The organism is Micromonospora sp. B006, assembly GCF_003408515.1.
In the GTDB taxonomy this organism is placed as follows: domain Bacteria; phylum Actinomycetota; class Actinomycetes; order Mycobacteriales; family Micromonosporaceae; genus Micromonospora; species Micromonospora echinospora_A.
The window spans coordinates 6,664,184-6,774,793 of record NZ_CP030865.1; the positions used below are offsets into that span (position 1 = coordinate 6,664,184).

Consider the following 110,610-nt stretch of genomic DNA (forward strand, 5'->3'; position numbering starts at 1 on the left):
CTCACCGGGCGGCACACGTCCTGGGAGGACCTGACGCACACCACCAAGCTGGAGGCCGCCACCCGGCTGCTCGCCGCCGAGCTGACCCGGCTGTCCACGCTCGTGCCCGAGCTGCCCGGCGAGCAGGTCCGCGCCGCCCTGGCCGAGCTGGCCGCGTGCTTCCCGGTCTACCGCGGCTATCCGCCCTCCGGCGCCCGGCACCTGGCCGCCGCCCGCGCCGAGGCCGGCCGCCGCCGTCCCGACCTGACCGGCGTGCTCGACCAGGTCACCGCGAGGCTGCGCGATCCCGGCCACGAGCTGGCCGCCCGGTTCCCGCAGCTGACCGGCGCGGTGATGGCCAAGGGCGTGGAGGACACCGCGTACTACAGGTGGAGCCGGTTCGTCGCGCTCAACGAGGTCGGCGGCAGCCCGGCCCACTTCGGCGTGCCCCCGGCCGAGCTGCACCGCTTCGCCGCCGCCCGGCAGGTGCGCTGGCCGGCGAGCATGACCGCGCTGTCCACCCACGACACCAAGCGCGGCGAGGACGTCCGCGCCCGGCTCGCGGTGCTGTCCGAGCTGCCCGGCCGCTGGGCCGAGCGGGTCGCCGACTGGATGTCCCGCGCGCCGCTGGCCGACCCCGCGCTGGCCCACCTGCTCTGGCAGACCGCCGTCGGGGCCTGGCCGATCGAACGGGAGAGACTGCACGGGTACGCCGAGAAGGCCGCCCGGGAGGCGTCGGTCACCACCAGCTGGGCCGACCCGGACCCGGGCTTCGAGCACGAGCTGCACGCCCTGGTCGACCGGATGTACGACGACCCGGAGCTGCACGCGCAGATCACCGCGTTCGCCGCCGAGATCACCCCGCCCGGCTGGTCCAACGCGCTCGGGCAGAAGCTGGTGCAGCTCGCCATGCCCGGCGTGCCCGACGTCTACCAGGGCACCGAGCTGTGGGAGAACTCGCTCGTCGACCCGGACAACCGGCGGCCTGTCGACTTCGCCGTACGCCGGGACCTGCTGGCCCGGCTCGACGCCGGCTGGCGGCCCGCGGTGGCCGACGACGGCGCGGCCAAGCTGCTCGTGGTGTCCCGGACGCTGCGGTTGCGCCGTGACCGCCCGGACCTGTTCGGCGGCTACCGGCCGGTGCCGGCGCGCGGCCCGGCCGCCGCGCACGCGGTGGCCTTCGACAGGGGTGGCGCGGTGGCGGTGGCGACCCGGCTGCCGCTGCGGCTGGCCCGCTCCGGCGGCTGGCGGGACACGGCGCTGTCACTTCCCGTTCACGAGCGCACCGACTTGTTCACCGGGCGGGTCTACAGTGGTTCTGAGCTGCTCCTCGATGATCTGCTGAGCACCTATCCCGTCGCCCTCCTCGCACCCACCGACTCTGTGGAGGCCGCCGCATGACCGAGTTCACGGTGTGGGCGCCCGAGGCCGCCCGGGTGCGGCTGCGCCTGCCCGGCGCCGACGACCACGCGATGCGTCAGGGCCCGGACGGCTGGTGGCGGGTCGAGGTGCCCGGCACCGGGCCGGGCACCGACTACGCGTTCCTGCTCGACGACGACGAGCAGGCCCTGCCCGACCCCCGCTCGGCCTGGCAGCCGGCCGGGGTGCACGGGCCCAGCCGGCTCTACGACCACGCCGCGTTCGGCTGGACCGACTCCGCGTGGACCGGCCGGCAGCTGCCCGGCAGCGTGCTGTACGAGCTGCACATCGGCACGTTCACCCCGGAAGGCACGTTCGACGGGGCGATCGCCCGGCTCGACCACCTGGTCGACCTCGGCGTGGACATGGTCGAGCTGCTGCCTGTGAACGCGTTCAACGGCGAGTACAACTGGGGCTACGACGGCGTCTGCTGGTTCGCCCCGCACGAGCCGTACGGCGGCCCGGACGGCCTGAAACGGTTCGTCGACGCCGCCCACGCCAAGGGCCTGGGGGTGATCCTCGACGTCGTCTACAACCATTTCGGGCCCTCCGGGGCCTACGCGCCGCGGTTCGCGCCGTACCTCACCGAGCAGAGCAACACCTGGGGCCGCACCGTCAACCTGGACGGCCCGCACTCCGACGGGGTACGCCGCTACATCGCCGACAGCGTGCTGGGCTGGCTGCGTGACTACCACGTCGACGGGCTGCGGCTGGACGCCGTGCACGCCATGCCGGACAGCCGGGCCGTGCACTGGCTGGAGGAGGTCGCCGCCGAGGTGGAGGCGCTGTCCACGCACCTGGGCCGCCCGCTGTCGCTGATCGCCGAGAGCGACCTCAACGACCCGCGCCTGATCACGCCGCGGGAGGCGGGCGGCTACGGCCTGCACGCGCAGTGGAACGACGACGCCCACCACGCGCTGCACACGCTGCTCACCGGCGAGCGGCAGGGCTACTACGGCGACTTCGGCTCGCTGGAGTGCCTCACCGACGTGCTGACCGGCGGGTTCTTCCACGCCGGCACCTGGTCCAGCTTCCGCGGCCGCAGCCACGGCCGCCCGGTCGACAGGCAGCGCACGCCCGGCCACCGTTTCGTGGCGTACCTGCAGAACCACGACCAGATCGGCAACCGGGCCACCGGCGACCGGATCTCCGCCACGCTGTCGCCCGGGCTGCTGCGGGTCGGCGCGACGCTGCTGATGACAGCGCCGTTCACGCCGATGCTGTTCATGGGGGAGGAGTGGGCGGCCACCACGCCGTGGCAGTTCTTCACCAGCCATCCCGAGCCGGAACTGGCGACGGCTGTCGCCACCGGCCGCAGACGGGAGTTCGCCGACCACGGCTGGGCCACCGACGACGTACCGGACCCGCAGGACCCGCAGACGTTCCTGCGGTCCCGGCTGGACTGGGCCGAGCTGGACAAGCCCGAGCACCGCGAGACGTACGACCTCTACCGGCGGCTGATCGCGCTGCGCCGCTCCCGGGCCGACCTGTCCGACCCCCGGCTGGACCGGGTCGACGTCCGCCACGGCGACCGGTTCCTGGTGATGCGGCGCGGGGACACGCTCGTGGTGGCGAACCTGGCCGACCGGGCGCAGCGGATCAACCTGCCCGGGGTGGTACGCCGGGTGCTGCTCGCCACGTCCGAGGGCGTCACGGTGATGCGCGACGGCATCGAGCTGCCGCCGGAGTCGGCCGCGATCGCGGCGCTCTGACCGCTCACCGGTGAAGTTTGCGCCGTACCGCCTCGGCGTCGGCGTGACCGAGCTCCTCGTACAGCGCGAGTGACCGCCGCCAGGCCTCCCGGGCCGCGTCCGCCCGCCCGGCCGCGGCCCACGTGTCGCCGAGGTGGTCCAGCACGATGCCTTCCGCGTGCCGGTCACCGATCTCGGCGAACAGGGCGAGGGCCTGCCGGTAGCAGTCGACGGCCTGCTCGTACTCGCCGAGGTGGTGGTGGGCGAAGCCGATGCTGTCCCACGTGTTCGCCTGCCCGTACGCGCTCCCGGCCTGCTCGGACAGGGCGAGCGCGCGGCGGCAGAAGGTGATCGCGTCGTGGTGCTCGCCGAGTTGCGAGTGGTACCAGCCGATCGCGTTGAGCGCGACCGCCTGCTTGAGCGGGCTCCCGACCCGTTCGTAGAGGGCGAGACTGCGCCGCGCGTGCGGCAGTGCCTCCCGGGGCTGCCGCTGCCGGTCGTGCAGCATGCTGAGGTCGAAGTGGGTGTGCGCCCGCCCCTCGTCGTCGCCCAGCGCGGCGAACAGGTCCAGCGCGGCGAGCAGGTTGCGCTGCGCCTCGGCGTGCCGGCCGAGGTTGGAGCAGGCCCCGGCCAGGAGCCGGTGCGCCTGCGCCTGCGCCGGGCGGTCGCCCGAGCGCCCGGTCGCCTCGACCGCCCGGCGGGCCACAGCGGCCCAGTCGTGCCAGTGGCCCTGCCTGTCGAAGTACGTGGCCAGGGTCCACGAGAGCTGCCCGGTGGCGACGTCGAGGCCGTTGCCGGCGGCGTACTCGATGATCGCGAGGAGCACCTGGTGCTCGCCGGTGAACCAGGCCAGCGCCGCCGCCAGGTCGTCGAGCCGTTCGGCTGTCACCCCCGGCGCGGCGGGCGCCAGGGTCAGCGGGTCGCGCTGCGGGGACAGCAGCAGCGCGGCCGCGTGCGCGGTGTGCAGGTGGTGGTCGACCAGCCGGCGCAACGCGGACCGGGAACCGGCCGGGTCGCCGCTCGCCCGCTCGACAGCGAAGCTGCGGACCAGGTCGTGCATGCGGTACCGGCCCGCGACGTGCTGCTGCACCAGGTGCGCGTCGACCAGTTCGCGCAGCGGCGGGCGCAGCTCGGCCGGCGTACGGGCGGTCAGGCTGGCGGCCGCTGCCCGGCCGATGTCCGGGCCCGGGGCGAGGCCGAGCAGCGCGAACACCTCCGCCGCGGCCGGGGTGAGCGCCGCCAGCGAGCGGGACAGCACCACCCGCAGGTTCGTCGTCACCTCGTCGGCGGCCAGCGCGTCCAGCGGGCTGACCGCTGAGGTCAGCTCGGCCGCGACGGACGACAGGGCGAGTTCGGGGTTGAGCGCGGCGCGGGCCGCCACGATCCCGAGGGCCAGCGGCAGGCCCCCGCAGAACCGCAGGATGGCCGCGACGGCGTCGGGCTGTCCCGCCACCCGCGCGGCGCCCACCTGCCGGACGATCAGCTCGCGGGCCTCGTCGTCGGGCAGCACATCCAGCGGCAGCGGCCGCGCGCCGTGGGTGGTGACGAGGTCGGCCAGCTGCCGTCGGCTGGTCACCAGGACCGCGCTGGTGGGGGTGCCGGGCAGCAGCGGGACCACTGTGGCGGCGTCGCGGGCGTCGTCGAGGACCACCAGCAGCCGGCGGCCGGCGACGAGCGTGCGGTACAGCGACGCCTGGGCCTCCGGGTCGGCCGGTACGCGCGCCGGTTCGACGCCGAGCGCCTCGAGGAAGCCGCGCACCGCGACCGGCCATTTCACCGGGTCCGAGGCCGGGTCGAAGCCGCGCAGGTTGACGTAGAGCTGCCCGTCGGGGAAGCGATCGGCGTTGGCGTGCGCCCACCGTAGAGCGAGCCACGTCTTGCCGACGCCACCGCCGCCACCGATGGACGAGATCACCACCGGCGACCCGGCGCCGTCCGGGCGTCCCGCGTCGCCGAGTTGTTCGTCGAGGCGCGCGAGCTGGGCGGTCCGGCCGGCGAAGACGCCCGGCGACGCGGGCAGTTGCCGGGGCACGGTGCCCGCGTCCCGTACCCCGCCCGGCGACGGGCCGGTGGCCGTCGCTGCCGGTTCCTCCTCCTCCGGGAACTGCGGCGGCGCGACCGCCGCGTCGGCGGTGAGGATCTGCTGGTAGAGCTGCGCCAGCGGCGGGCTGGGGTCGGTGCCGATCTCGGCGGCCAGCCGGTGGCGCATCCGGTGGAAGTGCTCAAGGGCGTCGGCCTGCCGTCCGCACCGGTACAGGGCGAGCATCGCCTGCGCCGCCAGGCGCTCGTCCCACGGGTGCCGGCCGCTCAGATCCAGGACGTCGGGGAGGAGGCGGGCGTGCGCGCCCCGGCGCAGCGCGATCTCGTTGCGGTCCAGCGCGGCCGCGAGCCGCTGCCGGTCGAGGGTCTGCCGGTAGGCCGCCAGCCACGGCGTGGCCAGCCCGTCGAACGCGTCGCCGCGCCAGAGCCCCAGCGCCCGCTCCAGGCAGCCGATCGCCGTCGCGTCGTCCCCGGTGCGCCGGGCCTGCTCGGTCAGCGCGCGGAAGCGGTGCAGGTCGACGCGGTCCGGGTCGACGGCGAGCAGGTAGCCGGGATGGCGCCGGACGATGCGGACGTCGTCCGTGCCGGCCAGCGCGTGCCGCAGCCGCGACAGGTAGCCACGCAGGGTGGCGGCGGCCCCGTCCGGCACCTCGTCGCCCCAGACCCGGCTGATCAGCTGCCCGGTCGCGACGACCCGGTTGGGCTCGACCAGCAGAGCGGCGAGGACGCACTGTTGACGGGCGTGACCGATCCGGACCGCCCGGCCGTCGATCCGGACGTCCAGGTCGCCGAGCACCCGGAACTCCACCGCCACGGACTGTCACGGTAGCCGTGTGCGGTGATGGTCGGACCGGGCGTGACGACGATCCGACAGGCGACGACGCGACGGTCCGCGGGGCCCGTTGCCCGAGCCCCGCGGACCGCCGTGCCGACCGGGTCACGGGCAGTTGACCACGATTTCCACGCTGGAACGACAGTCGTCGGCCACCACGTCCGGGCCTCCGTCACCGTCGTCGAAGCCGGGACCGCCGACCAGGGTGTCCGCGCCCTTGTCGCCGAAGAGGTGGTCGTCGTTGCTGCCGCCGTCCACGCGGTCGTTGCCGTCCAGGGCACTCGGTCCGATGAAGCGGTCACCGTGGATGGTGTCGGCGCCGCCGTCGCCGTGGAGGTTGTCGTTGCCCAGGTCGCCCCAGATGTCGTCGCCGTTCAGCCCGCCGTAGACGATGTCGTCGCCACTGTTGGCCTGGATGTCGTCGTTGCCGGGGAGGCCGCAGATGACGTCGTCGTAGACGCTCCCGACGATCACGTCGCGAACGGCCGTGCCGACGATGAACTCCGGACCGTTGGCGTTGGTGCTGACGTAGGCCGCGATGGCGAACCTCAGGGTGTATCCGGCCGGCACCGGCGCCCCGGAGTAGGGGCCGCAGTCGGCGGGGACGATGTAGGCCGCCGACGCCGGGGCGGCGCCGCCGGCCAGGCCCGCGGCGGCCAGGACGAGTGCCCCGACCACCGAGGCGGTGGTACGGGCGGTGGAAAGGAACTTGTGTGACATGACGCTTCTCCCTTGCGGTTGATGTGTGCGAGAAGCGTCACCGGCGAGCGTTCAGCGGACGTGCAGCAAACGTGCAGCCCCGCCCTCAGCGCCGATCTTGGAGTTGTGGCGCCTCGAAGGTCGCTCATGTCCGGTTCGCGAACCACCACAACTCCAAGATCGGCGGGCGGGGAGCGGTGAGTTCGTCCAGGCAGCGCGGTCCTACCTCCGACGACCCGACCCTGGAGGTTTCATGTCCGACACGCTGAACCGCCGCGAGCTGTGGGCGCTCGCGCACGCCGAGCGCGCCGCCCTGGCCGACGATCTCGCCGGCCTCGACGCGGCGCAGTGGGCGCGGCGCTCGCTGTGCGGCCGGTGGACGGTGCAGGAGGTGGTCGCGCACCTCACTGCGGCGGCGAGCGTCGGCCGCGCCCGCTGGGTCGCCAGCGTGCTCGGCGCCCGGTTCGACTTCGACCTGCACAACGACCGCCGGCTGGCCGAGCACCGGGGCGCCGACCCGGGGGAGACGCTCGACCGGTTCCGCCGGATCATCGGCAGCACCACGTCGACGTTCGGGCCGACCGAGGCGTGGCTCGGTGAGGTGGTCGTGCACGCACAGGACATCCGGCGTCCGCTCGGCCTGACACGGACGCCCGCGGTCGAGGCGGTGACACCGGTCGCCCGGTTCTACGCCGGGCGGGACTTCACGGTCGCCGGGCGCAGCGCCATCGAGGGCCTGCGGGTGGAGGCGACCGACGGGCCGTTCACCGCCGGCGACGGTCCACTGGTCAGCGGCACCACTGTGGCGCTGATGATGGTGATGGCCGGGCGGGCCGCGTACTGCGACGACCTCACCGGGCCCGGCGTCCCCACGCTGCGGGAGCGGTGCGCGCCCGCGTGACCAGGGCCGGTGACCGGGGCCGGGCCCGGGTCATGACCTCGGCAGCGTCAGGATCTCCGCGCCGTCGTCGGTGATGGCGATGGTGTGCTCGCTGTGCGCGGTACGGCAGCCCGTCGCGCTGCGCAGCGTCCACCCGTCGGCGTCGGTGACCAGCGTGGCCGTGTCCGCCATCACCCACGGCTCCAGCGCCAGCAGCAGCCCAGGGCGCAACTTGTACCCGCGCCCGGGCCGCCCGGTGTTCGACACGTGCGGGTCCTGGTGCATCGTCGACCCGACGCCGTGCCCGCCGAACTCGGTGTTCACCGAGTATCCGGCCGCGGTGAGGACCGATCCGATGGCGTGCGAGAGGTCGCCGACCCGGGCGCCGGGACCGGCGGCGGCGATCCCGGCCCGCAGCGCGCGCTCCGTCGCGTCGATCAGCGCGACGCTCTCCGCGGGCCGGGTGTCGCCGACGAGGAAGCTGATCGCGGAGTCGGCCACCACTCCGCCGAGGCTGACGGCCAGGTCGAGGCTCAGCAGGTCGCCGTCGGCGAGCGCGTAGTCGTGCGGCAGCCCGTGCAGCACCGCGTCGTTGACCGAGGTGCAGATGTAGTGGCCGAACGGCCCGCGCCCGAAGGACGGCTCGTAGTCGACGTAGCAGGACTGCGCCCCGGCCTCGACGATCATGCGCTGGGCCTGCCTGTCGATCTCGAGCAGGTTGGTGCCGACAGTGGTGCGGCTGCGCAGCGTCTGAAGGATGTGGGCGACCAGGGCGCCGGTGTCCCGCGCCCGCCGTACGTCGGTGGGGCTCAGGATTTCGATCATGCAGGCGCCTTCCTCGCGCGACCAATAAGTATCCCGGTCATGTTATCCCGGTATTAGAATCTCGGCATGGTCCGGTTGCCCCTCACCCCCGCCGAGGTCGAGCGCGGGCAGCGCCTCGGCGCGCTCCTGCGCCGCGCCCGGGGCGAGCGATCCATGCTGCTCACCGCGCTCGACGCCGGTGTCTCCCCGGAGACGCTCCGGAAGATCGAGTCCGGCCGGGTGGCCACCCCCGCGTTCCCCACCATCGCAGCGATCGCCGACGTCCTCGGCCTCTCCCTCGACGCGGTGTGGTCGGAGATCAACCACTCCGACGACGCGGTGCGTCTCGCGCCGTCCGAGCGGCGCCTCGCCTCGTAGGGCCGCCCTGTCGGCGAGGAGAGCATACCGAGTATGTAAGCTCGCATGCATGCCACCCTCGCGTCGCGCCGTCGCGTTTGTCGTACCCGTCGCCGGATTCCTGCTCGGCTTCCTGGACTTCGTCTGGATCAAGCGGGTGCCGTTCCCGTTCGCCGAACTGGGCAACTCCACAGCCACCTGGGCGGTGGCCGCGTTCGCGCTGGGCTGGTGGATCCGGTCGGGCACGGGGCGCGCCGCCGTGGCCGCCAGCGTGCTGCTGATCGTCGCGGTGCCCAGCTACTACCTGGCGGCCACGCTGCTCCAGGGCGACGACCTCGCCGTGATCTGGGCGGTCACCTCGTTCATCTGGATGGCGTTCGGCGTGGTGGCGGGCGTGGTGTTCGGTGTCGCCGGAATCTGGGCGCGGACCGACGGATGGCGGCGCGTCGTGGGGACCACGCTGCCGGTGGCCGTGTTCGTCGAGGAGGCGCTGCGGTTCGCGCTGAAGTCGCGGTCGGACTATCCCGGCGTGTGGTGGAACGTCGCCATCGACCTCGGGCTCGCCGCGCTGCTCGTGGTGCTGATCGGCCGGTCCGCCCGGGTGCGGCTGCTGGCCGCCGCGGTGGCGCTGCCGCTGGCCGCGGCGGGCGCTGTCACGTTCGCCGCCGTCGCGGGCTGACCTGCCCCGCCGGCCGGCGGGCCACCGGCCGAGGCGGCGGCCGCAGGGGCGGCCAAGGCGGCGCGCCGCAGCGCCGGCCACAGCGGCGAGCCGCAGCGCCGCCGAGGCGGCGGACCACCGGCCCGACGGGATCGGCGACAATGATCCGAGAACGGCGTGGTCCGGACGACGGGGGAGGAAACGGGTGATCCGACGGCAGGTGCTCGCGGCGGCGATGCTCACGGCGACGGCCCTGGTGGCCGGCTGCACAAAGGACCAGCCCGAAGCCGCACCGTCCACCAGCGCCCCGACCGCAGCCACACCGAACGCCACACCGAGCGCCGAGCCGGTACCCGCGCCGGCCGAGCTGGCGGCGCTGGAGCGGCGCTTCGGCGCCCGCATCGGCGTCTACGCCGTCGACACCGGCACCGGGCGCACCCTCGCCCACCGGGCCGACGAGCGGTTCGCGTACGCCTCGACGTGCAAGGCGCTCGCCGCCGGCGCGATGCTGGCCGCCACGTCCGACGCCGACCGGGACCGGGTGCTCCGGTACCGGCGCGCCGACCTGGTGGCGCACTCACCGGTGACCGAACGGCACGTGGACACCGGGATCACGCTGCGGGACGCCGCCGAGGCGGCGGTGCGGCACAGCGACAACACCGCCGGCAACCTGCTGTTCGACGCGCTCGGCGGCCCGGCCGGCTTCGCACGGGCACTCCGGGACGTCGGTGACCGGGTCACCCGGCCGGTCCGCACCGAGCCGGAACTCAACGCGGCCACACCCGGCGACACGCGCGACACCAGCACGCCCCGCGCGCTCGTCGGCTCGCTGCGGGCGTACACGCTGGGTGAGGCCCTGCCGCCCGCGGACCGTGACCTGCTGCTGGGCTGGATGCGCGCGAGCACCACCGGCAGCGCCCTGGTCCGGGCCGGCACGCTGGCCGGCTGGCAGGTGGCCGACAAGTCCGGCACCGGCGGGTACGGCACCCGCAACGACATCGCCGTGGTGTGGCCCCCGGACCGGGCGCCGATCGTGCTCGCGGTCCTGACCAGCCACGACAGCCGCGGCGCGAAGCCCGACGACGCGCTGGTCGCCCAGGCCGCGCGGGCGACGGTGACCGCGTTGCGCTGACGGGACGCCCGGCTCAGGGGATGGGCCACTCGTGCACGGGCCGGTTGCTGTGCATCAGATCGACGTAGTGGCGGACCACCTCGCGCAGCGCCGCCGGCCGGTCCAGGTGGTCGGCCGACTCCAGCCGGTGCAGCGTCTCCACCTGCCAGGTCGCGCCGTTACGGCCGGTCAGGCAGCGCTGCTCGACGATGCCGAGCAGCCGGTCCCGTTCCGCCGGGTCCAGGCCCCACCGGTCCAGCCCGTGGTGGGCCAGCGGCAGCAGCCGGCGCAGCACCAGCTCGGTCACCGGCAGGTAGCCCAGCCCGGGCCAGTACACCTGGGCGTCGATGCCGTGCCGGGCGCAGGCGTTGAAGTTCTCCTCGGCCGCGCTGAACGACATCTGCGACCACAGCGGACGGTCGGACTCGGCGAGCGCCCGTACCAGGCCGAAGTAGAACGCGCCGTTGGCGACCGTGTCCAGCACCGTCGGCCCGGCCGGCAGCACCCGGTTCTCCACCCGCAGGTGCGGGCGACCCTTCAGCACGTCGTAAACCGGCCGGTTCCACCGGTAGATGGTGCCGTTGTGCAGCCGCAGTTCGGCCAGCTTCGGCACCCCGCCGCTGTGCAGCGTGGTCGCCGGGTCCTCCGGGTCGCAGACCGGCAGCAGCGCCGGGAAGTAGCGCACGTTCTCCTCGAACAGGTCGAACACCGAGGTGATCCAGCGTTCCCCGAACCACACCCGCGGGCGTACCCCCTGGGCCTTGATCTCCTCCGCCCGGGTGTCGGTGGCCTGCTGGAACAGCGGCACCCGGGTCTCGCGCCACAGCTCCCGGCCGAAGAACAGCGGCGAGTTCGCGCCGAGCGCCACCTGGATGCCGGCGATCGCCTGGGCGGAGTTCCAGTAGTCGGCGAACTGTGCCGGGCTGACCTGGAGGTGGAACTGGGTGCTGGTGCAGGCCGCCTCCGGCGTGATGGTGTCGGCGGTGGTGGCCAGCCGCTCCACGCCGCTGATCGCGATCGGCAGATCCTCGCCCCGGGCGGCGAAGATCTGCTCGTTGAGCAGCGCGTACCGGGGATTGGCCGACAGCGTCTCGGCGGTCAGGTGCTCCGGGCGCAGCGTCGGCAGGATGCCGACCATCACCATGTGCGCGCCCACCGTGCGGGCCTTCTCCTCGGCGGCGTTCAGGCTCGCCCGCACGTGCTCCTCGAACGCGGCGGTGCCGGTGCCGGCCAGCCGGCGCGGCTCGACGTTGATCTCCACGTTGAACTGGCCCAGCTCGGTCTGGAACGCCGGGTCGGCGATCGCCTCCAGCACGTCGGCGTTACGCATGGCCGGGTCGAAGGCGTCGTCGACCAGGTTCAGCTCGATCTCCAGGCCGGTCATCGGCCGCTCCACGTCGAACCGGGACTCGCGCAGCATCTCGGCGAAGACGTCCAGGCACCGCCGGACCTTCTCGCGATAGCGGGCCCGGTCCTCCCGGCTGAAGGTACGCACGCCGACGTCCTCGCCCATGGTCACCACCCTGTCACAGTTGGTTCTTCCCAACCTCGCACGGAGTGGCGGATCAGGAAAGGTCCGCCAGACCCTTTCTGTACCCCGTGGCGGCCCCGGTGATCCCCGTCGCGGCCCCGCGGGTTCCGTCCGGGCAGCCCGGACGCGGCGGCTAGCATGGCCGCCGACGGCGCGAAGGGGAGTGGCTGATGCGCGACGGGTGGATCCGGGCGTTCGTGGTGGCGGCGTTCGCCGAGGGATGCTCGTGGGCGGCGCTGCTGGCCGGCATGGCGGTCAAGTACGGTCCGCCCGGAAACGAGATCGGCGTGAAGATCTTCGGCCCGATCCACGGCGCGTTGTTCGTGGTCTACGGCCTGCTCACGCTCGTGGTGGCCCTGCGGCGTCGCTGGACGCTCGTGCAGACCGGGCTGGCCCTGGTCAGCGCGGTGCCGCCGTTCGCCACGGTGCTGTTCGAGCGCTGGGCGCGCCGCCGCGGCCTGCTCGACGAGCCGCCTGTCGTCGAACGGCCGCTCACCCCCGCCGGTCGCTGACCGCGGGGAGGTCCTCCGCGAGGAACCCCGCCAGCACGTCGGTCAGCTCGTGCGGCGCCTCCTCGGCCATGTGGTGCCCGGACGGGATCGAGGCGGTCCGCACGTCGTCGGCCCAGTCCCGCCAGATGGCGGCCGGGTCGCCGTACAGGTCGATCATGTCGTCACGCTCGGACCAGGCGAACAGCACCGGGCAGCCGATCCGGCGCCCGGCGGCGCGGTCCGCGTCGTCCGCCGCCCGGTCCGGCCCGAGCCCGGCCCGGTAGTCCTCGCACATGGCGTGCACTGTCGCCGGATCACCGATGGCGCGCCGGTAGTCGGCGTACGCCTGCTCGCCCATCTCCTGCGGTGAGCCGCCGTACCAGGCGTCCGGATCGGCGTTGATCACCCGCTCGGCCGGCTTGGCGAGCTGACCGAGGAAGAACCAGTGCCACCAGCGGGCCGCGAACCGGGCGTCGCAGCGGGCCAGCGCCTCGCCGATCGGCACCCCGTCCAGCACCCCGAGGCGGCTCACCCGGTCCGGGTGGTCCAGGGCGGTCCGCATGGCCACGTACGCCCCGCGGTCGTGACCGATCACGGCGGCCCGGCGGTGGCCGAGCGCGTCGAGCAGCGCCACCACGTCGGCGGCCATCGCCCGCTTCGAGTAGACCGTGTGCTCCGGGTCGCTCGGCGGCTTCGACGAGCCGCCTTAACCGCGCAGGTCCGGGCAGATCACCGTGTGCCGTGCGGCCAGCCGCGGCGCCACCCGGTGCCAGGTCGCATGGGTACGCGGGTGCCCGTGCAGCAGCACCACCGGTGGCCCGGAGCCGCCGTGGCGCACGCGCAGGCGTACCGGCCCCACGTCGATCTCGCTGAGCGTGAATCCTGCGAACATGGCCGCAGCGGTGCCCACCTCCGACGACGGGGAAACCTAGGTCAGCGCCGAGCAGGCGGCCACGCCGAACAGCAGCACGGCGCCCAGCATGGCCTGCAACAGCAGCGCCGGACCCAGGTGCGACCAGAGTGTGGCGGTACGCGGGCGCAGCAGCTGACCGGTGGTCAGGTTGACGATCCGCTCGATGCGGGGCGCCAGGTCCGCGTCGCGCTGGGCCCGCAGCGTGAGCTGGACGTGGTCGCCGGGGTGCAGCGCGCTCTGCGGCAGGTGGCCGTGCAGCTCGACCTCGACCAGCCGGCCGCTCGCCTCGCGTACCCGGACCGGGGTGACCAGGAACTCCGGGCCCTTCTTCAGCTCCTTGAAGCTGCGCCGGGCCCCGCCGCCACCGCTGCTGAGCAACGCGCGCACCACCTTGAGCAGCAGCCCCACCACCCCCGCGGCGGTCAGCACCGCGACCAGCGCCGGTTGCGCCACCCGTACCTCCCGGGCGTAGCCCTCCATCAACCGGACCAGACGGCCGGTGACGACGCGCTCCGCCGGGTGGACGACGCGTCGGGTGTGCAGCTCCGTGTCCATGTTCACCACCGAGAGTTCCGATCCGTGCACAGATGGTATCGACCCGTGGAGTTGAACGACGTGAATGAACACTGGTCACGCCCGGGAAGCCGGCAGGTGAACTCCGCCGGGGCGCGGGTATGCGTGCGGCCGAGCCGGAAAGGGGTCGAGCATGCAGCTGTCCTTCCTGCGCCCGCTCTACAACCGTCCCGGGCCCTGGTGCTCGGTGTACATGGACGCCTCCCGCGACACCCAGGACGCGCGAGCGCAGGTCGACCTGCGCTGGCGGGCCCTCAAGGGCGACCTGCTGAGCCAGGGCGCCGACCCGGTCACCGTCGAGGCGGTGGAGGAGGTCGTCCGCCGGCACCAGCCGATGCCCGGTGACTACGGCATCGCCGTATTCGCCACCCGGGGCCGCGTGGTGCTCACCGAGTACCTGTCCGCGCCGCCGCTGCGTGACCTGGCGAGCTGGTCGGCGCTGCCGCACACCATGCCCCTCGTCGCCCAGCGCGGCGAGCAGGTGGCCTGGGTGCGGGTGCTCGCCGACCGCACCGGCGCGGACGCGATGGCGGTGAGCGCCGGCGGCGTGCCCCGCCGCGCCCACGTCACCGGCGCGCAGAGCCGGCAGCTGCGGCGCGTGCAGCCGGGCGGCTGGTCGCAGTCGCGCTACCAGCGCGCCGCCATGGAGGCGTGGCACCAGAACGCCGGTGACGCCGCCGCGGCCACCGCCGACCTCGCCGAGCGGGTCGGCGCGGACGTGGTGGTGGTGGCCGGGGACATCCGGGCCACCGGGATGATCGCCGCCCAGCTGCCGGAACGGTGGCAGGACGTGCTGGTCCGCACCGACGCCGGCTCCCGCGACGTCGGCGCGGACGACACGCTGATGGACGACATCACGGCGCAGACCGTCGCCGAGGTCGCCGACCAGCGCGTCACCGCCGCCCTGGACCGGTTCGGCGTGCAGGAGGACGTCGGCGCCGGCCTCGACGCCGTGGTCTCCGCGCTGCAGCGCAACCAGGTCGACACCATGCTCATCGTGGACGATCCGTCCGCCGACGGCGAGCTGTGGGTGGGCCCCGAGCCGACCGAGATCGCCACCGACCCGGGCCAGCTGGCGGACATGTCCGTGGCCGACCCGCAACGGGTACGCGCCGACGCCGCGCTGCTGCGCGCGCTGATCGGCACCGACGCGGACCTGACAGTGCTCGCGCCGGAGGAGGCGCCGGAGCTGACCGACGGGGTCGGCGCGGTGCTGCGCTACGTCGACGCGAGCACGCCGGGGCGGGGTAATGGCTGAGCGCATCGTCGCCGACCTGGTGGTCGAACGCCTGCGGGCCTGGCGGGTGCCGCGGGTGTTCGGCTGTCCGGGCGCGGCGATCGCCCCGCTGGTGGGCGCGCTCGACGACGCGGGCGGGGACCCGGCGTTCGTCCCCGCCCGGCACGAGGAGACCGCCTCGTACATGGCCACCGGGCACGCGAAGTTCACCGGCGGCGTCGGGGTGTGCCTGGCGACCCAGGGGCCCAGCGCGGTGCACCTGCTCAACGGCCTCTACGACGCCAAGCTGGACAGCAAGGCGGTGGTCGCGATCATCGGCGAGGACGTCACCGGCCCGCTCGGCGGCGCGCACGAGGAGATCGGGCTGAGCCGGCTGTTCGGCGACGTGTGCAACCAGTTCGTCCGCTACGGCCGCCGGCCCGAGCAGGTGCCGGCGCTGCTGGACCAGGCGTTCCGCACCGCCGCCGCGACCCGCAGCCCGACCTGCGTCGTGCTGCCGCGCGGGTTGCAGGTCACCGCCGTACCGGACCTGCTGCCGCAGACCGCCGGGGTGGTCACCGCGACGCCCGGCGAGCCGCTGGCCCGGGTGCTGCCGCACGACGCCGACCTGGACGCCGCCGCCTCGCTGCTCGGCAACGGGCGGCGGGTGGCGGTGCTGGTCGGTCAGGGCGCGCACGGCGCGGCCGAGGAGATCGTCGCGCTGGCCGACCGGCTCGGCGCGGGCGTCGCCACGTCGCTGCTCGGCAAGCCGGTGCTCGACGAGCGGCTGCCGTTCCACACCGGCGTGCTCGGCGAGGTCGGCACCACCGCCGCCGCGCAGCTCATGGGCGGCTGCGACACGCTGCTGATGATCGGCACCAACGACCCGTGGACCGACTGGTTCCCGATGCCGGGACAGGTGCGCACCATCCAGATCGACATCGACGGCCGGCGCATCGGCACCCGCTACCCGGTGGACGTGCCGCTGGTCGGCGACGCCGCCGAGACGCTGCGGGCGCTGCTGACCCGGGTACCCGACCAGCCCCAGCGCGAGTGGCGCGGCATGGTGGAGAAGATGGTGGACCGGTGGCGGGAGACCGCCGCCGAGCGCGCCGCCGCCCCGGCCGAGCCGGTCAACCCGCAGCTCGTGCTCCGCGAGCTGTCCGCCCGGCTGCCCCGGCACGCCGGGGTCGCCGTCGACGTCGGCTCGGTCATCTACTGGTACGCCCGGCACCTGGAGCTGCCGCCGGGGGTGCAGGCGCAGCTGTGCGGCACGCTCGGCTCGATGGGCTGCGCGCTGCCGTACGCGGTCGCGCCCAAGCTGGCCCGCCCGGACGAGCCGGTGCTCGCGCTGCTCGGCGACGGCGCGATGCAGCTCAACGGCCTGGCCGAGCTGATCACGGTGGCCCACCACTGGACGCGGTGGCGCGATCCCCGCCTGGTCGTGCTGGTGCTGAACAACCGGGACCACTCCGGCGTGGGCGCCGGGCGGACGCCCGGGGGGCGGCGCTCCGACGTGCCGTACGCCGGGTGGGCCCGCCTGCTCGGGTTGCACGGCGTCCGGGTGGATCGGCCCGACCTGGTCGGACCCGCCTGGGACGAGGTGCTCGCGGCCGACCGGCCGGCCGTCCTGGAGGCGGTGGTGGACCCGGCCGTGCCGCTGGAGGCGCCCGAACCGGCGCTTGCCGACCTGCGTGGCCTGGTGACCGACGGGGACGCCGCCCGCCGGGTGCGGGAGCGGGTGATCCAGACCGAGGCCATCGCGGCTGACGAGGTCGTTTAGCCGGATTACGCCGGGGCACTGCGACCAGGCACAACAGTCCCGGGAGGTCCCATGTCCGTCGCCGCCGTCCGTCGCTACGGCCCCGCCCCGCTGCCGGCCGCCCGCGGCCCGGTCTCCGCCGCGCTGCTCACCGCGTTGAGCGGGACGCCCGGCGAGCTGCCCGCCGGGCTGGGCGCCGAATTCGGCGCGGTGGCCGCGCCGCTGACCGACGAGGACCTCCAGCTCACCCTGTTCCTCTGCTACGAGCTGCACTACCGGGGCTGGTCCGGCGTCGACGAGGCGTGGGAGTGGGAGCCGTCGCTGCTGGCGCTGCGCGCCCGCGCCGAGCAGCCGTTCGAGGCCGCGCTGAGGCGACTGGCCGGCCCGCCGCCGGCGGTGCTGCCGGCCGCCCTGCCGGCGGCGCTCGCCGACGTGGTGACCGCCGACGACGGCCCGCCGCTGGCGGCCACGCTGCAACGCCGGGCCGACCTCGGCCAGTTCCGCGAGTTCGTGACGCACCGCTCGATCTACCACCTGCGCGAGGCCGACCCGCACAGCTGGGCGCTGCCCCGCCTCGGCGGTCCGGCGAAGGCGGCGCTCGTGGAGATCCAGACCGACGAGTACGGCAACGGCCGGCTGGACCGGATGCACGCCGAGCTGTTCCGCGTCACGATGGACCGCCTCGGCCTGGACACCGGCTACGCCGCCCACCTGGACCGGGTCCCGGCGGTGACGCTGGCGACGAACAACCTGATGTCGCTGTTCGGCCTGCACCGGCGGCTGCGCGGGGCGCTGCTCGGGCACCTGGCCGCGTACGAGATGACCTCGTCGCTGCCGAACCGCCGCTACGGCAACGGGCTGCGCCGGCTCGGCTTCGACGCGGTGGCCACGCGCTTCTACGACGAACACGTCGAGGCCGACGCCGTGCACGAGCAGATCGCCGCGCACGACATGTGCGGCGGGCTGGTCCGGGCCGAGCCGGCGCTCGCGTCCGACGTGCTGTTCGGCGCCGCCGCCGCGCTGGCCGTGGATGCCCTGTTCGCCGCGCATCTCCTCGACGCCTGGTCGTCCGGGCAGTCCTCGCTGCGCCCACCCGCCCACGCCCTCGCCGCAGCCTGACCCCCGCGCCCCCTGCCCCCGCGCCCCCTACTCCCGCGCCCCCTACTCCCGCGATCTTGCAGTTCGGGCCCCATGATTGCCCGGTTCGGGAGGGTTTTCCGGGTCCCGAAGTGCAAGATCGGCGAGGCGAGGCGAGGCGAGGCGAGGCGAGGCGAGGCAGGGCGGGGCGAGGCGAGGCAGGGCGGGGCGAGGCGAGGCGAGGCAGGGGGGGGCGGGCGGGGGTCAGGCTTCGCGGTCGCTGCCGGCTCGGAAGCCCGCGACCTTGTGTGTGCCGTCGCAGAACGGCTTGATCGCGCTCTTGCCGCACCGGCACAGCGCCACCGTGCCCCGGCGCGTCTCGATCGGCGTCCCGTCGGGCGTGACGAGCGCGAAGTCGCCGCGCACCAGCAGTGGTCCGTCCCGGTACGGGGTGATGGTCGCCGCCGGGGTGCTCTCGTCGTCGGGCATGCGCCGTGCAGTGCCCGTCCCGCTCCGGCCCAAACCCGCATCCGAGCGCCGTTGCGCCCGCGAGGGCGGGCGCGCGGCGCGACGGCGTACCTGGGTGCCGCGGGCGGTGCGGCCATGGGGCGGGCCTTGGTCCTCACCAGTGGGGAGATGCCCCGTTTAGACCCCAGAGGGACGGGAAGCCGGGCCGCGTGGTGAGCGAACGAGTCGAACGGACGCCGGTCAGCGGCGCTGGGCTGCCCGCGGAGCGGGTGGTGGCGGCCGGCAGCGCCGCCCGGACCCTGGTCGCCGTGACCGCCCGGGCGCTGCGCGGCGACGACTGCGGCGACCTCGGCCACCCGCGTGCGCTGTCCCGCCTCACCGGCGCGCCCGAGCCGGTACGCCGCGCCGCCGCCGTCCGGGCCGCCGGGCGTGCCGCGCTCACCGCCGCCCAGGTCGCCGCCGTGGACGCCGAGCGGGTGGCCGGATGGTTCGCCGGGCAGTACCCGGACCGGCGCTGGCCCGGCGTGGTGCTCGGTTCGCCGCATGGCGCCGCCGCCCACCTCGCGGTGGCGTTGGGCGTGCCCTGGCTGCCGGCGGGCTTCGAGATCGCCGCCCAGTGGAGCCGGGGCGCGGTGGACCGCCCGGACGCGGCGTTCGACCACGGGGTCCCGCTGGCCGACCGGCTGCTCACCGGCAACCCGAGGGTGCACGTACGGCAGGTGCACTGCCCGGCCAGCCGGGGCGCGGCGGCCGGCGCGGTGGTGACGTTCGCGGTCCGCTGGCGCGCGCTGCCCCGGGCGTACGCGCGTTTCCTGGCCGACCGGCTGGAACCGGCGGCGCCGGTGCTGCTGCTGCACGACGCCCGGACCTGGCCGGTGCGCGACGGCGGCGACGGGCACAGCTTCCAGGCCGGCTGCCCGGCCGGCGGGCTGGACCCGGTCGACTTCCACCCCGACGCCCGCGCGCTGGGCCAGGTGCTGCGCGCGGCCGGCGGGGACGAGGCGCGCTGGGCGGCGCCGGAGGTGACGGTGGCGGGCGCGTTCGCCGAACACGGCGTGGAGTCCGGTTTCGAGCACGACGCCCGCTCCTGGGGCGATCGGCACGGGCATCCGCTGCACCGGGTGGTCGTGCCGCAGCCGGACGCGCTGAGCGCGGTGACCGCCGACATGTACCGGCGCTGGCTGCGGCGGGCCGGCAAGACCGGGGACCGGCTGGTGGTGGAGTGCGGGCGGCTGCTCGATCCGGGACAGGTGCTGCGGGCCGGTCTGGTGCCCTACTGGTGCGAGAACGCCACCGCGCGCCGGGTGGCGGGCGTCGAGTGGTGGCTGGCCGGCAGCGAGCCGTTCAGCTCGGTGGACGTGCTGGCCGAGCCGCCCGGCCTGCGCTCGCCCGCGCACGCGGGGCTGCCGCAGTGGCTCGCCGTGGCGGGGTTCGGGCGCCGCCGGCGGGCGCTGGACCGGGGTGCCGCGCGCGGGTATCCGGTCGCCTCGGTACCCACCCGACGTGCCACGGAGGTGTTGCGCAACCAGCCCTGCGACCTGCCCGCGCCGCCGCCGCTGCGGATGGCCGACGCCCTCGCCGCGCTCCGCGACGCCGGTGCCCACCAGGGCCTGCTGGTCTGCTGACGCGCCTGTCGGTGACGGCGCGCCGGGCATCCTGGCGAAACATCCTCGCGATCCTGCGGTCCGTGATTGAGTACCTACGGAGCGGGAAGAACGCTCGCCGCGGAACGGCCCACGACGCCGTGCGGCGAACGGCCACCGCTTTCGACGTACTCCGTCACGTAACCCAACTTCCTCACCCGGTGCGTGGTCCGACCACGCGCACGACCGGTTACGACCGGGCGGGGACCTTCGGCGAGGGGGGCGCGGATGTTCGGACAGACCACCACACCCACACCACCGACCACCGACCGGGGCCTGGAGGACCTGGACGCCGCGGCGCTCGCGTACGCGGCCCGGATCGAGGGACTGCCACCGGAACGGCGGCAGGAGGCGCGGGACGACCTGGTCCGGTTCGCGTTGCCGTTCGCCGGCCGGCTGGCCCGGCGCTACCGGGGACGCGGCGAACCGCTGGAGGACCTGGAGCAGGTGGCCCGCCTCGGGCTGGTCAACGCCGTCGACAGGTACGACCCGGAACGGGGATCGTTCACCGCGTACGCGGCGATCACCATCGTCGGCGAGATCAAACGGCACTTCCGCGACCGCACCTGGGGCGTGCACGTGCCACGCCGGCTGCGGGACCTGATCCTGGAGGTCGGGCAGGCGACGGCGACGCTCACCAGCGAGCTGTCCCGCGCCCCCACGGTGGCGGAGCTGTCCGCCCGGCTGGAGACGCCGGAGGAGGAGATCCTGGCCGCGCTGGAGTCGGCCGCCGGCTACAGCCCGGCGTCGCTCAACGCGCCCGTCGGCGGGGAGAGCTCCGCCGAGTTCGGTGACCTGGTCGGCGAGTCCGACCACGCGCTGGAGTCGGTGGACGACCGGGTGACTGTGAGCGGCCTGCTGCACCGGCTGCCCTGGCGGGAACGCCGCATCCTGGCGATGCGCTTCTACGGCAACCAGACCCAGGCGGAGATCGCCGCCCGGTTCGGCATCTCGCAGATGCACGTGTCCCGGCTGCTGTCGCGGGCGCTGACCTGGCTGCGCCAGGCGATGCTGGCCGAAGCGCCGCCGCCCTGGCAGAACGGCGCCGCCGAGGCCGAGCCGGCGAAGGCCCGCATCTCGGTGAAGCAGAACGGCGACCGGGTGGTCGTCGAGGTCGGCGGCGAGGTCGACCGGGCCGGCGCGGACCAGCTGCGCCGGGCCGTGCTCAAGGCGGTCACCGGGCAGCCACGCGAGGTCGTGGTGGACCTGGTCGGGGCGGGCGGCTTCGACGCCGGCGGGATCGCCGCGCTGATGGCCGGCCGGGACGCCGCCGCGCGTACCGGGGTGCCGCTGCGGCTGACCCGGGTGCAGCCGGCGGTGCGCCGCTCGCTGACCGCTGCCGGACTGCCGGCCGCCGACTGACCCGCCGCACGCACGTGTCGCGCCGGCTCCCCACGACGGGGAGCCGGCGCGTGGCGTACGCGTGTGAGACGGTGCTGCCCTGCGGCTATGGGAAAGGTGCCTGGCGGTGACAGGTCCCGCCCCTCCACAGCAAGTCCGGCGTCGTCAGGGGCCGCCGTCACCAACATGTCGGCGAGACGCGCGACAACGACCGACAACCGCTGCACGGGACGAATGTCTCTCCCACTCCAGCGTCAACGGGTTCTTCGAAAGTTGGGAGAGGCTGAGGTGTTTGCGGTGGCGTGGGTGGTGGCGAGCCGGTGGAGTTCGGTTTCTGATCAAGAGCGGTCTACCCGATGTCGACGGTGGAGCGCTGTCGCGGGGCTGAGTGCTGCCGTAGGGCGGAGCGTAGGCCCACGTAGGCGACCGCACCGGAGGCCAGGTAGAGCGCGGCCTGTACGTTGAGGACGAGCACGACGCTGAGGGCGTCGCCGAGCAGGCCGGCGGCCGCCATGCCCAGTCCTTGTGATGCGTTGAAGATGGCGTAGTAGCCGCCGAAGGCTCGGCCGAGGTCGGTGTCGGGCACGCTTTGTTGGATTTGCGCGAAGGCTCCGCTGTTGTAGGCGATGCCGGGTGCGCCGACCAGGATGAACAGCAGGATGTACCACTCGGGCTGGCGAGTGACCGCCGGTCCGTTCCAGATGACCAGGCTGATCAGGGCGAACGTGGTGGCGCCGAGGCTCATCAGCAGCCGGGGACTGAGCCGCGCGCCCAGTATGCCGACGATGAGCCCGCCCGCCACGCCGCCGATCGCCTGCACGCCCCGCAGCACGCCGGTGAGTGTGCCGTCGGCGTGCAGCGCGCGGCTGACGAAGACCACGAAGAGCACCACGAACAGGCCCTGCGCGATGCCGCCCAGCGCGACGCTCAGGAACGTCACGCGCACGCTGCGGTTGCGCAGCATCGCCGCGAGGCCGGACCGCCAGGCGGTGAAGAACGACGACGTACGCTCCGGCGCCCTCGGCTGGGTGGCGTCGTGGTGCGCGGCCCGGCGGGCGACTGCGATCAGCGCCGCCGCGACCACGAAGGCCGCGGCGGCGCCGATCGCCAGCTAACGGGTGCCTTCGCGGGTGATCGCGAACCCGCCGAGCGAGCCGCCGATGAGCCGTCCCACGCTCATGTTGAGCGCCACCATGCTGTTGGCGCGCACCAGGTGCGCGGCCTCGACGATGCCCGGCAACGCGGCGTTGCGGGCGGAGTCGAACGTCTGGGTCAGCACTGCCTGGGCCCCGGCGACCAGCGAGATGATCCACAGATGGTGCTCAGGTTGACCCAGCAGGGGGATCACCGCCACCGCCTGCAGCACGGCGACGCAGCTCATGAGCCGGAATCTGTCGAAGCGATCGGCCAAGGCGCCGGCGAATGATCCCAGCGTGATGCCGCACAGCAGCTCGACGAGGAAGACCGCGGAGGTGATGAACGCCGAGCCGGTCACCCCGAACACGTAGATCGGCAGCCCGGTGAGCAGCAGCCAACTCGCCACGCTCGAGGAAAGCCCGGCAACCAGGAGCAGCACGAATTCACGGTGACGCAGCAGCGTGAACATCTCAGATGAACTCAGGAGTGGGGTATGCCTGCAGACTGAGACTGACCGGCCGCGCTTCCTCGGGGGGCGCGTTGCGTATCGGACGCAGATAGGGCCGGATGACGGCGTCGAGGGTCAGCGTGAGGTGCCGCAGCTCTTCGGGGGTCACCGAGAGCGTGTAGTTGTGGAAGGTCGCGCTCTCCCGCCACTCGTCGGTCAGCTTGTGCTGCTGGTGCTGGTAGCGCTGCAGCGCCCGGAAGACTTCCTCAAGCTCGAGCGCGGTCAGCGCCTCGTTGACCTGCTGCCCGTCAACATCACCCGGCTCAGGCAGGAATTCGAACCCGACGGAGGCGGCACGCCAGGGCCGATCACGCCGGTTGGCCCCCTCGGCGGGAACCCGTTCGATGAGGCCGTGACGGCCGAGTTGATGCAGGTGGTAGCTGCAGTTCGACCCGGTGTCGCCGAGAGCCTCGGCGCACTGCGCGGCGGTTCTCGGGCCGGCGGCCAGCAGGTAGCGCAACAGCCGCAGGCGCAGCGGATGCGCGAGCGCGCGCAGCATGGTCGCGTCCTGCACACGCACCCGGCGTTCCGGCTCCTGCTGCTCCATCGACGCTCCTAAACGAAAGACTTCTTTCGTTTATACGCTACGGTGGCAGTGACTCACAAGGACTGTTTCGTTTAGGCCTCGTCTCACCGAATCTTCCGAGAATTGAGCAGGTTCGCTGTGAGCAGGCATGATGCTGCCAGCTGTGCGGGCAGCGAGCAGGTCACTCGGATACGCCGCCTGTTCACTCACGAGCGCCCCAACACGACATCACCCCATTGGGACGGGCCCGCAAAGATCAGCCAACCGCAAAGCGGATCGAAGGTCAGACCCGCCCCTCAGTTCTCCGGGGTGTCCCCGTGCCCGCGTGGGTGCCGCCACCTGTCGTTGGGCTGCTCGTCGCGCTCGGCGTTGAGCGCGCTGCCTTCCGGCTCGTCGGTCTCCTCGAAGCTGGGCCGGCGCACCTCCTCCGGCGCCGGTACCTCCACCGGCCGGGCGCCGGACTGCGGCGCGGGCTGGTAGTCCACCGCCTCGGGCGCGCCGTACGCGCCGCCGGCCGACGGCGACTCCGGCACGTGGTGCTCGTGGTGCAACTCCTCCCGGAACGTCTGCGGCGGCTTCGTGGTGCGCTGCGGCAGGTCCCGGCCCAGGTCGGAGACGAGCGGACCGTACTTGAGGTCGAACGCCGGCCGCTCGGAGCGGATGCGCGGCATCCGGTCGAAGTTGCGCAGCGGCGGCGGGCACGTGGTGGCCCACTCCAGCGAGTTGCCGAAGCCCCACGGGTCGTCCACGGTGACCAGCGCGCCGTACCGCCACGACTTCCAGATGTTCCAGATCACGAACAGGGTGGACGCGCCGAGCACGAACGAGCCGATGCTGGAGATCGTGTTCAGCATGGTGAAGCCGTCGCCGGGCAGGTAGTCGGCGTACCGGCGCGGCATGCCCTCGTTGCCCAGCCAGTGCTGCACCAGGAACGTGGCGTGGAAGCCGATGAACATGGTCCAGAAGTGCATCTTGCCCAGCCGCTCGTCGAGCAGCCGACCGGTCATCTTCGGGAACCAGAAGTAGAGCCCGCCGAACGCGGCGAACACGATGGTCCCGAACATCACGTAGTGGAAGTGCGCCACCACGAAGTAGCTGTCGGTGACGTGGAAGTCCAGCGGCGGGCTGGCCAGCAGCACCCCGGTCAGGCCGCCGAGCAGGAACGTCACCAGGAAGCCGACGGCGAACAGCATCGGCGTCTCGAACGTGATCTGGCCCTTCCACATGGTGCCGATCCAGTTGAAGAACTTCACCCCGGTGGGCACCGCGATCAGGAAGCTCAGGATGCTGAAGAACGGCAGCAGCACCTGTCCGGTGGCGAACATGTGGTGCGCCCAGACCGTCATCGACAGCACGGTGATGGCGATGGTGGCCAGCACCAGGCCGGTGTAGCCGAAGATCGGCTTGCGGGAGAACACCGGGATGATCTCGGTGATGATGCCGAAGAACGGCAGCGCGATGATGTACACCTCGGGGTGGCCGAAGAACCAGAACAGGTGCTGCCAGAGCATCGGTCCGCCGGTCGTCGCGTCGTACACGTGCGAGTGCAGCAGCCGGTCCGAGGCCAGTGCCAGCAGCGCGGCGGCCAGCAGTGGGAACACGAAGATCACCAGGACGCTGGTGAGCAGCGCGTTCCAGGTGAAGATCGGCATCCGGAACATCGTCATGCCGGGCGCGCGCAGCGTCACGATCGTGGTGATCAGGTTGACCGCGCCGAGGATCGTGCCCAGGCCGGACACGGCCAGGCCGACCACCCACAGGTTCGCGCCGACGCCGGGGGAGTGCTGCGCGGTGCTCAACGGCGTGTACGCGGTCCAGCCGAAGTCCGCCGCGCCGGCCGGGGTGGCGAAGCCGCCCACCACCATCAGCGCGCCCAGGAAGTAGAGCCAGTACGCGAACGCGTTCAGCCGGGGGAACGCCACGTCGGCGGCGCCGATCTGCAGCGGCACCAGGTAGTTGGCGAACCCGAAGAACAGCGGGGTGGCGAACAGCAGCAGCATCACCGTGCCGTGCATGGTGAACATCTGGTTGTACTGCTCGGGGGAGACGATCTGCATCCCCGGCCGGGCCAGCTCCGCCCGGATGACCAGCGCCAGGATCCCGCCGACGATGAAGTACGCGAACGACGTGATCAGATAGAGCAGGCCGATCTGCTTGGCGTCGGTGGTGCGCAGCAACCGCCACAGCGCGTTGCCCTTCACCGCTTCCCGTACGGGCCCGGGGAAGCCCCCGAACCGGGCCGGCGCGAGGATCGCGGGCCCCCGGTCTCGTGCCGGTTCCGTGACTACCCGCTTGGGCATGGCATCTCACCCCGTGTGACGACAGACAGGACGGGCGGGCGTACCCGGCCCCCTGCCCATGTAACCAGGCGAGAGCGGAGAATTCGGTCAATTAGCTGGGAGCATGGCCCAGACGACCTTGCCGGCGCCGACCGGGGTGCTGCCCCAGCGCTGGGTCAGCTCCCGCACCAGCATCAGCCCGCGGCCCCCCTCCTCGCGCGGGTCGCGGCTGCTCGCGGCGCGGGCGTCGGCCGGGCTGCCGTCCATCACCGCCACCCGCAGGTACGGCCGGCGCAGCGTCAGCGTCACCTGCATCGGTGTGCCGGCGTGTCGCACCACGTTGCCGACCAGCTCGCTGAGCACCAGCGAGGCCGGGCCGGCCAGCTCCGGCACGTTCCACCTGCCGCACGCCTCGGTGACCAGCTCCCGGGCCCGCCGGCAGGCGCCGGCCACCGGCTCCAGCCGGGCCCGCAGCCGGGGCGTCGAGTCCTCGCCGGCCAGCGCCGCCGCCTCGGCGCAGTCCCGCCGTACCGGCACCACCCGGCAGGCGGTGGTCTCGTTCAGCCAGGCCGCCGTCTCGGCCGGTGGCGCGGCCAGCACCATCGGCACCGCCGGCCAGTCGGCCGCCCGGCGCGCCGCGGCGGCGAAGACGGACAGCGCCAGCGGCTCGCCGACCTCGATCTCCTCCAGGTCGACCACCAGGGCGTCCGGCTGCGCGGCGAGGCACCGGTCCAGCACCTCGTGCACCGCGCGCATCGTGGCCAGGTCGAGCGCGCCGGCCAGCCGTACGACAGTGACCGGCGACTCGTCGCGGACCTCGCACCTGATCCGGGTCACCATCGCCGTCCTCGTTTCCGTTTCGTCGGGGAGGGTCGCCCGGCTGCGGCGGTCGCCGCCTCCCGCAGCCGGAGGACTACGGACGTACCCGGGCCCCCGGCCCTCGAAACCGGGCATCCGGGTCACCGGAGCGCAGGTCAGCGGCGGTCGCCGCGCCGCGCCGCGAGCAGGCCCAGGACCAGCATGGCGGCGCCCAGCAGCAGGTGCAGCCAGGCGTCGGCGCGGTTGACCGCCAGCACGTTCGCCGCGTCGCGCCGGTCGACTCCCAGACCGGCCAGCCACAGCACCAGGTAGATCGCCCCGGCGCCGATCAGGAACGCGCGGGCCCCGGCGACGCTGCGCGCCAGCGCCAGCCCGGCCACCCCGAGGACCAGGTGGACCAGGTTGTGCACGACCGAGACCTGGAACAGCCCCAGCAGCCGGGCGCCCGACCCCGGGCCGGCGAAGCGCAGGTCCGCGTAGTCGCTGGTGATGCCGGGCACGAAGCCCAGCGCGCCGAGCAGCAGCAGGAGCACGGCGAACCCCGAGGCGATCCGGCGCACCGGCGCCCCGCCGTCGGCCGGGTTGCGGCGCGCCCGGGAGTGCGCCATCGAGTTCGTCACGCCGGCCTCCTCGCCACGCGGGGCAGCGACGGTTTCCCGGGCCGGGCGCGGACAAACGCCGGCCCGGCCACGCGGGGTGGCCGGGCCGGCGCCGGGTTCGCGACCGGATCAGGCGGGCTGCAACGGCTGCGCCGCGCCCTGGCGGACCCGCTCGTACAGCTCCAGGTAGCGCTGCGCCATCCGGGCCGGGGTGAACCGGCGGGCCGCCTCGCGCCGGCACTCGTCCGGCTCCAGGCCGCCGGCGGCGAGGACCATCTCGCCCAGTTCCTCCTCGTCGCCGGTGAGCAGGCCGGTGCGGCCGTGCTCGATCAGCTCCGGCAGGCAGCCCCGGGCCGTCGCCACCACCGGCGTGCCCAGCGACAGCGACTCGACCACCGCGGTGCCGCCCGGCTCCTCCCAGCGCAGCGGGAACAGCGAGGCCCGGGCCGAGGCCACCAGGTCGTCGCGGTCCCGCCCGGCCACCGTGCCGACCCAGCGCACCCGGTCCCCGTCGACGTACGGCGCGACGTGCTCGTGGAAGAAGCGCACGTCCGGGTTCTGCCGGGCCTCGCCGCCGGCCGCGGCGAGATCCTCCGGCCGGTGGTACGGGCCGACCGGCCCGGCCAGCACCAGCGGGAAACCGGCCTTGTGGGCGAGCCGCGCGCCCAGGTCCTGCCCCTTGCCCGGGTTGATCCGGCCGAGGATCACCACGTGGTCGCCCTTGGGCACGGGCGCGTGCCGGTCCGCGCCCACCGCGAGCGGGGTGGACAGGTGCACGTGACCCACCGAGTGCGCCCGCAGCGCCTCCGGCGCCCGGGCCAGTTGCGACGCGGACACCCCGTTGACCCGTACCCGGTCGCCGCCGTCGAGGTTGCCGTACAGCTCGGGGTGCTTGGCCAGGTCCCAGTGCAGCGTGTGCAGCACCGGCGGGGCGTCCGGGCCCATCGCCGCGAGCGTGGCCAGCCCGACCGCCTCCACGTGGTCGTGCACCAGGTCGATGTCGTCGCGGGCGTGCAGCGCCCGCACCACCCCGGCCAGGTGCGCCTGGGACACGCCGCACACCTGGTTGTACGGCCGTTGCAGCGCGTGGAACTGGCCGTCCGGGAAGACCGCGATCTTCTCGTCCACCGGCAGCGTGCTGCTCTCCACCGAGGCCAGCACCACCCGTACGCCCAGCCGGCGCAGCTCCGGCACCAGCGTGGCCACCACGTTCTCGATCCCGCCGTAGCCGGGCGGCGGCACGGACAGCCACGGACCGGCGTTCATCAGCACGGTGAGCGTCATGTGTTGGTCCTCCTCGCGCTCACGCGGCCGCGACCCGGCGGCGGCGCGGGATGCGGTGCCGCAACTGGGCCAACGGCGGGCGCTCCTGCACCGACACGTCGTTGACCACGATCTCGCGGTCCAGGTTGGGCAGCGCCTCCGAGCCGCCGCGGCGGAACTGGGTCAGCAGCGCGCCCGGCGATACGCCGGGCGCCGCCCAGCCGCGCCGTTGCAGCCGTGACCAGGCGGTCAGCATGATCTGCGCCGACATCCGGCCCAGCGCCGCGGTGTCCTGGTGCCGGTGCTTGCGCTCGCCCAGGTCGACCTGGGCCAGCGCGTCCAGCCCGACCATCTCCAGCAGGTCGATGAGCATGGCCGTCTCCACCCCGTACCCGGTGACGAACGGCACCCGTTCCAGCACCTGGCGGCGGCCGGCGTACTCGCCCGCGAGCGGCTGCACGAAGCCGGCCAGCTCCGGCCAGAACAGGTTGAGCAGCGGCCGGGCCATCAGCTCGGTCACCCGCCCGCCGCCGTCGGGCTCCACGCTCGTCGCGCCGACCAGCGGCCGGTGGTAGAAGCCCTTCACGAAGTCCACGCCCGGATCGGTGAGCAACGGCCCGAGCAGCCCGGTGACGAAGTGCGGCCGGAACTCGCGCAGGTCGGCGTCGATGAACGCGACCACGTCCCCCTCGGCCGCGGCCAGCCCGGCCCAGAGCGCGTCGCCCTTGCCGGTCAGCCGGGGCAGCCCGCGCGTCATGGCGTCCTGGCTGACCACCTCGGCGCCGGCCGCGCGCGCCACCTGCGCGGTCCGGTCGGTGGAGCGGGAGTCGACCACGATCAGTTCGTCGACCAGCGGCACCCGGTCCATCAGGTGCTCCCGGACCGTCGACACGATCGCGCCGACCGTCGCCTCCTCGTCGCGCGCCGGCAGCACCACGCTGACCCGGCTGTTTCCCTTGGCACGCACCAGTCGCTGCGCCGGCCAGTCGGCGGCGGTGCTGGTGCGGTACGTGGCCCACGCCTCAACCACTGGTGAGACGGTCGAATCTGCTTCCCGCACAGGCACCCCCATCGACGGTGGATAAGCGGATCTGGTTTTCCCAATCCCGCATCCGCGCTAACCGGATCTTGCCCAACATCCTGATCACCTGCCGCGTACCGGGAGGTTCCGGGCGCATGAACGTTGCGTTGCGCACCTCGGCGGAGTTTGGCGCGACGCCGCCGGGGGGAGTGGTGTCCGCAGTTTCTCCAGTCGTGGTGAGAGGGTTGGTCGGATGCGTGCCTGCCGGGTGGGACTTGTCGGAGCCGGCGGGGTGGCGCAACGCCACGCCCGGGTGCTCACGGACTTCGAGGATGTGGAACTGCTCGGCGTGACAGACGTCGCGCCGGACGCGGCGGGCGCGCTCGCCGGCACGTACGGCGGCCGGGTGTTCCGTGACGTGGACGAGCTGCTCGGGGCCGGCCCGGACGCGGTGTACGTCTGCGTGCCGCCGTTCGCGCACGGCCCGGTCGAGGAGGCGGTGGTCGCCGCCGGGGTGCCGATGTTCGTGGAGAAGCCGGTGGCGCTGGACCTGGAGACCGCCGAGCGGGTCGCGGCGCTGGTGCAGCGGCGCGGGCTGCTCACCGGCGTCGGGCACCACTGGCGCTACCTGCACGTGGTCGAGGAGGCCCGGCGGCTGCTCGCCGACCGTCCGGTGCGGATGGTCAACGGCGCCTGGCTGGACAAGGTGCCGCCGGTGGCCTGGTGGGCACGGCGGGACCGCTCCGGTGGTCCGGTGGTCGAGCAGGCCGCGCACGTGCTCGACCTGGTGCGGCTGCTGGCCGGCGAGGCGGTCGAGGTGAGCGCGTACGGCGACGGCAGCCCGCCGCCGGTGGACGGCGCCGACATCGACTCGGTGACCGCGGCGACGCTGCGCTTCGGCTCCGGCGCGGTGGGCACGCTCGCCGCGTCGTGCGTGCTGGGCTGGAAGCACCGGGCCGGCGTGGAGATCCTCGCCGACGGGCTGGCGTTGTGGCTGGCCGAGGACGGCCTGACGATCCGCGACGGCGACGGCGAGCGGCACCTGTCCGCCGACCCGGATGCCGCGCGGGTCGCCGTCGACCGGGCTTTCGTCGACGCCGTGTGCGGCCTCGGCGACGACGTCCGGGTGCCGTACGCCGAGGCGCTGCGCACCCACCGGCTCGCGCTCGCGGTGGCCGAGTCGGCGCGGACCGGCCGGCCGGTGGCGCTGCCGACCGGTCCGGCGTCACGGCTCACCGTGCCGGTCGCGGACGCGGGGGTGAGCGTCGATGCGTGACCGCGTGGTGGTTGTTACCGGACCCGGCCGGGTCGAGCTGACCGAACTGGACGCGCCGGAGCTGCGCGAGGGCACGTTCCGGGTGGAGACGCTCTACAGCGGCGTCTCGGCCGGCACCGAGCTGAGCTTCGTCAAGGGCACCAATCCCTACCTGCACGTCACCTGGGACGCCGGGCTCGGGCTGTTCCGGCCCGGTGGGGCGAGCACGCCGTACCCGGTGACCCGGCTCGGCTACATGCAGGTCGGGCGCGTGGTGGAGACCCGCACCCCGGCCGTCGCGGTGGGCGAGGTCGGCGCCATGACGTACGGGCACCGCAGCGGCTGGGTCGCCGACCCGCTGACCGAGCGGTTCGTGCCGCTGCCCGACGACCTCGACCCGCTGCTCGGCGTCTACGTCGCGCACATGGGCCCGATCTGCGCCAACGGGCTGCTGCACGCCGCCGCCGACCTGTGCGGCGCCGACGTGCGCACGCTCGGCGACGGCGTACGCGGGCGCCGGGTGGCGGTGGTGGGTGGCGGCGTGGTCGCGTTGCTCACCGCGCTGTTCGCCCGCCGCCACGGCGCCGCCTCGGTGGTGGTGGTCGATCCGACGCCGGCGCGCCGGCAGGTGGCCGAGGCGCTCGGGCTGGACACGCTCGACCCGGACGCGGACGACCCGGCCGTGCTGCTCAAGACCCGGTGGAACCACGCGGCGGGGGACCGGGGCGCCGACGTGGTCTTCCAGTGCCGCGGCCAGGACTGGGCGTTGCAGCTCGCGCTGCGCCTGCTGCGCCCCCAGGGCACGGTGATCGACCTGGCGTTCTACCAGGCCGGCGCGGACGCGGTCCGGCTCGGCGAGGAGTTCCACCACAACGGGCTGTCGCTGCGCTGCGCGCAGATCGGCCGGGTGCCGCGCGGCCTGACCCCGACCTGGGACCGCGAGCGGCTGTCCGCGGAGACGGTGGAGCTGCTGCGCCAGTACGGCGACGTGATCCGCAAGCACCTGATCTCGGCCGTGGTCCCCCTCGACGAGGCCCCGGCCCTGCTGACCGACCTGGCCGAGCGCCGCCGCTCCGAACTCCAGGCGATCCTCACCCCCTGACCCGCCCCCCTTCCAGGGCGTCGATCATGAGGTTGGCGGCGACAAAACGGACGCCGGACGCCGCCAACCTCATGATCGACCGAAGCGGACGCGACGGGCGGAACCCGGCGCGCGGCGGGCGGGGGTCACAATCGGCTCCGGTTCGCGTACCGTTGCCGCTCATGGGTGTGTCGCAACGGTTGAAGACCAGGTTCCGCCGGTTCCTCCAGCGCCCGGGGACGACTGTCGAACTGGCTCCGCTGGAGAAGCTGCTGCCGGCGATCGAGGCGCGCGAGGCTGACCTGGAGAATCTCTCCGACGCCGAGCTGACCGAGGCCGCCGGTCAGGCGTCGGGATACGAGGAGATCTGCGCGATCGGTCGCGAGGCGGCCCGGCGCGGGCTCGACCAGCGCCCCTACGACGTGCAGCTGCTCGGCGCGATGGCGCTGCTGTCCGGCAAGGTCGCCGAGATGGCCACCGGTGAGGGCAAGACGCTCACCGCGACCGTCGCCGCGTACGGGCACGTGCGGCTGGGCAACGGCCCGGTGCACGTGCTCACCGTCAACGACTACCTGGCCCGCCGCGACGCCGAGTGGATGACGCCGGTCTACGACCTGCTCGGGCTGACCGTCGGCTGGGTCAACGAAGCGTCCACGCCCGACGAGCGGCGCGCCGCGTACGCCTGCGACGTCACCTACGTCTCGGTCAGCGAGGCCGGCTTCGACTTCCTGCGCGACCAGCTCGTCACCGACCTGGCCGACCGGGTGCAGCCGCCGCTGAAGACCGCGATCGTGGACGAGGCCGACTCGATCCTGATCGACGAGGCCCGGGTGCCGATGGTGCTGGCCGGCGCGGTCGGCGGCGAGCAGGACCCGGTGCACGCCGCCGCCGCGCTCGTGCGCGGGCTGCGCAAGGGCAAGCACTACACGGTCGCCGAGGACGGCCGCAGCGTCGCCTTCACCTCGATCGGCCTGGCCACCGTCGAGGCCAAGCTCGGCGGCATCGACCTGTACGACGAGGAGCACGTCGGGCAGCTCTCCGCGGTGAACGTGGCGCTGCACGCGCACGCCCTGCTGCACCGCGACGTGGACTACATCGTCCGGGACGACTCGGTCGAGCTGATCGACGAGATGCGCGGCCGGGTCGCGCAGCGCCGCCGCTGGCCCGACGGGTTGCAGGCCGCGGTCGAGGCGAAGGAGGGGCTGGACGCCACCGCCGAGGGCGAGGTGCTGGGCACGGTCACCGTGCAGGCGTACATCGCGCTCTACCCGACGGTCTGCGGGATGACAGCGACCGCGGTGCTGGTCGGCGACCAGCTCCGTGAGTTCTTCGGCCTCGAGGTGGCGGTGATCCCGCCGAACACCCCGTGCGTGCGCGAGGACGAGTCGGACCGCATCTACGCCACCCGCGCCGAGAAGGAGGAGGCGCTGGTCGACGAGATCACGCGCTGCCACCAGGCGGGGCGGCCGGTGCTCGTCGGCACGCTCGACGTCAAGGAGTCCGAGGGACTGGCCGCCGCGCTGAACGCCGCGGGCGTGTCGTGCGTGGTGCTCAACGCCAAGAACGACGACGAGGAGGCCGGCATCATCGCGGAGGCCGGCGCGTACGGCGCGGTGACGGTCTCCACGCAGATGGCCGGCCGGGGCGTCGACATCCGGCTGGGCGGCAGCGACCAGGCCGACCGCGACCGGGTGGCGGAGCTGGGCGGCCTGTACGTGATCGGCAGCGGCCGGCACGACAGCCGCCGGGTCGACGACCAGCTCCGCGGCCGGGCCGGCCGGCAGGGCGACCCGGGCGGGTCGGTGTTCTTCGTCAGCCTGGAGGACGACCTGGTCGTCCGGCACGCCGGCGACACCGTCCCGGCCTCGCCCCGGATGAACGCCGACGGCCTGGTCACCGACCCGCAGGTCGACTACGCGGTCGAGCACGCCCAGCGCGTCGCCGAGGGCGTCAACCACGAGATCCACCGCAACACGTGGCGCTACAGCCAGGTGATCGAGCAGCAGCGCAAGGCGCTCGCCGAGCGCCGGGAGCGGCTGCTGACCAGCGACATCGCCGCGCTGATGCTGCTGGAGCGGGTGCCGGAGAAGGCCGGCGAGATGGACGAGGACCTGCTCGCCGACGTGGCCCGCAAGATCGCCCTCTATCACCTGGACCGGCTCTGGGCCGACCACCTGGCCGAGCTGTCCGAGGTGCGCGAGGGCGTGCACCTGCGGGCGCTGGGCCGGCTCGACCCGCTCGACGAGTTCCACCGCAGCGCGGTGCCGGCGTTCAACGCGCTGGTGCCCGAGATCGAGACGCGGACCGTGGCCACGTTCGAGGAGACCGAGTTCGACGAGGGCTGGGAGCCGGACTCGTCGAAGCTGGTGCGGCCGAGCGCCACCTGGACGTACCTCGTGCACGACAACCCGTTCGGCTCGGAGCTGGACCGGCTGATCGCCTCGGTGGGGCGGCGGCTCATCTCCGGGTCGCGCTGACCCGCGCGGAAAGGCCCCTTCCGGCGCGACCGGGAGAGGCCCTTTTTGCGCGGTTTCGCCCGCGGTCTGGGAGGGTAGTAGGCCGAGGCCCGGCCACAGGAGGGACGGACATGGGACAGGCAACGACGCCGAGCGGGAACATCGGGTGGACGGTGGAGGCCACGGCCCGGTGAACCTCGACACGCGTCAACCCATGATCGACAACCTTGGTGTGCTGGAGACCGCCGCGTTGCTGCGCGAGCTGACCGCCGGACTGATCGGCGCGGCCGGGTTCGACGAGGCGCTCGACCGCCTGGTCCGCATCGCCCGCGACGCCGTGCCGGCCGTGGACTGCTGCGGCTTCACCGTGCTGCGCGCCGGTGAGCCCGCCGGCGTGGCCGCCTCCGACCCGGACCGGGCCGAGCTGGACGACCTGCGGCACGGCCCGGACACGCCGGCGATGACAGCGATCCGCCGCCGGGAGATGATCACCGCGGGCGGGCTGTCCGGCGACACGCGCTGGCCGGTCTGGAGCGAGCGGGCCCGCGCCCTGGGGGTGCACGGGGTGATCTCCGCGCCGGTCGACATCGACGAGCAGGTCATCGGCGCGATCAACCTCTACGCCGACTCGCCCGATGCGCTGACGCCCCGGCACCAGCTCACCGCGATGCTCCTGGCCGAGCACGCCGGGCTGCTGCTCGCCGCCGCGCGCGACCGCGAGCGGGCGGCCACCCGGGCCGGTCAGCTCGACGACGCGCTGCTGGCCGAGGGGGTGGTCGGACAGGCCGTCGGCGTGATCATGACACAGCGCGGCTGCCCCGCCCCGGAGGCGCTGCGGGTGCTGCGCAGCGCGGCCTCCTCGTTGGACATCCCGCTGCGCGAGGTGGCCGAGCGGCTCGTGCTGACCGTCTCGCGGCCCCGGGACAACTGAGCGACAGTCGTTTCGCCTCGCGACGCCTCGGGTAGCACTCTGGACTGGTGAGCTGCGCGGACCTGGGGAGGAAGCGATGCAGAGCCGTCTACGGGTGCAGGGGCACCCCATCCAACCGATGCTGGTGACGTTCCCGTTCGGCCTGTTCGTCTGTGCCGCGGTCTTCGACCTGGCCGACGTGGCGGGTGGTCCGGCGTTCCTCGGTGAGGTGGGCTACTGGACGGCGGTGGCCGCGCTCGTCGCGGCCGGGCTCACCACTGTCGCCGGGATGGTCGACCTGTGGGACGTGCGGGCCGGCCGGACCAGCCGTACGGTGCTGATGTTCAACCTCGTCAACGCCGTGATGGCGGCGCTGTTCCTGCTCTCCTGCCTGATCCGGGCGAGCGCGCCGCAGCGGGGCGCGACCGGTGTCCTGCTCGCCGCCGAACTCGTCGCGCTCGTCGTCGGTGCGGTCGGCGTGGCCCTGGGCGCGCGGCTGATGCAGCAGTTCGAGCGGGCCACCGAGCCGAGGGGCTTCGAGACGTTCGCCGACGTGCCCGCCGGGTCCACCGTCGAGATCGCCCGTCCGCGCCCCTTCTGACCCCGGCCGAAATGCGTTGCCGTGGCCGCCGACGGGCGGCAGGCTCGCGGGCATGGTCGGCACGTTCGAGGAACTGGTAGCCGAAGCCGAGGCGGCGCCGGTCGAGGGCTGGGGCTTCGACTGGCTGCGCGGCCGCGCCACCGAGGAGCGCCCGCCCTGGGGGTACGCGCGACTGGTCGGCGAGCGGATGGCCGCCGTGAGGGCGGCGCTGGACATCGACACCGGCGGGGGAGAGGTGCTGGCCGAGGTGCCCGTGCCGCCGCCGCTGCTGGTCGCCACCGAGGCGTGGCCGCCGAACGTGCCGGTGGCCCGGCGCCACCTGCGCCCGCTCGGCGCGTCCGTGGTGCGGGTGGGCGACCGCCCGCCGCTGCCGTTCCGGGACGCCGCCTTCGACCTGGTCGTGAGCCGTCATCCGGTGCACACCTGGTGGGACGAGGTGGCCCGGGTGCTGCGACCCGGCGGCGCCTACCTGTCCCAGCAGATCGGCCCCGGCACGATGCGGGAGCTCAGCGAGGCCGTCCTCGGGCCGCTGCCGCCGCCGGAGCACCGCCACCCGGAGGCGGCGGTCGCCGACGCGCGGGCCGCCGGGCTGACGGTGGTCGACCTGCGTGAGGCCACGCTGCGTGCCGTCTTCCACGACATCGGCGCGGTGGTCTGGTTCCTGCGCAAGGTGGTCTGGACGGTGCCCGGCTTCACTGTGGACCGCTACCGGGACGAGTTGCGCCGCCTGGACGAGCGGATCCGGTCCGAGGGGCCGTTCGTCGCGTACGCCCGCCGTTTCCTCATCGAGGCGCGCCGGGACTGAGCGGGCCGGGCCGGTGCGCGGCGGCGTGGTGCGCGGCCAGCACGTCGGCGCCGAAGTCCCCGGCCGGGCGGCGCAGCACGGTGTGCGCGTGGTTGCCGTCGTCGGCGGTGTTGTCGTACTCGATGAGCAGGTCCTCGCCCTGCACCCGGTAGTAGTGCCGCCGGCCCGGCTCGACCGGGCCGGCCCAGGCGAAGTGCAGCTCGCCGCCGTCGAGCCGGGCGGCCTCCCGGGCCGCCAGCTCCGGCGGGAGCCGATCCAGGTAGAGGGCGACCAGCCGGTCGAGCAGCGCCCGGCCGGTCGGTCCGAGCCGCCCCCGGGGTACGCCGAGCGGGTCGAGCCGTCCCGGCGCGGTGGCCCGGGTGGCGCTGATGATGTCGGCGGGCGCCTCGTCGGCGACGATCGCGGCGGACCGGCCGCCCGGACCGAGCGCGTCGAGCAGCTCCCGGGCCAGGTCCTCCTCCGGGCCGAGCGGCCGGGTCACCGGGCGGCCGGCGTGCCGGACGGTGGCCGGGTTGGCGCCGAGGAAGACCGGCGCGGGGGAGACCTGGTCGTCGGCGACTGTCATGCTCACCGACAGGTGGTGTCCCTCGAACCGCCAGGCCCAGCTGTCGTCGCGGTCCGGGTCGCCGAAGACGGCCACCCAGTAGTCGTCGCTGTGCCGCCCGCGCCGCCATCCCTCGGCCCGGTCGAGCACCTCTGCCAGGGCCATCACGGTCATGGCCTGCGCGTACGCGGCCGGGCTGAGCGCGGTGGCGAGCAGCCGGTGTGCGGCCTTGCGCGCGGTGACGTCCAGGCCGTCGAGCGCGACGCCGGGCCGCGGCCGCGGCCGGTACTCCAGCCACCGCCGGGCCGGCTCGTCGTCGAAGGCGTGCCGGGCGGCGTCGCGGGCGGGCTCGTCCAGCGCGGCCAGGAACGCCGCCGCGGCCGTGCGCATCCGCTCGGGTACGGGATCCTCCACCGTCTCTGTATACCGCCTGGGGCTCACTCGCGGCCGAGCAGCGCCAGCATGTCGGGCAGTTCGAAGAACCGGGCGGTCTCGACAGCCGACGGGCCGCCGTGGTCCGGGTCGGCGCCGGCGTGCAGCAGCGCGCGGACCGCCGCCTCCTGGCGCCGGAACACCGCCGCGGCGAGCGCGGTCTGCCCCCTGTCGTTCACCCGGGCGGGGTCGGCGCCCCGGGCGAGCAGCGCGGTCACGGTGTCCGGGTGGGCGTGGTACGCGGCGAGGATCAGCAGCGTGTCGCCCTTGGCGTTGGTGAGGTTGACCGGCAGCCCGGCGTCCACGTTGGCCGCCAGCTCCTCGGTGGCGCCGGCCCGGGCCAGGTCGAACATCCGGTGGGCGAAGGCGATGGTCTCGTCGTCGAGTTCGTCGGGCATCCGCCCAGGCTATGGCGTCGTGGCCGGACGTGCCTGGTAGCTTGCGCAGCCGGGCACGGGAGGCGCGCACATGGACGATCGGGTGTACGTCGGCAACGCGGCGGTGGACGGCGCGACCGACGCGGGCTGGCTGCTGGGCCACTTCAAGCCGGCCGGCGACGTGCGGCACAGCACCGACGTGGAGGTCAAGTGGGGCGTGCACCCGGCGGGGGAGAGCCGGTCCCGGTGGGCCACCGGTGAGCGGCGTACCGCCCTGCTGGTGCTGATCAGCGGGGCGTTCCGGATCGAGCTGCCGGATCGCACGGTGGTGCTGCGCGCGCCCGGCGACTACGTGGTGTGGGGCCGGGGCGTGGACCACTCCTGGTACGCGGAGCGGGAGTCCACGGTGCTCACCGTCCGCTGGCCGTCGGTACCCGGGTACCGGGTGGACCCGCCGGTCCGCCGCTGAGCCGCGCCCCGCGTCCCAGCATCTGGTATTACCTACTAAACCTATAGGCTTTACCGTCTAGGCTGGTGGGGCACATCCGCTCCGCACCGTGAGGACGCCCCGCCGATGACCAGCACCGTTCCCGCCGATCTGCTTGCCGTTGCCGCCCGCTGGGCCGACCCCGCCCGCTGGCCGGTGCCGCTGCGCTTCGACGCGTCCGAGCGGTGGTACGCCCGCCTGGACGCCGGCGACGAGCACGAGGTGTGGGCGCTGAGCTGGCTGCCCGGACAGGGCACCGGCCTGCACGACCACGGCGGCTGCGCCGGCGCCTTCCTGGTCGTGGCCGGCGTGCTCACCGAGGAGACGGTCAGCGGCGCGCGGCTGCGCCCGCACCGCCTCGCCGCCGGGACCGGCCGGCGCTTCGGCGCCCGGCACGTGCACCAGGTCACCAACCACGGCGACGAGCCCGCCGTGAGCGTGCACGTGTACCGGCCGGCGCTGACCCGGATGACCCGCTACCACCTCGTCGCCGGCCGGCTCCAGGTCGCCGAGGTGGCCGAAGCCGGCGTGGCCTGGTGACCCGCCCCCGCAACCCCGACGAACGGAAGGACGCCACGATGGCGCAGACCCCCACCACCGCGACCGAGCGCTGTCCGGTCCCGCCACCCGGCTCGCGGGGCATCGACGAGATCCTCGCCGCCGTCCGGGCCCGCCTGCGCCGCCTCGACCCGGAACAGGCGCACCTGGCGTGCCGGACCGGCGCGCTGCTGGTGGACATCCGCCCGGCCGCCCAGCGTGCCGCACAGGGCACGGTGCCCGGCGCGCTCGTCGTCGAGCGCAACGTGCTGGAGTGGCGCTTCGACCCGCGCTGCGCCGCCCGCCTGCCGCAGGCGGTCGACTACGACGTCCCGGTGATCGTGCTCTGCCAGGAGGGCTACACCTCGTCGCTGGCCGCTGCCGCGCTCCAGGACATCGGCCTGCGCCGCGCCACCGACGTCGTCGGCGGCTTCGCCGCCTGGCACATCGCCGGCCTGCCCACGCTCGGTCCCACCCCGCCGACCCGACCCTCGTCCGCCGCGCCCCCGGTCACCGCCGGAGGGGCGCTCCGCTGACCGTCCCGCCACGACCGGCGGGGCGGGGCGACCGCCCGCACAGGAGGCTCCCATGTCCGTCGTCGCCCTCACCACCCGTCCGGCCCGATCGGGCCGCCCCGACCGGGCGGCGCCGCCCCGGCCGCGTACCGCGCCGACCGTGACCATCACCCTCGACCTGGGCAGCGGCCCGCTGACGCCGGGCCTGGCCCGCCTGGCCGAGCTGCTGGACGAACTGGCCGCCTCCGGCGAGGCGGTGGTCGGCCCGGACGAGCACCGGGCCGCCCGTACCGTGTTCGACCTGCGCCGCCCCGCCACCGCGCCGCCGCCGGCCGCCGGCGGCCTGCGCATCCTCACCGGCACCCGCCGGGTCCGGCTCGGCGACACCGAGATCACGCTCACCCGGATCGAGTACGACCTGCTGCTCTTCCTCGCCGAGCACCCCCGCCGGGTGTTCACCCGGCTGCAACTGCTCGCCAACGTCTGGGGCTACGAGCACGCGGTGGCGCGCACTGTCGACGTCCACGTCCGCCGGCTGCGGGCCAAGTTCGGGCCGGACACACCGCTGGTCACCACCGTCTACGGCGTCGGCTACCGCCTCGCCGACGACGCCGCGATCACCGTGGACCGCGACGCCTGACCTGCCCCGGCCCGCACGCGGCGCACCCGACGACGGGTGCGCCGCGTTCACGTTCAGGACGCATCCGCCATTGTGAACCGCCGGGGAGACCCCCCGTACCGTCCCGAAACGGCGCTCTGCTGTAATCAACGGGCCTCGCACGCAGAGCGAGCGCACGGCTCCGATGTGTTCGTCAAATGTCACATTCATGCAACGCAGCCGCCTCTTGACCCTCGCAGAGACGCCGGGAAGCATCGATGAGGCGGCGTCCCGGGCCGTGGGGAGATACCCGGACCAGCCCAAGGAGGACCATGTCGGTCAGCCCCGCCTCGTCGCGCGCCGGATGGCATACGTCCCAACCCGCGGTCCCCGGTCGTCCCCCCGGTGGCCAGCGTCGTCCCGCCAACACCGCCGCGCCCATGCTCACCGTCACGCTGACCATCCCACTGGCCTGTGAGGAGTCGCTCACCCCGGCCGCGCGCCGGCTGCTCGACGCCGCCCGCGAGATGCTCGAACGCGGCGACGCGGTGGTCACCGCCGCCGTGCCGGGCGAGCGCCGGCCCGACGCCGTGCCGTCCGGCCGCGCGCCGTCCCGGCCGCTGGCCCCGACCATCACGACCCTGCACATCCTGGCCGCGTCCCGGTCGGTGCTGCGCGACGGCGAGCCGCTGCCGCTGACCCGCCTGGAGTTCGACCTGCTGCTGCACCTGGTCGCCCACCCGCGCCGGGTGTTCACCCGGCTGCAACTGCTCAACGCCGTCTGGGGGTACGAGCACGCCGGCGTCCGCACCGTCGACGTGCACGTCCGCCGGCTGCGCGGCAAGGTCGGCGTGGACGTACCGCTGGTCACCACCGTCTACGGCGTCGGCTACCGGCTCGCCGACGACGCCCGCGTGACCATCGACCGCACCGGCTGACCCGGGCCACCACGCGCCGATCGCCGCCGGACGGAGCCCCGACCGCCCGGACGATCCATGTGGTGACCCGCCCGCCCGCGCGGCACGATGGTCCGATGCGTGTCCGCCCGATCAGCCCCGACCGGCTCGTCACGGAGCTGGCCGGGCGTCTCGTCAGCACCGGGACGCCCGGCCGGCTGCGGGTCGCCGTCGACGGCCCGCCCGCCGCCGGCCCGGACGCGCTCGCCGAAGCCCTCGTCGATCCGCTGCGCGCCGCCGGCCGGCCGGTGCTGCACGTACGCGCCGACGACTTCCTCCGCCCCGCCTCGGTCCGGCTGGAGCACGGCCGCACCAACCCCGACGCGTACTACGAAGGCTGGCTCGACGAGCCCGGGCTGCGCCGCGAGGTGCTCGACCCGGCCGGCCCGGACGGCTCGGGCCGGCTGCTGCCGTCGCTCTGGGACGCCGCCGCCGACCGGGCCAGCCGGGCCGCGTACGTGGATCTGCCGCCCGGCGGGGTGGTCCTGGTCAGCGGCGCGCTGCTGCTCGGCGGCGCGTTGCCGTTCGACGTCACGGTCCATCTCGTGCTGTCCCCGGCGGCGCTGGCGCGGCGTACCGACCCGGCGCTGCGCTGGACGCTGCCCGCCTTCGCCCGCTACGCCGACGAGGTGGTCCCCACGTCCTTCGCCGACGTGGTGGTCCGGGCCGACGACCCCCGCCGCCCGGCGCTCGTCGAGGCGGCCTGACCAGCGGTTCCGGACTCACCGGAAACACTCAGGAAACAGCCGGTTTGGCCTGCGGTGGGCGGGGGTAATCGCCCGGCTCACAGAGCACGGGTGATCTCGTCGCCCGCGCTTTCACAGTCGGACCGGGGTCCGGGGCGCCGGCCGCCCCGTTCCGGTATGAGGACGTAGGAAAGGCAGGCAGCGATGCTCGTCCACGACACGACAGCCACCGGCCGCTACCAGGCGGAGGCCGACCAGATCCGGCAGTCCCTGCGGTCGCGGTACGACGAGCTGACCGCCGAGTACGAGCACACGCTGGCGCAGAGCCACGTGCTGCGGCTGGTCGAGGTCGGCGACACCGCCGGCGACGACCAGGCCGACAGCGGCACCAAGACCGCCGAGCGCGACACGGCGCAGTCCCTGCTGCGCACCATCCTGGAGCGGCGGGCGCAGTTCGAGCACGCGCTGACCCGCCTGGACGAGGGCACCTACGGCTTCTGCGAGGGCTGCACCGCCCCGATCCCGGTGGAGCGGCTGGAGATCTTCCCGTCCGCCACCTCCTGCGTGGCCTGCAAGCAGACCCGGGAGCGGCGGGCGGCCTGAACGCCGTCCGGGTTGCCGGTCGGTCCGCCGACGCGATGAACTCCCACCATGGGTGAGATCAAGGTGGGCACCGCCTCGTGGACCGACCGGACCCTGCTGGACTCCGGCTGGTATCCGGACAGCGCCGACACGCCGGAGCGCCGGCTGTCCTACTACGCCCGGCAGTTCCCGCTGGTCGAGGTGGACGCCACCTACTACTCGCCGCCGGCCGAGCGCACCGCCCGGCTGTGGGCCGAGCGGACACCGGCCGGGTTCACGTTCAACGTCAAGGCGTTCAGCCTGCTGACCGGCCATCCCACCCGCGTCTCCGCGCTCTACAAGGACCTGCGCCCGGACACGGACAAGCGCAACGTCTACCCGGACGACCTGCCCGCGCAGGCGTACGAGGAGGTCTGGACGCGGTTCCTGTCCGCCCTGGACCCGCTCGTCGAGGCGGGCAAGCTGGGCGCGCTGCTGTTCCAGTTCCCGCCCTGGTTCACCATCAAGCGGGACAACAAGCAGTATCTGCTGGAGGTGGCACGCCGGTGCGCGCCGCTGCGCCCGGTCTTCGAGTTCCGGCACGCCTCCTGGTTCGACGGTGACAACGCCGAGGAGACACTGGGTTTCCTGCGCGAGCACGCGCTGCCGTTCGTGTGCGTGGACATGCCGCAGGGGCACAAGTCGTCCATCCCCCCGGTGCTGGCGGCCACCGCGGACCTCGCGGTGGTGCGCTTCCACGGGCACAGCGACAAGTGGACGAGCAAGGACATCCACGAGAAGTTCGGCTACGACTATTCCAAGCGCGAACTGCGCGACTGGGCGCCGAAACTGCGCGAGCTGGCCGGCGAGGCCGAACAGACCCACGTCCTGATGAACAACTGCTACCGGGACTACGCCCAGCGCAACGCCCGTACGCTCGTCGACCTGCTGGACGCCTGAGCGGCTCACCCTCTCAGGGTGAGGCCGGCTCACCCGCCCGCGGCACAGCATGAGTGTGGACGCGCTCCGCCGGCCGGGCGGAGGCGCCGCGACGAGGAGGTGGGTCATGACGGTACGGGTGGTGGCGGATCGACGCCGCGGTGGCGTACTGCACGTGGTCGGCAGCTCCGAGGCGCCTCGGCGGGCCGAACGGCCCGGCCGGTTCAGTCCGACCCGGTTGTGGCGGGGACCCAGCGGACCGCCGCGCCGTGCCGAAGACCGACGCTGGGAGACCGAAACCCGGGGGTGATCCCGATGGCCGAACAGCTGTTGTCCGCGTTCGAGTCCTCGCTGGACAAGACGAACGTGATCCTCAAGGAGATCGAGTCCGCGTACGGCTGGCCGAAGGACCAGCGCAACCAGTCCTACGCCGCGCTGCGTACGGTGCTGCACCTGCTGCGGGACCGGATGCCGGTGCAGGAGAGCGTCGAGTTCGCCCAGCAGTTGCCGGTGCTGGTGCGCGGCATCTACTTCGACGGCTGGCAGCCGGAGAACGTGCCGATCAAGCTGAACCGGGACGACTTCCTCTACGAGGTGCGCCAGGGCTTCCCGTACGACGTCGAAGGCGGCGCGCAGCGGGTGGTGCAGGTCGTGCTGGACACGTTGCGCCGGCACGTCACCCAGGGTGAGTGGCAGGACGTGAAGTCCACCATGCCGAAGGATCTGCGTCAGCTCATTCCCTGACCCGGCCCGGACCGGTCCGTCCCGCCCCCTCGGCGGGGCGGGCCGTCGGCGTCCGGGACACCGGCAGCCCGGCCCGCCGGGCCAGCCCGGCGAACGCGACGGCGTCGACGATCGCCGCGCCGCCCGGGTCGTTGTTGAAGTACACGTACGCCGGCTCGCCGTCGCCGAACGCCTCGGCGAGCCGGCGCGTCCAGCCGGCCAGCGCGGCCCGGCCGTAGCGGGGCCACGGGCGCGCCCGGCCCTCGTGCAGCCGCAGGTAGCCGAAGTCGGCGGTGCGCCACAGCGGCGTGATCGGCCGGCTGAGCCGGTCGGCCCAGACCAGCGCGGCCCGGTGCCGTTCCAGCACCCGCCTCGTGTCGTCGGTCCACCACGACGGATGCCGCGGCTCGACCGCCACCCGGACGTCGGCCGGGAAGCGGCGCAGCACGTCGGCCAGCGCGTCCGGGTCGGCGCGCAGCGTCGGCGGCAGCTGCACCAGCACCGGCCCGAGCCGGTCGCCCAGTCCGGCCGCCCGGTCCAGGAACCGGGCCACCGGCTCGGCCGGGTCGCGCAGTCGCTTGACGTGGGTCAGGTAGCGGCTCATCTTCACCGCCACACAGAAGTCCTCGGGCGTACGTTCCCGCCACGCGACGAACGTGACCCGCTCGGGCAGCCGGTAGAACGCGTTGTTCACCTCGACCGTGGCGAACCGCGAGGCGAAGTGCTCCAGCCAGCGCCGCTGCGGCAGCCCGGCCGGGTAGAACCGCTCCCGCCAGTCCCGGTACTGCCAGCCCGACGTGCCGACCAGAATCATCGCCGCGCCCTACTGAGGTCTTTCCATGTTGCGAAGCGGCGGTCTTGATGGCATGCAGACGAGGACGGCCCGGAGGATCGAGGTCGTTCGCCGGGGGAGCAACGCAGTCTGGCCAGGATCCTCCAGGCCTTGAGGTGATGATCGCGCGTTCGCCGCGGGCGCGGTTTACGGCCTTCTGCCGGTGTGACAGCTTGGACCGGGCGGGACCGCTTGAACAGAGTGCGTACGCTGCCGCGAGGCACTTGATACCCCTCATCAGCGAAGGTCATCTCGCCTGCCATGGTCACCTGTCAATGATGCCGTGGATCCTGGCCGCGGTCAGGTCATGGGTAGAACCGGGCAGCGCAGGTAACGCTCAGACGAGCTGGCCCAGGCATCGGCGATGACTTGCCCGTTCACGCCGCGGTGCTTGCTTTCCCAGACTGCGGCCGCTGGGCCAGCAACCCGGTCGATCGGAATCGGGGTGTCGTTCAGATCGCGTACCCCAGCCGGCGGATCCGTTCCATGGCGGTGGCCAGGTCCTTGACGGCTGCCGACTCTCAAATACGGCCGATCAGGCCAAAATCGTTCCGGCGCGGTCTCGTCGACAGGGTCAGAACCGGCTGTTGTCGACCCGGTTTCGATTGGCTAGGCTCCACACCTGGGGCACCGCGCTAGCTATTGGTCAATAAACGTTGGGGGAACGCATGAGTAGTCCTGACGTCTGGGGTCAAGGGCTGGCCAAGCTTGAAAAGCGAGCCTATGAAACCTATAAATCTCGGCTTGAGGCATGTAAGCGTCTAGAGGCCAGGTCGAGGGCAGTGAATGGTCTTGTTGTAGCGCTATCATTGTCAAGCCTGATTGCGGCAGGTGGCATGCTAAGGGACAGGGACCTCTATGGGCCTAACGGCGACGTCCTCTGGCTGTTCATTGCAATGCTAACTTTTGCTGGGTCGGTAACATCATCATCCATGGGGTATGCTGCTCGAAGTCGAAATATGTTTCAGAATTACCGCAAGGTGCAACGTCTCTCGGCGCGTGCGGAGAGGGTGGCAAGTGACCCTACTCGACGCACCTGGGAAACACTGGAGAAGTTGAGCTCGGAGTACGATGACCTGCTTGATGAAAGCGAGAACCATACCACCGCTGATTACTTACGCGCTCGATCACAATTCGCTCCAACGACTAGGCCGAGCGTAATCGAGCGTTGCCACATTCTTGCATCTGTCGCCCTAACCTGGATGCCTTGGCTCGCAGTCCTCGCCCCCGTAGCACTTGCGGCGCAGGCCGTCGTTGCTTTCTGGCCCTAGGCTTTGCAATAAGGGGTAGACCTTGTGAATCTCATCCGGTATGCTAGGCGTCATCGCTCAAGAGAGCGTAGGCCTTGGCCCGGAGCTGGACGGCGCAACCGTCCTTTAGATCATTGGTGAACGCCATCTCTGATCTGCATGCGAATGCAACTCTTTCAGGGTTCGACCAGCCACACACCAGGGCGCTCTGTTGTTCGGCGAGGTGGAGATTTTGCAACCATGCGCAATTACGCATTCAGGTCATTGTCGTTCGAGCGGGCTGCCAAAAGGCACTACGACGAAGTGCAACGCGAAGCGCGTAGAACGAACGTTGCCGTGCCAAGAACCTCATACTCGAAGCCCACATCCTGGTCGTTCCGGAAAGATTTCGACCCTTTCGTAGTCAGATCTCGCGCAGATGTTTATGCTCATGGAATCAGTCAATCACTCAAAGGCAAGAGGTACGAGGTAGCTGCCCCTTACGTCTTTGAGGTCATAAAGCCACACGGTGGATCAAGGAAGATAACGTCGTTTGGTATTCCCGATGAAGCTCTTTCGCGACGAGCATACAGGTCGCTGATGAGCAAGAACATGGGCGCGCTAAGCGGTCGATCGTACGCATACCGTGCAGACATAAATGTTTTCGATGCTATCTCTTACATCTCAGGTGAGTGGCGTGACCATCCTCGCCTGTTTGTGGCTGAATTTGACCTACAAGATTACTTTGGGTCGGTAGGGCATCGGTACCTCTTCTCGCAAATGCAGGTGCTGAATTTGCGCATGACGCCGCGGGAGCGGCTAATAATCGAGGCGTTCCTGCAGGCTGCCAACACTGGTCACCCCAGCGGATTTCCTCAAGGAACCTCTATAAGCCTCTTTTTGTCTGGCATAGCGCTGTCACCCCTAGACCGATCTCTCGAGCGACTAAACGTTGGATTCGCAAGGTTCTCTGATGACATCCTGCTCTGGGGCGCCGACTACGCGGCCGTCAGGGCCGGGGTGGACATGCTCTTCGAATGGTCAAATGACTCTGGAGTCGGCATCAGTAAGTCCAAGAGTAGAGGACTGCAAATTCTATCTCCGCGAGGCGTAATCGGCAGGTCGGAAATTCGAGATGTAGACTCGGTCGAATTCCTTAGTCATCGAATCTCGCTGCGAAGTGTAGGGCTCGCAAGGCGACCCGAGCGCGAAATTCGGCGACGAGTCTCGGAGCTAATCTATGCAAATCTTTTAAGGCAACCACTATCCGGAACGCAAGATCTAGCACGGCTGGCCGATGGCTTGGACCGGGACTATCTGACCTTGCTATCGCAGCTGCGACGCCTCTTTTACGGTGGCCTGAGCGAGTCACAGGTTCACCGATTTTCTCGTTCGGGTTACGTGCCTCTTACCCACTTGACAGGATTCGTAGCTAGGCATCCTGTCGTGACTGATGACGAAAACTGGCAAGCTCTGGACAAGTGGCTTCGCCGACAGATTTGGTTTGCGCTGAGACGTCGCGCCTTTCTTCTGCGAAAGGCTGGCTATGTGGGGCCGTGTACTCCGTGGGACATCCCTGTTCACGAGCTTAGCAGTCAAGTTGTTTACTCCAAGCGCACATCTGCCCGTCTGAACATGAGTGTTCCGAGCGCGACCCGGATGGCGCGCGTGGTTCGCAGGGCGACGGAGCTGCATGGAACGCGGGTCACCGAACGGCCGCGGGGAATCTATTAGCACTCCGCAGATTTAGGTCGTCGAAGAAATTAACTCTACGAGCTCGGCGATTATCTCGAAGGGCTTGTTCCCGTTATGGGATTGCAGGTTGGGCAGTTGTCGGGACGATACCTTTGAGCCGTTTCCATCCTGAGTAGCGGCTAGCCTCGACATGGTGCAGGACGAGGATGGCGTGCACGATCGCAGTCGCGCGGCGGGGACAGTAGCGCAGGAGCCTCCAGGTCTTGAGCGTGGCGTGGCGCGCTCCTCGCGGGCTCAGACATGGGCATGTGTGCGTTTGACGGCCTTCTGCCAATGGGCAGCTTCGACCGGCAGTGATGACGTTTGAACGGTGCGCGCAGACTCCCGTCGGATTCTTGGTAGCCCTTGTCCGGGAGCGTCATCAGATCGCCGGTACTCGGCGCGTGATTATGCCGCATATGCGGGCGGCGCTCAGGTCATGAATGGCGTGCCAGGCAGCGCCGATGCCCGCCAGGCGACGGCAGCGTCCGCGATGACCTGCAGTCTACGCCGTGCCGCTTTGCTCGCGGCCGGAGTAGTAGGGCCTTGGTAGGCGACCCAGTCGATCGGGATCAGCCTGCCGTCGAGGAGCGCGTATGCCAGCTTGCGGATGCAATCCGTCGCGGTAGCCAGTATCGTCGGCCGGTGCGGTGAGCAGGTCGATAGCTCGCGGACGTAGCGCCAAGCGGTGGCGACCGCCAACGTCGAATCCGGCGGCGGCGCGTGTAGGTGTCCGCCGCTGGGCAAGTGGGCGAGGGTGAGCAGGGCCCTGATCAGGGTGAAGGCGCCGCCATCGGGATCGACGCTGCCGACGGTGGCCGCGCATGCACTCGGCGAGGTGGCTCGGGGTTCGACCGGACAGCGGAATCGTGGAGTGTAAGACAACAGGGCCAGTCTCCCGGTTGGGGCATCGGATCTTGATCGGCTGCTGTTCACCTGGAGCCTCGACCTTCATCGATCTCCGGTAACTCACACTTGCCGTGAGCTGCACGATTACGACGAAATGGGTTCACTGGAGGTTGATCTGGAACACCTCGAACGTGGCACCGAACCGCGAGCCGAGCCGGCTCCCGGCCGGGCGGGCCATGCCCTCCAGGAACTCCTCGGCGTCGAAACCGCCGTCGCCGAGCCCGCTCAGGTACGCCCCGTGCGCCCGCAGCGACGCCACGCCCTTGTCGAACGTGTCGGTCACGTCCACCCCGTGCCGGGCTGCCGGCGACCCGGCCGCCCACACCTCGCGGACCCGCGACCACGGCTGCGTGCCGTCGGTGAGCTGCTCCGGGAAGATCCACCGGTTGCCGGCGTCGCGGACCGCGTCCAGCGTGGCCCGGCCGCAGGCGATGTGGTCGGCCTGGTTCAGCGCGTACGCCCCGTCCCAGGTCTCCCGGAAGTTGTTCGTCAGCACCACGTCCGGCCGGTGCCGGCGCACCACGGCGGCGATGGCCCGGCGCAGCGGCACGCCGTACTCCAGCAGCCCGTCGGGCAGGCCGAGGAACTCGACCACGGGCACCCCGACCACGGCGGCGGAGGCGCGTTGCTCCTCCTCGCGCACCACCCGGGCGCGCTCCGGCGCCATCCCGTCGATGCCCGCCTCACCGCTGGTCAGCAGGCAGTACACCACCTCCTTGCCCTGGGCGGTCCAGCGCGCCACCGCGGCGGCGGCGCCGAACTCCAGGTCGTCGGGGTGCGCCACCACTGCGAGCGCCCGCTGCCAGTCCTCGGCCAGTGGGGTGAGCGGCTCCGGCTGCGTCACGTGCGCCTCCTCGCGTCGTCCTCCCGCCATCCTGGCACCCACCCGTCCCGGCCGCTTGCCCCGCGAACCGTCCGTACGGCGGCGTCCGGGCGTCTACCGTGTGGTTAGAGACGATCGGGCGTGGGGTACCACCCGCTGCACACGGACCCCGGCACCACGCGGGGCGGCACACCGAGGGAGCACCCATGGCATTGAACGACGACGACATCCAGAGCAGCGGCGGCAGCGGCCTGGAGGGCCCCGCCGACGGCGGTGCCACCCCGGGTCAGCACGACGGTGGCGCGGACGGCGGCGCGGACGGCGGCGCGGAGGGCCCCGCTGACGGCGGCGCGACCCCGGGTCAGCACGACGGTGGCGCGGACGGCGGCGCGGAGGGCCCGGCCGACGGCGGCGCGACCCCGGGTCAGCACGACGGCGGCGCCGACGGCAGCGCCTGACACATGAGCACGCACGTCGACCCGCCGGGTGGCCACGGCCGCCCGGCGGTTCCGCTTTCCGCCACCGAGGCGCTGGCCCGGTGCGTGGCAGTGGAGCCGGCCAAGTTCGCCGCCGACCACTGGGGGCGCAGCCCGCTGCTGTCCCGCGCCGCGGAGCTGCCCAACGCGTACGGCTTCACCGACCTGCTCAGCCCCGCCGACGCCGACGAGCTGCTCAGCCGCCGCGGTCTGCGTACCCCGTTCCTGCGGGTCGCGAAGGACGGCCAGCTCGTGCCGGCGGCGCGCTACACCGGCGGCGGTGGCGCGGGCGCCGAGATCGGCGACCAGGTGCTCGACGACAAGGTGCTGGCGCTCTACGCCGACGGCGCCACGCTCGTGTTGCAGGGCCTGCACCGCACCTGGCCGGCGCTCGTCGACTTCGCCCGCGACCTGGGCGTGGCGCTGGCCCAGCCGTTGCAGGTGAACGCCTACCTGACCCCGGCCGGCAGCCAGGGCTTCGCCACCCACTACGACACCCACGACGTGTTCGTGCTCCAGGTCGACGGGCGCAAGCACTGGCGCATCCACCCGCCGGTGCTGGCCGACCCGCTGGAGCGCCAGCCCTGGGGCGGCCGGGCCGACGAGGTGTCCGCCACCGCCGACGGTCGCCCCGAGCTGGACGTGGTGCTCGAACCGGGCGACGCGCTCTACCTGCCGCGCGGCTGGCTGCACAGCGCCCAGGCCCAGGAGTCCAGCTCACTGCACCTGACAGTGGGCATCCGGGCGCTGACCCGGTACGCGGTGGTCGAGGAACTGCTCGCGCTCGCCGCCGAGGACGCGCGGCTGCGCGCGAGCCTGCCGTTCGGGCTGGACCTGGCCGACCCGGACGCGATCGAGCCGGAGCTGACCGAGACGGTCGAGGCGCTGCGCGACTGGCTGCTGCGCGCCGACCCGGCGGCGGTGGCCGACCGGCTGCGCGCGCGGGTCTGGCCGGCCGCCCGGCCGGCGCCGATCCGGCCGCTGGCCCAGGCGCAGGCGCTGGCCCGGCTGAGCCCGGACAGCGAGGTCGCGGTGCGCGGCGGGCTGCGCTGGCAGCTCGTCCCGGCCGCCGACGGACGGGTGACGCTGCGGGTGCCCGACCGGACGCTCACCCTGCCCGGCACCTGCGAGGCGGCGCTGCGCGCCCTGCTCACCGGCGAGGTGACGAGGGTCGGTGACCTGCCCGGCCTCGACGACGACGACGACCGCCTGGTGCTGGCCCGCCGCCTCCTCAAGGAGGCGGTCCTCGTCCCCGCCTGACCGGCGCGATCATGAGGCGGACCGGCGGCGCGACGGCGTGTCGCGCCGCCGACGGTCAGCGGGTGTAGGTCACCGTGAGCAGCAGGACGGTCGTGACCAGGCCGGAGACGGCCACCAGGATCATCGGGCGCGGTGTCAGCACCGCGTGCCGCCGGTCGGCCAGCAGGCGGGCCGGCGCCAGCCCGATCACCGGGCCGAGCAGCGTCACCACGAGCGCCAGCACCGGCAGGCCCACCGCCAGGTCACCGCTGGAACCGGCCGCGAGGGCCCGCGCCGCCACCCCCAGCGCGTACGCCACCAGCGCGCCGCCGATCCCGCACGCGACGAGCAGCGGGTTCACCGAACCGGGCAGCTCGCCCGGCGCCCCGGTGCGCTCCAGCAGCTCTCGGACCGCGCGCAGCAGCGGCACCGGGTCACCGGCGGCGCCGCGTACCGGGCCGGGCGGGTCACCCAGCCGCCGGGCGCCGACACCGAGCCGGGCCCGCAACTGCGTCCACAGGTGAGTGGCCTCGCCGTCGACGCGCTCCACCATCCGGGACGCCTCGGCCACCTCGGCCTCGGCCTGCCGGACCTGCTCGGCCGCCTCGGCCACCGCCCGGTCGGCGGCGGCCACCTGCTGCGCGTACCAGGTGTGCGCCTCGGCCCGCTGGGCGGACACCCGGGCGGTCAGCTCGGCGAGCCGCCGGATGTGCGCGTGGTACGTCTCACTGGTAACCGGTTCGTTCATCGGGAGGGACCATAAGGGATGATCACCTGTCCGGTGCGGTGCACCGCCCGGTCGAAGTAGAGACCGCGCCACGGCCGGGGATACCAGTCCGGCCCGCCGCTGCCCGGATACAGCGAGGAGCCCAGCTCACCGCCCTGCACGTCGAGCGCCACCCAGGCGCCGATCTGGTCCGTGCGCGCGCCCGCGCCGCCCAGGTCGACGCGCATCCGGGCCACGCCCCGCCACCAGGCCAGCACGTGCGTGCGCCGTTCCGGCCCGTCGTGCAGGATCCGGCGCAGCTGCTCCAGCCCGGTCCGCGTACCGGCCTTGCCGGCCAGCGCCGCCGCGGCCGCGTCCACCGCGTACAGCAGCAGGAAGTGCGGGGTACGCGACGCGCCCGGCGCGCCCAGTCCGTCGCCCACCTCGGACATCAGCTCCGGCACGGTCTCCTCGTCGTACCAGGAGGCGTCCCCGGCCAGGTCCTCGTACAGGGCACGGGCGGCCGGGTCGGCGTCCGGGTCCAGGCAGGCGATGGAGAAGCGGGCCGCGCCGGGCTGGTACTGCCGGGCCAGCGAGCGGGCGGCGGCGTCGAGCACCGCGCACGCCTCGTCCACCCGGGTGCCCAGCACCGCCAGGTTGCGGCCCGGGGCCCGGGGCAGCCGCAGCGCCGCCGAACGGGACTGCACGTCGATGATCTCGCCGAGCAGCGCCACCGGGTTGCGTGGGACGCCCTGCTCCGGCGCGGTCAGCGAGCGGAAGTCCGGCGCGTCGGCCAGCTTCGGGATCGCGTCGCCGTCGAAGAGCCGGGCCGGCGCGGCGTCCTGCGGGCGCATCCGCCACAACCGGTGCTGAAGCTCGCTCCACGTCTCCCAGTCGCTGGCCGACGGGATGCGGGCCACCTCGTTCCCCTCGGCCAGGCCCGACTCGGCGTTGATGACCGCGTGGTGCCGGGGCAGCGACTGGGCCGCGTCGTTGCGTTCGGCCAGGATGCGCAGCGCCTTCGGCAGCGCGATCCGCAGCGTGAACTGGGCGACCAGCGCGGGCCGCCCCCACAGCGCCTCGATGCCGCGCACGTCCTGCGAGGCGAGCACCAGGTGGATGCCCTGCGACCGGCCCCGCCGGGCCAGGTCCTCCAGCAGGTCGGCGGCCTCCCGGGCGACCACGTCCCGGCCGGCGAGCAGCGCCTGGAACTCGTCCACCACCGCCACGATGCGCGGCCAGTGCCCGTCCGGGTCCACCGCACGCAGCTCGGCGAGCTTCGTGACCTCGTGCTTCTTCGCCGCGTCGGCGCGCCGGCGCAGCTCCTCGGCGAGGAAGCGCAGCAGCGCCAGGCCGAACTCCCGGTCGGTGTTGACGTTGATGCCGACCAGCCGCATGTGCGGCAGCCAGCTCGGATCGCGGCGGCCCTGCGCGAACCGGGCGAAGGAGACGCCCTCCTTGAAGTCCAGCAGATAGAACTCCAGCTCGGCGGGGGAGTAGCGGGCCGCGAGCGCGCCGATCCAGGCGAAGATCAGATTGGTCTTGCCGGTGCCGGACGGGCCGCCGATCAACGCGTGCGGCGGGTAGTCGCCGAGCGTGAGCAGCACCTGCCGCCCGTGCGGGCCCTCGCCGACCGGCGCGCTGAGCCCGTGCGCCGAGTCCTCCCGCCAGTACTCGTCCGGCGGCGGCAGCAGGTCGGTGAAGGGCGTCGGGGGCGGGCCGGCGGCGACCCGGGAGGCGACAGTACGGCAGGTCTCGGTGACCAGCGCGGGCGGCGGCGGCGCGTCGAGCACCACCGGCAGCCCGGCCACCCGGGCGTCGTCCGGCTCCACCACGATCCGGACGACTGTCGGGTCGTCGGGCAGCTCGATGCCGCGGACCACCAGGTGCACGCCGCATGCCGCGCCGGTGCGTACCACCCGGTCGAGCTGGCCGCGCTCGTGCCGGGACAGCTCGTCGCCGCCGAGCAGCACCGCCACCCGCCACGGTTCCGGGCGGCGTCCGGTCGCGGCGGCCAGCGCGCGCAGCGAGCCGTACTCGCCGGCGAGCACAGTGGCGTTGATCCGGCGGATCTGCTCCACCAGGTCGTCCAGCAGCCGGCCGAGGCCACCCGGCCCGACGAACGTGAGCAGGCCGGCGGTGCCGAGCGGGGCGAACCCGGCCAGACCGCCGCCCAGGTGCTCCGGGTCGTACCCGTACAGCCGCACCGCGCCCGGGTCGGCGCGGCCGACCGAGCGCAGCAGCAGCGCGGGCACCACGGTGGCCAGCCCGGCACGGTCGCCGCCGGCCAGATGCGCGTGCCCGGCGTCCAGGAGCGGGACCAGCGCCGGCACCGGCTCGGCGCCGTCCAGGCGTACCGTGCCCACGCGCAACGCGCCGGGCGGCTCGGCCCGGCCGGCGGGCGTAGCCTGCCAGCGGTCCCAGGGCGCGGACGCCGCGCCGGGCGCCTCCCGCTGCGCCGCGGCGGCGGCCCGGCGGGCCAGCTCCGCCAGACGGGCGGTGTGCCGGGCGTCGATCTCGGCCAGGCGGCGGTCGCGGGCCGCGCCCACCCGGGCGGGCACTGCGGCGGCGGCCCGGCGGGTACGCGCCAGCCGCTCCCGGCTCGCGGTCAGCTCCGCCTCGGCGGCGGCGAGCCGGGTACGGGTGGCGCCCAGGGCCTCGGAGAGCATCCCCCGGACCCGCGTCACCAGTTGCGTGCGGACGTCAGCCACGGGACGTCTCCCGTTCGTCGGTGTCCTTCGGCAGGTCCCGGCCGAGCCGGTCGAGCAGCACCCCGGTGAGCACCCCGGCGGTGACCGCCGGGTCGGCCGCGTGCGGCTGCTCCGCGTCGTCGTCGCGGCGCGGCGGGGGCATCCGGCACACCCGGGTCAGCAGCGTGTCCAGCACCGGCCGCGGCAGCCCGGGCAGCAGGTCACGGACCCGGGAGTCCAGCGCGCCGCGCAGCCGGGGCAGGTCGTCCGCGCGGGGCGGATGGCCGAGCAGCTCACCGGCCAGCTCGCGCAGCAGCGGCGGGGCGATCGCGGCCAGCCCCAGCCCCACGTCGGCGTGCGCGGCGCGCAGCTCGCGGTGCAGCCGGTCCCGGTCACCGGAGCGGACCCCGGCGACCACCCGGCGCAGCAGCTCACGGGAGTCCCCGACGCGCTCGTCCGGCTCGTCCGGCGTCCCCTCCCGGCCGCCGGTCAGCTCCGCCACCCGCACCGCCCACCAGCGCCGTACCGCGGGCTGCTCGCCCGGCTCGGGGGCCGCGCCGGGGGCGGGCGGGTCGTCGCCGCGCGGCGTGTCGTGCCGGGGCCGCCGCTCGCCCGGCGGGGGTGGTGGCGCGCCGTCGGGGGCCAGCCCGATCGCGGCCAGGTACGCGGCGAGCTGCTCCTGCGCCACGCGCAGCGCGTAGCCGGCGGTCTCGGCGTGCTCGGTGGCCGAGGACAGCTCCGGCACCCCCATCGGGTCGGCCGACTCCTGACGCACCCAGCGCAGCCGCTCCTGCGCCTGGCCGAGCTTCTCCAGCGCGGCGGCGAGCTGCGCCAGCGGCAGGTCCTCGGCGGCGGCGCGGACCTGCGCGCCGATGTCCTCGACGATGGACACGGCCGGCCTCAGAGCGTCGCGACGTAGAGCTGTGCCTGCTCGCCCGCGACGAGTGTCGCGGCGAGGCACTCCTCCAGCTCCTGGCTGGCCTGTGTCAGCGAGGCCTGGGCCGCCTCGACGGTCTCGTGGCCGCTGCCCTCCAGCGCGCCGGCCAGGGTCTGCTGTGCCTCGGCCAGCTTCTCGCCCGCTGCCTGCACCGCTGTCTGGCCGTCACCGATCTGCTGGAGAGCGACATCGATGGCGGCCTTCAGCTCGGCGACGCTCGCCACGGAACCTCCTGGGGGCAAAAGAGATCTCCATTACAACCCATCGGAACGAGTGGACGAACATCCACCCTCGACCCGTTGCGACCCGCGTGTCCGGTTCCCGCCCTGACGTGCGCGAAGACCTCGCCGCCGGTCCCGCCGGCGGTCCTGCCGGTCCCGTGGACGGAACCGGATGATCTAGCGGCCCAGCCAGCGCGGGCCGCGTACCTCCGCGCCGAGCGCGGTCACCCGCTCGCGCAGCTCCCGGTCGGCGGTGACCACCACCCGCCGACGCTGCGGCGCGGCGGCGACAAGATCGACCACCGTGTCGTCGCCGGAGCCGGGCGCGGACACCACCTCCACCCCGGGCACCGAGGTGACATGCCGGGCCGCGCCCTCCACCACCAGCACCACCCGCACCGGCGGGGGCAGCTCCGGCGGCACGCCCGCCTCCCCGACGGACGCCAGCGCGTCGCGCAGCCGCGCCGCCGCGCCGGCCCGGTCCCGCCACCAGCCGTCCGGGCGCGAGCCCACCACGTTCGCGCCGTCGACGACCAGCAGCGGCCTGCTCTCCATGCCCCCAGCCTGCCATCCGGTCGCGTTTGTCGCGCCGACCGCCGGGTAGCCACCGCCGACCGTGCCGCGCGTGCCGGATACCGGTCGTGCCGACCGACTGCGGAGGACGATGATGATGGGACCGGGTGACTTCGGCAACGACCCCTGGGACGAGTTCCTGGCCCGATACTTCGGCCGGGGCGAGGGGGGACGCCGACCGGCGCACCGGGTCGACATCACCCGACTGATGACCGCCGACGCCCGGGAGATGCTCGCCGACGCGGCCCGCCGGGCCGCCCAGAAGCACAGCAACGACCTGGACACCGACCATCTGCTCTGGGCGGCGTTGCAGCGCGAGCCGCTGCGGGACCTGGTACGCCGGGCCGGCGCCGACCCCGACACGCTCGTCAACGCGCTCGGCGGGCGGGGGGAGGGCGCGCCCCGGGGCGAGGTGCCGCCGAACCTGTCGCTGACCCCGGCCGCGAAGCGGGCGCTGCTGGACGCGCACCAGCTGTCCCGCGCGATGGGCGCCAACTACATCGGCCCCGAGCACATCCTGATGGCGCTGCCGCTGAACCCGGAGTCGCCGGCCGGCCGGATGCTCGCCGCCGGCCGGATCCAGCCGGAGTCGTTGCAGGCGGCCAGCGCCGAGCGGGGCGCGGCCGGCCAGCCGCGCCCGGACCGCGGCACCCCCACCCTCGACCAGTACGGCCAGGACCTCACCGAGCTGGCCCGGATGGACCAGATCGACCCGGTGATCGGCCGCGCCGACGAGATCGAGCAGGCGGTGGAGATCCTGTCCCGGCGGACCAAGAACAACCCGGTGCTGATCGGCGAGGCCGGTGTCGGCAAGACCGCGATCGTGGAGGGCCTGGCGGAGCGGATCTGCGACGGCGACGTGCCGCAGACGCTCATCGGCAAGCGGGTGATCCAGCTCGACCTGTCCGGCCTGGTCGCCGGCACCCGCTACCGGGGCGACTTCGAGGAACGCCTGAAGAAGGTGATCGACGAGATCCGCGCCCACCGCGACGAGCTGATCATCTTCCTGGACGAGATCCACACGCTGGTCGGGGCGGGCGGCGCCGGCAGCGAGGGCGGGATGGACGCGTCGAACATGCTCAAGCCGGCCCTGGCGCGCGGCGAGCTGCGGGTCATCGGCGCGACCACGCTCGACGAGTACCGGCGCAGCATCGAGAAGGACGCCGCGCTGGCCCGCCGGTTCCAGCCGGTGCTGGTGCCCGAGCCGAGCGTGGAGGACACCGTCGCGATCCTGCGCGGGCTGCGCGACCGCTACGAGGCGCACCACCAGGTCCGGTTCACCGACGAGGCGCTGATCGCCGCCGGTGAGCTGTCCGACCGGTACGTCACCGACCGGTTCCTGCCGGACAAGGCGATCGACCTGATCGACCAGGCCGGGGCGCGGGTCCGGCTGCGCACGCGTACCCCGGCTGAGGACGTGCGCGAGCTGGAGCAGCAGCTCGAGGACACGCGCCGGGACAAGGAGCAGGCGGTCTCCGACGAGCAGTACGAGCGGGCCTCCGCGCTGCGTGACCGGCTCGCCGAACTGGAGGACCAGGTGCGCCGCGCCCGCGGCGACGAGGCACCCAACCACGTGCCCGAGGTGGGGCCGACGGAGATCGCCGAGGTGGTCTCGCGGGCCACCGGCATCCCGGTCACCCAGCTCACCGAGGAGGAACGCGACCGGCTGCTGCGCCTGGAGGGGCACCTGCACGAGAAGATCATCGGCCAGGACGACGCGGTCAGCGCCGTCTCCGAGGCGGTGCGCCGCTCCCGTACCGGGCTGGCCGACCCGAACCGGCCGATGGGCAGCTTCCTGTTCCTCGGCCCGACCGGCGTCGGCAAGACCGAGCTGGCCCGCGCGCTGGCCGAGGCGCTGTTCGGCGAGGCGGACCGGATGGTCCGGGTGGACATGAGCGAGTTCCAGGAGCGGCACACGGTCAGCCGGCTGGTGGGCGCGCCGCCCGGGTACGTCGGCTACGAGGAGGCCGGCCAGCTCACCGAGGCGGTCCGCCGCCGCCCGTACGCGGTCGTGCTGCTGGACGAGATCGAGAAGGCGCACCCGGACGTGTTCAACATCCTGCTCCAGGTGCTCGACGACGGCCGGCTCACCGACAGCCAGGGCCGGACGGTGAACTTCAAGAACACCGTGCTGATCATGACGAGCAACCTCGGCTCGGAGCTGATCACCGGCACCCAGCGCACCGTCGGCTTCGCCAGCGGCGCGCCCGGCGAGCAGGAGAACGACGAGCTGCGGGAGCGGCTGATGCGCCGGCTCCAGGAGAACTTCCGCCCGGAGTTCCTCAACCGCATCGACGAGGTGATCATCTTCCAGCGGCTGGAGGCCGAGCAGCTGCGCCAGATCACCGGTCTGCTGCTGGAGGAGACCCGCCGCCGCATGCACGCCCAGGACATCCAGGTCGAGTTCAGCACCGCCGGGGTGGACTGGCTCGCCGAGCACGGCTACCAGCCGGAGTTCGGCGCCCGCCCGCTGCGCCGGGTGATCCAGCGCGAGGTCGACAACCGGCTGTCCCGGATGCTGCTGGAGAACGAGATCTCCCCGGGGCAGAAGGTCACCGTCGACACCCGCGACGGCCAGCTGGTCTTCGACGTCACCGCCGGTGAACGCGGGCACGCGGCGGCCACCACGTCTCATCCCCGATGACCGGCGACGGTCCGTCCCGCACGGGACGGACCGCCTCGGCACCGAAGGATCGGAGGACGGGCATGACCGAACCTGACGAATCCCGCGACGACACCGCCGCCGGTGAACCGATCGAGGCGGCCCCGACGGCGAACCCGTCCCGGGTCCGGGTACCGCCGGAGGGCGTGCGGCAGCAGACACCGAACGAGGGCGAGGCGGCACCCGGGCCGCCGCCGGCAGAGGAGGCGTGATGGCACGCGAGGCGCGACTCGACCCCGAGGTCGAGGTGATCTGGGACGACTTCCACGCCGAGGTGAACGTCGAGTCCGAGACGCTGCGGCAGTGGTTGCTGACCCGCGGGTCGGGCGAGGAGGCGTTCGGCCCCAATCCGGACCTCGACCTGCCCGAACCCGGGCGGCAGATCCTCGCCGTGCTGCGCAAGCGCAAGGTGGACCTCACGCCGGAGGACATCGAGGTGATGCAGGAGGCGATCACCCGGATCCGGGAGCTGACCGCCGAGCGGCCACGCCGGGGCAACGCCGACGACGAGTGGCGGCACGCCCTGCTCGACCTCGGTCACGACGTGCTGATCGAACGCTGAGCCGGTACGCCGGCGCCCGGGCGGGTGACCCCGCCCGGGCGCCGGCGTCTACTCCGACTCCAGGCTGGGCAGTCGCAGCCCGGCCGCGTCCGCCGCGGCCAGCAGGTCGTCCCGGGCCCGCTCCGCACGGCTGAGCAGGTTGGCGTACTCGGTGACGTCGGCCGGGTCCGGCACCTCCGGCAGCCGCCGCAGGAACGCCTCCACCTCGGCGGCGGCGGTGGTGTGCGCGGTGGCCGCCTGACGCAGCAGCTCCCGCTGGTCGGCGGCCGGGTACAGATCAGTCATGTCGCCGGTGTTACCCGGGTTCAGGCGATTCGCACCCCGCCGGTGCCGTTCGGCTGCACGCCGAACTCCGGGTGCGCCAGCAGCCAGCCCAGATAGTCGGGGTGGTTGGCCAGCGCGTCCGTGTACGCCGCGACCGCCGCCGCCAGCACCGGGTCGGCCACCCCGGCGGCCGGCACGTCCGGATGCCAGCCGAGCAGCAGCCGCCAGCGCAGCGGCGAACCGGCCAGCCGCCGCGTGACCAGCCCGGCGACCGGCCGGAACGTGGCCTGGCACAACGCCACCGCCTCGCCCGCGTCCACCAGCTCCAGGGCGGCCCGCACGTCCGCCTCGTACACCTTCTTGGGGGTGAACCCGGCGCGGGCGCACGCGGCGGCGAAGCAGTCGCCGAAGCAGCCGTCGCCCGGCGCGGCCACCCACCGCTCGTGGCCGAGGTCGACCAGGTCGATCTCGGCGCGACCGGCCAGCGGGTGGGTCTGCGGCAGCAGCACGCAGATCGGCTCCACGGCCACCTCCCGCCAGCTCAGCCCGAACCCCGCCGACGGCGTCGAGTCGCCGCACACCCCGGTGAGGGCGAAGTCGAGCCGGCCGCCGGCCACCATCTGCGCCAGCTCGTCCACCGACCACGAGGAGTACGTGGTGATCTGCGCGTCCGGCCGCTCGGCGGCGAGCCGGTGCACCAGCCGGCCCATGATCGGGCTGTTCACCCCGCCGAAGCGGTACCGGCGCAGCGGGTCGCCCGCGCCGGCCATCCGGGCCGCCTCGTCCCGCAGGCCCTTCATCGCCGGCAGCAGCACCCGCGCCCGGTCCAGCACCAGCTCACCCAGCGCGGTCGGGCGGGCGCCGCGGCGGTCCCGTTCGAACAGTGGCCCGCCCAGCGCCCGTTCGATCCGCTGAAGCTGGGCTGTCAACGCCGGCTGGGCCAGGCCGAGCGCCGAGGCGGCCTTGGTCACGCTTCCCGTCTCCGCGATCGCGCAGACCACACGCAGGTGTCGCAGCTCCAGATCCATACCGTGACGGTAGGACCACGAACCGATACGCGAAAGGGGCGATCGGCTCATGCCTCGCGGCGGTGTTCCAGGTCACTCAGCCGGGTACGCCGTCCGGAGACCACGTCGCGCACCTTGTCCAGCACCCCGACCGCCGGTTCGACGATCTTGTTCCAGGGCGGGGTGGCCGGGGTTCCGGGGTGCGGACGCGTCGGCGCCGCCTCCTCCGCGATCTCCCACCGGTTGCCCAGCCGGATCAACTCGGCGTCGCTGGCCACCTCCCGCAACGGCGTGACCAGCGCCGCGACACGACTGACGTGCCGGCGCACCCGCTCGGCCACGTCCGCGACCGCCGGGTCGTCCGCGCCGGACAGCCCCTTGAGCGCGGTCAGCAGCCCGGCGTCGGCCTCGATCTCGCGTTCGACCAGCTCGACGGCGTCCGGCATGGCGGCCCGGGCCGCCGGGAACAGGTACTGCTCCTCGGCCGACAGGTGCCGGGACACCGCGGCGGTCAGCACGTCCAGCACGTCGCGCCGCTCGGCCGCCGCCAGCGCCGGGTCGGTGACCCGGTCGGCCAGCCCCAGCAGCGCCCGGTGCTCGGTGTCCACGAGGTCGGCGACGCTGCGGCCCCCGGGCCGGTACGCGTCGTCGGCGGCGGGCGGCAGCGGCGGCAGCGGGACGGTCATGGGGCCCTCCTCGTGACGGCCGGGGTCGATGTCCCGGGCGCCTCCGCCGGTACCCGGCCGGGAGATCCACGAAACCGCGGCGCGCACCGACGGCCGCGACGACCCCGCCTGCTGATATAAGGAAGCGATGACGAGCGACGCCCTCCCCGCCCGGCCCGACGCCACCGACGAGGTCGTGGACCTCTGCCGCGACCTGCTGCGCATCGACACCACGAACACCGGCGACAACGACACGAGCGTGGGGGAGCGGCGCGCCGCCGAGTACGTGGCGGAGAAGCTCGCCGAGGTCGGTGTCGACGCCGAGATCCACGAGTCCGCCCCCGGCCGGGCGAACCTCGTCGCCCGCATCCCCGGCACCGAGCCGGGCCGCGACGCGCTGCTCGTGCACGGCCACCTCGACGTCGTCCCCGCCGACCCGGACGAGTGGTCGGTGCACCCGTTCTCCGGCGAGATCCGCGACGGCTACCTGTGGGGCCGCGGCGCGATCGACATGAAGGACTTCGACGCCATGGTGCTCGCCGTGGTGCGCGGCTGGCAGCGCGCCGGCGTCCGCCCCCGGCGCGACATCGTGCTCGCGTTCACCGCCGACGAGGAAGCCGGCAGCGACTACGGCGCGCACTTCCTCACCCAGCGGCACCGCGACCTGTTCGACGGCTGCACCGAGGCGATCGGCGAGGTGGGCGGCTTCTCCTACTCGGTGGACGAGCAGCGCCGGCTCTACCTGATCGAGACCGCCGAGAAGGGCATCGACTGGCTGCGCCTGCACGCCAAGGGCCGGCCCGGCCACGGCTCGATGATGCACGACGACAACGCGGTCACCGCCCTGGCCGAGGCGGTCGCCCGGATCGGCCGGCACCGCTTCCCGGTGGTGATGACCGACACCGTCCGCGCCTTCCTGGCCGAGGTCTCCGACGTGCTCGGCATCGAGATCGACCCGGACGACCCGGAGACCGCGATCGCCAAGCTCGGCCCGATCGCCAACATCATCGGCGCGACCATCCGCAACACCGCCAACCCGACCCGGCTGGCCGCCGGCTACAAGGACAACGTCATCCCCGGCCGGGCCACCGCCACCATCGACTGCCGCAGCCTGCCCGGGCAGAGCGAGGAGCTGGAGCGGCAGCTGCGCGAGCTGGTCGGCCCGGACATCGCCATCGAGTACGTCCAGCGCCAGCCGGCCCTGGAGACCACCTTCGACGGTGACCTGGTGGCGGGCATGTCGGCCGCGCTGCGCGCCGAGGACCCGGGCGCGCACCCGGTGCCGTACATGCTCTCCGGCGGCACCGACGCCAAGGCGTTCTCCCAACTCGGCATCCGCTGCTTCGGTTTCGCGCCGCTGCGGCTGCCCGCCGACCTCAATTTCTCCGGCCTGTTCCACGGCATCGACGAGCGGGTTCCGCTGGACGGACTACAGTTCGGCGTGCGGGTTCTGGACCGCTTCCTGCGTACCTGCTGACCGCGCCCACAGCGGCGCCGTCGGCGCGGAACCCTCCCCCCATCGCGAAGGGACTGCCACACATGACCGACCAGCACGGTGAGCTGGATGCCGCCCTCGAGCGGGTGATCGACGCCGCTCGCGCCCACCTGGCCGCCGTCCGGGCCGCCCAGGGCCGGATCGACGACGACGCCGTCTGGCAGGCGTACGTCGGGTTGAACAACGCCTCGTTCGCCTACGACGAGCAACTGCTCGACGCGTTCGGCGAGGTGACGCCCTGGGACGTGGAGTCGATCGACCCGGACGAGGCCGACGAGCGCTTCGGCGCCGTCGAGGGCGGCGAGCCCACCGACCCGCACCCGCGGGTCATCTCGGTGCGGCAGCGGCGCGACTACCGGGTGCCCAGCGTCGCCGCGCTGCTGCGCGCGGCCGAGGCGGCCCGCCGCGACGGCACCCCGGAGGACGACGAGCCGGCCCCGGTGGAGGGGGTCGGCGAGGCGGTGCTGGAGCTGCTGCAGAGCGGCGACGGCTCGCTGTCCGCGCTGGACGTGCCGGAGCTGGAACCGCTCGACGGCGTGGTCATGGTCAGCGAGGTCGGCACCCCTGTCGACCTGGAGTCGTTCGACGACGACGACCCGGTCGGGCCGTTCCAGCCCGCCGCCGACGACCGGCTGGTCGGCCGGCTCGACGAGCACCCGTTCATGGAGCTCGACGAGGAGCACGACCACGCGCACTAGGCCGTGCGCGTCCCCGGGGCCGTGCCGCGTCGCGCGGCCCCGGGGACGGGCCCGTCAGTACGACAGGCCCGGCTGCGACTGGTTCACCAGGCGGCGCCGCAGCACCACCTGCCGCGTGCCGTCGCGGTAGAGCCGCACCCGGGCCAGCTCCCAGCCGGAGAACTCGGCCTGGATCGCCAGCTGCGCCGCGGCGGTCAGCCGATCGACGTTCGAGGGCAACCGCAGCGGCGCGTATTCGTAGTCCATGCCCCTATGCTGCCCAGGTCGGGGGCCCTCCGCCACCCCCTGACGGTGACCCGGATCGCCCCGCCGCGGCTCAGCCGTCGCGCTCCGGATAGCCCACCGGCACCGCCGACACGTCGTCGAGCGCCGTGACGATCTCCGCCGGCAGCGTCATCCGCTCCACCTGCAACGCGCCGAGCAGTTGCCCGACGGTGCGGGCGCCGAGGATCGGCGCGGTCACGCCGGGCCGGTCCCGGACCCAGGCCAGCGCCACCTCCAGCGGCGACACGCCGAGCCCGCCGGCCGCGATGGCGACCGCCTCCACGATGCTGGAGCAGCGCGGCTCCAGGTAGGTGGCGACGAACCGCTCGAAGTGCGGCGACACCGCCCGTGAGTCGGCCGGGCGGCCGTTGCGGTACTTGCCGGTGAGCACGCCCCGGCCCAGCGGCGACCAGGGCAGCACGCCCAGCCCCATCCCGGCGCAGGCGGGCAGCACCTCCCGTTCCACGCCGCGCTCCAGCAGCGAGTACTCCACCTGCGCGGCGACCACCGGCGCCCGCCCCGGCCAGGCGGCCTGCCAGGCGGCGGCGCGGGCGGTCTGCCAGCCGGAGAAGTTCGACACGCCGACATAGCGGGCCTTCCCGCTGGACACGGCGTGGTCCAGGGCCGAGAGCGTCTCCTCCAGCGGGGTGTCCGGGTCGTACCCGTGCACCTGCCAGAGGTCGACGTGGTCGGTGCCGAGCCGGCGCAGCGAGGCGTCGAGCGTACGCAGCAAATGCCCGCGCGAGCCGTCTCGGCGCCGGCCGCTGCCCGGCCGCAGCCCCGCCTTGGTGGCGATCAGCAGCTCGTCGCGGTCCACCAGGCTGCCCAGCAGCGAGCCGATCACCGACTCGGCGTCACCGTCGGCGTACACGTCGGCGGTGTCCACGAGGTTGCCGCCCGCGTCGAGGAAACTCTTCAGCTGGGCGGCCGCGTCGTCGGCGTCGGTGTCCCGTCCCCAGGTCATGGTGCCGAGCGCGAGCCGCGATACCGCCAGCCCGCTTCGGCCGAGCGGTCGCTGTTGCATGCGTGAACCTTATTTCGAACCCGGCGTCACGGATATCCTCGCCGCAGTCAAGTTCCCGCGCGACATCAGACCGGTGTGACATGTTCGGGTGAGCCGGACGTCGAGTACGCCACGCTCATTGCGTAACCTGATGCGACCTGTGGTGCGGATGGCGGGAGGATCAGTGCGACTCGGGCTCAACCTCGGATACCAGACGGCGTGGAGCACGCCGTTCGACCACCTGGCATTGGCCCAGGAGGCGGACCGGCTCGGCTACTCGGTCGTGTGGGCCGCGGAGGCGTACGGCTCGGACTCGCCGAGCATCCTGTCCTGGATCGCCGGTCAGACGGAGCGGATCGACGTCGGGTCGGCGGTCATGCAGATCCCGGCCCGCTCGCCGGCCATGACCGCGATGACCGCCGCGACCATCGACGCGATCTCCGGCGGCCGGTTCCGGCTCGGCCTGGGCGTGTCCGGCCCGCAGGTCTCGGAGGGCTGGCACGGCGTCCGGTTCGCCAAGCCGCTGGCCCGCACCCGCGAGTACGTCGACATCGTCAAGCTGGCGGTGGCCCGCAAGGAGGTCGCGTACGACGGCGAGCACTACACGCTGCCGCTGCCGGACGGCCCGGGCAAGGCGCTGCGGCTGGGCTTCCACCCGCCGCGCGAGCACATCCCGATCTACCTGGCCGCCGTCGGCCCGAAGAACCTGGAGCTGGCCGGCGAGATCGCCGACGGCTGGCTCGCCGTCTTCTACTCCCCAGAGTTCGCCGAGGAGCACCTCGCCTCGGTCCGGACCGGCCGCGCCGCCGCCGGCAAGGAACTGGACGGCTTCGACGTGGTGCCGTCCGTGCCGGTCGTGGTCGGCGACGACGTCGCCACCTGCGCCGAGCTGGTCCGCTGGTACGCCGCCCTGTACGTCGGCGGCATGGGCAGCCGCAAGCAGAACTTCTACAACCAGCTCGCCACCCGGATGGGCTACGGCGACGCGGCCCGCGAGGTCCAGGACCTCTACCTGGCCAAGCGGCAGCGCGACGCCGCCGCCGCCGTACCCATGGAGTTCATCGACCGCACCTCGCTGCTCGGCTCGAAGGAGCGCATCGCCGAGCGCATGCGGGAGTACGCCGCCGCCGGCGTGACCACGCTGTCGGTGTCGCTGTTCGTGGCCGACCGGGAGAGCGGGGTGCAGACGCTGCGGACCGTGGCCGAGGCGCTGGAGCTGTCCGGAGTCGGCGAGTGACCTGGCTCGAAGCCATCGTCCTGGGCCTCGTCCAGGGACTGACCGAGTTCCTCCCGGTGTCCTCGTCGGGCCACCTGCGGATCACCTCGGCCATCTTCTTCGGCCGGGACGCGGGCGCCTCGTTCACCGCGGTCACCCAACTCGGCACCGAGGCCGCCGTCCTGATCTACTTCGCCAAGGACATCTGGCGGATCGTCCGGACCTGGTGCGTGGGCCTGGTCGACCGCTCGGTGCGCTCCAGCCTCGACTACCGCATGGGCTGGTACGTCATCGTCGGCACCATCCCGATCGGCATCTTCGGACTGATCTTCAAGGACCAGATCCGCACCGCCGGCCGCAACCTCTGGCTGATCTCCTGCACACTGATCATCGGCGCGGTGCTGCTCGCCTTCGCCGAGTACTGGGGCCGCCAGACCCGTACGCTGGAGAACTTCCGGATGCGCGACGGCGTGGTCATGGGCTTCGCCCAGGCCGCGGCGCTGGTGCCCGGCGTGTCCCGCTCCGGCGGCACGCTGACCGCGGGCCTGCTGCTCAACCTGACCCGGGAGACCGCGGCCCGCTACTCGTTCCTGCTGGCCATCCCGGCCGTGGTGATCTCCGGCGTGTTCAGCCTTCCGGACGTCTTCGAGCCGTCCGCGCCCGGCACCGCCGCGCCGAGCGTCGCGCAGATGGTGGTGGCGACGCTCATCGCGTTCGTCGTCGGGTACGCCGCCATCGCCTGGCTGCTGCGCTACGTCGCACACCACACGCTGTACGTCTTCGTGCTCTACCGGGTCGCGCTCGGCAGCCTGGTCATCTGCCTGCTGGCCACGGGCACGCTCAGCGCGACCTGACGCTGCCCTGGCACGCGAAAGGCCGGCACCCCGTCTCGGGGTGCCGGCCTTTCGCTCTGTCTTACTTGTTCCAGTGCTGGGCGACGAGGTCGGCGGCCTGCTGTTCCCACTGGGCGTAGTGGTCCGGGTAGGCGCTCACCTGGACGGTCTGGGCGGCGACGGTCAGCGGCATGTCCTGCCAGCCGTCGACCTGCTTCAGACCCTTCAGGAACGCGGTCGTGGAGTATTCGGGGTCGGTGATCTGCTCGACCGTGCCCCAGCCGGAGGAGGGGCGCTGCTGGAACAGGCCCTGCGAGTCGTGGTCGTTGCGGTCACCGAGGTGGCCGAGGTTCTCCAGCTTCGACTCCTGCAGCGCGGTGGCGATGGACACGACGGCGGCGCGTTCGTCCATGCCGGCCTTCTTGGTGGCGGCGATGATGGCCTTGACGTTGGCGGTCTGCTCGTCGTTGAGGTCGATGTGGGACTGCTCGCCCTGTACGCCGTGCGGGATCAGCGTGGCGGTGTCGAGCTTCGCGGCCTGGGTGGTGGTGACCGCGGTGTCCCGCGCGGTGGGGGCGCTGTCGTGGTTGAGGGGGCCGGCGGCCAGGCCACCGGCGACGGTCAGACCGGCGATACCGAGGATGCTCTTACGCAGAATGCTGTTCATGGGGGCTCCATTCGGGGGTCGACGCACCCAGGGGGTGGGGGCGTGGGCACCGTCAGGCGCTCAAGAAGTCTTCGGGGGGATCCGGCGTCTGCTCACGCGGGCCGCGGACGCCGGGGGTGGCGTGCGGGGCTCGCTGGTCGCGCCGGAGACATGTCCAACGACCGCCGGCCCGGCATCATTCCCGGACGCTGCCGCCCGCCTTCTCGGCTGCGGGGGCGCTGCTGCGGTCGTTCACCAGGTATAACGCCCAGGCCCCGCATCCGATTCCGCCACCCGCGTGTCCCCGACCACCCCCGAACCGGACACCCCGCCACCCCGGCTCACCCCTCCGTCGCCCGGAAGCGTCGATCATGAGGTTGACGGCACGTCGTGTCCGGTTTGTCACCGCCGAGCTCATGATCGTGTGGAAGGTCGGGTCGCCCACGGCAGATCCCAAGCGCATGTCGCCGCTCTAGAAAGGGCTCACCGGAGATCTTGGTACGGAACGGCCCCCATAAGGGCGGGAACGTACCAAGATCCTTGGCGTGCGCCACCACCGCCGGAGATCTTGGAAGGGAATGGCCCTCAGGGGGGCCCAGATCTTCCAAGATCTCCGGCGGATTGCCGCGCGAGACGAACAAGCCGCGCGATGCGATGTGCGATCACGAGGTTGGCGGCGCGAGTCGACCGTTTTGTCTGGTCCAGCTTCATGATCGACGCCGACGGGGGTGCGAGGGCGGGGACGGTGTGTGGGGGCGGCGATATGGCGGGGGTCGTGGCGGGACGATCACCTTTGGGGCGTACCGCCTAGGGTGGTCAGCGTGGCGACCCTTCTGCTTCTGCGACACGGCCGGACCACCGCGAACGCCGACGGCGGCCTGGCCGGGCGGCAGCCGGTCGAGCTGGACGACACCGGCCGCGCGCAGGCGACGGCGGTGGGCGCAGTGCTCGCCGGGCTGCCGCTCGCGGCGGTGGTGACCAGCCCGCTGATCCGCTGCCGGCAGACCCTGGAACTGGCTCTGCCGGACGCCGAGCCGGTGGTCGACGAAGGGCTGATCGAGTGCGGGTACGGCGACTGGGAGGGGCAGTCGCTGAAGAAGCTGGCGAAGGAGCCGCTGTGGCCGGTGGTGCAGCAGCACCCGAGCGCCGCCGCGTTCCCGCAGGGGGAGTCGATGGCGGCGATGTCCGCTCGCGCGGTGGCGGCCGTACGGGCTTGGGACGCGCGGGTCACCGCCGAGCACGGGCCGGAGGCGGTCTGGCTGGCCTGCAGCCACGGCGACGTGATCAAGGCGATCGTGGCGGACGCGCTCGGCGTACACCTTGATCTTTTCCAGCGGATCGTGGCCGACCCGGCGTCGGTGACGGCGATCCGTTACACCCCGTTGCGGCCGTTCCTGGTCCGGCTCAACGACACCGGCGGCGACCTGTCGGCGCTGGTCCCGCCGCCGCGCAAGCGGCGCCGCCGCTCGGCGCGGCCGGCCGAGTCGGACGCGGCGGTCGGCGGGGGCGCGGGCGCGGCCGGATAGCCGGCCCGGCGCGGCGCGTTCGCTCTGGGCGGATTCGGCGTCGGTGGGCTGCGCGGCACTTCCACGCGCCGGATAGGGTCGTGGGTATGACGCACCAGGTGCACGCCTTCGAGCCGCCCGAGCGGTTCGTCGCCGGTACGGTCGGCCCGCCGGGGGAGCGTACGTTCTTCCTCCAGGCGCGCGGCGGCGGCCGGCTGGTCAGCGTGTCGCTGGAGAAGGTCCAGGTGTCGTTGCTCGCCGAGAAGCTCGAAGAGCTGCTCGCCGAGGCGCAGCGCCGCTTCGGCGTGCAGCTGCCGGAGGCCGCGCCGACGACGGGCGGCGACAACGAGCCGCTCGACACCCCGGTGGACGAGGAGTTCCGCGTCGGCACGCTGGGCCTGGCCTTCGACGTGGACACCGCGACAGTGGTGATCGAGGCGATCGCCGTGGGTGAGGCGGAGGTCGAGGTCGAGCTGGGCGGCGCGGACGACGACGCCGACGAGGAACCGGAGGAGCCGGACGACGACCTCGACCGGCTCCGGGTACGGCTGACCCCGGAAGCGACCCGCGAGTTCATCGAGCGGGCCAAGCGCGTCGTCAACGCCGGCCGTCCCCCCTGCCCGCTGTGCGGGCAGCCGCTGGACCCGGCCGGTCACCTCTGCCCCCGGAACAACGGCTATCACCGGTGACGTCGTCGGAACTGCAGCCCCGACAGGACGGCGCCGAGGCGCTGCGGCTGCTCGCCGACGGTGAGCTGACCCTGGAGGGGCGGCTGGTCGACGCCTCCAACGCCACGCTGCGCGGCGTCGTCGCGCTCGGCGACGTCACCGCCCACTGTGTCTACAAGCCGGTACGCGGCGAGCGCCCGCTGTGGGACTTCCCGGACGGCACGCTCGCCGGCCGGGAGGTGGCCGCCTACCTGGTGTCCCGTGCCACCGGCTGGGACCTGGTGCCGCCGACGGTGCTGCGCGACGGCGCGTTCGGTCCCGGCTCCTGCCAGCTCTGGATCGACGAGCCGGACGACGCCGAGCCGCTCGTCGGGTTCGTGCCGGCGCGCGAGATCCCGCCGCGCTGGTTTCCGGTCGCGGCGGCCCGCGACGACGACGGCGCGGCGTATGCGCTGGCGCACGCCGACGACCCGCGCCTGGCCCGGCTCGTCGTGCTCGACGCGGTCATCAACAACGCCGACCGCAAGGGCGGGCACGTGCTCGTCGGCCCGGACGACCGGATCTACGGCGTCGACCACGGCGTCAGCTTCCACGTCGAGGAGAAGCTGCGTACGGTGCTGTGGGGCTGGGCCGGCCGCGAGCTGCCACCGGACGCGGTGGAGATGCTCGACGGCCTGGCCGGTCAGCTTCGCGGCCCGCTCGGCGACGAACTGGCCGAGCACCTGACGATCGGCGAGACCGCTGCGCTGGCGACCCGGGTACGGCGGCTGCGCGAGACCGGCCGGTTTCCGCTGCCCCCCGAGGAGTGGCCCGCGATGCCCTGGCCACCGATGTGAGCCGCTGTCGCGTTGATCACCCGTAGGGCGGCACCCGAGCGTCTGACGGATCGTTAGGCTGGCGGTCATGGAGTCTTGGGCGGGACACGAGGTGCCACGGCTGCCCGGCGAGGGCGTGCCGCTGAGGTTGTACGACTCGGCGCGGCAGGGCGCCCACCCCAGCCGGCCCGAGGGCGCGGCCTCGATGTACGTCTGCGGCATCACCCCGTACGACGCCACGCACCTGGGGCACGCCGCCACCATGATCGCGTTCGATCTGGTGCAGCGGATGTGGCGCGACGCCGGCCTGGACGTGCGCTACGTGCAGAACGTCACCGACATCGACGACCCGCTGCTGGAACGCGCCGAGCGCGACGGCGAGGACTGGAAGGTCCTGGCCATGCGCGAGACCGCGTTGTTCCGCGAGGACATGGAGGCGCTGCGGATGATCCCGCCGGCGCACTACGTCGGCGCTGTCGAGTCGATCCCGGAGATCGCCGAGAAGGTGCTGGTGCTGCTCAAGGACGGCGCGGCGTACCGGCTCGACGACGGCACCGGCGACGTCTACTTCGACGTCTCCGCCGCCCCGCGCTTCGGATACGAGTCGAACCTGTCCCGCGAGCAGATGCTGGAGTTGTTCGCCGAGCGCGGCGGCGACCCGGAGCGTGCCGGCAAGCGCGACCCGCTCGACCCGCTGCTGTGGCGCGGCGCCCGCGAGGGCGAGCCGTCCTGGCCCGGCGGCGAACTCGGCGCGGGCCGTCCCGGCTGGCACATCGAGTGCACAGTCATCGCGTTGAACCTGCTCGGCGACCGCATCGACGTGCAGGGCGGCGGCAACGACCTGATCTTCCCGCACCACGAGTGCTCCGCCGCGCACGCCGAGCGGCTCACCGGCGAGGCGCCGTTCGCCGACCACTACGTACACGCCGGCATGATCGGCCTGGACGGCGAGAAGATGTCGAAGTCCCAGGGCAACCTGGTCTTCGTGTCCCGGCTGCGGGCCGACAAGGTCGACCCGATGGCGGTGCGGCTGGCTTTGATGAGCGGGCACTACCGCACCGACCGCTCCTGGACCGACGAGCTGCTCACCGAGGCGCACGAGCGGCTGGACCGCTGGCGGCGGGCCGCCGCCGCGCCGGCCGGGCCGTCGGGGGCGGCGTTGCTGGCCGAGGTACGCGAGCGCCTGGCCGACGACCTGGACACGCCGGGCGCGCTGGCGGCGGCTGACCGCTGGGCCGACGGAGCCCTGAACGGCGCCTCGGACGACCCGGAGGCCCCGGCCCTGTTCACCGACACGGTCGACGCCCTCCTCGGCATCGCCCTGTAGCCGTTCGGCCCTCTCTGCCCGCTCGCCCGTCCCGCGCCACCCCGTCGTGCCTCTTGCACCTTCACCTTCGCCGCGCCCTGCCCGCGCCCGTCCCCGAGCCGCCCTCTGGCTCCGTGCCGCGCCCTGCCCTGAGCTCGTCCCCGAGCCGCCCCTCTTGCCCCGTGCCGCGCCCTGCTCGCTCGCCCATCCCCGAGCCGCCCTCCCGTGCCGCCCTCTCCCTCTCCCGCTCCCTCGCCTCGCCTCGCCTCGCCTCGCCTCGCCTCGCCGATCTTGCACTTGCGGCCCGTGTTCTCGCCTTTTCGTCCGATTTTGCGGGGGCCGCAACTGCAAGATCGCGTCGCTCGACGGGTGGGTGGAACGTGATGGGTGCGTCGAGGGCGGTTTGACACCCATGGTGTTCCACCCAGCATGGCCCGGCCTGGAGACTCCGCCCCGGCGTGGCCGTTCTGGGAGCTGCGCCCGTGTGCCCCGGCCCGGGAGTTCCGCCTGGGCGTGGCCCTTCCGGGAGCCTGCGTGCGTGCTGCGTCGGCCCTGCCGGTGCGCCTCAGCGATCTTGCACTTGTGGCCCTCGGGGCGTCGTAAATGCCCCATCTGCATCTGCCGGGGCACGAAGTGCAAGATCGCCGAGGCGTGCGCATGATCGCCGGGGCGCGGGGCGCGGGGCGCGGGGCGCGGGGCGCGGGGCGCGGGGCGCGGGGCGGTCAGCCCAGGACCAGGCCGGGGTCGGGGTCCTGGTCGGGGGTGGGGGCGGGGATCTTGTACTCCTCGGTGAGCGTGGTCATCGGGCCGGGCCAGGTGGCCTGCGCGACCTCGATCGGCTTGTGCCGCTCGTCGTAGGCCACGTGCAGCAGGTGCAGCACCGGTGTGTCCGGGCGGATCTGGAGGATTTCCGCCTCCTCCCGGCTGGGCTGGCGCGCGCTGATCGTGTCGGTGGCGGTGACGTACCGACGGCCGGTGACCTCCTCGGCCTCCTGATAGAGCGGGCGGCCGAACGCCTCGGCGCGCTCCAGTGAGGTGCCTGCGGTGTCGGCGGGCAGGAACCACGACGCGCCGACCTCGACCGGGGAGTCGTCGGTGCGTACCAGGTGTCGCCGGCAGAGCAGTTCGGTGCCGTCGGCGACGCCGAACGCGTCGGCCACCTCGGCGGGGGCGCGGGAGCGGCCGACCGAGACGAGCTGCTGGCGGTACCGGGCGGCCAGGTCGGTGTGGTAGCCGCGGAAGCCGCCGTACCGGCCCCGGGACAGGCGGTTGAGGCGGCGCCGGGTGCCCCGCACGTACGTACCGGAGCCGGGTTTGGTGATCAGGATGCCCTCGACCCGCAGCTGGTCGACGGCGCGCTGGACGGTCTGCTTCGCGACGCCGAACATCTCGGCGATGGCCGGGATGGACGGCAGCCGCTCGCCGGGGCCCCAGTCGCCGCGGCGCACCTGGGCCTTGAGCTGCGCGGCGATCTGCCGGTGCGGGAACTCGGCCGCGCCGGGGTTGATCTGCATCCGGGCCTCCTCAGAACAGCTAGGTTCCTAGGATGCCCTAGCGGGTGTGACGTCGCCACCCCGGACACGAAGAAACCGGGTCCCAACCAGGGGACCCGGCTTCGACGGAAAACGGCTACCAGGAACCGGCTGTCGGTCCGGCGGAACCGCCGCGGCGGCGCAGGTACTTCTCGAACTCCTGGGCGATCTCGTCCCCGGTCAACGGGGTGATGCCGGCGTCGCCGACCCGTTCCTCCAGCTCACGCACGTACTCGCCGAGTTCGGCGTCCTGCTCGGCGGCGCTGCGCACCCGCTGCTCCCACTCGGCGGCCTCCTCGGCCAGGTCGGCCATCGGCACCGGCAGGTCGAGCACCTCCTCGACGCGGTGCAGCAGCGCCAGGGTGGCCTTCGGGCAGGGCGGGTTGTTCGCGTAGTGCGGCACGTGCACCCAGAACGACACCGCGTCGACCTCGGCGCGGGTGCAGGCGTCGTGCAGCACGCCGACGATGCCGGTCGGCCCGTCGTACCGGGTGGGGGTGAGCTGGTAGCGCTTGGCCGCGTCGGCGTCCGACGCGCTGCCGCTGATCGGCAGCGGCCGGGTGTACGGCACGTCGGCGAGCAACGCGCCGAGCAGCACCACCCGCTCGACCTCCAGGCTGTGGCAGATCTCCAGCACCTGCTCGCAGAAAGTACGCCAGCGCATGCTCGGCTCGATGCCGCGGATCAGCACCACGTCCCGCTCGGTGCCCTCCGGGCTGGCCACCATGAACCGCGTGGTGGGCCACTCGACGCGCCGGGTCTCGCCGTCGGCCATGGTGATCGTCGGACGGCTCACCTGGAAGTCGTAGAAGTCCTCCGGGTCCAGCTCGGTCACCTGCCGGGCCTGCCAGACCTGCTCCAGGTGTTCCACGGCGGCGGTGGAGGCGTCGGCGGCGTCGTTCCAGCCCTCGAAGGCCGCGATGGCGACCGGCGAGCGCAGTACCGGCAGCCCGTCGAACTCGGTCACGCCGTCACCTCACCCTGCTCGTCGGGCGCGGCGTCGCCCCGTCGCACTGTCGCACCCCTGTTGTCCTTCACGTCCGCCAGCCTACGTGCCGCCGCCGGAGCGGGCCCGTCGGCCGCGCCGGTCGCCGAGCCCGACCACCCGGGCGAACCGGCGCAAAGACGTACGCGGTCCGCCGGGCAGTATGTGGGAAGGCCCGGTTCGGGTGAGTCTGCCGTACTCGGGCGCACTAACCTGGGCCATGTGCCTATTTCGTTGCGTGACCTCCTGGCGGATCGGATCCTGATCGCGGACGGCGCGATGGGGACGATGCTCCAGGCGGCCGACCTCACCCTTGACGACTTCGACGGCCTCGAAGGCTGCAACGAGATCCTCAACGTGACCCGGCCGGACGTGGTCCGCGGCGTGCACGACGCCTACCTCGCCGCCGGCGCGGACTGCGTGGAGACCAACACGTTCGGCGCGAACCTGCCCAACCTCGCCGAGTACGGCATCCCCGGCCGCATCCGGGAGCTGTCCGAGGCGGGCGCGCGGATCGCGCGGGAGGCCGCCGACGCGTACGCGACGCCGGAGCACCCCCGGTTCGTGCTCGGCTCGATGGGCCCGGGCACCAAGCTGCCCACGCTCGGTCACGCGAGCTACGCCTCGCTGCGCGACGCGTACCAGGAGAACGCCGCCGGCCTGATCGCCGGTGGGGCGGACGGGCTGATCATCGAGACCTGCCAGGACCTGCTCCAGGTCAAGGCGGCGGTGGTCGGGTCGAAGCGGGCCCGCGCCGAGGCGGGCCGGGACGTGCCGATCATCTGCCAGGTGGCCGTGGAGACCACCGGCACCATGCTGCTGGGCAGCGAGATCGGCGCCGCGCTGACCGCGATCGAGCCGCTCGGCGTCGACCTGATCGGGCTGAACTGCTCGACCGGTCCGGCGGAGATGGGCGAGCACCTGCGCTACCTGGCGCAGCACTCGCGTATCCCGATCTCGGTGATGCCGAACGCGGGCCTGCCGGTGCTGACTGCCGACGGGGCGTACTTCCCGCTGAGCCCGGACGAGCTGGCCGACGCGCTGGAGCAGTTCGTCACCGACTACGGCGTGGCGCTAATCGGCGGCTGCTGCGGCACCACCCCGGAGCACATCCGGGTGCTGGTGGAGCGGCTGGGCGGGCGGGCGCCGGTGGCGCGGGAGCCGAAGCCGGAGGCCGGGGTCTCCTCGATCTACCACCACGTTCCGTTCGCCCAGGACGCCAGCATCCTGATGGTGGGGGAGCGGACCAACGCCAACGGCTCGAAGGCGTTCCGCGAGTCGATGCTCGCCGGGGACTGGCAGGCCTGCGTGGAGGTCGCGCGCAGCCAGGCCCGGGACGGCTCGCACCTGCTCGACCTCTGCGTCGACTACGTGGGCCGCGACGGCACGCAGGACATGCGGGAGCTGGCCGGCCGCTTCGCCACCGCCTCGACGCTGCCGATCGTGCTGGACTCCACCGAGCCGGCGGTGATCGAGGCCGGGCTGGAGATGCTCGGCGGCCGGTGCGTGGTCAACTCGGTCAACTTCGAGGACGGCGACGGCCCCGAGTCCCGCTACGCGCGGATCATGCCGGTGGTCCGGGAGCACGGCGCCGCCGTCGTGGCGCTGCTCATCGACGAGGAGGGCCAGGCCCGCACCCGCGAGTGGAAGGTACGGGTGGCCTCCCGGCTGATCGACGACCTGACCGGCCGGTGGGGGATGCGCCGGGAGGACATCCTCATCGACGCGCTGACGTTCCCGATCGCCACCGGGCAGGAGGAGACCCGCCGCGACGGCATCGAGACGATCGAGGCGATCCGGGAGATCGCGGCGCGCTACCCGGGCGTCAACTTCACCGCCGGCATCTCCAACGTGTCGTTCGGCCTCAACCCGGCGGCCCGGCAGGTGCTCAACTCGGTGTTCCTGCACGAGTGCGCCCAGGCCGGGCTGACCTCGGCGATCGTGCACGCCAGCAAGATCCTGCCCATGTCGCGGATCCCGGACGAGCAGCGCGAGGTGGCGCTCGACCTGGTGTACGACCGCCGCCGCGAGGGCTACGACCCGGTGCAGCGGTTCATCGAGGCGTTCGAGGGCGTGGACGCGGCGTCGGCGCGCGCCACCCGGGCCGAGGAACTGGCCGCGCTGCCGCTGGACGAGCGGCTCAAGCGGCGGATCATCGACGGCGAGCGCAACGGCCTGGAGGCCGACCTGGACACCGCGATGGCGCAGGGGCGTACGCCGCTGTCCATCATCAACGACCTGCTGCTGGACGGCATGAAGGTGGTCGGCGAGCTGTTCGGCTCCGGCCAGATGCAGTTGCCGTTCGTGCTCCAGTCCGCCGAGGTGATGAAGACCGCGGTGGCCTACCTGGAGCCGCACATGGAGAAGACCGACGACGACGGCAAGGGCCGCATCGTGCTCGCCACCGTCAAGGGCGACGTGCACGACATCGGCAAGAACCTGGTCGACATCATCCTGTCCAACAACGGCTACGACGTGGTCAACATCGGCATCAAGCAGCCGATCAACGCGATCCTCGACGCCGCCGAGGAGCACCGGGCCGACGCGATCGGCATGTCCGGCCTGCTGGTCAAGAGCACCGTGATCATGAAGGAGAACCTGGCCGAGATGGCCTCCCGGGGCGTGGCCAAGCGCTGGCCGGTGCTGCTCGGCGGCGCGGCGCTGACCCGCGCGTACGTGGAAGACGACCTGCGGTCGATCTACCCGGGTCAGGTGCACTACGCCCGCGACGCGTTCGAAGGGCTGTCCCTGATGGACCGGGTGATGGCAGCCAAGCGCGGCGGCGCGCCGGTGATCGACCCGGAGCGCGAGGCGGCACTGGCGGCCCGCCGGGAGCGCCGCGAGCGGCAGCGGGCGCAGGTCCGCGAGGCGTTGCCCGAACTGGACGACGCGTCGGTCCGCTCCGACGTGGCGGCGGACGTGGCGGTGCCGAAGCCGCCGTTCTTCGGCACCCGCGTCGTCAAGGGCGTGCCGCTGGCCGACTACGCGGCGCTGCTCGACGAGCGGGCTACGTTCCTGGGCCAGTGGGGGCTGCGCGGCGCCCGCGACGGCAAGGGCCCGTCGTACGAGGAACTGGTCGAGACCGAGGGCCGGCCCCGGCTGCGGTACTGGCTGGACCGCCTGATCTCCGACCAGGTGCTGGAGGCGGCCGTGGTGTACGGCTACTTCCCGGCGTACTCCGAGGGCAACGACCTGGTGGTGCTGGACGAGAACGGGCACAGCGAGCGGGCCCGGTTCTCCTTCCCCCGGCAGCGGCAGGAGCGGCGGCTGTGCCTGGCCGACTTCTTCCGGCCCAAGGGCGACCAGCTCGACGTGGTGGCGCTGCAACTGGTCACCGTCGGGCAGCCGATCAGCGAGTACACGGCGAAGATGTTCGCCGGCAACGAGTACCGCGACTACCTGGAGGTGCACGGCCTGTCGGTGCAGCTCACCGAGGCGCTGGCGGAGTACTGGCACCGGCGGATCCGGGCCGAGCTGGTGCTGCCCGGCGGCGGCACCGTCGCCGACGACGACCCGGCGGACCTGGCCGGTCTGCTGCGCACCGACTACCGGGGCTGCCGGTACGCGTTCGGCTACCCGGCCTGTCCGGACCTGGAGGACCGGGCGAAGATCGTGGAGCTGCTGGGCGCGGAGCGCATCGGGGTGCAGTTGTCGGAGGAGTTCCAGTTGGTGCCGGAGCAGGCCACCGACGCGATCGTGGTGCACCACCCGGAGGCGAACTACTTCAACGCCAAGTGACGCCGTCACCCTTCCTGAGCTGGGCAAACACTCTTCCGGTACCCGGCTAGGCCGTCGCCAGGCCGTCAGGGTCAGTTGGGCCGTGCCCGAACGCAGTGTCGATCGCCCGGCGGGTGCGGTCCTCGCTGGTCGGCAGGAGGTGGGTGTAGACGCGCAGCGTGAAGCCCGGGTCGGCGTGGCCGAGGTACAGGGACAGCGCCTTGATGTTCTCGCCCGCGTCGAGCAGGACCGAGGCGTACGTGTGGCGCAGGACGTGCATCCCGTTCTGCCGGGTGTCCTCGATGCCGGCTGCCCGGATAGCTGGCTTCCACACGTTGGCGTTGAAGGACGGCCGGCTGATCGGGCTGCCGTTGGCGGTGCTCAGGTAGACCGTGACGGTTCGAGGTTCGCCGTCGGGGGTGCCCCACGGCAGGGTCACCACAACCACCCCAGCGCCGGACAGGACTATCAAGGCATGATTGACGAGGTGGGTACAGGGGTCCATGACCAGCCGAAGGATCACTAGAACCGCTCCGGCCTGCGTTGCCTCATTCCGGCGGTCCTAGTAGCGCGTGTCACGCCGGAAAAGTATGGTGCTACGAGTAACTTGGTAGATGTCAACATGAGTGAGGTTGGCAAGAAGGACGCCGCTGGTTGCGACGCCCTTCCACCTCCCACGGGTCCTACAGCTTGCTATCAGCCTGGCAGCAGATACCAGCAAGCCGCAGGGTGAGGGCGAGGAGTTGCGCCAGTCCGGCCGGCTCCTCGTCACCCGTCATCGCCAACAAGATGGCGACAACATCGCAGGCAGTAGCCAGTCGTTCAAAGACGCGGGCACGCTCTCCCTCGTCGGGTGGCTCGGACATTGTTCTCCCTTACTCGGCGACCACCTACGGGGACCCGCAGGGGGTGCACCGCCATCCGGGACGCCCATAGCCGCCGCCGAAGGAGAGCGATGTCAAACCACACCAATGAGAAGAGTATGCGGTCGAGCCGACAAAGCTCCCGCCGCCACGCCGACACGCACCGCGCGCGGCATGCGAGGCCGCCCGCCTGAGTGACTATCTGGGTGACGATGGCGACGGACCTCGCCGGACGAGTGTGGACGGTAAGGGCTGGTCCTAGCCGCCGGGGGTGCTTTCTGCCCCAGGTCAAAGCCCGGTGCTGGTTCCTTCGGGACGAAGAGGTCAAGCCGTAGGGTCAGCGCCTACGTTCGGGCCGAGTGGCCCATACCGCAGCGACGGCGCAGAGCATGAGGCAGACGAATAGGCAACTCAGCGCGCCACACAGCAACATGACCAGAGCCCCGATGCCTTCCACGGGCATCAGCGTAGGCGCTCAGCCAGCCGTGCCCGTAGCGTGCCCGATGTAGCGGTCAGCACCGGTAGGGTTCGGCGCACTCGACGGGCCGAACAGACACTCTCCGTCTAGCATGCACGGAGGCATCACTACCCATCGTGCAAATCAATCCGATTCCCAAGCTGACAGTGTCCGACCCAGCGTTAGATCCGGTTGTAAGAGAGCGGGATCATGAATAACTGCTGGCTGCGGCGGCGATCGTGCCATCGCACGAGGGCCTGTCGGGCGTCCCTGGTCGAGAGCGACCGATTGAACGTCAGATACAGCGGCTGGTTTGGCTGTAGCTCCCCTACCGGCATCTTGGGCCATAACGCGGAGATATCGGGCTCGGCCAGCTCCAGAGAGTTTCCGTCTTCGTCGAACACCTGAACGTCGACCTGCTTCATAGTGGCCGGTCCTTGGTTCGTGACCAGGAGTCGAACTTCGTTGGTCGGACCTGACTTCAGCTGAGCGAGAATCAGATCGAGCTGTACCCGGGGAGTGGCCGCTTGATCCTTCAACCAGGTACGAACCACGCCAAGCCAGAGGCTGAGGATGCTGACCGCAAGTCCCAGCCACGCCGCCACGGTTGTCGCCGTCATGCGTGGCATGCTAGAGGACAGCCACCACCAGAGATGGGTGATTAAGTGGGTGACGACCGGGGCGTCCGTGGTCCGACTTCCATGGACGCCGGTGGACTGTTCTGGCAGCTCCCCCACCGCTTCCGCTGATCGCGTGCGGCCAGCTCGTCGACGGATTGCTCTAGGCACGCGCCGCCGTGGTGGACGGCCCACGGGACCCAACACGCAGAGGGCGCGACCACGACGGTCACGCCCTCTGTCAGCGCTGTGGTGCTGGTTACCGGCGTCCGAGCCATGACCCGAGCAGGCAGGCCAGGAGCATGAAGAACAGGATGCGTCCGACGGGGCGCTGAGGCTTGCGCGGTCCCCAGTTCTTGGGGTTGCTGTAGCGGCTGTGGTTCATCGAACGATCCTCGCACCGCCAGAGTGGCGGTGTTTACCCGTGGACTGGGCAGGGTGTCCGCGAGGACTGGCCGAGCATGGTGGCGACGGTCACTTCTTGGCGATGCGCTCGGCCCACTCGCTGATGGCTCGCAGGTGGTCGGGCGAGCTGTACCCGCCTTGGTCCAAGGCCGACCTGCGGAGCTTGCCGACTGCCTCCCGCAGCGCGGCGAGCTCTTTGGCCACGGCGATCGCGGCGTGCGCCTGGGCCATCTGAGCGAATGCTGCCAAGCCGGCGATTGAGTTTTGCTGCGGGGTCGCGCGGGGACGTGGTGCCGTCCCGGTGACCGGCAACAGACAGCCGCAGCGTTCCGGCGCCCGAGCCCGCCGATGTGAAGGCGGCTACGTGCTCCGCGGCTTGTGATGATGCCCCACAATCCGGGCGATGGCGTGGTGGCGGCGGGTGGAGTGCCCGGTACGGCCGATCGAACAGGAATGGATCGATCGGTCGATGGACTGGTTCGTGGCGCAGTTCGGCACCGACCGGCTGCACGGCGAGGTGATGCTGCCGACCGACGACTATTTCCCCGGCGTCTACCGGGGCACCCGCGACGACATCCGATCAGTGCTCAATCGGCTCTGCGCTCAGATGGGCATCGACCCCGCCCGAGTGGAACTCGAGCACGACGCGGCCGACGACAACCCGGAGTTGTCCGCGCACGTCCCGATCCACGCGCAGTCGAAGGGCGCGGCCGGGCATCACCGCATCCGCGATGGCCGTTCCGTCATCGGGATCCGCGACGATCAGGCGGCTCGTCCGATGGCGCTGGTGGCGACCATCGCTCACGAGTTGGGCCATGTCTTGCTGTTGGGCGACGGCCGGATCTCGGCGCAGCAGCGGGATCAGGAAGCACTCACGGACCTGTTGACCGTGTTCTTCGGCCTTGGCATCTTCAGTGCCAACGCCGCGTTCGAGCACTCCCGAGAAGCCCGGGGTGAGTATGTCTACGCCCGCACCGACCAGCTCGGCTATCTGACCGAGCCCATGTACGGCTACGCGTTGGCCCGGTACGGGTGGCTGCGCGGCGAGGCGGACCCGGGATGGGCGAGGTACGTCGACACCAATCCCCGCAGCTTCCTCAAGCGCGGCCTGCGCTACCTCGCCCACCTGGACCGAACCGGGTAACGGCGGCGTCCCTCATTCGCCGGAGACCGCGCGTCGTCCGGCGCTGGAGTGGCTCTGAACGGGCCGCACGCGTCGAGCGGCCACGTTCGCGGCACCCTGCTGGCCCGCCACCGGGCCGCCGGGTCGGTCGAGCTCGTGCGCCGAGCCGTACCGAGGCAGTCCGGCTACGGGTGCCCTCGGCCGTGGGCGCGGCCCGCCGGCCGTCACGTGTCGTAGAGCCCGTCCCACGGCTCGTGGAATCCGAGGCGATCCGGATACAGCTCGACCCAGTCGACGTGGCTGCCGTCGCCCGCCCGGTCGCCGGACTCGTCGATCAGACCGAACACGACGCCGTCCTGACGGGTCTGGAACAGTCGTACGGCGATGTCGCCGTACGACTTGCCGGGCAGGCTCGCGAGCAGCCCGTCGAGCGCCTCGCTCAGCGCGCCTCGATCCGGAACCCGCGCGATGATCGAGCTCCGGTAGGCCCCGTCGTGGTCGAAGAGGTGCACGTACGCGTGGTGGTCCCACGCCGAGGCGAGGAACAGCCCTTCGTCGTAGCGGCCGATCGTGTCCGTCCGGTGGCCGGGCTCGTGCGCGATGGGAATCAGCCGGGGTACGGGCACTCGATCAACGTAGCGTACGAGCGCGGGGCGCCCGCCGTGACGGCGGACGCCCCGAAGCGTCGACGTGCCGGTCAGCCGATCAGCGTGACCGAGTAGTCGTACGTCGTCCCGGTCACCGAGTACGTCGCGGTCTGCCCGTTCTCGCAGTACGACACGAAGCTGCTCGGCGTGCGCTGCGCGCCGGCCACCGCGTCCACCACCGGCCGGACATCGGCGCCGACCGGCAGCGCGGTGGTGGTGAGATCGATCGTCCGCGACTGGTTGATCGGGTAGGTGTCGGTGTTCGCCGTCTCCAGACCGTTGCTCGCCTGAACACTGAAGGACATCACGAAGGCGGCGTTGTTCACCACGGCGATGCGCTGAACGCAGGGTTCGGCCTGCGCGCTGGCCGCGGAGGCCCCAGCCAGTGCTGATGCACCGGCGGCGAGCGTCCCGACGAGTGCGGCTCCGACGAGCCTGGCGCGGAAGGTCATGGTGTCACCTCTCGGTCGTACGTGGCGCCGGGCGCCGACTGGCGGCGCCCGGCGTTCGGTCCGTATCGAAGTGCCCGAACCTTTCTGATCGAACCCTGTAGATCGCATCATTTTGTGGCGTGCCCACGACTGCCGGTCGGTCCGGCGGCTTGACCGGTGCCAGACTGAGGGATCGAACCCGCTGGCGTGCGAGCGTCCCGGCGCGAGGAGTCCGAAGTGGTGAACTCCGCCCTTTCCGCTGTCGTCCACACGGTCGGAGCCGACCCGACACCGTTGGCGGACTCGGGTCTCGGCCCCGGCGCGACGTACTACACCTTTGTCGTCCTGTCCGGGCTGTTGTTCGCCCCCATTGTCATGTCCGGGCTTGGGTTCCTCTGCGCCGCGGGCATCGGGCTCAGCCGCCGGATCGGTACGGCTGCTGCGATCGTGGTCGTCCTGTTCTATGCGTTGTCGCTGCTCGGCAGTGCCTTCACGTGGCCCGAACTGGAGCACCAGGGAAAGCCGAGTGAGACCCTGTGGCTGATCGTGATCGGTTGCGGCGGCTTCCTGGTGCTGCCCTGGCTGGTCGCGTTCGGCGGCACCAAGCTGGCCATCCGCCCTCGCGGAGTCACGGCCGAGTAGCAGTCAGGCTTCTCGCGGAGGGCTTGGCCGCAGGCTCCGGGCCAGGGCGGGGATCATCACCGCCGCCGCGACCAGGTGCAGCCCGACCAGCGTGACGCTCGTCGTGGCGGCGGCCCCGACGAGGAACGGCGGCGCCAGCGACAGCGCGGTCAGCGCCACCGCCGTCCACACGAACCGCGACGCGGGACGCGCGCTGAACCGCAGCAGCACGGCGGCGATGACGACCCCGACCAGCGAGAAGAAGCCGGTGACCACTGTGAATCCGCCCAGCGGGATCGCCTCGTCACCGCCGTCCGGGACGGCGAAGTCCACGCCGGCGGCCCGCGCGAGCGCCGCGCCGAGCGTGGTGGCCGTCATCGCGGCGAGTGTGGCGACGACGCCGGTGACGGCGAGCCGCCGGAAGCCGTGCGGGCGACTCACCGTGACGGCGGTGTCGGTGCTGCTGCTCATGTCGTTCCTCCAGGGGCTGTGGTGAGGCGTGAGGATCCGCACCGTCGCGGTACGACGGCCGGGGTTGCGCAGCGCGCGTACGCCGGTGCCGCGCACCCAGAAACCGGCGTCGCGGCCGAGGACCGGCCCGGGCGCGCCGTCGCGCAGCTCCAGCTGCACCCGTCCGCGTGTGACCACGCCGTACGCGTGCTGCCACTGGGCCGCGACCACCGCGACGCGCGCGCCGCCGGGCAGCGCGAGCGTCCGCACCGGCACTACGGCGTACGGTGGGCCGGCAGGCGCTCGGGCAGCCCGAGGCGCGGGAACTGGTCGGCGTGGAACGTGACGATCTCGGTGATCGCCCCGCCGGTGACGCGCAGGGCGTCGACGGTGAGCGGCAGGTACGCGGCGTCGCTCTCCTGCCACAGGTAGAACGCGACGGCGGGCTGCCGGTTCACGGCGGTGGGCAGGGCCCGCATGCTGCCCAGGCTCTCGAAGCCGTCCGCGACCCAGTCGGCGACCACCGCGTCCCGGCCGATCTGCAGCCCCGGGGTGGGGGGCATCGAGCAGCGCACGTCGTCGCGCAGCATGGCGGCGAGCGCGCCGACGTCCTTGGCGACGGCGGCGTCGGTGAAGCGGCGTACCAGCTCGCGGGTCCGGGTGTCCGTCTCGTCGCCGGTCCAGTCCTGCCGCTGCGCGGGCAGGTGTTCCCGCATGCCGGCGCGGGCGCGCTGCAACGCGCTGTTCACCGAGTTGACCGAGTCGCCGAGCAGTTCCGCGACGTCCTTCGCCGGCCAGCCGAGCACGTCGCGCAGGATCAGCACGGCACGCGGGCGTGGCGCGAGGTGCTGCACCGCGACCAGGTACGCCAGCTCGATCGTCTCCCGCGCCACCGCGACGGTCTCCGGCTCGTCCGCGCCGGCCGCGGGCAGCTCGTCGAGCAGCCGGTCGGGGTAGGGCTGCAGCCACCGCACCTCGCCGCCGCTCGCCGGCTCGGGACGGCACTTGGCCAGCAGGTCCAGGCAGGCGTTCGTGGCGATCCGGTACAGCCAGGCCCGGAACGTCGAACGGCCGGCGAACGTCTCGCGCCGCCGCCAGGCCCGCAGGAACGTCTCCTGGACGGTGTCCTCGGCGTCCTCGAACGACCCGAGCATCCGGTAGCAGTGCACGTGCAGCTCCCGCCGGTGCCGCTGCGCCAGCCCGGCGAACGCCGGCTCGTCGACCTCACCCAGGTCGCGTACGTCCAGCTCCGCCTGCCGTGTCTCCGCACCCATCACGTCATCCTTCCGCCTCGTCGTGGCCTGTCCCAGGTGTGACGGGTACGGGCGGGAAAACTCATCACCGCCGCCCGCTCCCGGGGGTGACGGGCGGTACTACCGTTCGCGCCATGCAGTTCTCGATCGACCGGGATTCCGTGTGCATGGGCGACGACATCGATGCGCATCGCGTGACTCTCGACGTGCGCCCGAGTCGGACCCTCGGCTCGCTTCTGGCGCAGGCCCTGCGCGAGTACCGCCTGGCCGCCGTCGGCGGCGAGATCTCCTGGATCGCCGAGGTCACCTACGGCGGCTACCGGCGCGACGAGCGCGGCCTCGTGCACCCGCCGATGAGTCACGCGCTCGCGCTGCTGCACGTGCCGTATCCGGAGGGCGAGTCGACGATCATCCCGTTGAGCAACTACTTCCTCGGCATGCCGTTGCGTCAGATGGCGGAGCGGGCCGGCGGGGCCGAGGTGACCCTCAACTTCCACTACCTCAGCGAGGGGGCCCGCTGGCGTCCGGAGGACTTCATCGCCCGGTTCAAGTGATGGCGAACGGTCAGCCCGTCCGCGGGGCGTACATGATGACGGCGACGCCGACCAGGCAGATGGCCGCGCCGACGAGGTCGTAGCGGTCGGGCCGGAACTTGTCGACCACCATGCCCCAGGCGAGCGACCCGGCGACGAACACGCCGCCGTAGGCGGCGAGGATGCGGCCGAAGTTCGCGTCCGGCTGGAACGTGGCGACGAACCCGTAGGCGCCGAGCGCGATCACCCCGGCGGCGATCCAGAGCAGCCCGCGGTTCTCCCGCCAGCCCTGCCACACCAGCCAGGCGCCGCCGATCTCGGCGAGCGCGGCGAGCAGGAACAGCAGGATCGACCGTACGACCGTCATGCGTCAGACCGTAGCCGGGTCGTGGTCGGCGAAGGGCAGGGGACAGCGAGGGCTGTCGGCGCAGGTGATCAGGTCGTCGCAGCCGGCCGAGATCGCGGCCCGGAGCGTGTCGCGGACGACGGTGAGGTCCGCCAGCCGCCGCTCCACCTCGGCGAGCTTGTCGCGGGCCCGGGTCCGCATGCCGATGTCCTGCCGTCCGGCCGCGAGCAGGTCGGCGACCTCGGCGAGCGTGAAGCCGAGACGTTGCGCGGCCTTCACCACCCGCAGCAGGGTGACCGCCTCGGCCGGGTAGAGGCGGTGTCCGCCCGGCGACCGCCGGGGCGCGGGGAGCAGTCCGCGTCGCTCGTAGTAGCGCAGCGTCTGCACGGTGACCCCGGCCGCGTCGGCGAGCCGGCCGCTGCGCAGCTCCGCCTCGCCCATCACCGGCCCCGCGCGGCCGTGACCCGCAGGGCCAGGGCGTCGAGTACGCCGACACGGGCGTCCGGGACCCGGATGTCGAGCGTCAACGTGTCGCCGTCCGGGCGGGCGAGGTCGAACGTGAAGAAGGAACAGCAGGCCGACTCGCGGTCGATCAGGTCTCGGGCCAGCGGTTCGGCGCGGCAGTCGAGGCGCAGCCGCAGGTGCCGGGCGGTCAGCCGGTCGGCGCCGCGCAGCGCGTCGTGGAACAGCCCGTCGAACTCGGCCAGCCGCAGCGGCCGTTCGGCGGTGGGCAGCGTGCAGGCGTCGGGCACCCAGGAATCGTCGGTCACCTCTCGACGGTAAGCCCGTACCGGGGTACCGGATGCAAGCCCGGCGCCGCGCAGCGGCGCGCCGCCCGTGAACCGGGCTCCCGGTCGGCGGTGGCCGACTCGAAGCAGACGTTGCTGTGCACGTACCTCTCGGTGGTCCTGCTCGTCGGCCTGGCCCTCAACGGCCTGTTCAGTTGGACCGGCGAGACCTGCTGCGCCGCCTGCGGCCCGCCGGGCCCGCAGGCGTGATCACCGGCCGCTACCTGCGGCGACGTCGGGAATACGGCTGTGCTCGACGGCCCGGCGGGCTACCGTCACCGGAGTACGGGCCGACGCCGGATCAGGCGCCGCGTCCACGCCCCCGCCGTCGGCGTTGACGTGGCGGAAACGCCCGAGGGCGAGCATGGGTACGACGAAAGGGGCGGACATGACCGACGAGGTGACGTCGCAGGTCCCGCCGGACCCGGCTCCCGTGCTCAGCGCGCCCGCCGGTACCGGGCCGGTCGGACCGCCGAGCAGCCTGGACCTGTGGGCGCGGGCCCAGGTGCTGCACCGCTGCTTCGGCGACGACGACGGCGAGCCGCACATCATGCGCGGCCTGGACTGACCGCCGCAGCTCAGCGCACCGTCACGCCGGCCCGCGCCAGCGTCTCCCACCAGGACGCGAGATCGGGAACCGGCTCGGCGTGGGCGGTGAGTTCGTCCAGCCGCCGCAGTTGTTCCCTGCTCGGGGCCGGTGAGACGGTGGCGCCCACGCCGACCAGGGCGTACCGGCGGCCGCCGACGGTGAGCAGCATCGTGCCGAAGATCGTTCCCCGGGCCTCGACCTGCCCGGCGGGCGCGGCGAACACCTCCGCGCCGCGCCGGTCGCCGGCCCGCAGCCAGCCCTCGTCGAGCGTCATCAGCACCGGCACGCACCGCCGGCCGTTCCAGAGGCTGCGTCGCCAGTAGACAATTCCGGCGTACGACGGGCGCGGCTCCACCCCGGCGACGGTACCCGGGCCGATCCAGGGTGACCGGCGCGGACGCCCGGGACGCCGTCGCTCGGCACCCGGTGAACGTTTCCCGGCGGCGGTGCGTGTGAGCCGGTGAGCATCACCGGCGTCCGCCGGGGGTACTGCTGCGGGACACGGGCACGACAGCCGGGAGGTCATGGTGGGGGACAGGGCGGTACGTCAGGGGCGCGGGCCGATCGCCGGACTGGTGGTGGCCGCGCTGGTGGCAGCCGGCTGCATGGCCGGCGGCGTCGACCAGGGCGAGCCGCAGCAGCCCGCACCCCGCAGCAGCGGGCAGCCCGAGTCGCAGACCACCCGGGCGGACGGCACCACGAGCGTCGCCGAGTTCAAGCAGGACATCGAGGACGCGGTCCGGCTGGCCGAACGCTACTGGGCGCAGCAGTTCCGCGCCTCCGGTCAGCGTTTCACCCCGATCCGGCGGGTGGTGCCCTACAGCCGCGAGGGCGAGGTGGCCTGCGCCGGGCAGGCGCTGCCGCGCAACAACGCGGTGTACTGCTCGGCCGGCGACTTCATCGCCTACGACGTGAACTGGTCGGTGGCGGCGTTCCGGCAGATCGGCGACGCGTTCCTGTTCTATCTGCTCGGCCACGAGTACGCCCACGGCATGCAGGTGCGGCTGGGCATCCGCTACAACTTCACCATCCAGCAGGAGTTGCAGGCGGACTGCATGGCCGGGGCGTACCTCGGTGACAGCGTGCGTTCCGGGGCGCTGGAGCTGGAGGACGGTGACCTGGAGGAGTTCCGGGAAGGGCTGCTGGCGGTTGGTGACGACCCCGACCAGCCGTGGTTCGCCGAGGGCTCGCACGGCACCGCCGAGCAGCGCAGCGACTCGTTCTTCCGGGGGTACGAGAAGCCGCTGGGCGCGTGCGGCCTCGGGTGATGCCGCGCGTCACCCCGGTCGGGGACGGTGGTGGGCGGGCCCGGCGCGGCTGGCAGGATCGGCGGGGTACGCGTACCGAAGGAGGCCCCCGCTGATCAGCAAGCACCCCGCCGCCGTGCTCTTCGACATGGACGGCACCCTGGTCGACAGCGAGAAACTGTGGGACGTCGCGTTGCAGGAGCTGGCCGCCGTGTACGGCGGTGTCCTGTCCGACGACGCCCGCCGCGCGATCGTCGGCACCGGGATGGCCGACGCGATGCGGATCGTGCACGACGACCTGGGCCAGCCGCAACGGGACGTACAGGAGAGCGCCGACTGGATCAGCGCCCGGATCCTGGACCTGTTCCGCACCGGGCTGCGGTGGCGTCCGGGCGCGCTGGCGCTGCTGCGGGCGGTACGCGACGCCGGCATCCCCACCGCGCTGGTCACCTCCAGCGGCCGGTCCCTGGTCGAGGTGGCCCTGGACACGCTGGGCCGGGACAGCTTCGACGCGGTGGTCTGCGGCGACGAGGTGGACGCGGCCAAGCCGCACCCCGAGCCGTACCTGACCGCCGCGCGCCTGCTGGGCGTGCCGGTCGAGCGGTGCGTGGCGATCGAGGACTCACCGACCGGAGTGGCGAGCGCCCTCGCAGCCGGCGCGGCGGTGCTGGCCGTACCGGCCGAGGTGCCGCTCGCGCCCGCCGACGGCGTACATCAGGTGGAGAGCCTGCTCGGGGCGGACCTGGAGCTGCTCGCGGCGCTGCTCAACCGTTAGGAAGGGCCCCTTCTTATGCACGAGGCGTTAAGAAGGGGCCCTTCCTTTCACCTCAGTCGTGGGCGATGGCGCCCAGGACGTTGATCCGCGCGGCGCGGATCGCCGGCAGCACCGCCGCGACCACGCCGATGATCGCGGCGAGGATCAGGAACGTCACCATCTGACCCCACGGCAGGACCAGGTCGGTGATGCCCTCGTCCTTGAGCGCCTCGACCACCGCCGCGCCGAGACCGGTGCCGACCACCACGCCCAGCAGCGCGCCGAAGATGGAGATCACCACCGCCTCGACCGTGATCATGCGCATGGTCTGGGCGCGGCGCAGGCCGATCGCCCGCAGCAGACCCAGCTCCCGGGTCCGTTCCAGCACCGACAGCGCGAGCGTGTTGATGATGCCCAGCACCGCGATGACGATGGCCAGCGCCAGCAGGATCTGGATCATCTGGAGCAGGGAGTCCAGCTGGCCGGTCTGCTGCTTGATGAACGCGGCCCGGTCGGCCACCGACACCTCCGGGCTGTCCGCCAGCAGCCGCTCGACCTGCGGCTGCACCGCGCCCACCGACGTGCCGGGGGCGAGCTGGAGGAAGCCCTGGATGGGCTGCGGGATGGCGAAGTCCGCTGTTGCCTGCGGCGGCAGCGTCACCGGGTTGGTCAGCTGCGAGCTCTCGTAGATGCCGCTGACCGTGTAGGTGCGGGCCTCCCCGCGGGACAGCTGCACCGGCACCGTCGAGCCGACGGTGAGGTTGCGTGCCTTCGCGGTGTCCGAGCTGACCAGCATCTGGTCCGCCGCCAGTTTGCTGATGTCACCGGCGGCGGCCTTCGCCCCGAAGATCTGCTGGAGCGCGGCCACGTTGCTCGTCGCGGCCACCCAGGTCCGCTCGCCGCCGACCACCGCCATGTCGCCGTACTCGCCGGAGACCATCCGCACGCCCGGGATCGCGGCGGCCTTCTCCAGCACTGCCGGGTCGAAGCTCGCCGGACGCGGCCCGGTCGTGGACCCGGAGATCACCAGTTCCGCCTTGATGGTGTCCTCGGCCAGCTTGCCGATGCTGCCCTTGGCCGAGTCCAGGATCACCGTCACGCCGGTGACCAGGGCGATGCCCACCATCAGCGCGGCCGCGGTGATCGCGGTGCGGCGCGGGTTGCGGCCCGAGTTGAGCCGGCCCAGCTTGCCCGGCACCGACCAGGAGAACATCGCGCCCAGCAGCGAGACCACCGGCCGGCTGATCACCGGCGTCAGCAGGGCCACCCCGATGAACGCGAACAGCACGCCGCCGAGGATGGTCGCCAGGGTGCTGCCGCCGGCGTGCCCGCCGAGGCCGAGGAACAGCAGCACCGCGCCGATGCCGGTGACCACGGCGCCGCCGATGGTGACCTTGGTCAGCGGACGGTCCGGCGTGGCGACGTCCTGCATCGCGGCGATCGGCGGGATGCGCGAGGCGCGCAGCGCCGGCAGCAGCGCGGCGATCACAGTGATGAGCATGCCGACCGCGAACGCGCCGATCACCGCCGAGGCCGGCACGCCCAGCCCGGCCAGGGTCAGACCCCCGGCGAGCTGACCGAACAGGTACGCCAGCAGCGCGCCCACGCCGATGCCGGCGGCGAGCCCCAGCACCGAGGCGATCAGGCCGACCGCGAGCGCTTCCAGCACCACCGAGCCGATGACCTGCTTGCCGCTGGCCCCGATCGCGCGCATCAGGGCCAGCTCACGGGTGCGCTGCGCCACGATGATCGAGAACGTGTTGAGGATCAGGAACGTGCCGACCAGCAGCGCCACCGCGGCGAACCCGAGGAGGATCTTGTTGAAGAACGACAGTCCTTCCTTGAGGCCGGCCGAGGCGTCGGCGGCGAGCTGCTCGCCGGTCTTGACCTGGTAGTCGGCGCCCAGTGTGCGGGCCAGCTCGTCGCGCAGCGCGGCCGGCGTGGTGCCGTCGGCGGCCTGGACGCTGAGGCTGCTGAACACGTCCGGCTTGCCCAGCATCAGCTGCTGCGCCACCGGGGTGGTGAAGTAGACCTCGTTGGCGCCACCGATCGAGTCCCGGCCGCCGCTGTAGCCGAACACGCCGACGAGCGTGAACTCCTTCTTCGGCGCCAGCGTCAGCACGCCGACCCGGTCGCCGACCTTGACCTTGCCCGCCTCGGCCAGCGCGGTGTTGATCACGATCTCGTCGTCGGCCTGCGGCGCGCGGCCCTCGCGCAGCTCCACCAGGTCGCTCTCACCGAGCCAGTTCTGGCCCAGCTGCGGCGGGCCGAACGAGGTGACCACCTTGCCGTTGCTGCCGATCATGCGGGCGCCCTCGGCGGCCACCACGCCCTCGACGTCGGCGACGCCCGGCACCGCCTTGACCCGGTCGAGCACCGACGCCGGCATCGGGGTGCTCAGCGGCATCCCCTCGGCCGTCGACACGTCGATCTTCGGCTTCGCCTCGACGCTCACGTCGACCTCGGCGTACGCGTCGGCGAAGACCGCGTCGAAGGATCGCCCGAGCGTGTCGGTGAGCACGAACGCGCCGGAGACGAACATGACGCCGAGCACCACCGCCAGGCCGGACAGCAGCAGGCGCAGCTTGCGCGCCAGCAGGCTCTTGAGCGTTGCCCGCAGCATCAGTTGCCCACCTCGACCGGGGCGTCCAGCTTCTTCATCGTGTCCAGCACCGTCTCGGCGGTCGGCTCGATCAGCTCCGAGACGATCTGCCCGTCGGCGAGGAAGACCACCCGGTCGGCGTACGCGGCGGCGGTCGGGTCGTGCGTGACCATGACGATGGTCTGGCCGTGTTCGCGTACCGAGTTGCGCAGGAACTTGAGCACCTCGGCGCCGGAGCGGGAGTCCAGGTTGCCGGTCGGCTCGTCCGCGAAGATCACCTCGGGGCGCGCCACGAGCGCCCGGGCGCACGCCACGCGCTGCTGCTGGCCGCCGGAGAGCTGCGCCGGGCGGTGCCCGAGCCGATCCCGCAGACCGACGGTGTCGATCACCGTGTCGTACCAGGCCTGGTCTGGCTTGCGCCCGGCGATCGACAGCGGCAGCAGGATGTTCTCCTGCGCGGTGAGCGTCGGCAAGAGGTTGAACTGCTGGAAGATGAAGCCCACCTTGTCGCGGCGCAGCTTCGTCAGACCCGCGTCGTTGAGACCGGTCACAGTGGTGTCGCCGATCATCACGGTGCCCTTGGTCACCGTGTCCAGACCCGCGAGGCAGTGCATCAGCGTGGACTTCCCGGAGCCGGACGGCCCCATGATCGCCGTGAACCGGCCGCGTTCGAACTCGGCGCTCACCCCTCGCAGCGCGGCGACCTGTGCCTCGCCGCTGCCGTACACCTTCCACACATCGTTCGCCCGGGCCGCGGCCTGCTCTCGGCCTACCGTCGCGGTCACGTCATCTACCTCTTCCGTATGTCGTTCTCATGCCGCACCGCCCCCGCTGGCCGGTGCGGCGTGATCCATCCTCGGGGCCGCGAGGTCGAAAACCCTCCGACCTGGGGTGGAATCCGCGCCGATCTTCTGGTGAGGGTCGCCCCCTATCCGGGCTCAGGGTGACCCCTGACCGGCCGGCGGCGCCGACGTTAGGGCCTTACCTGGCGTGATGGTCAACACATCAGCCCCGCCGCTGGTCACGGTAGGTGACACGCGCCACCTCACCGGCCCGGACGGACCAGACCCGTCTCGTACGCGAGCACGACCGCCTGCACCCGATCGCGCAACCGTAGCTTCGTCAGCACATGCCCGACATGGGTTTTCACAGTGGTCTCGCTGACCGACAGCACCCGGGCGATCTCCGCGTTGGACAGACCGCGCGCCATGTGGACGAGCACCTCACGCTCCCGGTCGGTCAGCGGGTCCAGCGCCCGCGCCGGCGCGGCCGCCGGGTCGGGCAGCAGCTCGGCGAAGCGGTCCAGCAGCCGGCGCAGGATGCGCGGCGACATCACCGCGTCCCCGGCTGCGACCGTACGGATCGCGGCGACCAGGTCCTCGGCCGGCACGTCCTTGGTCAGAAACCCGCTGGCCCCGGCCCGCAGCGATCCGACGACGTGTTCGTCATGCTCGAACGTGGTGAGCACGAGCACCCGCACCGGCAGCCGGGCGGACACGATCGCGCGCGTAGCGGCCACCCCGTCCATCCGCGGCATCCGGATGTCCATCAGCACCACGTCGGGCAGCAGCCGCCGGGCCAGCTCCACCGCCTCCGCGCCGTCGCCGGCCTCACCCACCACGTCCAGGTCGTCCTCCGCGCCCAGGACCATCCGGAATCCGGTACGCAGCAGCGGCTGGTCGTCGGCGAGCAGGACCCGCACCGGCCGGGACACGGCGCCGTCGGTCATGCGTCCCCCTCCTCGTCCGGGCGGCGGTCCGGCCGGGACCGGTCGGCGCCGGCACGCGCCCGCGATCCGCCCGGCGTGCAACCGGGCCGCGTCAACCACCGTAGAGGGCGCCGACCGCCCGGTCGTCGGTCAGGCCGCCCCGATCCCGCAGGTTGGCCGGGCTCCGCGCGCCTGGCCGGCGGGATCGTGGGCGATCTGTGTGCCGGGTCCGCGCGGGGTCGCGGGCGGTCTGCGTGCCGGGTCCGCGCGGGGTCGCGGACGGTCTGTGTGCCGGGTCCGCGTGGGCTCTGTGTGCCGGGCCCGCGTGGGACGTGGGCGGTCTGTGTGCCGGGCCTGCGCTGGAGCGCGGGCGCCCACGGTGGGCCGGCGCCGCAGGCGTCCGAGGGTGACCCGGAACCCGATTTGCCGCGCGGCGACCTGGCGCCGGACTCGCCCGGCTCGGGGAGCGCTACGCGCCCGCTCGGCGAGCCCGTTCCAGCTGGTGGTGCACGCCCGCACGCATGATCGACTCCACCTCGCCGAGGTGGCTACATCCCACCTCCATCCACCCCGCCACCTCCCCGATGTGGCTCGCGTGCCTGGTCGCCACTGACGGTGTGATCGACATTTGTTGGGGAAAGTTGCGGCATCGTGCACCCGTTGACCCCGTCACCTCCCCGATGTGGCTCGCGTGCCTGGTCGCCACTGACGGTGGTCGACACCTGTTCGGGGAAGTTGCGGCATCGTGCACCCGTTGACCCCGTCACCTCCCCGATGTGGCTCGCGCGCCTGGTCGCCACTGACGGTGATCGACACCTGTTCGGGGAAGTTGCGGCATCCCACCCCCGTCGACCCCGCCACCTCCCCGAAGTGGCCCCCGTGCCTGGTCGCCACTGACCGTGATCCACACCTGTTCGGGGAAGTTGCGGCATCACGCACCCCTTGACCCCGCCACCTCCCCGAAGTGGCCGGCGTGCCCCCCAAGGGCGGGAAGCGGGCGGTCAGAGGGCCAGCCGCAGGAGCTCTGCCGGTCGAACGCGGAGGCGGCGGCCACGGCGTGCCGGTGTGGATCAGCCTCAGGACCGTGACCGTGACCGGGCCCGGCCCGTACCCCCGGTACGGCTCGCAGCGCTGGGCGAACGCCAATGCCAACCGCGGTCCCGGGGCGGACCCAGCGCGCAGAGCACCGTGGGAGTGGACCGACGACACCGAAATGGCCTGCTCCGTGGGTGACCGAGCAGGCCGCCGCAGGGCGGATCGACCGGGATATCGGTCACGGGCCGCGCGCGGGATCGCGGGCGCTCTGCGCACCGGCCCTGCGCCGTATCTCCCGCCGGTCCGGGGCGGTCCGGTCGGGCGTCGGCCGGGCACCGTCCGGCGGGAGCGGAGGCTACTCGTCGGCGCCGGGCGCCACCGGGCGGGAGCGGGCGTCCACCAGCGGGTCGGGCGCGGCGGCGGCCACCGGGAACGGTGGCGGCGTGCCGCCGTAGCTCGGGCAGAGCGCCTGGTGGCTGCACCAGTCGCACAGGCGGCTGGGCCGGGGACGGAAGTCCTGCCGGGCGGTGGCCTGCTCGATCGCCCGCCACAGCGCCACCACCGTGCGCTCGAAGCGCACCAGCTCGTCGGCGTCGGGCGCGTAGTCGCAGACCTCGGCGTCCTTGAGGTAGAGCAGGCGCAGCACCCGCGGCACCACGCCCCGGGTGCGCCACAGCACCAGGGCGTAGAACTTGAGCTGGAACAGCGCCCGCGCCTCGAACGCCTCGCGCGGCGCGCCGCCGGTCTTGTAGTCGACCACCCGCAGCGCGCCGTCGGGCGCGACGTCGAGCCGGTCGAGGTAGCCCCGGATGAGCAGCTCGTCGTCGACCACCGCGGAGATCAGCGCCTCGCGCTCGGCCGGCTCCAGCCGGCGCGGGTCCTCCACCGCGAAGTAGCCGTCGAGCAGCGCCGTCGCCGACCGGAGGAACTCCTGCGGACCGGCGGTGTCACCGTCGGCGAACAGCGAGGCCAGCTCCGGCTCCTCGGTGACCAGGCGGTCCCACTGCGGCGCGACCAGATCACCGGCCGACTCCGGGGTGCGCGCCGACGCCGGCAGGTCGAACAGCCGCTCCAGCACGGCGTGCACCAGCGTGCCCCGGGCCTGCTCGACCGTCGGGCGCTCGGGCAGCCGGTCGATGCTGCGGAACCGGTAGAGCAGCGGGCAGGTCTTGAAGTCGGCCGCCCGGGACGGCGACAGCGACGCCCGCACCGTGACCGGCGCCGGTGCCGCCGTCTGGTCGCCGTGGCTGTCGATCATCGGTTCCGCCGTCATGCCCGGAAGGTTAGGCCACGCCTGTGACAACCCCACCGTCGCCGCACCGGAGCATGATCGGAACCCCCTCTCAGCGACCCCGGCGGCCCACCGCGCGCGCTCACGTAGCATCGGGCCGGTGCAGCAGCGGAGCCGAGGACCCCGCCGGCCGGGGCTCAGCCTCGGCCGGGTGCTCGGGGTGCCGCTGCGCGTCGACGCCTCGATGCTGCTGCTCACCGTCGTCGTCACAGTGCTGTACGCGGCGCTGGCCCGCCGCCAGCTCGACCTCGGCCCGCTCGGCGGATACCTGGTCGGGTTCGGCTTCGTGATCTCGCTGCTCGGCTCGGTGCTGCTGCACGAACTGGGGCACGCCCTGACCGCCCGCAGGTACGGCATCGGTGTGCGCGGGATCACGCTGGAACTGCTCGGCGGATACACCGAGATGGACCGCGACGCCCCCAGCCCTCGAACCGAGCTGCTGATCTCCCTGGCCGGCCCGGCCGTCTCCGCCGTGCTCGGCGTCGGCGCGGTCGCGGCGACCCTCGCGCTGCCCGCCGGCACGCTCGGCCACCAGCTCGCCTTCCAGCTCGCGGTCAGCAACGTCGTGGTGGCGATCTTCAACAGCCTGCCCGGCCTGCCGCTGGACGGCGGGCGGGCGCTGCGCGCCGCGGTGTGGGCGCTCACCCGCGACCGGCACCGCGGCACCGAGGTGGCCGGCTGGGTCGGCCGGGCCGTCGCGCTGGGCACGCTGGCGCTGGTCGTGGTGCTCACCATGCGCCGGGCGCTGGCCCCGCTGGCCCTGCCGCTGCTGCTGCTCGTCGCGCTGACGCTGTGGCGCGGCGCCGGCCAGTCGATCCGGATGGCACGCATCGGCCGCCGGCTGCACCTGGTCGACCTGGCCCGGCTGGCCCGCCCGCTGCTGCCGGTGCCCACCGGCACGCCGCTGGCCGAGGCCCAGCGCCGCCGCGCCGAGGCGGCCACCCCGGACGCCGCACTCGGCGTCGTCGACTCCGCCGGCCGTACCGTCGCGCTGGTCGACCCGGCCCGCGCCGCCGCCGTACCCCCGGAGCGGCGGCCGTGGCTCGCGGTGGACGAGGTGGCCCGCGACCTGTCCGCCGTGCCGGCCCTGCCGGTCGGCGCGGACGGTGAGCGGGTCCTGGAGACCGTGCGCACCCACCCGGGCGCGCAGTACGTCGTGACGGCAGGCGAAGATGTGGTCGGCGTGCTGCACATCGCGGATCTCGCCCAGCTCCTGGAACCCAAACGGAAGACGAACACGTGACCGTAGAGATCTCCACCGTCCCGGCGTTGCCCCCGGTCCACCGCGGGCCGTTCCGGCCGGGCGACCGGGTCCAGCTGACCGACCCGAAGGGCCGGATGCACACCGTGACGCTGGAGCCCGGCAAGGAGTTCCACACCCACCGGGGGATCCTCAAGCACGACACCCTGATCGGCCTGCCCGACGGCAGCGTGGTCACCACCGCCGGCGGGGGCACCGCGTTCCTGGCGCTGCGGCCGCTGCTGTCGGACTACGTGCTCTCCATGCCGCGCGGCGCCCAGGTGATCTACCCGAAGGACTCGGCGCAGATCGTCGCCATGGGCGACATCTTCCCCGGCGCCAAGGTCCTGGAGGCCGGCGCCGGGTCCGGCGCGCTGTCCTGCTCGCTGTTGCGGGCCGTCGGCACCGAGGGCGAGCTGCACTCCTTCGAGCTGCGCGACGACTTCGCCCAGATCGCCCGCCGCAACGTGGAGGCGTTCTTCAACGGCCCGCACCCGGCTTGGAACCTGCACGTCGGCGACGTCGCCGACTGCGCCGAGACCGGCTTCGACCGCATCATCCTGGACATGCTGACCCCCTGGGAGATGCTCGACATGGTCGAGCGGGCGCTGGTGCCCGGCGGCGTGCTGATCGGCTACGTGGCCACCACGCCGCAGCTGTCCGAGCTGGTCGAGGCGCTGCGCGAGCGTGGCGGCTGGACCGAGCCGCGCGCCTGGGAGTCGCTGGTGCGCGACTGGCACGCCGAAGGGCTGGCGGTCCGCCCGGACCACCGGATGATCGCCCACACCGCGTTCCTGGTCTCCGCCCGCAAGCTCGCCCCCGGGGTCACCGCGCCGCCGCGCCGCCGCAAGCCCAGCAAGGGCGCCGAGGCGTACGCGCAGCGCCGCGACGCCCTGCGCGCCGCCGCGGCCGCCCGCGCCGCGGAGGAGCCGGAGCAGTCCTGACCCCCGACGCGCGGGCGCGCGCGTACGGGCGGATCATGTGTGCCGGTGGGGACGACACCTGAGCGGGTGGAGACGGTGGCATGAGCGAGCGGATCGGGGCGCGCGTCGGGCGGCGCGCCCGTGCCGGTGACCTGGACCGGTGGCAGCACGGCGGCGCGGCCCGGTGGGAGGCGGCGTGAGCAACCCCGGCTACGGCAACGGTGACCTGCCCGCGGTCTTCCCGGACTGGTCGCCCTACACCGACCTGGAGTCGGCCGCCCGCGCGTACCTGCGCGACCCGGACATCGCGCTGGAGGCGCTCGACGGCGTGCTGCGCGGCGCGTCCGTGCTCGGCTTCACGCTGGAACGGTTCGTCAACGAGGTGAACGGCGTGTGGCAGGAGGTCGTCGTCTGCGACGGCAGCCGGCTGGTGCTCTGGCACGGTGAGGACGTGCCGCCGGGGGAGGGGCCGCCCGGCGCGATGACCTCGTCGCTGCGGGTGGTGCCGCTGTCCACCGTCACCGAGGTCGGCTGCCGACGGCGGCTCATGCGGGCCGACAACGGCACCGTACGGGTCGACAGCATCGACGTGTACCTGCTGCTCAGCTCGCTGGACGAGGCGCCGCCCAGCGACGAGGTGGCGGGCGCTCCCCGGCACGACGCGTTGCGCTTCGGCAAGACCCTCGACGACGGCGGGGCGGGGCAGATCGCCCGGCTGGAGGAGTTCGCCCGGCTGGTCGCCTCGGTGGTCGGCCGGCCCCTGCTCTGAGGCGGACGAACGACGGGCCGGGGACGTATGGTCCCCGGCCCGTCGTGCATCTGTCTCTGCTCAGTCCTCGGCCTCCGGGCCGGCCACCTCGACGCCGTCGCTGCCGCGCACGACGTGGATGCATTCGCCCGGGCACTCCTTCGCCGAGTCGATCACCTCGAGGCGCAGGTGCTCCGGCACGTCCACCCGGGCGCCCGGGGCCTGCCGCAGCTCGCCGTCGGGGCCCTTGACGTACGCCAGGCCGTCGACGTCGAATTCGAAGACCTCCGGCGCGTACTGCACGCAGAGCCCGTCACCGGTGCAGAGGTCCTGGTCGACCCAGACCTGCAACTGGTCGGTCGCGACGTCGGTCACGAAGCACCCCCCATGTTCTCCCGTCCCACGCTCCGACGGTACCCGAACGCCCGTACCCACTCCGCGACCAGCCCTTCGCGATCAAGCTTCGGTGACGAGCGCGTTGCTGTGGACCGAATCGGGCTCATAGCGGCTAGTGTTAGGTCAGAACGTTCAAGCCCCCCGGGGAGGTGGGACGTGGCACGCAGCGACGACGCGGACTCGCGCGCCGCACGGTGGGAAAAGGAAGCCCACGATCTCTCCACGCAGGTCGCGTTCCTGCAAGAGGAACTCGCTCTGGTGCGGCGCAAGTTGACCGAAAGCCCCCGACACGTCAGGCAGCTCGAAGAGCGGCTGGCGGCCACCCAGGCCCAGTTGGCGCGGCTGACCGAGAACAACGAACGGCTCGTGAGCACCCTCAAGGAGGCTCGCGCGCAGATCGTGACGCTCAAGGAGGAGATCGACCGGCTCGCCCAGCCACCGAGTGGCTACGGCGTCTTCCTGGCCAAGCACGACGACGGCACGGTGGACGTGTTCACCGGCGGGCGCAAGCTCCGGGTGGCCGTCTCGCCCTCGCTGGAGGTCGACGAGCTGCGCCGTGGCCAGGAGGTTCTGCTCAACGACGCGCTCAACATCGTCGACGCGTTCGGCTACGAGCGGGTCGGCGAGGTCGTGATGCTCAAGGAGATCCTGGCGGGCCCGGACGGCGCGCCGGGTGACCGGGCGCTCGTGGTCTCGCACTCCGACGAGGAGCGGATCGTGCACCTCGCCGAGACCCTGATCGGCAGCGCGATCCGGGCCGGCGACTCGCTCATGATCGAGCCCCGCTCGGCGTACGCCTACGAGCGGATCCCGAAGAGCGAGGTCGAGGAACTGGTCCTGGAGGAGGTGCCCGACGTCAACTACGAGGACATCGGCGGCCTCCAGGCGCAGATCGAGCAGATCCGCGACGCGGTGGAGCTGCCCTTCCTGCACTCCGACCTGTTCCGCGAGCACCAGCTCCGGCCGCCGAAGGGCATCCTGCTCTACGGCCCGCCCGGCTGCGGCAAGACGCTGATCGCCAAGGCGGTGGCCAACTCGCTGGCCAAGAAGATCGCCGAGCGCGAGGGCAAGGACCGGCACACCAGCTTCTTCCTGAACATCAAGGGCCCCGAGCTGCTCAACAAGTACGTCGGCGAGACCGAGCGGCACATCCGGCTGATCTTCCAGCGGGCACGGGAGAAGGCCGGCGAGGGCACTCCGGTGATCGTGTTCTTCGACGAGATGGACTCCGTGTTCCGCACCCGCGGCTCCGGCGTCTCCTCGGACGTGGAGAACACCATCGTCCCGCAGCTGCTCAGCGAGATCGACGGCGTGGAGGGCCTGGAGAACGTCATCGTCATCGGCGCCTCCAACCGGGAAGACATGATCGACCCGGCGATCCTGCGCCCGGGCCGGCTCGACGTGAAGATCAAGATCGAGCGTCCGGACGCCGAGGCGGCCAAGGACATCTTCTCCAAGTACATCCTCGCCGGCCTGCCGCTGCACGCCGACGACCTGGCCGAACACGGCAGCGACGCCCAGGCCACAGTCGCGGCGATGATCGACGCGGTGGTCCTGCGGATGTACTCCGAGACCGAGGAGAACCGCTTCCTCGAGGTCACCTACGCCAACGGCGACAAGGAAGTCCTCTACTTCAAGGACTTCAACTCCGGCGCGATGATCCAGAACATCGTCGACCGGGGCAAGAAGATGGCCATCAAGGAGTTCCTCACCTCCGGCCGCAAGGGGCTGCGCCTGCAGCACCTGCTCGACGCCTGCGTCGACGAGTTCCGGGAGAACGAGGACCTGCCCAACACCACCAACCCCGACGACTGGGCCCGCATCTCCGGCAAGAAGGGCGAGCGGATCGTCTACATCCGCACGCTCGTCTCCGGCGGCAAGGGCGCCGAGGCCGGACGGTCCATCGAGACCGCCAGCAACACCGGCCAGTACCTGTAGTCCGAACCTCCGACGAAGGCCCGTGGCGTACGCGCCACGGGCCTTCGCGCGTACCCGGGTGGGCCGCCACACCGGACCGGCACGTCCGCCGCGCCCCCTCGGCGCGTCACGCCGACTACGCTCGACTTGACGGGGACCGGGACGGCGAGCGGAGCGGGCAGGTCGATGAGCGTCAGAAGGATCATGGGCACCGAAGTCGAATACGGCATCTCCGTGCCCGGCCAGGCCGGAGCCAACCCGATGGTCACCTCCTCCCAGGTGGTGAACGCCTACGGGGCGCGGCCGGAACTCACCCGGGGCGGCCGGGCCCGCTGGGACTACGAGGAGGAGTCGCCGCTGCGTGACGCCCGCGGGTTCACCTACTCCGGCGCGGCGTACGACCCGGCCGAGGCGCTCGCCGACGAGGACCTCGGCCTCGCCAACGTCATACTCACCAACGGCGCGCGGCTCTACGTCGACCACGCTCACCCCGAGTACTCCACGCCCGAGGTGACCAACCCGCTTGACGTGGTCCGGTGGGACAAGGCGGGGGAGCGGGTCATGGCCGAGGCAGCCCGGCGGGCCGCGACCATCCCGGGCACCCAGCCGATCCACCTGTACAAGAACAACACCGACAACAAGGGCGCGAGCTACGGCGCACACGAGAACTACCTGATGCGCCGGCAGACGCCGTTCGCCGACATCGTGGCGTACCTGACGCCGTTCTTCGTCACCCGGCAGATCGTCTGCGGCGCCGGGCGGGTCGGCATCGGCCAGGACGGCGGCCAGAGCGGCTTCCAGATCTCCCAGCGGGCCGACTTCTTCGAGGTCGAGGTGGGGCTGGAGACGACGCTCAAGCGGCCCATCATCAACACCCGCGACGAGCCGCATGCCGACGCCGACAAGTACCGGCGGCTGCACGTCATCATCGGCGACGCCAACCTCTCCGAGATCTCCACGTTCCTCAAGGTCGGCACGACCGCGCTGATCCTCACCATGATCGAGGAGAAGGCGCTCGGCGCGGACCTGGGCATCGCCGACCCGGTGGGAGAGCTGCGCGCGGTCAGCCACGACCCGTCGCTGAAGCACCTGATGCGGATGCGCGACGGCCGCAAGCTCACCGCCCTGGACGTGCAGTGGGCGTACCTGGAGCGGGTCAGCTCCTTCGTGGACGACCGCTACGGCCAGGACGTGGACGCGCAGACCGCCGACGTGCTGCGCCGCTGGGAGAGCGTGCTGGACCGGCTCGGCCGGGACGCGTTCGAGTGCGCCGACGAGCTGGACTGGGTGGCGAAGCTGCGGGTGCTGGAGGGCTACCGGGAGCGGGAGAAGCTCGGCTGGGGCTCGCACAAGCTGCAACTGGTCGACCTGCAGTACTCCGACGTGCGGCCGGAGAAGGGCCTGTACCACCGCCTGGTGCAGCGTGGCTCGATGAAGACGCTGCTCAGCGACGAGCAGACCCGCACCGCGATGACCGAGCCGCCGGAGGACACCCGGGCCTACTTCCGGGGCCGCTGCCTGGCGCAGTACGCCTCCGAGGTGGTCGCCGCGAGCTGGGACTCGGTCATCTTCGACGTGGGCCGGGAGTCGCTGGTCCGGGTGCCGATGATGGAGCCCGAGCGGGGCACCCGGGCGCACGTCGGTGAGCTGTTCGACCGCTGCGCGAGCGCCAAGGACCTGCTGGAGACGCTCACCGGCGGCTGACCCGGATGCCGGAAGGCCCGCCGGGCGTCGGAACCGGGTGCGCGACGGGCTTTTCGTCGCTCCCGCGAGGTAAGTTGATCGCAGGCGATCGTGGAGGAGGCACCACCATGGCGACCCAAGAGGGTGGGCAGACCCAGTCCGGCAAGTCCCGCGAGGAGGTCGACGAGGTCACCGCGGAGGCGAACCCCGAGGTGGCCGAGCGGCACGCCGAGATCACCGAGGACGTGGACGACCTGCTCGACGAGATCGACTCCGTCCTGGAGGAGAACGCAGAGGAATTCGTGAGGGGATATGTGCAGAAGGGGGGTCAATGAGGCTTATGTCCGATTTGCCGGAGGCGTCGGACAAGCTTTGCCCCCAGTGCCGCCAATCGCTGCCGGCGTCGGCGTTCCACCGTAATCGCCGTCGTCCGGATGGGCTGGCGTTCTACTGCAAGACATGTGCCGCTGCCCGCTCGGAGGCGAGCCGCCGCAAGCGCGGGATAGCCCCGCAGCGAAGGGCAGCGGTGCCGGTCGCGGACGGCCTCAAGTGGTGCCCCGACTGCGAGCAGATCAAGCCCGTCGACGACTTCCCGCGAACGACCAACGCCAGCGGCCGGCACAGCTACTGCAAACCGTGCCATGTGGCCCGCGGCAACGAGTCCAAGCAGCGGCTCTACGGCGGCAATCGCGAGTACCACCTGCGTCGCCGCTACGGGGTCGGGGAGAAGGAGTTCCAGGAGCTCCTGGCCGAGCAGGGCGGCGTGTGCGCGATCTGCCGGCGCCCCGATCCGGAACATCTGGACCACGATCATCGCACCGGATGGGTGCGCGGGATACTCTGCTTCAACTGCAACGGTGGTCTTGGCCAGTTCAAGGACAACGCCGACGTCCTGGCCAGGGCGATCACGTACCTGAGAGGAACCACGTGGCAGCGGGTTTTGATCCATCCGGGCGTCTTCCAGATGTGTTCACCAACGCGGGGACGTCCTCCTTCACAGCGTTCCTGAGCAAGGTGGCCCCCGAGATGCTGCCCGGCCGTCGGCCGCTGCCGCCCGGCATGGCCGCCGACATGGCGCCGCACGCGACCACCATCGTGGCCCTCTCAGCCGCCGGTGGCGTGGTCATGGCCGGCGACCGGCGCGCCACGATGGGCAACCTGATCGCCCAGCGCGACATCGAGAAGGTGCACCCGGCCGACGCGTACTCGCTGGTCGGCATCGCGGGCACCGCCGGCATCGGCATCGAGCTGATGCGACTGTTCCAGGTGGAGCTGGAGCACTACGAGAAGATCGAGGGCGCGATGCTCTCGCTCGACGGCAAGGCCAACCGGCTCGCCTCGATGATCCGCGGCAACCTGGGCGCGGCCATGCAGGGCCTGGCCGTGGTCCCGCTGTTCGCCGGCTTCGACCTGGCCGCGAGCGACCCGGCGCGGGCCGGGCGGATCTTCAGCTTCGACGTGACCGGCGGCCCGTACGAGGAGACCGGCTACGACGCGATCGGCTCCGGCTCGCTGTTCGCCAAGTCCGCGCTGAAGAAGCGATACCGGACCGGCCTGTCGGTCGAGGACGCGACGCGGCTGGCGGTCGAGGCGCTCTACGACGCGGCGGACGACGACACCGCCACCGGCGGCCCGGACCTGACCCGGCGGATCTACCCGGTCGTGATGACCGCTACCGCCGAGGGCACCCACCGGCTCACCGACGCCGAGACGGCGGCGATCGCGGAGAGTGTGGTGGCCGGCCGGATGGAGAACCCCGGCGGCTGATCCCGCTTCCCGTCCACCGACTCAGCAGTCCCGCACCATCAGGTCCGAAGGAGAACCGCCGCCGTGGCCATGCAGTTCTACGCCTCGCCCGAGCAGATCATGCGCGACCGCTCCGAGCTGGCCCGCAAGGGCATCGCCCGGGGCCGCAGCGCGGTGGTCCTGAGCTACGCCGGCGGGGTGCTCTTCGTCGCCGAGAACCTGTCCAGCACGCTGCACAAGGTCAGCGAGATCTACGACCGGATCGGCTTCGCCGCCGTCGGCCGGTACAACGAGTTCGAGAACCTGCGCCGCGCGGGCGTGCGGATGGCCGACCTCAACGGCCTGAGCTACGACCGGCGGGACGTGACCGGCCTGGCGCTCGCAAACGCGTACGCGCAGACGCTCGGTGCGATCTTCACCGAGCAGTCGAAGCCGTTCGAGGTGGAGATCTGCGTGGCCGAGGTGGGCGCCACGCCCGAGGACGACTCGCTCTACCGGGTGACCTACGACGGCTCGGTGAACGACGAGCCGGGCCGGATGGCGATGGGTGGTCAGGCCGAGGCGATCAGCGGCGTGCTGAAGAACGAGCACCGGCCGGAGATGTCGCTGTCCGAGGCGATCCGCGCCGCGGTGAAGGCGCTGGCCAGCGTCGGTGGCGAGGGCGGCGCGGCCCGGAGCATCGCGGCGCACCAGATGGAGGTGGCGGTCCTGGACCGGGGCCGGGTGGGCCGTACGTTCCGGCGGGTCACCGGCGCGGCGCTGACCGCGCTGCTGGACGGCGACGCGGAGGCCGACACCGCGCCTGCGCCGGGCCGGGCGAAGACGCCGACGGCACCGACGGAGGAGGCGAAGAAGCCGACCACGTCGGCCGGTTCCGCCGACCTGGAGGGCAACGCGGAGGACAAGCCCGCCGAGTGACACCTGCGCACGGACCCCGCCACCGCGCCGCGCGGTGGCGGGGTCTTTTCGCGTACGGATGCCGCCGGTTGGACGATCCGCCGGGGGAGATCGCAAGCGGCGAGCGGCGGCGCTGCCCATCGAGGGCTCCGGGCGGCTAATGTCTCATCATGGAGCGGCGAATCTTCGGCCTCGAGACCGAGTACGGCGTCACCTGCACCTATCGCGGGCAGCGCCGACTGTCCCCCGACGAGGTCGCGCGGTACCTGTTCCGGCGGGTGGTGTCGTGGGGCCGGTCGAGCAACGTGTTCCTGCGCAACGGCGCCCGCCTCTATCTGGACGTGGGCTCGCACCCGGAGTACGCGACTCCGGAGTGCGACTCGGTGACCGACCTGGTGGCCCACGACCGCGCCGGTGAGCGGATCCTGGAGGGGCTGCTCATCGACGCGGAGAAGCGGCTGCACGACGAGGGCATCGCGGGTGAGATCTACCTGTTCAAGAACAACACCGACTCGGCCGGCAACTCGTACGGCTGCCACGAGAACTACCTGGTGTCGCGGCACGGCGAGTTCGGCCGGCTGGCCGACGTGCTCATCCCGTTCCTGGTCACCCGGCAGTTGATCTGCGGCGCGGGCAAGGTGCTGCAGACACCGCGCGGCGCGGTCTACTGCCTGTCGCAGCGGGCCGAGCACATCTGGGAGGGCGTCTCCTCGGCGACCACCCGCAGCCGGCCGATCATCAACACCCGGGACGAGCCGCACGCGGACGCGGAGCGGTACCGGCGGCTGCACGTGATCGTCGGCGACTCGAACATGAACGAGGTCACCACGCTGCTGAAGGTCGGCACTGCCGACATCGTGCTGCGGATGATCGAGGCGGGCGTGGTGATGCGGGACCTCACGCTGGAGAACCCGATCCGGGCGATCCGCGAGGTGTCGCACGACATCACCGGCCGGCGCAAGGTGCGGCTGGCCGCCGGCAAGGAGGTCTCGGCGCTGGAGATCCAGCAGGAGTACCTGGCCAAGGCGACGGAGTTCGTGGAGCGCCGGGGCGGTGACCAGACCGCGAAGCGGGTGGTCGACCTGTGGGGGCGGGTGCTGCGCGCGGTCGAGACCGGCGACCTGGACCCGGTGGCCCGGGAGATCGACTGGGTCACCAAGCTGAAGCTGATCGAGCGCTACCAGCGCAAGCACGACCTGCCGTTGTCGCACCCGCGGGTGGCGCAGATGGATCTGGCCTACCACGACCTGCGGCGTGGCCGTGGCCTGTACGGGCTGCTGGAACGCCGCCGGGAGGTGGACCGGGTGGCAAACGACCCGGAGATCTTCGAGGCGAAGGAGACGCCGCCGCAGACGACCCGGGCGCGGCTGCGCGGGGAGTTCATCCGGCACGCCCAGGAGAAGCGGCGCGACTTCACGGTGGACTGGGTGCACCTGAAGCTGAACGATCAGGCGCAGCGCACGGTGCTGTGCAAGGACCCGTTCCGGGCGTACGACGAGCGGGTGGAGCGCCTGATCGCGAGCATGTGATCGCCACGGGCGGCCGGTGCCCGGCACCGGCCGCCCGCCCACGGGTACTCTGGCGTTGCGATGAACACTTCCGAACCCGCCGGTCGCCCCGGCCGTGAGACGCCCTCCGGCCGTGACGGCGCCGAGAAGCTCAACTGGATCGATCGCCGCCGGGAGAAGATCCGCGCCGAGATCGAGCGCAACCGGCGCGGCGACCACAAGGTCCCGACGTGGGTGCTGGCGGCGGCGCTGGTGCTGATCGTCGGCGGCTGGCTGGCGTTGGTCCTGCTGCTCGGCTGAGTTCCGGGCGGCTCAGTTGTACGGCATCCGGGGGAACCAGCCGAAGCCGAACATGGCCGGCACCCGGATGTCCCAGTAGATGACTGTGAAGACGCCGAGCGCGACGAGCAGCGCTCCGGTGACGGCGGCGGCGCGGCGGGGGTCGGCCATCCAGGCGAGGAAGCGTCCCCGGCTGATCGCCACGGCGAGGGCGAAGACGGCCGTGACGAGCACGATGTTTCCGAGGGACTGCAGCGTGAACGCGAGCGCCCCGTAGAGGGGGTTGCCGGTGTCGACGGCCCAGTGGAACAGCTTGTTGAACATCGGGTAGGGGCGGCCGACGAGGAACCCGCCGACGAGCGCGCCGATGGTGATCACCCGGGCGACGGGCCGGTGCGCGAAGACGTCCGGCACGAGCTTGAGGGCGGCGAGCCCGAGGTAGGTGAGGGCGAGTCCGATGACGCCGAAGACGACCGAGGACTGGATGAGGCGTACCGGGACGCCGCCGACGGCCTCGGTGGACAGTTGGGGCAGCCGGTCGCCGAGCAGCACGCCGATGATGCCGTAGGCGGCCGAGACGACGACCATGCCGAGGGCGAGCCAGCCGACCGGGCGCAGCAGGGCGCGCAGCGCGGACCGGGTGCCGCCGGCGGGGTCGGCGCCGGAGACCTGGCTCATCGGCCCGACCGAGGCCGCCACCGCGATGTTGCATGCGGTGAAGGTGCCGGCGAAGCCGGAGACGAAGGCGAAGAGCAGTCCGGCGACGGTGCCGGTGATGGCGGTCTCCTTGGCGTCGTGGCCGAGCACGGTGTTCGCGACGTTGTCGCCGATGACCTTGTCGACGAGCTCGAAGGACCACAGGACGGCCAGCAGCACGCCGGCTGCCGCGCTGATCAGGGCGAGTCGGAGGGGATGCGGCGGGCGGTGGGTGGAGATCCCGGCGTCGGGGGTCGCGTTCGGGAGCTGTCGCAGTGCCATGGGGGTCGCCTCCTAAACGGCGGCCAGCCGCGTTTCCCGCGCGGCTGCCTGGCGCGGACGGCGGTGACGGGGTGGCCGGAGTCGATTTCCCGGACAGTATGGGGAGGCCGCGTGGGGCCCTGGTTCTTCGATCATGCTGACCTGTCTCCGGCTTCTGGCCGGGGCGCGGGGGAGGACGGCACTCTGGACGGCGGGCCGCCGGCGTGACCGGGCCGGCACGGACAGGGGAGCGTGACGTCATCGCACACATCGATCTCGGGCTGGACGAGAAGGCATATCCGGGCATCCAGGGGCCGCTGCGGTTCCGTCCGGAGACGGCGAGGCCGCTGGGCGAGCTGGCGGAGGTGTTGTTGCGGGCTCCGCATCCCACCTTGTCGCCGGGGGAGCGGGAGCTGATCGCGGCGTACGTCTCCGGTCTCAACGACTGCGACTTCTGCTGTTCGTCGCACGCGGCGTTCGCCGCCGCGCAGCTGCCCACGGGGATGGAGTTCGTCGACCAGGTGCGCGCGGACGTGACGACCGCGCCGGTCGACGCGAAGCTGCGGGCCCTGCTGCACATCGCCGCCGCGGTCCGGCGCAGCGGCCGGGAGGTCACCACCGAGCTGGTCGAGGCGGCCCGCGCGGAGGGCGCCACGGACCTGGAGATCCACGACACGGTGCTGATCGCGGCGGCGTTCTGCATGTTCAACCGCTACGTCGACGGGCTGGGCACGTGGACGCCGCAGGATCCCGAGGCGTACGCGCGGGCCGCCGACCACCTGGTGGCGAACGGCTACCTGGCGATCTGAGGGCGGCGGCTCAGCCGAGCAGGCGGGCCGCGTGGCGCCCGGCGGCCGCCGCGGCCAGGAAGTAGGCGTGGTCGGCGTCCAGGCCGCGGCCCATCGTGGACAGGCCGACCGGGCTGGCCCGCAGCGCCGCGTCGAGGCCGTCGGCGGGCACTGTGACGATGGTGTGCCGGTCGGCCAGCGGCGCCAGCGCCGCGGCGACCTCCGCCGCCAGGGCGGGGTCGAGGCCGTCCGGCACGACCAGCTCCGCGGGGGCCAGCGCGACCCGGCCGTACGCGGTGAGGCTGTGGTGGGAGAGGCCCCGGTGCCGAGGGCGGGCGTCGGCGTCGGAGATGCGCAGCGAGCCGACCGGGCGTCCGCCCAGCGTGGCGACCGCGTTGACCGCCTCGCCGACGGCGACGCCGGAGAAGCCCCAGCGGGTGCCGGTGCCGAGGTTGCCGGGGCCCTGGGCGACGATCGTCAGGTCCGCGCCGAGCACGTGCCGGGCGGCGAGCAGGCCGCTGTGCAGCGTGGTGGCCTCCAGGTCGCCGCCGAACGCCTGGCCCACGCTGACCGTGCCCACGAGGTGCCCGGACAGGCCGGCCAGGGTGCGGGAGAACCAGGCGGGCAGCGCGCCGCCGTCGGTGAGCACGTACGCGACCCGGGCGCCGGGGGCGTCGGCGCGTACGCCGGCCAGGATCGCCGGCAGCGCGGAGTGCAGGTCGGCGGTGACCACCGGCATGCCGTCGACCGAGTCGGCGGCGGCCAGCGTGTCGTGGTGCGGCGACGCCTCCTCGTCCACCCCGAGCAGGATCGGTTGCAGCGGCGTGTAGCGGGCCTTGACCAGGTGCCCGGCGTCGCGGCTGTCGCCGGCCTGCGGCGGGTCGGCGGGCAGCCGGTCGGGCAGCGCCACGACCAGGGCGTAGCCGCCGGTGCCGAGGCCCATCAGCAGCGCCCCGGCGTTGAGCAGCACCCGGTCGCCGGGCTCCGGCTCGCCGACCAGCGCCGGGTACGCCAGGGCGCGCATCCGGGCGCCGTCGGGCAGGTCGACGTCGAGTTCGACGGCGCCGGTCCACCGTCGCCGTACCGCCGTGACCGTGCCGGACCGCCATCGCACCATGCGGTGCACGCTATCGGCCGCCGCCGGAACGGCCCCCGGGCGGGTCAGGGGTTGTCGCCGTCGAGCGGGCGGCCCGTCTCGTCCTGGGTGGTGCGGGCGGGCCGGCCGGCCGGGCGGGAGCGGGTGGGGTCGAGGAACACGTACGCGATCTCCGGGAAATGCCCGGTGAGGCGGCGTTCGGCCTCGTCGGCGGCGGCTTCGATGTCGGCGCCGGTGGCGTCGTCGCGGAAGTCGACCTTGGCGGCGACGAGGATGTCGTCGGGGCCGAGGAACATGGTCATCAGGGTGTCGATCCGGTCGACAGTCGGCACGTCCGCGAGTTCCCGTTCGATGCGCCGG

112 protein-coding genes and 5 pseudogenes (2 of these 117 only partly in view) are annotated in these 110,610 nt (G+C 72.7%); 62 read left to right on the forward strand and 55 right to left on the reverse strand.

The features are described from left to right. Positions 1–1,380, forward strand: the 3' portion of a protein-coding gene (gene treY / locus MicB006_RS29830) for a malto-oligosyltrehalose synthase (protein ID WP_116510608.1). Its footprint begins 921 nt before the window's first position; 1,380 of the gene's 2,301 nt are visible here — the last part of the coding sequence; its start codon lies off the left edge, out of view; the stop codon is at positions 1,378–1,380. Then, a complete protein-coding gene (treZ, locus tag MicB006_RS29835) occupies positions 1,377–3,110 on the forward strand; it encodes a malto-oligosyltrehalose trehalohydrolase (RefSeq protein ID WP_116510609.1) in 1,734 nt (577 codons plus the stop codon). Before treY ends, treZ begins: the two co-directional genes overlap by 4 nt. 4 nt (positions 3,111–3,114) lie before the next feature. Here the strand turns inward: treZ and MicB006_RS29840 are convergent, their stop codons facing one another. Continuing rightward, complete coding sequence (locus MicB006_RS29840) at positions 3,115–5,943, reverse strand: AfsR/SARP family transcriptional regulator (RefSeq protein ID WP_116510610.1); 2,829 nt, start codon at positions 5,941–5,943, stop codon at positions 3,115–3,117. Between the two features lie 123 nt (positions 5,944–6,066). Continuing rightward, positions 6,067–6,681, reverse strand: coding sequence for a calcium-binding protein (locus tag MicB006_RS29845; RefSeq protein ID WP_116510612.1), 615 nt, complete (start codon positions 6,679–6,681; stop codon positions 6,067–6,069). Positions 6,682–6,913: 232 nt separating this feature from the next. Here MicB006_RS29845 and MicB006_RS29850 point away from each other — a divergent pair, with 232 nt between their 5' ends. Then, complete coding sequence (locus MicB006_RS29850) at positions 6,914–7,561, forward strand: maleylpyruvate isomerase family mycothiol-dependent enzyme (RefSeq protein ID WP_116510613.1); 648 nt, start codon at positions 6,914–6,916, stop codon at positions 7,559–7,561. 30 nt (positions 7,562–7,591) lie between these two features. On the opposite strand, the gene map is transcribed toward MicB006_RS29850, so the two are convergent. Next, positions 7,592–8,365, reverse strand: a complete 774-nt coding sequence (gene map / locus MicB006_RS29855) for a type I methionyl aminopeptidase (protein WP_116510614.1) — start codon at positions 8,363–8,365, stop codon at positions 7,592–7,594. Positions 8,366–8,431: 66 nt separating this feature from the next. Here map and MicB006_RS29860 point away from each other — a divergent pair, with 66 nt between their 5' ends. The 3 genes from MicB006_RS29860 (at position 8,432) to bla (ending at position 10,491) form a co-directional block, all read left to right on the forward strand. After that, complete coding sequence (locus MicB006_RS29860; RefSeq protein ID WP_073829730.1) at positions 8,432–8,722, forward strand: helix-turn-helix domain-containing protein; 291 nt, start codon at positions 8,432–8,434, stop codon at positions 8,720–8,722. A gap of 49 nt (positions 8,723–8,771) precedes the next feature. Next, entirely contained in the window at positions 8,772–9,380 is a 609-nt protein-coding gene (locus tag MicB006_RS29865; RefSeq protein ID WP_116510616.1) for a DUF6518 family protein, read from the forward strand. A gap of 214 nt (positions 9,381–9,594) precedes the next feature. After that, a complete protein-coding gene (gene bla / locus MicB006_RS29870) occupies positions 9,595–10,491 on the forward strand; it encodes a class A beta-lactamase (protein WP_192900351.1) in 897 nt (298 codons plus the stop codon). Positions 10,492–10,504: 13 nt separating this feature from the next. On the opposite strand, the gene MicB006_RS29875 is transcribed toward bla, so the two are convergent. Beyond that, positions 10,505–11,983: a glutamate--cysteine ligase gene (locus MicB006_RS29875; protein ID WP_116510618.1), complete on the reverse strand. Its 1,479-nt coding sequence runs from the start codon at positions 11,981–11,983 to the stop codon at positions 10,505–10,507. Between the two features lie 188 nt (positions 11,984–12,171). Between MicB006_RS29875 and MicB006_RS29880 the strand changes: the two genes are divergently transcribed. Further along, complete coding sequence (locus tag MicB006_RS29880) at positions 12,172–12,513, forward strand: DUF3817 domain-containing protein (protein ID WP_116510620.1); 342 nt, start codon at positions 12,172–12,174, stop codon at positions 12,511–12,513. On the opposite strand, the pseudogene MicB006_RS29885 reads toward MicB006_RS29880, so the two are convergent. Together MicB006_RS29885 and MicB006_RS29890 are read right to left on the reverse strand one after the other, a co-directional pair. Beyond that, positions 12,494–13,384 (reverse strand): annotated as a pseudogene (locus MicB006_RS29885) (alpha/beta fold hydrolase). The gene MicB006_RS29880 and the pseudogene MicB006_RS29885 overlap by 20 nt on opposite strands. A gap of 36 nt (positions 13,385–13,420) precedes the next feature. Further along, on the reverse strand, positions 13,421–13,969 hold the full coding sequence (locus MicB006_RS29890) for a hypothetical protein (RefSeq protein ID WP_184689670.1): 549 nt from the start codon (positions 13,967–13,969) through the stop codon (positions 13,421–13,423). 142 nt (positions 13,970–14,111) lie between these two features. Here MicB006_RS29890 and MicB006_RS29895 point away from each other — a divergent pair, with 142 nt between their 5' ends. From MicB006_RS29895 to MicB006_RS29905, 3 genes are read left to right on the forward strand one after another with little or no spacing between them, the layout of a single operon-like run. Beyond that, positions 14,112–15,236, forward strand: a complete 1,125-nt coding sequence (locus MicB006_RS29895; protein ID WP_073829726.1) for a Vms1/Ankzf1 family peptidyl-tRNA hydrolase — start codon at positions 14,112–14,114, stop codon at positions 15,234–15,236. Continuing rightward, on the forward strand, positions 15,229–16,977 hold the full coding sequence (locus MicB006_RS29900) for a thiamine pyrophosphate-binding protein (RefSeq protein WP_116510621.1): 1,749 nt from the start codon (positions 15,229–15,231) through the stop codon (positions 16,975–16,977). Before MicB006_RS29895 ends, MicB006_RS29900 begins: the two co-directional genes overlap by 8 nt. A gap of 51 nt (positions 16,978–17,028) precedes the next feature. Further along, the gene (locus MicB006_RS29905; protein WP_116510622.1) at positions 17,029–18,075 is read left to right on the forward strand and encodes an iron-containing redox enzyme family protein; all 1,047 of its coding nucleotides are present in this window, start codon (positions 17,029–17,031) and stop codon (positions 18,073–18,075) included. Between the two features lie 222 nt (positions 18,076–18,297). Here the strand turns inward: MicB006_RS29905 and MicB006_RS29910 are convergent, their stop codons facing one another. Continuing rightward, positions 18,298–18,522 carry a CDGSH iron-sulfur domain-containing protein gene (locus MicB006_RS29910; protein ID WP_073829723.1) on the reverse strand — a complete coding sequence of 75 codons (225 nt, stop codon included), beginning with the start codon at positions 18,520–18,522 and terminating at the stop codon, positions 18,298–18,300. Positions 18,523–18,710: 188 nt separating this feature from the next. On the opposite strand from MicB006_RS29910, the gene MicB006_RS29915 reads away from it, so the two are divergent. Further along, positions 18,711–20,126, forward strand: coding sequence for a hypothetical protein (locus MicB006_RS29915; RefSeq protein WP_116510624.1), 1,416 nt, complete (start codon positions 18,711–18,713; stop codon positions 20,124–20,126). A 246-nt stretch (positions 20,127–20,372) separates the two neighbouring features. Continuing rightward, positions 20,373–21,506, forward strand: coding sequence for a SigB/SigF/SigG family RNA polymerase sigma factor (locus MicB006_RS29920; protein WP_064446137.1), 1,134 nt, complete (start codon positions 20,373–20,375; stop codon positions 21,504–21,506). Between the two features lie 328 nt (positions 21,507–21,834). Here MicB006_RS29920 and MicB006_RS32565 read toward each other — a convergent pair whose 3' ends face one another. The 8 genes from MicB006_RS32565 to MicB006_RS29955 form a co-directional block, all read right to left on the reverse strand. Continuing rightward, complete coding sequence (locus MicB006_RS32565; protein ID WP_370013387.1) at positions 21,835–22,569, reverse strand: MFS transporter; 735 nt, start codon at positions 22,567–22,569, stop codon at positions 21,835–21,837. Positions 22,570–22,596: 27 nt separating this feature from the next. After that, positions 22,597–23,091 carry an MFS transporter gene (locus MicB006_RS32570; RefSeq protein WP_225980573.1) on the reverse strand — a complete coding sequence of 165 codons (495 nt, stop codon included), beginning with the start codon at positions 23,089–23,091 and terminating at the stop codon, positions 22,597–22,599. A 1-nt stretch (position 23,092) separates the two neighbouring features. Then, entirely contained in the window at positions 23,093–23,677 is a 585-nt protein-coding gene (locus MicB006_RS29930; protein WP_116510625.1) for a winged helix-turn-helix domain-containing protein, read from the reverse strand. 275 nt (positions 23,678–23,952) lie between these two features. Beyond that, positions 23,953–25,956, reverse strand: coding sequence for a cytochrome c oxidase subunit I (ctaD, locus tag MicB006_RS29935; protein ID WP_116510626.1), 2,004 nt, complete (start codon positions 25,954–25,956; stop codon positions 23,953–23,955). A gap of 87 nt (positions 25,957–26,043) precedes the next feature. Then, positions 26,044–26,775, reverse strand: coding sequence for an ATP-binding protein (locus MicB006_RS29940; protein WP_073829720.1), 732 nt, complete (start codon positions 26,773–26,775; stop codon positions 26,044–26,046). 134 nt (positions 26,776–26,909) lie between these two features. Further along, on the reverse strand, positions 26,910–27,362 hold the full coding sequence (locus MicB006_RS29945) for a DUF4383 domain-containing protein (RefSeq protein WP_225980864.1): 453 nt from the start codon (positions 27,360–27,362) through the stop codon (positions 26,910–26,912). A gap of 120 nt (positions 27,363–27,482) precedes the next feature. After that, positions 27,483–28,637: a glycosyltransferase gene (locus MicB006_RS29950; RefSeq protein ID WP_116510629.1), complete on the reverse strand. Its 1,155-nt coding sequence runs from the start codon at positions 28,635–28,637 to the stop codon at positions 27,483–27,485. Between the two features lie 19 nt (positions 28,638–28,656). Beyond that, positions 28,657–29,688, reverse strand: a complete 1,032-nt coding sequence (locus MicB006_RS29955) for a glucosyl-3-phosphoglycerate synthase (protein ID WP_184685699.1) — start codon at positions 29,686–29,688, stop codon at positions 28,657–28,659. A gap of 202 nt (positions 29,689–29,890) precedes the next feature. Between MicB006_RS29955 and MicB006_RS29960 the strand changes: the two genes are divergently transcribed. From MicB006_RS29960 to MicB006_RS29985, 6 genes are all read left to right on the forward strand, one after another. Then, the gene (locus MicB006_RS29960) at positions 29,891–30,913 is read left to right on the forward strand and encodes a Gfo/Idh/MocA family protein (RefSeq protein WP_116510631.1); all 1,023 of its coding nucleotides are present in this window, start codon (positions 29,891–29,893) and stop codon (positions 30,911–30,913) included. Beyond that, a complete protein-coding gene (locus MicB006_RS29965) occupies positions 30,906–31,994 on the forward strand; it encodes a zinc-binding alcohol dehydrogenase (RefSeq protein WP_116510632.1) in 1,089 nt (362 codons plus the stop codon). Before MicB006_RS29960 ends, MicB006_RS29965 begins: the two co-directional genes overlap by 8 nt. A gap of 161 nt (positions 31,995–32,155) precedes the next feature. Further along, positions 32,156–34,450: an accessory Sec system translocase SecA2 gene (gene secA2, locus MicB006_RS29970; protein ID WP_073829715.1), complete on the forward strand. Its 2,295-nt coding sequence runs from the start codon at positions 32,156–32,158 to the stop codon at positions 34,448–34,450. Between the two features lie 193 nt (positions 34,451–34,643). Further along, positions 34,644–35,360 carry a GAF and ANTAR domain-containing protein gene (locus tag MicB006_RS29975; protein ID WP_225980574.1) on the forward strand — a complete coding sequence of 239 codons (717 nt, stop codon included), beginning with the start codon at positions 34,644–34,646 and terminating at the stop codon, positions 35,358–35,360. Positions 35,361–35,436: 76 nt separating this feature from the next. Further along, positions 35,437–35,940, forward strand: a complete 504-nt coding sequence (locus MicB006_RS29980; RefSeq protein ID WP_116510634.1) for a DUF2231 domain-containing protein — start codon at positions 35,437–35,439, stop codon at positions 35,938–35,940. Positions 35,941–35,992: 52 nt separating this feature from the next. After that, positions 35,993–36,745 carry a class I SAM-dependent methyltransferase gene (locus MicB006_RS29985; RefSeq protein WP_073829713.1) on the forward strand — a complete coding sequence of 251 codons (753 nt, stop codon included), beginning with the start codon at positions 35,993–35,995 and terminating at the stop codon, positions 36,743–36,745. Here the strand turns inward: MicB006_RS29985 and MicB006_RS29990 are convergent. Continuing rightward, on the reverse strand, positions 36,723–37,679 hold the full coding sequence (locus MicB006_RS29990) for a DUF3500 domain-containing protein (RefSeq protein WP_370013519.1): 957 nt from the start codon (positions 37,677–37,679) through the stop codon (positions 36,723–36,725). The two genes, MicB006_RS29985 and MicB006_RS29990, sit on opposite strands and share 23 nt — an antisense overlap. 47 nt (positions 37,680–37,726) lie before the next feature. Beyond that, on the reverse strand, positions 37,727–38,119 hold the full coding sequence (locus MicB006_RS29995; RefSeq protein ID WP_116510638.1) for an ankyrin repeat domain-containing protein: 393 nt from the start codon (positions 38,117–38,119) through the stop codon (positions 37,727–37,729). A 70-nt stretch (positions 38,120–38,189) separates the two neighbouring features. On the opposite strand from MicB006_RS29995, the gene MicB006_RS30000 reads away from it, so the two are divergent. From MicB006_RS30000 to MicB006_RS30045, 9 genes are all read left to right on the forward strand, one after another. Beyond that, positions 38,190–38,567 carry a hypothetical protein gene (locus MicB006_RS30000; protein ID WP_030504031.1) on the forward strand — a complete coding sequence of 126 codons (378 nt, stop codon included), beginning with the start codon at positions 38,190–38,192 and terminating at the stop codon, positions 38,565–38,567. A gap of 105 nt (positions 38,568–38,672) precedes the next feature. Continuing rightward, entirely contained in the window at positions 38,673–39,125 is a 453-nt protein-coding gene (locus MicB006_RS30005) for a cysteine dioxygenase family protein (protein WP_116510640.1), read from the forward strand. A gap of 38 nt (positions 39,126–39,163) precedes the next feature. Then, entirely contained in the window at positions 39,164–39,658 is a 495-nt protein-coding gene (locus MicB006_RS30010) for a rhodanese-like domain-containing protein (RefSeq protein WP_116511983.1), read from the forward strand. A 52-nt stretch (positions 39,659–39,710) separates the two neighbouring features. Then, positions 39,711–40,277, forward strand: coding sequence for a winged helix-turn-helix domain-containing protein (locus MicB006_RS30015; RefSeq protein WP_116510642.1), 567 nt, complete (start codon positions 39,711–39,713; stop codon positions 40,275–40,277). Between the two features lie 290 nt (positions 40,278–40,567). Further along, a complete protein-coding gene (locus MicB006_RS30020; RefSeq protein ID WP_116510644.1) occupies positions 40,568–41,173 on the forward strand; it encodes a winged helix-turn-helix domain-containing protein in 606 nt (201 codons plus the stop codon). A gap of 95 nt (positions 41,174–41,268) precedes the next feature. After that, a complete protein-coding gene (locus tag MicB006_RS30025) occupies positions 41,269–41,898 on the forward strand; it encodes a uridine kinase (protein ID WP_073829707.1) in 630 nt (209 codons plus the stop codon). A gap of 183 nt (positions 41,899–42,081) precedes the next feature. Further along, on the forward strand, positions 42,082–42,480 hold the full coding sequence (locus MicB006_RS30030) for a TraR/DksA C4-type zinc finger protein (protein WP_116510646.1): 399 nt from the start codon (positions 42,082–42,084) through the stop codon (positions 42,478–42,480). A 48-nt stretch (positions 42,481–42,528) separates the two neighbouring features. After that, positions 42,529–43,398, forward strand: coding sequence for a DUF72 domain-containing protein (locus MicB006_RS30035; protein ID WP_116510647.1), 870 nt, complete (start codon positions 42,529–42,531; stop codon positions 43,396–43,398). Between the two features lie 294 nt (positions 43,399–43,692). Continuing rightward, positions 43,693–44,121, forward strand: a complete 429-nt coding sequence (locus tag MicB006_RS30045; RefSeq protein WP_069089812.1) for a DUF2267 domain-containing protein — start codon at positions 43,693–43,695, stop codon at positions 44,119–44,121. On the opposite strand, the gene MicB006_RS30050 is transcribed toward MicB006_RS30045, so the two are convergent. Next, positions 44,111–44,914, reverse strand: a complete 804-nt coding sequence (locus tag MicB006_RS30050) for a DUF72 domain-containing protein (RefSeq protein ID WP_116510649.1) — start codon at positions 44,912–44,914, stop codon at positions 44,111–44,113. The two genes, MicB006_RS30045 and MicB006_RS30050, sit on opposite strands and share 11 nt — an antisense overlap. A 9-nt stretch (positions 44,915–44,923) precedes the next feature. After that, positions 44,924–45,450, reverse strand: a pseudogene (locus MicB006_RS32575) (transposase family protein); the annotation flags it as partial. A 150-nt stretch (positions 45,451–45,600) separates the two neighbouring features. On the opposite strand from MicB006_RS32575, the gene MicB006_RS32880 reads away from it, so the two are divergent. Together MicB006_RS32880 and MicB006_RS32885 are read left to right on the forward strand one after the other, a co-directional pair. Continuing rightward, on the forward strand, positions 45,601–46,203 hold the full coding sequence (locus tag MicB006_RS32880) for an SLATT domain-containing protein (RefSeq protein ID WP_116510651.1): 603 nt from the start codon (positions 45,601–45,603) through the stop codon (positions 46,201–46,203). A gap of 570 nt (positions 46,204–46,773) precedes the next feature. After that, complete coding sequence (locus MicB006_RS32885) at positions 46,774–47,895, forward strand: reverse transcriptase domain-containing protein (protein WP_225980865.1); 1,122 nt, start codon at positions 46,774–46,776, stop codon at positions 47,893–47,895. 73 nt (positions 47,896–47,968) lie between these two features. On the opposite strand, the pseudogene MicB006_RS30065 reads toward MicB006_RS32885, so the two are convergent. Beyond that, positions 47,969–48,811: pseudogene (locus MicB006_RS30065) on the reverse strand (IS5/IS1182 family transposase). Between the two features lie 93 nt (positions 48,812–48,904). Continuing rightward, a complete protein-coding gene (locus tag MicB006_RS30070; protein WP_116510655.1) occupies positions 48,905–49,648 on the reverse strand; it encodes a PIG-L deacetylase family protein in 744 nt (247 codons plus the stop codon). 185 nt (positions 49,649–49,833) lie between these two features. On the opposite strand from MicB006_RS30070, the pseudogene MicB006_RS30075 reads away from it, so the two are divergent. Both MicB006_RS30075 and MicB006_RS30080 read left to right on the forward strand, forming a co-directional pair. Next, positions 49,834–50,082: pseudogene (locus MicB006_RS30075) on the forward strand (hypothetical protein); the annotation flags it as partial. Between the two features lie 6 nt (positions 50,083–50,088). Continuing rightward, positions 50,089–51,363, forward strand: coding sequence for a cupin domain-containing protein (locus MicB006_RS30080; protein ID WP_116510658.1), 1,275 nt, complete (start codon positions 50,089–50,091; stop codon positions 51,361–51,363). A 55-nt stretch (positions 51,364–51,418) separates the two neighbouring features. Here the strand turns inward: MicB006_RS30080 and MicB006_RS30085 are convergent, their stop codons facing one another. The 5 genes from MicB006_RS30085 to MicB006_RS30105 all read right to left on the reverse strand — a co-directional run bounded on the left by MicB006_RS30085 (position 51,419) and on the right by MicB006_RS30105 (position 56,451). Continuing rightward, complete coding sequence (locus MicB006_RS30085) at positions 51,419–52,090, reverse strand: hypothetical protein (protein ID WP_116510660.1); 672 nt, start codon at positions 52,088–52,090, stop codon at positions 51,419–51,421. Next, positions 52,087–54,759 (reverse strand): FtsK/SpoIIIE domain-containing protein, encoded by a 2,673-nt coding sequence (locus tag MicB006_RS30090; RefSeq protein ID WP_116510662.1) that lies wholly within the window; start codon positions 54,757–54,759, stop codon positions 52,087–52,089. The genes MicB006_RS30085 and MicB006_RS30090 overlap by 4 nt, the downstream gene beginning before the upstream one ends. Further along, a complete protein-coding gene (locus tag MicB006_RS30095) occupies positions 54,752–55,630 on the reverse strand; it encodes a hypothetical protein (RefSeq protein WP_073829699.1) in 879 nt (292 codons plus the stop codon). The genes MicB006_RS30090 and MicB006_RS30095 overlap by 8 nt, the downstream gene beginning before the upstream one ends. A gap of 8 nt (positions 55,631–55,638) precedes the next feature. Further along, positions 55,639–55,899, reverse strand: a complete 261-nt coding sequence (locus MicB006_RS30100; RefSeq protein WP_116510664.1) for a hypothetical protein — start codon at positions 55,897–55,899, stop codon at positions 55,639–55,641. A 174-nt stretch (positions 55,900–56,073) separates the two neighbouring features. Continuing rightward, a complete protein-coding gene (locus MicB006_RS30105) occupies positions 56,074–56,451 on the reverse strand; it encodes a hypothetical protein (RefSeq protein ID WP_116510666.1) in 378 nt (125 codons plus the stop codon). A 112-nt stretch (positions 56,452–56,563) separates the two neighbouring features. Between MicB006_RS30105 and MicB006_RS30110 the strand changes: the two genes are divergently transcribed. The 3 genes from MicB006_RS30110 to MicB006_RS30115 all read left to right on the forward strand — a co-directional run bounded on the left by MicB006_RS30110 (position 56,564) and on the right by MicB006_RS30115 (position 59,693). Next, positions 56,564–59,113 carry an ATP-dependent Clp protease ATP-binding subunit gene (locus MicB006_RS30110; RefSeq protein ID WP_073830026.1) on the forward strand — a complete coding sequence of 850 codons (2,550 nt, stop codon included), beginning with the start codon at positions 56,564–56,566 and terminating at the stop codon, positions 59,111–59,113. Positions 59,114–59,175: 62 nt separating this feature from the next. After that, the gene (locus tag MicB006_RS32125; RefSeq protein ID WP_192900162.1) at positions 59,176–59,343 is read left to right on the forward strand and encodes a hypothetical protein; all 168 of its coding nucleotides are present in this window, start codon (positions 59,176–59,178) and stop codon (positions 59,341–59,343) included. Further along, a complete protein-coding gene (locus tag MicB006_RS30115) occupies positions 59,343–59,693 on the forward strand; it encodes a DUF3140 domain-containing protein (protein ID WP_073829697.1) in 351 nt (116 codons plus the stop codon). Before MicB006_RS32125 ends, MicB006_RS30115 begins: the two co-directional genes overlap by 1 nt. Positions 59,694–59,741: 48 nt before the next feature. On the opposite strand, the gene MicB006_RS30120 is transcribed toward MicB006_RS30115, so the two are convergent. Genes MicB006_RS30120 through MicB006_RS30130 form a run of 3 tightly spaced genes read right to left on the reverse strand, consistent with a single transcriptional unit; the run spans position 59,742 to position 61,650 of the window. Continuing rightward, positions 59,742–59,978, reverse strand: a complete 237-nt coding sequence (locus tag MicB006_RS30120; protein WP_043324442.1) for a hypothetical protein — start codon at positions 59,976–59,978, stop codon at positions 59,742–59,744. 20 nt (positions 59,979–59,998) lie between these two features. After that, positions 59,999–60,985: a LysR family transcriptional regulator gene (locus MicB006_RS30125; protein ID WP_073829696.1), complete on the reverse strand. Its 987-nt coding sequence runs from the start codon at positions 60,983–60,985 to the stop codon at positions 59,999–60,001. Between the two features lie 47 nt (positions 60,986–61,032). Further along, positions 61,033–61,650 carry a hemerythrin domain-containing protein gene (locus MicB006_RS30130; protein ID WP_116510667.1) on the reverse strand — a complete coding sequence of 206 codons (618 nt, stop codon included), beginning with the start codon at positions 61,648–61,650 and terminating at the stop codon, positions 61,033–61,035. A 127-nt stretch (positions 61,651–61,777) separates the two neighbouring features. Between MicB006_RS30130 and MicB006_RS30135 the strand changes: the two genes are divergently transcribed. Further along, positions 61,778–63,106 carry a M20/M25/M40 family metallo-hydrolase gene (locus MicB006_RS30135; protein ID WP_116510669.1) on the forward strand — a complete coding sequence of 443 codons (1,329 nt, stop codon included), beginning with the start codon at positions 61,778–61,780 and terminating at the stop codon, positions 63,104–63,106. 62 nt (positions 63,107–63,168) lie between these two features. Then, positions 63,169–63,822: a hypothetical protein gene (locus tag MicB006_RS30140; protein WP_116510671.1), complete on the forward strand. Its 654-nt coding sequence runs from the start codon at positions 63,169–63,171 to the stop codon at positions 63,820–63,822. 54 nt (positions 63,823–63,876) lie between these two features. Here the strand turns inward: MicB006_RS30140 and MicB006_RS30145 are convergent, their stop codons facing one another. Both MicB006_RS30145 and MicB006_RS30150 read right to left on the reverse strand, forming a co-directional pair. Beyond that, positions 63,877–64,068: a DUF5703 family protein gene (locus MicB006_RS30145; RefSeq protein ID WP_030274256.1), complete on the reverse strand. Its 192-nt coding sequence runs from the start codon at positions 64,066–64,068 to the stop codon at positions 63,877–63,879. A 70-nt stretch (positions 64,069–64,138) separates the two neighbouring features. Continuing rightward, positions 64,139–65,110, reverse strand: coding sequence for an aldo/keto reductase (locus tag MicB006_RS30150; protein WP_073829695.1), 972 nt, complete (start codon positions 65,108–65,110; stop codon positions 64,139–64,141). 163 nt (positions 65,111–65,273) lie between these two features. Between MicB006_RS30150 and MicB006_RS30155 the strand changes: the two genes are divergently transcribed. Then, entirely contained in the window at positions 65,274–66,326 is a 1,053-nt protein-coding gene (locus tag MicB006_RS30155; protein ID WP_116510673.1) for an LLM class F420-dependent oxidoreductase, read from the forward strand. Then, a complete protein-coding gene (locus MicB006_RS30160; protein WP_073829693.1) occupies positions 66,323–67,159 on the forward strand; it encodes an undecaprenyl-diphosphate phosphatase in 837 nt (278 codons plus the stop codon). Before MicB006_RS30155 ends, MicB006_RS30160 begins: the two co-directional genes overlap by 4 nt. 61 nt (positions 67,160–67,220) lie before the next feature. Here the strand turns inward: MicB006_RS30160 and MicB006_RS30165 are convergent, their stop codons facing one another. After that, the gene (locus MicB006_RS30165) at positions 67,221–67,805 is read right to left on the reverse strand and encodes a hypothetical protein (RefSeq protein WP_116510675.1); all 585 of its coding nucleotides are present in this window, start codon (positions 67,803–67,805) and stop codon (positions 67,221–67,223) included. A gap of 791 nt (positions 67,806–68,596) precedes the next feature. On the opposite strand from MicB006_RS30165, the gene MicB006_RS30170 reads away from it, so the two are divergent. From MicB006_RS30170 to mshC, 4 genes are all read left to right on the forward strand, one after another. Continuing rightward, entirely contained in the window at positions 68,597–69,310 is a 714-nt protein-coding gene (locus MicB006_RS30170) for an MSMEG_4193 family putative phosphomutase (RefSeq protein ID WP_116510677.1), read from the forward strand. A gap of 86 nt (positions 69,311–69,396) precedes the next feature. Next, on the forward strand, positions 69,397–69,978 hold the full coding sequence (locus MicB006_RS30175; protein WP_116510679.1) for a DUF3090 domain-containing protein: 582 nt from the start codon (positions 69,397–69,399) through the stop codon (positions 69,976–69,978). Further along, positions 69,975–70,793 carry an SCO1664 family protein gene (locus tag MicB006_RS30180; RefSeq protein ID WP_116510681.1) on the forward strand — a complete coding sequence of 273 codons (819 nt, stop codon included), beginning with the start codon at positions 69,975–69,977 and terminating at the stop codon, positions 70,791–70,793. The genes MicB006_RS30175 and MicB006_RS30180 overlap by 4 nt, the downstream gene beginning before the upstream one ends. Positions 70,794–70,860: 67 nt before the next feature. Continuing rightward, positions 70,861–72,099 (forward strand): cysteine--1-D-myo-inosityl 2-amino-2-deoxy-alpha-D-glucopyranoside ligase, encoded by a 1,239-nt coding sequence (gene mshC / locus MicB006_RS30185; protein ID WP_116510683.1) that lies wholly within the window; start codon positions 70,861–70,863, stop codon positions 72,097–72,099. 701 nt (positions 72,100–72,800) lie between these two features. On the opposite strand, the gene MicB006_RS30190 is transcribed toward mshC, so the two are convergent. Further along, on the reverse strand, positions 72,801–73,592 hold the full coding sequence (locus MicB006_RS30190) for a GntR family transcriptional regulator (RefSeq protein ID WP_116510685.1): 792 nt from the start codon (positions 73,590–73,592) through the stop codon (positions 72,801–72,803). Between the two features lie 115 nt (positions 73,593–73,707). Continuing rightward, positions 73,708–74,577 carry a PAC2 family protein gene (locus MicB006_RS30195; protein WP_030504102.1) on the reverse strand — a complete coding sequence of 290 codons (870 nt, stop codon included), beginning with the start codon at positions 74,575–74,577 and terminating at the stop codon, positions 73,708–73,710. A gap of 240 nt (positions 74,578–74,817) precedes the next feature. Here MicB006_RS30195 and metH point away from each other — a divergent pair, with 240 nt between their 5' ends. Beyond that, positions 74,818–78,333, forward strand: a complete 3,516-nt coding sequence (metH, locus tag MicB006_RS30200) for a methionine synthase (RefSeq protein WP_192900163.1) — start codon at positions 74,818–74,820, stop codon at positions 78,331–78,333. A gap of 46 nt (positions 78,334–78,379) precedes the next feature. On the opposite strand, the gene MicB006_RS30205 is transcribed toward metH, so the two are convergent. The 4 genes from MicB006_RS30205 to MicB006_RS30220 form a co-directional block, all read right to left on the reverse strand. Further along, entirely contained in the window at positions 78,380–78,751 is a 372-nt protein-coding gene (locus MicB006_RS30205) for a tyrosine-type recombinase/integrase (protein WP_225980575.1), read from the reverse strand. Between the two features lie 244 nt (positions 78,752–78,995). Then, positions 78,996–79,178: a hypothetical protein gene (locus tag MicB006_RS30210; protein WP_116510688.1), complete on the reverse strand. Its 183-nt coding sequence runs from the start codon at positions 79,176–79,178 to the stop codon at positions 78,996–78,998. A 636-nt stretch (positions 79,179–79,814) separates the two neighbouring features. Beyond that, positions 79,815–80,252 (reverse strand): hypothetical protein, encoded by a 438-nt coding sequence (locus MicB006_RS30215; RefSeq protein WP_152037917.1) that lies wholly within the window; start codon positions 80,250–80,252, stop codon positions 79,815–79,817. Between the two features lie 471 nt (positions 80,253–80,723). After that, the gene (locus MicB006_RS30220) at positions 80,724–80,903 is read right to left on the reverse strand and encodes a hypothetical protein (protein ID WP_116510692.1); all 180 of its coding nucleotides are present in this window, start codon (positions 80,901–80,903) and stop codon (positions 80,724–80,726) included. A gap of 154 nt (positions 80,904–81,057) precedes the next feature. Between MicB006_RS30220 and MicB006_RS30225 the strand changes: the two genes are divergently transcribed. After that, a complete protein-coding gene (locus MicB006_RS30225) occupies positions 81,058–81,798 on the forward strand; it encodes a hypothetical protein (protein ID WP_116510694.1) in 741 nt (246 codons plus the stop codon). Positions 81,799–82,001: 203 nt separating this feature from the next. Here the strand turns inward: MicB006_RS30225 and MicB006_RS30230 are convergent, their stop codons facing one another. Continuing rightward, positions 82,002–82,403 (reverse strand): hypothetical protein, encoded by a 402-nt coding sequence (locus tag MicB006_RS30230; protein ID WP_116510696.1) that lies wholly within the window; start codon positions 82,401–82,403, stop codon positions 82,002–82,004. Between the two features lie 71 nt (positions 82,404–82,474). Beyond that, positions 82,475–82,876 carry a hypothetical protein gene (locus MicB006_RS30235; RefSeq protein WP_116510698.1) on the reverse strand — a complete coding sequence of 134 codons (402 nt, stop codon included), beginning with the start codon at positions 82,874–82,876 and terminating at the stop codon, positions 82,475–82,477. Between the two features lie 216 nt (positions 82,877–83,092). Here MicB006_RS30235 and MicB006_RS30240 point away from each other — a divergent pair, with 216 nt between their 5' ends. Beyond that, positions 83,093–83,497 carry a hypothetical protein gene (locus MicB006_RS30240; protein WP_116510700.1) on the forward strand — a complete coding sequence of 135 codons (405 nt, stop codon included), beginning with the start codon at positions 83,093–83,095 and terminating at the stop codon, positions 83,495–83,497. A gap of 3 nt (positions 83,498–83,500) precedes the next feature. On the opposite strand, the gene MicB006_RS30245 is transcribed toward MicB006_RS30240, so the two are convergent. After that, on the reverse strand, positions 83,501–84,202 hold the full coding sequence (locus MicB006_RS30245) for a DUF6069 family protein (protein ID WP_116510702.1): 702 nt from the start codon (positions 84,200–84,202) through the stop codon (positions 83,501–83,503). After that, on the reverse strand, positions 84,202–85,200 hold the full coding sequence (locus tag MicB006_RS30250) for an RNA polymerase subunit sigma-70 (protein ID WP_116510703.1): 999 nt from the start codon (positions 85,198–85,200) through the stop codon (positions 84,202–84,204). The genes MicB006_RS30245 and MicB006_RS30250 overlap by 1 nt, the downstream gene beginning before the upstream one ends. A 113-nt stretch (positions 85,201–85,313) precedes the next feature. On the opposite strand from MicB006_RS30250, the gene MicB006_RS30255 reads away from it, so the two are divergent. Then, a complete protein-coding gene (locus tag MicB006_RS30255) occupies positions 85,314–85,733 on the forward strand; it encodes a hypothetical protein (RefSeq protein WP_116510706.1) in 420 nt (139 codons plus the stop codon). A gap of 10 nt (positions 85,734–85,743) precedes the next feature. On the opposite strand, the gene MicB006_RS30260 is transcribed toward MicB006_RS30255, so the two are convergent. From MicB006_RS30260 to MicB006_RS30270, 3 genes are read right to left on the reverse strand one after another with little or no spacing between them, the layout of a single operon-like run. Further along, positions 85,744–86,079 carry a YnfA family protein gene (locus tag MicB006_RS30260; protein ID WP_116510707.1) on the reverse strand — a complete coding sequence of 112 codons (336 nt, stop codon included), beginning with the start codon at positions 86,077–86,079 and terminating at the stop codon, positions 85,744–85,746. A gap of 3 nt (positions 86,080–86,082) precedes the next feature. Continuing rightward, complete coding sequence (locus MicB006_RS30265) at positions 86,083–86,499, reverse strand: MerR family transcriptional regulator (protein WP_116510709.1); 417 nt, start codon at positions 86,497–86,499, stop codon at positions 86,083–86,085. Beyond that, on the reverse strand, positions 86,499–86,828 hold the full coding sequence (locus tag MicB006_RS30270; RefSeq protein WP_116510711.1) for a hypothetical protein: 330 nt from the start codon (positions 86,826–86,828) through the stop codon (positions 86,499–86,501). Before MicB006_RS30270 ends, MicB006_RS30265 begins: the two co-directional genes overlap by 1 nt. 48 nt (positions 86,829–86,876) lie before the next feature. On the opposite strand from MicB006_RS30270, the pseudogene MicB006_RS30275 reads away from it, so the two are divergent. Beyond that, positions 86,877–87,026: pseudogene (locus MicB006_RS30275) on the forward strand (cobalt transporter); the annotation flags it as partial. Between the two features lie 30 nt (positions 87,027–87,056). Here MicB006_RS30275 and MicB006_RS31750 read toward each other — a convergent pair. Then, complete coding sequence (locus tag MicB006_RS31750) at positions 87,057–87,236, reverse strand: hypothetical protein (RefSeq protein WP_152037918.1); 180 nt, start codon at positions 87,234–87,236, stop codon at positions 87,057–87,059. Here MicB006_RS31750 and MicB006_RS30280 point away from each other — a divergent pair. Further along, on the forward strand, positions 87,235–87,414 hold the full coding sequence (locus MicB006_RS30280; protein WP_043324402.1) for a hypothetical protein: 180 nt from the start codon (positions 87,235–87,237) through the stop codon (positions 87,412–87,414). The genes MicB006_RS31750 and MicB006_RS30280 overlap by 2 nt on opposite strands. A gap of 10 nt (positions 87,415–87,424) precedes the next feature. Here the strand turns inward: MicB006_RS30280 and MicB006_RS30285 are convergent, their stop codons facing one another. Further along, complete coding sequence (locus MicB006_RS30285) at positions 87,425–87,790, reverse strand: hypothetical protein (protein ID WP_116510713.1); 366 nt, start codon at positions 87,788–87,790, stop codon at positions 87,425–87,427. A gap of 172 nt (positions 87,791–87,962) precedes the next feature. Between MicB006_RS30285 and MicB006_RS30290 the strand changes: the two genes are divergently transcribed. Together MicB006_RS30290 and MicB006_RS30295 are read left to right on the forward strand one after the other, a co-directional pair. Next, complete coding sequence (locus tag MicB006_RS30290; protein WP_116511989.1) at positions 87,963–88,703, forward strand: neutral zinc metallopeptidase; 741 nt, start codon at positions 87,963–87,965, stop codon at positions 88,701–88,703. A gap of 115 nt (positions 88,704–88,818) precedes the next feature. Further along, complete coding sequence (locus MicB006_RS30295) at positions 88,819–89,457, forward strand: HAD family phosphatase (RefSeq protein ID WP_073829678.1); 639 nt, start codon at positions 88,819–88,821, stop codon at positions 89,455–89,457. Positions 89,458–89,509: 52 nt separating this feature from the next. Here MicB006_RS30295 and MicB006_RS30300 read toward each other — a convergent pair whose 3' ends face one another. From MicB006_RS30300 to MicB006_RS30320, 4 genes are all read right to left on the reverse strand, one after another. Then, the gene (locus MicB006_RS30300) at positions 89,510–92,059 is read right to left on the reverse strand and encodes an ABC transporter permease (RefSeq protein ID WP_116510715.1); all 2,550 of its coding nucleotides are present in this window, start codon (positions 92,057–92,059) and stop codon (positions 89,510–89,512) included. Further along, positions 92,059–92,823 (reverse strand): ABC transporter ATP-binding protein, encoded by a 765-nt coding sequence (locus tag MicB006_RS30305; protein ID WP_073829676.1) that lies wholly within the window; start codon positions 92,821–92,823, stop codon positions 92,059–92,061. The genes MicB006_RS30300 and MicB006_RS30305 overlap by 1 nt, the downstream gene beginning before the upstream one ends. Before the next feature lie 260 nt (positions 92,824–93,083). Continuing rightward, on the reverse strand, positions 93,084–93,767 hold the full coding sequence (locus MicB006_RS30310) for a response regulator transcription factor (protein ID WP_073829675.1): 684 nt from the start codon (positions 93,765–93,767) through the stop codon (positions 93,084–93,086). 1,369 nt (positions 93,768–95,136) lie between these two features. Continuing rightward, complete coding sequence (locus MicB006_RS30320; RefSeq protein WP_116510717.1) at positions 95,137–96,054, reverse strand: PD-(D/E)XK nuclease family protein; 918 nt, start codon at positions 96,052–96,054, stop codon at positions 95,137–95,139. Between the two features lie 118 nt (positions 96,055–96,172). Between MicB006_RS30320 and MicB006_RS30325 the strand changes: the two genes are divergently transcribed. The 3 genes from MicB006_RS30325 (at position 96,173) to MicB006_RS30335 (ending at position 99,004) form a co-directional block, all read left to right on the forward strand. After that, positions 96,173–97,315 (forward strand): site-2 protease family protein, encoded by a 1,143-nt coding sequence (locus tag MicB006_RS30325; RefSeq protein ID WP_370013390.1) that lies wholly within the window; start codon positions 96,173–96,175, stop codon positions 97,313–97,315. Beyond that, positions 97,312–98,256, forward strand: coding sequence for a tRNA (adenine-N1)-methyltransferase (locus tag MicB006_RS30330; RefSeq protein ID WP_116510721.1), 945 nt, complete (start codon positions 97,312–97,314; stop codon positions 98,254–98,256). The genes MicB006_RS30325 and MicB006_RS30330 overlap by 4 nt, the downstream gene beginning before the upstream one ends. Positions 98,257–98,431: 175 nt before the next feature. Further along, a complete protein-coding gene (locus MicB006_RS30335; RefSeq protein ID WP_073829671.1) occupies positions 98,432–99,004 on the forward strand; it encodes a hypothetical protein in 573 nt (190 codons plus the stop codon). A 60-nt stretch (positions 99,005–99,064) separates the two neighbouring features. Here MicB006_RS30335 and MicB006_RS30340 read toward each other — a convergent pair whose 3' ends face one another. Beyond that, a complete protein-coding gene (locus MicB006_RS30340) occupies positions 99,065–99,358 on the reverse strand; it encodes a ferredoxin (RefSeq protein ID WP_013286103.1) in 294 nt (97 codons plus the stop codon). Positions 99,359–99,535: 177 nt separating this feature from the next. Here MicB006_RS30340 and arc point away from each other — a divergent pair, with 177 nt between their 5' ends. The 8 genes from arc (at position 99,536) to MicB006_RS30380 (ending at position 107,430) form a co-directional block, all read left to right on the forward strand. Then, complete coding sequence (arc, locus tag MicB006_RS30345) at positions 99,536–101,317, forward strand: proteasome ATPase (RefSeq protein ID WP_073829670.1); 1,782 nt, start codon at positions 99,536–99,538, stop codon at positions 101,315–101,317. A 165-nt stretch (positions 101,318–101,482) separates the two neighbouring features. Then, positions 101,483–103,000: a depupylase/deamidase Dop gene (gene dop, locus MicB006_RS30350; protein ID WP_116510723.1), complete on the forward strand. Its 1,518-nt coding sequence runs from the start codon at positions 101,483–101,485 to the stop codon at positions 102,998–103,000. A 107-nt stretch (positions 103,001–103,107) separates the two neighbouring features. Then, complete coding sequence (locus MicB006_RS30355) at positions 103,108–103,314, forward strand: ubiquitin-like protein Pup (protein ID WP_030504127.1); 207 nt, start codon at positions 103,108–103,110, stop codon at positions 103,312–103,314. Positions 103,315–103,319: 5 nt separating this feature from the next. Then, entirely contained in the window at positions 103,320–103,988 is a 669-nt protein-coding gene (locus MicB006_RS30360; RefSeq protein WP_184685787.1) for an endonuclease VII domain-containing protein, read from the forward strand. Beyond that, on the forward strand, positions 103,907–104,746 hold the full coding sequence (prcB, locus tag MicB006_RS30365; RefSeq protein WP_184685789.1) for a proteasome subunit beta: 840 nt from the start codon (positions 103,907–103,909) through the stop codon (positions 104,744–104,746). Before MicB006_RS30360 ends, prcB begins: the two co-directional genes overlap by 82 nt. A 63-nt stretch (positions 104,747–104,809) precedes the next feature. Next, positions 104,810–105,643, forward strand: coding sequence for a proteasome subunit alpha (gene prcA / locus MicB006_RS30370; RefSeq protein ID WP_116510727.1), 834 nt, complete (start codon positions 104,810–104,812; stop codon positions 105,641–105,643). A gap of 149 nt (positions 105,644–105,792) precedes the next feature. Next, the gene (gene pafA, locus MicB006_RS30375) at positions 105,793–107,151 is read left to right on the forward strand and encodes a Pup--protein ligase (protein WP_116510728.1); all 1,359 of its coding nucleotides are present in this window, start codon (positions 105,793–105,795) and stop codon (positions 107,149–107,151) included. A gap of 60 nt (positions 107,152–107,211) precedes the next feature. Further along, the gene (locus MicB006_RS30380) at positions 107,212–107,430 is read left to right on the forward strand and encodes a hypothetical protein (RefSeq protein WP_073829667.1); all 219 of its coding nucleotides are present in this window, start codon (positions 107,212–107,214) and stop codon (positions 107,428–107,430) included. A gap of 12 nt (positions 107,431–107,442) precedes the next feature. Here the strand turns inward: MicB006_RS30380 and MicB006_RS30385 are convergent, their stop codons facing one another. After that, the gene (locus MicB006_RS30385; protein ID WP_073829666.1) at positions 107,443–108,387 is read right to left on the reverse strand and encodes a hypothetical protein; all 945 of its coding nucleotides are present in this window, start codon (positions 108,385–108,387) and stop codon (positions 107,443–107,445) included. A gap of 239 nt (positions 108,388–108,626) precedes the next feature. Between MicB006_RS30385 and MicB006_RS30390 the strand changes: the two genes are divergently transcribed. After that, the gene (locus MicB006_RS30390; protein WP_116511990.1) at positions 108,627–109,175 is read left to right on the forward strand and encodes a carboxymuconolactone decarboxylase family protein; all 549 of its coding nucleotides are present in this window, start codon (positions 108,627–108,629) and stop codon (positions 109,173–109,175) included. A 10-nt stretch (positions 109,176–109,185) separates the two neighbouring features. Here MicB006_RS30390 and MicB006_RS30395 read toward each other — a convergent pair whose 3' ends face one another. Together MicB006_RS30395 and MicB006_RS30400 are read right to left on the reverse strand one after the other, a co-directional pair. Then, a complete protein-coding gene (locus MicB006_RS30395) occupies positions 109,186–110,271 on the reverse strand; it encodes a DUF3866 family protein (RefSeq protein WP_116510729.1) in 1,086 nt (361 codons plus the stop codon). A 44-nt stretch (positions 110,272–110,315) separates the two neighbouring features. Further along, a protein-coding gene (locus MicB006_RS30400; RefSeq protein ID WP_116510731.1) for a cation diffusion facilitator family transporter crosses the window boundary here: on the reverse strand, positions 110,316–110,610 show its end. The gene runs 698 nt beyond the window's last position; 295 of the gene's 993 nt are visible here — the last part of the coding sequence; the start codon falls outside the window, past its right edge; the stop codon is at positions 110,316–110,318.

Excerpts from the sequence above, each read along its gene's own strand:
- MicB006_RS30225 (WP_116510694.1), top strand. The coding sequence starts at position 81,058 with ATGGCGTGGTGGCGGCGGGTGGAGTGCCCGGTACGGCCGATCGAACAG.
- MicB006_RS30255 (WP_116510706.1), top strand. The coding sequence starts at position 85,314 with ATGCAGTTCTCGATCGACCGGGATTCCGTGTGCATGGGCGACGACATC.
- MicB006_RS30145 (WP_030274256.1), bottom strand. The coding sequence starts at position 64,068 with ATGGACTACGAATACGCGCCGCTGCGGTTGCCCTCGAACGTCGATCGG.
- MicB006_RS30210 (WP_116510688.1), bottom strand. The coding sequence starts at position 79,178 with ATGTCCGAGCCACCCGACGAGGGAGAGCGTGCCCGCGTCTTTGAACGA.
- MicB006_RS29980 (WP_116510634.1), top strand. The coding sequence starts at position 35,437 with ATGCAGAGCCGTCTACGGGTGCAGGGGCACCCCATCCAACCGATGCTG.
- MicB006_RS29860 (WP_073829730.1), top strand. The coding sequence starts at position 8,432 with ATGGTCCGGTTGCCCCTCACCCCCGCCGAGGTCGAGCGCGGGCAGCGC.
- MicB006_RS32125 (WP_192900162.1), top strand. The coding sequence starts at position 59,176 with ATGACCGAACCTGACGAATCCCGCGACGACACCGCCGCCGGTGAACCG.
- MicB006_RS30115 (WP_073829697.1), top strand. The coding sequence starts at position 59,343 with ATGGCACGCGAGGCGCGACTCGACCCCGAGGTCGAGGTGATCTGGGAC.
- MicB006_RS30110 (WP_073830026.1), top strand. The coding sequence starts at position 56,564 with ATGATGGGACCGGGTGACTTCGGCAACGACCCCTGGGACGAGTTCCTG.
- MicB006_RS30280 (WP_043324402.1), top strand. The coding sequence starts at position 87,235 with ATGACCGACGAGGTGACGTCGCAGGTCCCGCCGGACCCGGCTCCCGTG.
- MicB006_RS30030 (WP_116510646.1), top strand. The coding sequence starts at position 42,082 with ATGCTCGTCCACGACACGACAGCCACCGGCCGCTACCAGGCGGAGGCC.
- MicB006_RS32570 (WP_225980573.1), bottom strand. The coding sequence starts at position 23,091 with ATGTTCACGCTGCTGCGTCACCGTGAATTCGTGCTGCTCCTGGTTGCC.
- bla (WP_192900351.1), top strand. The coding sequence starts at position 9,595 with ATGCTCACGGCGACGGCCCTGGTGGCCGGCTGCACAAAGGACCAGCCC.
- MicB006_RS29905 (WP_116510622.1), top strand. The coding sequence starts at position 17,029 with ATGTCCGTCGCCGCCGTCCGTCGCTACGGCCCCGCCCCGCTGCCGGCC.
- MicB006_RS30080 (WP_116510658.1), top strand. The coding sequence starts at position 50,089 with ATGAGCACGCACGTCGACCCGCCGGGTGGCCACGGCCGCCCGGCGGTT.
- MicB006_RS30320 (WP_116510717.1), bottom strand. The coding sequence starts at position 96,054 with ATGACGGCGGAACCGATGATCGACAGCCACGGCGACCAGACGGCGGCA.
- MicB006_RS30190 (WP_116510685.1), bottom strand. The coding sequence starts at position 73,592 with ATGCAGATCAACCCCGGCGCGGCCGAGTTCCCGCACCGGCAGATCGCC.
- MicB006_RS30140 (WP_116510671.1), top strand. The coding sequence starts at position 63,169 with ATGACCGACCAGCACGGTGAGCTGGATGCCGCCCTCGAGCGGGTGATC.
- MicB006_RS32885 (WP_225980865.1), top strand. The coding sequence starts at position 46,774 with ATGGGCGCGCTAAGCGGTCGATCGTACGCATACCGTGCAGACATAAAT.
- MicB006_RS30120 (WP_043324442.1), bottom strand. The coding sequence starts at position 59,978 with ATGACTGATCTGTACCCGGCCGCCGACCAGCGGGAGCTGCTGCGTCAG.
- MicB006_RS30395 (WP_116510729.1), bottom strand. The coding sequence starts at position 110,271 with ATGGTGCGATGGCGGTCCGGCACGGTCACGGCGGTACGGCGACGGTGG.
- MicB006_RS30150 (WP_073829695.1), bottom strand. The coding sequence starts at position 65,110 with ATGCAACAGCGACCGCTCGGCCGAAGCGGGCTGGCGGTATCGCGGCTC.
- MicB006_RS30000 (WP_030504031.1), top strand. The coding sequence starts at position 38,190 with ATGGACGATCGGGTGTACGTCGGCAACGCGGCGGTGGACGGCGCGACC.
- map (WP_116510614.1), bottom strand. The coding sequence starts at position 8,365 with ATGATCGAAATCCTGAGCCCCACCGACGTACGGCGGGCGCGGGACACC.
- MicB006_RS29940 (WP_073829720.1), bottom strand. The coding sequence starts at position 26,775 with ATGGTGACCCGGATCAGGTGCGAGGTCCGCGACGAGTCGCCGGTCACT.
- MicB006_RS29995 (WP_116510638.1), bottom strand. The coding sequence starts at position 38,119 with ATGCCCGACGAACTCGACGACGAGACCATCGCCTTCGCCCACCGGATG.
- MicB006_RS32880 (WP_116510651.1), top strand. The coding sequence starts at position 45,601 with ATGAGTAGTCCTGACGTCTGGGGTCAAGGGCTGGCCAAGCTTGAAAAG.
- pafA (WP_116510728.1), top strand. The coding sequence starts at position 105,793 with ATGGAGCGGCGAATCTTCGGCCTCGAGACCGAGTACGGCGTCACCTGC.
- MicB006_RS30035 (WP_116510647.1), top strand. The coding sequence starts at position 42,529 with ATGGGTGAGATCAAGGTGGGCACCGCCTCGTGGACCGACCGGACCCTG.
- MicB006_RS30355 (WP_030504127.1), top strand. The coding sequence starts at position 103,108 with ATGGCGACCCAAGAGGGTGGGCAGACCCAGTCCGGCAAGTCCCGCGAG.
- MicB006_RS30360 (WP_184685787.1), top strand. The coding sequence starts at position 103,320 with ATGTCCGATTTGCCGGAGGCGTCGGACAAGCTTTGCCCCCAGTGCCGC.
- MicB006_RS30165 (WP_116510675.1), bottom strand. The coding sequence starts at position 67,805 with ATGAACAGCATTCTGCGTAAGAGCATCCTCGGTATCGCCGGTCTGACC.
- MicB006_RS30380 (WP_073829667.1), top strand. The coding sequence starts at position 107,212 with ATGAACACTTCCGAACCCGCCGGTCGCCCCGGCCGTGAGACGCCCTCC.
- MicB006_RS29850 (WP_116510613.1), top strand. The coding sequence starts at position 6,914 with ATGTCCGACACGCTGAACCGCCGCGAGCTGTGGGCGCTCGCGCACGCC.
- MicB006_RS29895 (WP_073829726.1), top strand. The coding sequence starts at position 14,112 with ATGCAGCTGTCCTTCCTGCGCCCGCTCTACAACCGTCCCGGGCCCTGG.
- MicB006_RS29880 (WP_116510620.1), top strand. The coding sequence starts at position 12,172 with ATGCGCGACGGGTGGATCCGGGCGTTCGTGGTGGCGGCGTTCGCCGAG.
- MicB006_RS31750 (WP_152037918.1), bottom strand. The coding sequence starts at position 87,236 with ATGTCCGCCCCTTTCGTCGTACCCATGCTCGCCCTCGGGCGTTTCCGC.
- MicB006_RS30235 (WP_116510698.1), bottom strand. The coding sequence starts at position 82,876 with ATGACCTTCCGCGCCAGGCTCGTCGGAGCCGCACTCGTCGGGACGCTC.
- MicB006_RS30260 (WP_116510707.1), bottom strand. The coding sequence starts at position 86,079 with ATGACGGTCGTACGGTCGATCCTGCTGTTCCTGCTCGCCGCGCTCGCC.
- MicB006_RS29930 (WP_116510625.1), bottom strand. The coding sequence starts at position 23,677 with ATGGAGCAGCAGGAGCCGGAACGCCGGGTGCGTGTGCAGGACGCGACC.
- MicB006_RS29910 (WP_073829723.1), bottom strand. The coding sequence starts at position 18,522 with ATGCCCGACGACGAGAGCACCCCGGCGGCGACCATCACCCCGTACCGG.
- MicB006_RS30310 (WP_073829675.1), bottom strand. The coding sequence starts at position 93,767 with ATGACCGACGGCGCCGTGTCCCGGCCGGTGCGGGTCCTGCTCGCCGAC.
- ctaD (WP_116510626.1), bottom strand. The coding sequence starts at position 25,956 with ATGCCCAAGCGGGTAGTCACGGAACCGGCACGAGACCGGGGGCCCGCG.
- MicB006_RS30130 (WP_116510667.1), bottom strand. The coding sequence starts at position 61,650 with ATGACCGTCCCGCTGCCGCCGCTGCCGCCCGCCGCCGACGACGCGTAC.
- MicB006_RS30300 (WP_116510715.1), bottom strand. The coding sequence starts at position 92,059 with ATGCTGCGGGCAACGCTCAAGAGCCTGCTGGCGCGCAAGCTGCGCCTG.
- MicB006_RS30385 (WP_073829666.1), bottom strand. The coding sequence starts at position 108,387 with ATGGCACTGCGACAGCTCCCGAACGCGACCCCCGACGCCGGGATCTCC.
- MicB006_RS29945 (WP_225980864.1), bottom strand. The coding sequence starts at position 27,362 with ATGGCGCACTCCCGGGCGCGCCGCAACCCGGCCGACGGCGGGGCGCCG.
- MicB006_RS29960 (WP_116510631.1), top strand. The coding sequence starts at position 29,891 with ATGCGTGCCTGCCGGGTGGGACTTGTCGGAGCCGGCGGGGTGGCGCAA.
- MicB006_RS30125 (WP_073829696.1), bottom strand. The coding sequence starts at position 60,985 with ATGGATCTGGAGCTGCGACACCTGCGTGTGGTCTGCGCGATCGCGGAG.
- MicB006_RS30015 (WP_116510642.1), top strand. The coding sequence starts at position 39,711 with ATGTCCGTCGTCGCCCTCACCACCCGTCCGGCCCGATCGGGCCGCCCC.
- MicB006_RS30045 (WP_069089812.1), top strand. The coding sequence starts at position 43,693 with ATGGCCGAACAGCTGTTGTCCGCGTTCGAGTCCTCGCTGGACAAGACG.
- MicB006_RS29985 (WP_073829713.1), top strand. The coding sequence starts at position 35,993 with ATGGTCGGCACGTTCGAGGAACTGGTAGCCGAAGCCGAGGCGGCGCCG.
- MicB006_RS29955 (WP_184685699.1), bottom strand. The coding sequence starts at position 29,688 with ATGGGGGTGCCTGTGCGGGAAGCAGATTCGACCGTCTCACCAGTGGTT.
- MicB006_RS30020 (WP_116510644.1), top strand. The coding sequence starts at position 40,568 with ATGTCGGTCAGCCCCGCCTCGTCGCGCGCCGGATGGCATACGTCCCAA.
- MicB006_RS30135 (WP_116510669.1), top strand. The coding sequence starts at position 61,778 with ATGACGAGCGACGCCCTCCCCGCCCGGCCCGACGCCACCGACGAGGTC.
- MicB006_RS29950 (WP_116510629.1), bottom strand. The coding sequence starts at position 28,637 with ATGACGCTCACCGTGCTGATGAACGCCGGTCCGTGGCTGTCCGTGCCG.
- MicB006_RS30105 (WP_116510666.1), bottom strand. The coding sequence starts at position 56,451 with ATGGAGAGCAGGCCGCTGCTGGTCGTCGACGGCGCGAACGTGGTGGGC.
- MicB006_RS29920 (WP_064446137.1), top strand. The coding sequence starts at position 20,373 with ATGTTCGGACAGACCACCACACCCACACCACCGACCACCGACCGGGGC.
- MicB006_RS30085 (WP_116510660.1), bottom strand. The coding sequence starts at position 52,090 with ATGAACGAACCGGTTACCAGTGAGACGTACCACGCGCACATCCGGCGG.
- MicB006_RS29900 (WP_116510621.1), top strand. The coding sequence starts at position 15,229 with ATGGCTGAGCGCATCGTCGCCGACCTGGTGGTCGAACGCCTGCGGGCC.
- treZ (WP_116510609.1), top strand. The coding sequence starts at position 1,377 with ATGACCGAGTTCACGGTGTGGGCGCCCGAGGCCGCCCGGGTGCGGCTG.
- MicB006_RS29990 (WP_370013519.1), bottom strand. The coding sequence starts at position 37,679 with ATGCGCACGGCCGCGGCGGCGTTCCTGGCCGCGCTGGACGAGCCCGCC.
- MicB006_RS30250 (WP_116510703.1), bottom strand. The coding sequence starts at position 85,200 with ATGGGTGCGGAGACACGGCAGGCGGAGCTGGACGTACGCGACCTGGGT.
- MicB006_RS29965 (WP_116510632.1), top strand. The coding sequence starts at position 30,906 with ATGCGTGACCGCGTGGTGGTTGTTACCGGACCCGGCCGGGTCGAGCTG.
- MicB006_RS30215 (WP_152037917.1), bottom strand. The coding sequence starts at position 80,252 with ATGACGGCGACAACCGTGGCGGCGTGGCTGGGACTTGCGGTCAGCATC.
- dop (WP_116510723.1), top strand. The coding sequence starts at position 101,483 with ATGAGCGTCAGAAGGATCATGGGCACCGAAGTCGAATACGGCATCTCC.
- MicB006_RS30050 (WP_116510649.1), bottom strand. The coding sequence starts at position 44,914 with ATGATTCTGGTCGGCACGTCGGGCTGGCAGTACCGGGACTGGCGGGAG.
- MicB006_RS30175 (WP_116510679.1), top strand. The coding sequence starts at position 69,397 with ATGACGCACCAGGTGCACGCCTTCGAGCCGCCCGAGCGGTTCGTCGCC.
- mshC (WP_116510683.1), top strand. The coding sequence starts at position 70,861 with ATGGAGTCTTGGGCGGGACACGAGGTGCCACGGCTGCCCGGCGAGGGC.
- MicB006_RS30025 (WP_073829707.1), top strand. The coding sequence starts at position 41,269 with ATGCGTGTCCGCCCGATCAGCCCCGACCGGCTCGTCACGGAGCTGGCC.
- MicB006_RS30010 (WP_116511983.1), top strand. The coding sequence starts at position 39,164 with ATGGCGCAGACCCCCACCACCGCGACCGAGCGCTGTCCGGTCCCGCCA.
- MicB006_RS29845 (WP_116510612.1), bottom strand. The coding sequence starts at position 6,681 with ATGTCACACAAGTTCCTTTCCACCGCCCGTACCACCGCCTCGGTGGTC.
- MicB006_RS29875 (WP_116510618.1), bottom strand. The coding sequence starts at position 11,983 with ATGGGCGAGGACGTCGGCGTGCGTACCTTCAGCCGGGAGGACCGGGCC.
- MicB006_RS29865 (WP_116510616.1), top strand. The coding sequence starts at position 8,772 with ATGCCACCCTCGCGTCGCGCCGTCGCGTTTGTCGTACCCGTCGCCGGA.
- MicB006_RS29975 (WP_225980574.1), top strand. The coding sequence starts at position 34,644 with ATGATCGACAACCTTGGTGTGCTGGAGACCGCCGCGTTGCTGCGCGAG.
- MicB006_RS30005 (WP_116510640.1), top strand. The coding sequence starts at position 38,673 with ATGACCAGCACCGTTCCCGCCGATCTGCTTGCCGTTGCCGCCCGCTGG.
- secA2 (WP_073829715.1), top strand. The coding sequence starts at position 32,156 with ATGGGTGTGTCGCAACGGTTGAAGACCAGGTTCCGCCGGTTCCTCCAG.
- MicB006_RS30265 (WP_116510709.1), bottom strand. The coding sequence starts at position 86,499 with ATGGGCGAGGCGGAGCTGCGCAGCGGCCGGCTCGCCGACGCGGCCGGG.